The 114,822-nt window shown below is 71.6% G+C and carries 92 protein-coding genes, 2 tRNA genes, 7 pseudogenes and 1 riboswitch (1 of these 102 only partly in view); of the genes and pseudogenes, 38 read left to right on the top strand and 63 right to left on the bottom strand.

Annotated elements, in window-relative coordinates; translation table 11 throughout:
• Nucleotides 1-326: 326 nt before the first annotated feature.
• The 4 genes and pseudogenes from ABZ267_RS28330 to ABZ267_RS28345 form a co-directional block, all read right to left on the bottom strand.
• Nucleotides 327-757, bottom strand: a pseudogene (locus ABZ267_RS28330) (EF-hand domain-containing protein); the annotation flags it as partial.
• Complete coding sequence (locus ABZ267_RS28335) at nt 732-941, bottom strand: oxygenase MpaB family protein (protein ID WP_356899732.1); 210 nt, start codon at nt 939-941, stop codon at nt 732-734. The pseudogene ABZ267_RS28330 and the gene ABZ267_RS28335, both read right to left, overlap by 26 nt.
• Nucleotides 938-1,553: pseudogene (locus tag ABZ267_RS28340) on the bottom strand (undecaprenyl diphosphate synthase family protein). Before ABZ267_RS28340 ends, ABZ267_RS28335 begins: the two are co-directional and overlap by 4 nt.
• A 305-nt stretch (nt 1,554-1,858) precedes the next feature.
• A complete protein-coding gene (locus tag ABZ267_RS28345; protein WP_356363721.1) occupies nt 1,859-2,410 on the bottom strand; it encodes an isochorismatase family cysteine hydrolase in 552 nt (183 codons plus the stop codon).
• Nucleotides 2,411-3,460: 1,050 nt separating this feature from the next.
• Between ABZ267_RS28345 and ABZ267_RS28350 the strand changes: the two genes are divergently transcribed.
• The 6 genes and pseudogenes from ABZ267_RS28350 to ABZ267_RS28375 form a co-directional block, all read left to right on the top strand.
• Nucleotides 3,461-3,877, top strand: coding sequence for a CBS domain-containing protein (locus ABZ267_RS28350; RefSeq protein WP_356752382.1), 417 nt, complete (start codon nt 3,461-3,463; stop codon nt 3,875-3,877).
• Between the two features lie 110 nt (nt 3,878-3,987).
• Nucleotides 3,988-4,215 carry a DUF5133 domain-containing protein gene (locus ABZ267_RS28355; protein ID WP_356752384.1) on the top strand — a complete coding sequence of 76 codons (228 nt, stop codon included), beginning with the start codon at nt 3,988-3,990 and terminating at the stop codon, nt 4,213-4,215.
• A 306-nt stretch (nt 4,216-4,521) separates the two neighbouring features.
• On the top strand, nt 4,522-5,067 hold the full coding sequence (locus ABZ267_RS28360; protein ID WP_356752386.1) for a DUF1360 domain-containing protein: 546 nt from the start codon (nt 4,522-4,524) through the stop codon (nt 5,065-5,067).
• A gap of 229 nt (nt 5,068-5,296) precedes the next feature.
• A complete protein-coding gene (locus tag ABZ267_RS28365) occupies nt 5,297-5,788 on the top strand; it encodes a DUF2243 domain-containing protein (RefSeq protein ID WP_356752388.1) in 492 nt (163 codons plus the stop codon).
• Nucleotides 5,788-6,615: a cytochrome c oxidase assembly protein gene (locus tag ABZ267_RS28370; protein WP_356752390.1), complete on the top strand. Its 828-nt coding sequence runs from the start codon at nt 5,788-5,790 to the stop codon at nt 6,613-6,615. Before ABZ267_RS28365 ends, ABZ267_RS28370 begins: the two co-directional genes overlap by 1 nt.
• A gap of 347 nt (nt 6,616-6,962) precedes the next feature.
• Nucleotides 6,963-7,747: pseudogene (locus tag ABZ267_RS28375) on the top strand (site-specific integrase); the annotation flags it as partial.
• Between the two features lie 110 nt (nt 7,748-7,857).
• On the opposite strand, the gene ABZ267_RS28380 reads toward ABZ267_RS28375, so the two are convergent.
• Both ABZ267_RS28380 and ABZ267_RS28385 read right to left on the bottom strand, forming a co-directional pair.
• Nucleotides 7,858-7,931: transfer RNA gene (locus ABZ267_RS28380), tRNA-Pro, on the bottom strand.
• Between the two features lie 50 nt (nt 7,932-7,981).
• Nucleotides 7,982-10,636, bottom strand: a complete 2,655-nt coding sequence (locus ABZ267_RS28385) for an AAA family ATPase (protein WP_356752392.1) — start codon at nt 10,634-10,636, stop codon at nt 7,982-7,984.
• Between the two features lie 111 nt (nt 10,637-10,747).
• Between ABZ267_RS28385 and ABZ267_RS28390 the strand changes: the two genes are divergently transcribed.
• The 3 genes from ABZ267_RS28390 to ABZ267_RS28400 all read left to right on the top strand — a co-directional run bounded on the left by ABZ267_RS28390 (nt 10,748) and on the right by ABZ267_RS28400 (nt 13,906).
• Complete coding sequence (locus tag ABZ267_RS28390; RefSeq protein WP_356752394.1) at nt 10,748-11,227, top strand: DUF309 domain-containing protein; 480 nt, start codon at nt 10,748-10,750, stop codon at nt 11,225-11,227.
• A gap of 87 nt (nt 11,228-11,314) precedes the next feature.
• Entirely contained in the window at nt 11,315-11,809 is a 495-nt protein-coding gene (locus tag ABZ267_RS28395) for a hypothetical protein (RefSeq protein WP_356752396.1), read from the top strand.
• Between the two features lie 165 nt (nt 11,810-11,974).
• A complete protein-coding gene (locus ABZ267_RS28400; protein WP_356752398.1) occupies nt 11,975-13,906 on the top strand; it encodes a DUF2264 domain-containing protein in 1,932 nt (643 codons plus the stop codon).
• Nucleotides 13,907-13,962: 56 nt separating this feature from the next.
• On the opposite strand, the pseudogene ABZ267_RS28405 reads toward ABZ267_RS28400, so the two are convergent.
• From ABZ267_RS28405 to ABZ267_RS28415, 3 genes and pseudogenes are all read right to left on the bottom strand, one after another.
• Nucleotides 13,963-14,414: pseudogene (locus ABZ267_RS28405) on the bottom strand (LUD domain-containing protein); the annotation flags it as partial.
• 145 nt (nt 14,415-14,559) lie between these two features.
• Nucleotides 14,560-14,865, bottom strand: a pseudogene (locus tag ABZ267_RS28410) (FCD domain-containing protein); the annotation flags it as partial.
• Between the two features lie 148 nt (nt 14,866-15,013).
• Complete coding sequence (locus tag ABZ267_RS28415) at nt 15,014-15,319, bottom strand: DUF3040 domain-containing protein (RefSeq protein ID WP_356752400.1); 306 nt, start codon at nt 15,317-15,319, stop codon at nt 15,014-15,016.
• A 357-nt stretch (nt 15,320-15,676) separates the two neighbouring features.
• On the opposite strand from ABZ267_RS28415, the gene ABZ267_RS28420 reads away from it, so the two are divergent.
• The 3 genes from ABZ267_RS28420 to ABZ267_RS28430 all read left to right on the top strand — a co-directional run bounded on the left by ABZ267_RS28420 (nt 15,677) and on the right by ABZ267_RS28430 (nt 18,318).
• Complete coding sequence (locus ABZ267_RS28420; protein ID WP_356752402.1) at nt 15,677-16,630, top strand: HAMP domain-containing sensor histidine kinase; 954 nt, start codon at nt 15,677-15,679, stop codon at nt 16,628-16,630.
• Nucleotides 16,631-16,632: 2 nt separating this feature from the next.
• A complete protein-coding gene (locus ABZ267_RS28425; protein WP_356752404.1) occupies nt 16,633-17,319 on the top strand; it encodes a response regulator transcription factor in 687 nt (228 codons plus the stop codon).
• Between the two features lie 84 nt (nt 17,320-17,403).
• Nucleotides 17,404-18,318 carry a DUF2510 domain-containing protein gene (locus ABZ267_RS28430; protein WP_356752639.1) on the top strand — a complete coding sequence of 305 codons (915 nt, stop codon included), beginning with the start codon at nt 17,404-17,406 and terminating at the stop codon, nt 18,316-18,318.
• 78 nt (nt 18,319-18,396) lie between these two features.
• Here ABZ267_RS28430 and ABZ267_RS28435 read toward each other — a convergent pair whose 3' ends face one another.
• The 11 genes and pseudogenes from ABZ267_RS28435 to ABZ267_RS28485 all read right to left on the bottom strand — a co-directional run.
• The gene (locus tag ABZ267_RS28435; RefSeq protein ID WP_356752406.1) at nt 18,397-20,457 is read right to left on the bottom strand and encodes a phosphocholine-specific phospholipase C; all 2,061 of its coding nucleotides are present in this window, start codon (nt 20,455-20,457) and stop codon (nt 18,397-18,399) included.
• 353 nt (nt 20,458-20,810) lie between these two features.
• Entirely contained in the window at nt 20,811-20,972 is a 162-nt protein-coding gene (locus tag ABZ267_RS28440; protein ID WP_356752408.1) for a hypothetical protein, read from the bottom strand.
• Between the two features lie 527 nt (nt 20,973-21,499).
• The gene (locus tag ABZ267_RS28445) at nt 21,500-22,618 is read right to left on the bottom strand and encodes an NADH:flavin oxidoreductase (protein ID WP_356752409.1); all 1,119 of its coding nucleotides are present in this window, start codon (nt 22,616-22,618) and stop codon (nt 21,500-21,502) included.
• Nucleotides 22,619-22,835: 217 nt separating this feature from the next.
• The gene (locus ABZ267_RS28450; protein ID WP_356752411.1) at nt 22,836-23,870 is read right to left on the bottom strand and encodes a hypothetical protein; all 1,035 of its coding nucleotides are present in this window, start codon (nt 23,868-23,870) and stop codon (nt 22,836-22,838) included.
• Entirely contained in the window at nt 23,809-25,764 is a 1,956-nt protein-coding gene (locus ABZ267_RS28455) for a hypothetical protein (RefSeq protein WP_356752413.1), read from the bottom strand. Before ABZ267_RS28455 ends, ABZ267_RS28450 begins: the two co-directional genes overlap by 62 nt.
• Complete coding sequence (locus ABZ267_RS28460; RefSeq protein ID WP_356752415.1) at nt 25,761-30,044, bottom strand: DUF5682 family protein; 4,284 nt, start codon at nt 30,042-30,044, stop codon at nt 25,761-25,763. Before ABZ267_RS28460 ends, ABZ267_RS28455 begins: the two co-directional genes overlap by 4 nt.
• A gap of 3 nt (nt 30,045-30,047) precedes the next feature.
• Nucleotides 30,048-31,283: an AAA family ATPase gene (locus ABZ267_RS28465; RefSeq protein ID WP_356752417.1), complete on the bottom strand. Its 1,236-nt coding sequence runs from the start codon at nt 31,281-31,283 to the stop codon at nt 30,048-30,050.
• Nucleotides 31,280-36,670 carry a hypothetical protein gene (locus tag ABZ267_RS28470; protein WP_356752419.1) on the bottom strand — a complete coding sequence of 1,797 codons (5,391 nt, stop codon included), beginning with the start codon at nt 36,668-36,670 and terminating at the stop codon, nt 31,280-31,282. Before ABZ267_RS28470 ends, ABZ267_RS28465 begins: the two co-directional genes overlap by 4 nt.
• On the bottom strand, nt 36,667-37,527 hold the full coding sequence (locus tag ABZ267_RS28475) for a DUF4132 domain-containing protein (protein WP_356752420.1): 861 nt from the start codon (nt 37,525-37,527) through the stop codon (nt 36,667-36,669). Before ABZ267_RS28475 ends, ABZ267_RS28470 begins: the two co-directional genes overlap by 4 nt.
• Nucleotides 37,528-38,200: 673 nt before the next feature.
• Nucleotides 38,201-39,142, bottom strand: a complete 942-nt coding sequence (locus ABZ267_RS28480; protein WP_356752647.1) for a hypothetical protein — start codon at nt 39,140-39,142, stop codon at nt 38,201-38,203.
• Between the two features lie 224 nt (nt 39,143-39,366).
• Nucleotides 39,367-40,531: pseudogene (locus tag ABZ267_RS28485) on the bottom strand (ATP-binding protein); the annotation flags it as partial.
• A gap of 7 nt (nt 40,532-40,538) precedes the next feature.
• On the opposite strand from ABZ267_RS28485, the pseudogene ABZ267_RS28490 reads away from it, so the two are divergent.
• Nucleotides 40,539-40,834, top strand: a pseudogene (locus ABZ267_RS28490) (universal stress protein); the annotation flags it as partial.
• Nucleotides 40,835-40,935: 101 nt separating this feature from the next.
• Here the strand turns inward: ABZ267_RS28490 and ABZ267_RS28495 are convergent.
• Nucleotides 40,936-41,009: transfer RNA gene (locus ABZ267_RS28495), tRNA-Pro, on the bottom strand.
• 126 nt (nt 41,010-41,135) lie between these two features.
• On the opposite strand from ABZ267_RS28495, the gene ABZ267_RS28500 reads away from it, so the two are divergent.
• Nucleotides 41,136-41,846, top strand: a complete 711-nt coding sequence (locus ABZ267_RS28500; RefSeq protein ID WP_356752422.1) for a transketolase — start codon at nt 41,136-41,138, stop codon at nt 41,844-41,846.
• Between the two features lie 64 nt (nt 41,847-41,910).
• Complete coding sequence (locus ABZ267_RS28505) at nt 41,911-42,837, top strand: transketolase (protein WP_356752424.1); 927 nt, start codon at nt 41,911-41,913, stop codon at nt 42,835-42,837.
• A gap of 45 nt (nt 42,838-42,882) precedes the next feature.
• Here the strand turns inward: ABZ267_RS28505 and ABZ267_RS28510 are convergent, their stop codons facing one another.
• Nucleotides 42,883-43,188 carry a hypothetical protein gene (locus ABZ267_RS28510; protein WP_356752426.1) on the bottom strand — a complete coding sequence of 102 codons (306 nt, stop codon included), beginning with the start codon at nt 43,186-43,188 and terminating at the stop codon, nt 42,883-42,885.
• Nucleotides 43,189-43,382: 194 nt separating this feature from the next.
• Between ABZ267_RS28510 and ABZ267_RS28515 the strand changes: the two genes are divergently transcribed.
• Nucleotides 43,383-46,880: a ThuA domain-containing protein gene (locus tag ABZ267_RS28515; RefSeq protein ID WP_356752428.1), complete on the top strand. Its 3,498-nt coding sequence runs from the start codon at nt 43,383-43,385 to the stop codon at nt 46,878-46,880.
• Between the two features lie 50 nt (nt 46,881-46,930).
• Nucleotides 46,931-47,773, top strand: coding sequence for a sugar phosphate isomerase/epimerase (locus tag ABZ267_RS28520; RefSeq protein ID WP_356752641.1), 843 nt, complete (start codon nt 46,931-46,933; stop codon nt 47,771-47,773).
• Between the two features lie 105 nt (nt 47,774-47,878).
• Here ABZ267_RS28520 and ABZ267_RS28525 read toward each other — a convergent pair whose 3' ends face one another.
• Nucleotides 47,879-48,832, bottom strand: a complete 954-nt coding sequence (locus ABZ267_RS28525) for an NAD-dependent epimerase/dehydratase family protein (RefSeq protein ID WP_356752430.1) — start codon at nt 48,830-48,832, stop codon at nt 47,879-47,881.
• Between the two features lie 169 nt (nt 48,833-49,001).
• Between ABZ267_RS28525 and ABZ267_RS28530 the strand changes: the two genes are divergently transcribed.
• Nucleotides 49,002-49,769, top strand: coding sequence for a TetR/AcrR family transcriptional regulator (locus ABZ267_RS28530; protein ID WP_356752432.1), 768 nt, complete (start codon nt 49,002-49,004; stop codon nt 49,767-49,769).
• A gap of 46 nt (nt 49,770-49,815) precedes the next feature.
• On the opposite strand, the gene ABZ267_RS28535 is transcribed toward ABZ267_RS28530, so the two are convergent.
• From ABZ267_RS28535 to ABZ267_RS28545, 3 genes are read right to left on the bottom strand one after another with little or no spacing between them, the layout of a single operon-like run.
• Nucleotides 49,816-50,646: an ABC transporter ATP-binding protein gene (locus tag ABZ267_RS28535; RefSeq protein WP_356752434.1), complete on the bottom strand. Its 831-nt coding sequence runs from the start codon at nt 50,644-50,646 to the stop codon at nt 49,816-49,818.
• A complete protein-coding gene (locus ABZ267_RS28540; protein ID WP_356752436.1) occupies nt 50,643-51,662 on the bottom strand; it encodes an ABC transporter substrate-binding protein in 1,020 nt (339 codons plus the stop codon). The genes ABZ267_RS28535 and ABZ267_RS28540 overlap by 4 nt, the downstream gene beginning before the upstream one ends.
• 41 nt (nt 51,663-51,703) lie before the next feature.
• Nucleotides 51,704-52,567, bottom strand: coding sequence for an ABC transporter permease (locus tag ABZ267_RS28545; protein ID WP_356752438.1), 864 nt, complete (start codon nt 52,565-52,567; stop codon nt 51,704-51,706).
• A gap of 195 nt (nt 52,568-52,762) precedes the next feature.
• Here ABZ267_RS28545 and ABZ267_RS28550 point away from each other — a divergent pair, with 195 nt between their 5' ends.
• Entirely contained in the window at nt 52,763-53,857 is a 1,095-nt protein-coding gene (locus ABZ267_RS28550; protein ID WP_356752440.1) for a LacI family DNA-binding transcriptional regulator, read from the top strand.
• On the opposite strand, the gene ABZ267_RS28555 is transcribed toward ABZ267_RS28550, so the two are convergent.
• The 5 genes from ABZ267_RS28555 to ABZ267_RS28575 are packed head-to-tail and all read right to left on the bottom strand — an operon-like array spanning nt 53,848 to nt 57,871.
• Complete coding sequence (locus ABZ267_RS28555; RefSeq protein WP_356752442.1) at nt 53,848-54,432, bottom strand: GAF domain-containing protein; 585 nt, start codon at nt 54,430-54,432, stop codon at nt 53,848-53,850. The two genes, ABZ267_RS28550 and ABZ267_RS28555, sit on opposite strands and share 10 nt — an antisense overlap.
• Nucleotides 54,429-55,052: an ATP/GTP-binding protein gene (locus ABZ267_RS28560; RefSeq protein ID WP_356752444.1), complete on the bottom strand. Its 624-nt coding sequence runs from the start codon at nt 55,050-55,052 to the stop codon at nt 54,429-54,431. The genes ABZ267_RS28555 and ABZ267_RS28560 overlap by 4 nt, the downstream gene beginning before the upstream one ends.
• Nucleotides 55,030-55,401, bottom strand: coding sequence for a DUF742 domain-containing protein (locus ABZ267_RS28565; protein WP_018492059.1), 372 nt, complete (start codon nt 55,399-55,401; stop codon nt 55,030-55,032). The genes ABZ267_RS28560 and ABZ267_RS28565 overlap by 23 nt, the downstream gene beginning before the upstream one ends.
• Before the next feature lie 2 nt (nt 55,402-55,403).
• Nucleotides 55,404-55,838, bottom strand: coding sequence for a roadblock/LC7 domain-containing protein (locus tag ABZ267_RS28570; RefSeq protein WP_356752446.1), 435 nt, complete (start codon nt 55,836-55,838; stop codon nt 55,404-55,406).
• 5 nt (nt 55,839-55,843) lie between these two features.
• A complete protein-coding gene (locus tag ABZ267_RS28575) occupies nt 55,844-57,871 on the bottom strand; it encodes an ATP-binding protein (RefSeq protein WP_356752448.1) in 2,028 nt (675 codons plus the stop codon).
• Between the two features lie 360 nt (nt 57,872-58,231).
• On the opposite strand from ABZ267_RS28575, the gene ABZ267_RS28580 reads away from it, so the two are divergent.
• Entirely contained in the window at nt 58,232-59,677 is a 1,446-nt protein-coding gene (locus ABZ267_RS28580; protein ID WP_356752449.1) for a glyceraldehyde-3-phosphate dehydrogenase, read from the top strand.
• Between the two features lie 47 nt (nt 59,678-59,724).
• Here ABZ267_RS28580 and ABZ267_RS28585 read toward each other — a convergent pair whose 3' ends face one another.
• Complete coding sequence (locus ABZ267_RS28585; RefSeq protein ID WP_356752451.1) at nt 59,725-60,933, bottom strand: MBL fold metallo-hydrolase; 1,209 nt, start codon at nt 60,931-60,933, stop codon at nt 59,725-59,727.
• A gap of 129 nt (nt 60,934-61,062) precedes the next feature.
• The gene (locus ABZ267_RS28590; RefSeq protein ID WP_356752453.1) at nt 61,063-61,503 is read right to left on the bottom strand and encodes a PPOX class F420-dependent oxidoreductase; all 441 of its coding nucleotides are present in this window, start codon (nt 61,501-61,503) and stop codon (nt 61,063-61,065) included.
• Nucleotides 61,504-61,846: 343 nt separating this feature from the next.
• On the opposite strand from ABZ267_RS28590, the gene ABZ267_RS28595 reads away from it, so the two are divergent.
• Entirely contained in the window at nt 61,847-62,458 is a 612-nt protein-coding gene (locus ABZ267_RS28595; RefSeq protein ID WP_356752455.1) for a TetR/AcrR family transcriptional regulator, read from the top strand.
• 39 nt (nt 62,459-62,497) lie between these two features.
• On the opposite strand, the gene ABZ267_RS28600 is transcribed toward ABZ267_RS28595, so the two are convergent.
• Both ABZ267_RS28600 and ABZ267_RS28605 read right to left on the bottom strand, forming a co-directional pair.
• Nucleotides 62,498-63,499: a DUF6745 domain-containing protein gene (locus tag ABZ267_RS28600; RefSeq protein ID WP_356752457.1), complete on the bottom strand. Its 1,002-nt coding sequence runs from the start codon at nt 63,497-63,499 to the stop codon at nt 62,498-62,500.
• Nucleotides 63,500-63,587: 88 nt separating this feature from the next.
• On the bottom strand, nt 63,588-63,914 hold the full coding sequence (locus tag ABZ267_RS28605; RefSeq protein ID WP_356752458.1) for a hypothetical protein: 327 nt from the start codon (nt 63,912-63,914) through the stop codon (nt 63,588-63,590).
• Nucleotides 63,915-64,156: 242 nt separating this feature from the next.
• On the opposite strand from ABZ267_RS28605, the gene ABZ267_RS28610 reads away from it, so the two are divergent.
• Genes ABZ267_RS28610 through ABZ267_RS28635 form a run of 6 tightly spaced genes read left to right on the top strand, consistent with a single transcriptional unit; the run spans nt 64,157 to nt 70,338 of the window.
• A complete protein-coding gene (locus ABZ267_RS28610) occupies nt 64,157-65,110 on the top strand; it encodes an STM4015 family protein (RefSeq protein WP_356752460.1) in 954 nt (317 codons plus the stop codon).
• A gap of 6 nt (nt 65,111-65,116) precedes the next feature.
• Nucleotides 65,117-66,070: an STM4015 family protein gene (locus tag ABZ267_RS28615; protein ID WP_356752462.1), complete on the top strand. Its 954-nt coding sequence runs from the start codon at nt 65,117-65,119 to the stop codon at nt 66,068-66,070.
• A complete protein-coding gene (locus tag ABZ267_RS28620; RefSeq protein ID WP_356752464.1) occupies nt 66,051-67,208 on the top strand; it encodes an STM4014 family protein in 1,158 nt (385 codons plus the stop codon). The genes ABZ267_RS28615 and ABZ267_RS28620 overlap by 20 nt, the downstream gene beginning before the upstream one ends.
• A gap of 16 nt (nt 67,209-67,224) precedes the next feature.
• Entirely contained in the window at nt 67,225-68,034 is an 810-nt protein-coding gene (locus ABZ267_RS28625; protein ID WP_356752466.1) for an STM4013/SEN3800 family hydrolase, read from the top strand.
• Nucleotides 68,034-69,413 (top strand): STM4012 family radical SAM protein, encoded by a 1,380-nt coding sequence (locus ABZ267_RS28630; protein ID WP_356752468.1) that lies wholly within the window; start codon nt 68,034-68,036, stop codon nt 69,411-69,413. Before ABZ267_RS28625 ends, ABZ267_RS28630 begins: the two co-directional genes overlap by 1 nt.
• Before the next feature lie 7 nt (nt 69,414-69,420).
• Nucleotides 69,421-70,338 carry an STM4011 family radical SAM protein gene (locus ABZ267_RS28635; protein WP_356752470.1) on the top strand — a complete coding sequence of 306 codons (918 nt, stop codon included), beginning with the start codon at nt 69,421-69,423 and terminating at the stop codon, nt 70,336-70,338.
• A 3-nt stretch (nt 70,339-70,341) separates the two neighbouring features.
• Here ABZ267_RS28635 and ABZ267_RS28640 read toward each other — a convergent pair whose 3' ends face one another.
• A complete protein-coding gene (locus ABZ267_RS28640; protein WP_356752472.1) occupies nt 70,342-71,172 on the bottom strand; it encodes an SGNH/GDSL hydrolase family protein in 831 nt (276 codons plus the stop codon).
• Nucleotides 71,173-71,334: 162 nt separating this feature from the next.
• Nucleotides 71,335-72,312, bottom strand: coding sequence for a LysM peptidoglycan-binding domain-containing M23 family metallopeptidase (locus ABZ267_RS28645; RefSeq protein WP_356752474.1), 978 nt, complete (start codon nt 72,310-72,312; stop codon nt 71,335-71,337).
• Between the two features lie 3 nt (nt 72,313-72,315).
• Nucleotides 72,316-72,476: riboswitch (cyclic di-AMP (ydaO/yuaA leader) on the bottom strand.
• A 411-nt stretch (nt 72,477-72,887) separates the two neighbouring features.
• Here ABZ267_RS28645 and ABZ267_RS28650 point away from each other — a divergent pair.
• Nucleotides 72,888-73,700: a tyrosine-protein phosphatase gene (locus ABZ267_RS28650; RefSeq protein ID WP_356752476.1), complete on the top strand. Its 813-nt coding sequence runs from the start codon at nt 72,888-72,890 to the stop codon at nt 73,698-73,700.
• Between the two features lie 4 nt (nt 73,701-73,704).
• Here ABZ267_RS28650 and ABZ267_RS28655 read toward each other — a convergent pair whose 3' ends face one another.
• From ABZ267_RS28655 to ABZ267_RS28735, 17 genes are all read right to left on the bottom strand, one after another.
• A complete protein-coding gene (locus tag ABZ267_RS28655) occupies nt 73,705-73,881 on the bottom strand; it encodes a DUF6126 family protein (protein WP_356752478.1) in 177 nt (58 codons plus the stop codon).
• Nucleotides 73,882-73,967: 86 nt separating this feature from the next.
• Nucleotides 73,968-74,576, bottom strand: a complete 609-nt coding sequence (locus ABZ267_RS28660; protein WP_356752480.1) for an XRE family transcriptional regulator — start codon at nt 74,574-74,576, stop codon at nt 73,968-73,970.
• 59 nt (nt 74,577-74,635) lie between these two features.
• Nucleotides 74,636-76,033: an aspartate aminotransferase family protein gene (locus ABZ267_RS28665; protein ID WP_356752482.1), complete on the bottom strand. Its 1,398-nt coding sequence runs from the start codon at nt 76,031-76,033 to the stop codon at nt 74,636-74,638.
• Nucleotides 76,034-76,102: 69 nt separating this feature from the next.
• Nucleotides 76,103-77,122 (bottom strand): adenosyl-hopene transferase HpnH, encoded by a 1,020-nt coding sequence (gene hpnH, locus ABZ267_RS28670; protein ID WP_356752484.1) that lies wholly within the window; start codon nt 77,120-77,122, stop codon nt 76,103-76,105.
• A 5-nt stretch (nt 77,123-77,127) separates the two neighbouring features.
• Nucleotides 77,128-77,775, bottom strand: coding sequence for a 1-hydroxy-2-methyl-2-butenyl 4-diphosphate reductase (locus ABZ267_RS28675; RefSeq protein ID WP_356752486.1), 648 nt, complete (start codon nt 77,773-77,775; stop codon nt 77,128-77,130).
• A complete protein-coding gene (gene shc, locus ABZ267_RS28680) occupies nt 77,775-79,775 on the bottom strand; it encodes a squalene--hopene cyclase (RefSeq protein WP_356752488.1) in 2,001 nt (666 codons plus the stop codon). The genes ABZ267_RS28675 and shc overlap by 1 nt, the downstream gene beginning before the upstream one ends.
• Before the next feature lie 107 nt (nt 79,776-79,882).
• The gene (locus ABZ267_RS28685) at nt 79,883-80,986 is read right to left on the bottom strand and encodes a polyprenyl synthetase family protein (RefSeq protein WP_093689636.1); all 1,104 of its coding nucleotides are present in this window, start codon (nt 80,984-80,986) and stop codon (nt 79,883-79,885) included.
• Complete coding sequence (gene hpnE, locus ABZ267_RS28690) at nt 80,983-82,368, bottom strand: hydroxysqualene dehydroxylase HpnE (protein ID WP_356752490.1); 1,386 nt, start codon at nt 82,366-82,368, stop codon at nt 80,983-80,985. Before hpnE ends, ABZ267_RS28685 begins: the two co-directional genes overlap by 4 nt.
• Before the next feature lie 136 nt (nt 82,369-82,504).
• Nucleotides 82,505-83,425 (bottom strand): presqualene diphosphate synthase HpnD, encoded by a 921-nt coding sequence (hpnD, locus tag ABZ267_RS28695; RefSeq protein WP_356752643.1) that lies wholly within the window; start codon nt 83,423-83,425, stop codon nt 82,505-82,507.
• 29 nt (nt 83,426-83,454) lie between these two features.
• Entirely contained in the window at nt 83,455-84,366 is a 912-nt protein-coding gene (hpnC, locus tag ABZ267_RS28700) for a squalene synthase HpnC (RefSeq protein WP_356752491.1), read from the bottom strand.
• 420 nt (nt 84,367-84,786) lie between these two features.
• On the bottom strand, nt 84,787-85,572 hold the full coding sequence (locus ABZ267_RS28705; protein WP_356752493.1) for an ABC transporter ATP-binding protein: 786 nt from the start codon (nt 85,570-85,572) through the stop codon (nt 84,787-84,789).
• Nucleotides 85,565-86,494 carry an ABC transporter permease gene (locus ABZ267_RS28710; protein WP_356752495.1) on the bottom strand — a complete coding sequence of 310 codons (930 nt, stop codon included), beginning with the start codon at nt 86,492-86,494 and terminating at the stop codon, nt 85,565-85,567. Before ABZ267_RS28710 ends, ABZ267_RS28705 begins: the two co-directional genes overlap by 8 nt.
• Nucleotides 86,495-86,595: 101 nt before the next feature.
• Nucleotides 86,596-87,468: a glycosyltransferase gene (locus tag ABZ267_RS28715; protein WP_356752497.1), complete on the bottom strand. Its 873-nt coding sequence runs from the start codon at nt 87,466-87,468 to the stop codon at nt 86,596-86,598.
• Between the two features lie 8 nt (nt 87,469-87,476).
• Nucleotides 87,477-88,256 carry a CDP-alcohol phosphatidyltransferase family protein gene (locus ABZ267_RS28720; protein ID WP_356752499.1) on the bottom strand — a complete coding sequence of 260 codons (780 nt, stop codon included), beginning with the start codon at nt 88,254-88,256 and terminating at the stop codon, nt 87,477-87,479.
• Nucleotides 88,234-89,295, bottom strand: a complete 1,062-nt coding sequence (locus tag ABZ267_RS28725; protein ID WP_356752501.1) for an iron-containing alcohol dehydrogenase family protein — start codon at nt 89,293-89,295, stop codon at nt 88,234-88,236. The genes ABZ267_RS28720 and ABZ267_RS28725 overlap by 23 nt, the downstream gene beginning before the upstream one ends.
• On the bottom strand, nt 89,283-90,020 hold the full coding sequence (locus ABZ267_RS28730; RefSeq protein ID WP_356752502.1) for a phosphocholine cytidylyltransferase family protein: 738 nt from the start codon (nt 90,018-90,020) through the stop codon (nt 89,283-89,285). Before ABZ267_RS28730 ends, ABZ267_RS28725 begins: the two co-directional genes overlap by 13 nt.
• Entirely contained in the window at nt 90,017-91,777 is a 1,761-nt protein-coding gene (locus ABZ267_RS28735; protein WP_356752504.1) for a DUF5941 domain-containing protein, read from the bottom strand. The genes ABZ267_RS28730 and ABZ267_RS28735 overlap by 4 nt, the downstream gene beginning before the upstream one ends.
• A gap of 319 nt (nt 91,778-92,096) precedes the next feature.
• Here ABZ267_RS28735 and galE point away from each other — a divergent pair, with 319 nt between their 5' ends.
• From galE to idi, 4 genes are all read left to right on the top strand, one after another.
• Nucleotides 92,097-93,095 (top strand): UDP-glucose 4-epimerase GalE, encoded by a 999-nt coding sequence (gene galE / locus ABZ267_RS28740; protein WP_356752506.1) that lies wholly within the window; start codon nt 92,097-92,099, stop codon nt 93,093-93,095.
• Nucleotides 93,096-93,255: 160 nt separating this feature from the next.
• Nucleotides 93,256-94,197: a cation diffusion facilitator family transporter gene (locus tag ABZ267_RS28745; protein WP_356752508.1), complete on the top strand. Its 942-nt coding sequence runs from the start codon at nt 93,256-93,258 to the stop codon at nt 94,195-94,197.
• A 221-nt stretch (nt 94,198-94,418) separates the two neighbouring features.
• Nucleotides 94,419-95,750: a bifunctional class I SAM-dependent methyltransferase/N-acetyltransferase gene (locus tag ABZ267_RS28750; RefSeq protein WP_356752510.1), complete on the top strand. Its 1,332-nt coding sequence runs from the start codon at nt 94,419-94,421 to the stop codon at nt 95,748-95,750.
• Between the two features lie 146 nt (nt 95,751-95,896).
• Complete coding sequence (gene idi / locus ABZ267_RS28755; RefSeq protein ID WP_356752511.1) at nt 95,897-96,490, top strand: isopentenyl-diphosphate Delta-isomerase; 594 nt, start codon at nt 95,897-95,899, stop codon at nt 96,488-96,490.
• A 27-nt stretch (nt 96,491-96,517) separates the two neighbouring features.
• On the opposite strand, the gene ABZ267_RS28760 is transcribed toward idi, so the two are convergent.
• Nucleotides 96,518-96,973, bottom strand: coding sequence for an ATP-binding protein (locus tag ABZ267_RS28760; protein ID WP_356752513.1), 456 nt, complete (start codon nt 96,971-96,973; stop codon nt 96,518-96,520).
• 146 nt (nt 96,974-97,119) lie between these two features.
• On the bottom strand, nt 97,120-97,809 hold the full coding sequence (locus tag ABZ267_RS28765; protein ID WP_356752515.1) for a DUF308 domain-containing protein: 690 nt from the start codon (nt 97,807-97,809) through the stop codon (nt 97,120-97,122).
• 80 nt (nt 97,810-97,889) lie between these two features.
• On the opposite strand from ABZ267_RS28765, the gene ABZ267_RS28770 reads away from it, so the two are divergent.
• Nucleotides 97,890-98,654 carry an enoyl-CoA hydratase-related protein gene (locus ABZ267_RS28770; RefSeq protein WP_356752517.1) on the top strand — a complete coding sequence of 255 codons (765 nt, stop codon included), beginning with the start codon at nt 97,890-97,892 and terminating at the stop codon, nt 98,652-98,654.
• 176 nt (nt 98,655-98,830) lie between these two features.
• Here the strand turns inward: ABZ267_RS28770 and ABZ267_RS28775 are convergent, their stop codons facing one another.
• Both ABZ267_RS28775 and ABZ267_RS28780 read right to left on the bottom strand, forming a co-directional pair.
• The gene (locus ABZ267_RS28775) at nt 98,831-99,466 is read right to left on the bottom strand and encodes a DJ-1/PfpI family protein (protein ID WP_356752519.1); all 636 of its coding nucleotides are present in this window, start codon (nt 99,464-99,466) and stop codon (nt 98,831-98,833) included.
• Nucleotides 99,467-99,499: 33 nt separating this feature from the next.
• A complete protein-coding gene (locus tag ABZ267_RS28780; protein ID WP_356752521.1) occupies nt 99,500-100,471 on the bottom strand; it encodes a DJ-1/PfpI family protein in 972 nt (323 codons plus the stop codon).
• 124 nt (nt 100,472-100,595) lie between these two features.
• On the opposite strand from ABZ267_RS28780, the gene ABZ267_RS28785 reads away from it, so the two are divergent.
• A complete protein-coding gene (locus ABZ267_RS28785; protein ID WP_356752523.1) occupies nt 100,596-101,462 on the top strand; it encodes a hypothetical protein in 867 nt (288 codons plus the stop codon).
• Between the two features lie 174 nt (nt 101,463-101,636).
• Entirely contained in the window at nt 101,637-104,084 is a 2,448-nt protein-coding gene (locus ABZ267_RS28790; protein WP_356752524.1) for a Tex family protein, read from the top strand.
• Between the two features lie 63 nt (nt 104,085-104,147).
• Here the strand turns inward: ABZ267_RS28790 and ABZ267_RS28795 are convergent, their stop codons facing one another.
• Complete coding sequence (locus ABZ267_RS28795) at nt 104,148-105,785, bottom strand: ABC-F family ATP-binding cassette domain-containing protein (RefSeq protein ID WP_356752525.1); 1,638 nt, start codon at nt 105,783-105,785, stop codon at nt 104,148-104,150.
• 138 nt (nt 105,786-105,923) lie between these two features.
• On the opposite strand from ABZ267_RS28795, the gene ABZ267_RS28800 reads away from it, so the two are divergent.
• Nucleotides 105,924-106,856 carry an FAD-dependent oxidoreductase gene (locus ABZ267_RS28800; protein WP_356752645.1) on the top strand — a complete coding sequence of 311 codons (933 nt, stop codon included), beginning with the start codon at nt 105,924-105,926 and terminating at the stop codon, nt 106,854-106,856.
• A 33-nt stretch (nt 106,857-106,889) separates the two neighbouring features.
• Here the strand turns inward: ABZ267_RS28800 and ABZ267_RS28805 are convergent, their stop codons facing one another.
• Nucleotides 106,890-108,635, bottom strand: a complete 1,746-nt coding sequence (locus ABZ267_RS28805) for a BCCT family transporter (RefSeq protein WP_356752527.1) — start codon at nt 108,633-108,635, stop codon at nt 106,890-106,892.
• A 73-nt stretch (nt 108,636-108,708) separates the two neighbouring features.
• Nucleotides 108,709-110,097: a M14 family metallocarboxypeptidase gene (locus ABZ267_RS28810; RefSeq protein ID WP_356752529.1), complete on the bottom strand. Its 1,389-nt coding sequence runs from the start codon at nt 110,095-110,097 to the stop codon at nt 108,709-108,711.
• A 353-nt stretch (nt 110,098-110,450) separates the two neighbouring features.
• On the opposite strand from ABZ267_RS28810, the gene ABZ267_RS28815 reads away from it, so the two are divergent.
• Entirely contained in the window at nt 110,451-111,992 is a 1,542-nt protein-coding gene (locus ABZ267_RS28815; RefSeq protein ID WP_356752531.1) for a M1 family metallopeptidase, read from the top strand.
• Between the two features lie 45 nt (nt 111,993-112,037).
• Here ABZ267_RS28815 and ABZ267_RS28820 read toward each other — a convergent pair whose 3' ends face one another.
• Nucleotides 112,038-112,901, bottom strand: a complete 864-nt coding sequence (locus tag ABZ267_RS28820) for an oxygenase MpaB family protein (protein ID WP_356752533.1) — start codon at nt 112,899-112,901, stop codon at nt 112,038-112,040.
• Nucleotides 112,902-113,118: 217 nt separating this feature from the next.
• Here ABZ267_RS28820 and ABZ267_RS28825 point away from each other — a divergent pair, with 217 nt between their 5' ends.
• A complete protein-coding gene (locus tag ABZ267_RS28825) occupies nt 113,119-113,856 on the top strand; it encodes a MerR family transcriptional regulator (protein WP_356752535.1) in 738 nt (245 codons plus the stop codon).
• 36 nt (nt 113,857-113,892) lie between these two features.
• Here ABZ267_RS28825 and ABZ267_RS28830 read toward each other — a convergent pair whose 3' ends face one another.
• A protein-coding gene (locus tag ABZ267_RS28830; protein ID WP_356752537.1) for a 3-hydroxyacyl-CoA dehydrogenase NAD-binding domain-containing protein crosses the window boundary here: on the bottom strand, nt 113,893-114,822 show its final stretch. 1,245 nt of this gene lie beyond the right edge of the window; the window shows 930 of its 2,175 coding nt (coding positions 1,246-2,175); its start codon lies off the right edge, out of view; its stop codon occupies nt 113,893-113,895.

Raw genomic sequence — 114,822 nt, forward strand, 5'->3', positions numbered from 1 at the left:
ACCAAAACCCACCCCGGCGCCCCGGGGGGGGGGTCCCCCAAAAACCCCCCCCCACCACCCCCCCCCGGGGGGCCGGGGGGGGGCCCCCCCCCCGTCCGGGCCCCCCCCCCCGCCCGCGCTCGTCGGAGAAAGCTGCCGAACTGGACACACCGCCGGGCCAGCAGGAACAGACGCCGCACGTACCACTTCGCGCCCCGCAGTCGTTCGTCTTGTCCAGGGAGGGCACGGATCCCTTGGGCCTGCACCAGTGGCCAGCTCGGCTTGATGTTCTGCAACGTTTCCGGGCGGAGTAGAGGGGCCTGGTGGCGGCGCGTTCCACGGGTTCGTCAAGCGTTGGCGAGCAGGGAGTCATACGGAGTGTTCGCGCGTCGGCCTGATATGAAGGCGGTGAAGTCGCCCACGAAGGTGCTGCGGCCATAGGTGGCGTCGGGGACGGTGAGGTCGCGGTGGAAGGCGGTGCGGAAGGGTGATCGGTGCTCGTCCGCGTCGATGGTGCCGTGCCGGCCTTGTCGGTGGCGTCGAGAAGGACCTCGGCAACGCGGATGAGCGCGGGCCCGGCGAGGGAGGGGACGGCTGCCGCGTACTCGTCGGCGCTGACGCGGCCGTCGCCGTCGGTGTCGAGGGCTGCCTGGAGCTCGCGCCACCAGGCGGCGAAGGCGTCGTACAGTCGCGTTTCCTCGGGTTCGTCCAGGTCGAGGCGGGTGGCCAGTTCGCGTGCCATGGCGGCGAGGTCAGGCCAGTCGAGGTGACCGTCGCCAGGGATGGGTGACGAAGGCGGAGTTGTCGGCGAGGGCGACGCCGACCTGCGGATGGGCGGCCTCCAGCATGGTGGCACGGCTCATGGCCAGCGCCCAACGCGGGTCATCGAAGAAGGCACGAAACTGTGATTCCGGCCCGAACAGAGATGCCTTCTCGGCCGTTCCTGTGGTTCCAGTCGTCATGACAGGCTTCCGTTCGTCTGGGATGGCACACCGCCGAAGCGGCGATCGCGGCGCTGGTAGGTATGCAGGCAGGCGAGGAAGTCGGGGGCCCGGAAGTCGGGCCCGGCGGTCAGCGTCGCCAGATCGTCGAAGTCCCGCGCCAGTTCCCGGGGAATGCGAGGGTCCGCAGCTCCGAGGAAGCGGCAGCGGATACATCGGGCGAGCAACAGCGGCGCGTGTTTGCGCGCAACCCGACGCACGAGGCGCATCAGCTAGTCGACCTCGGAACCAGGGCGGTTGCAGTTCTCGGTAGAGGAGGCATACAGGCTGAGCCATTCCACGCCGGAAGCCCAGGCGGTCTCGATGATGTCGATGACCGTGCTCTCCGAAGCCCGATGACCCGCTATGCGGGGAAGCGAACGAAGCTGCGCCAGCGGCCGTTACCGTCCATCACCCAGGCTACGTGCCGCGGCACCGCGCGTGTCGTCCCCTCGTCTCACCGCTGCTCGTCATCGGTCCGCCGCCCGCCCGGCCGGCCCCCGCCACCGCGCGTGCGCGCTGGCCGCCGTGGTCTGTCCCACTCAGCCCCATCTCGTCCGGAGCAGCACGGTCGGCCCTGCCGCGCTCGGTCACGCCCATCCCGTTATCCTCCGTACTCGCACCCATGGGGAGCGTTTCTTCCCAGAAGTCTGACGGGACGGAAGGATCCTGACCGGGCGAAGTGAGGGAGCGTCACTCTTGGCTCACCTGCCCGATCACCTGCGGCATCGGCGTCTCCGCCGGCAGGAAAGATCCACCGTGCCGTCCCTCGATGATGCACAGCTCTACTCTCGCCAAATCGAGCTTTCACCGTGATCACCCGGTCCCGAGGTGACCCAGAAATCCTCGATGAGGCAGCCTTGGATGACTGGCCCACCACGTCCGAGGTGCGGGTCGATTCACTCGTCGGGGTCGTTGAAGGTGAGGGCGTCCAGGGAGCAGACGTGCGCGGACATGTTGCGCTCCATCATGCGCAGGGCCGCGTCGGCGAGGTCGGCGTCGATGTGAGCGACAGCTTCGGGGATGATGCTGACCTCGATATGGCGGATGTGGGCGTCCAGGGCAGAGTAGAGGACGCACTGCTCGGTGACCTGCCCGCACAGGACCACCCGCCGAGCCTCCAGTTGCCCGAGAAGATAGGCCAGGGGAGTTTCGTAGAACGCGGAGTGGCGGGCCTTGACGACGAAGAGGGACTCGTCGTCGGGGGCGATGGGCTTGACCAGGTCGGGATGGCGTCCGGTGAGCGCGGCCTGGAGGATCTCGCCGTGGTGGGAGCGCCACCGGCCGAAGTTGTCGTTGACATAGATGACCGGGGCGCCGGACGCCCGGGCGCGCCGGAGGAGCTCCTCCATACCGGGCAGTGCCTTGCGGACTGAGGACACGAGGGCGTCGGCGTCCTCGTGTTCGTAGGTGTTCAGCATGTCGATCACGATGAGCGCCGTTCGAGCCACGGGAGTCACCTTTCACATCGTCGACGCTCCACCAGGGCGGAATCGTCCTCACAAGCATTGAATTGCATACTCGCCTGCTGGCGGACGTAGATGCCGATCACGCGATGAGCTCCTCGTGCAATTGGGTGTACCGGCCGGTCATGGTGTCCGCAACAGCGTCGACACCTACCTATGGGCCTCCGGCCCGGGCGGGCTTTACGTCGTCTGGTCGGGCCGACCGGTCCCGGAGAAGGGGGCCGCTCTCGGCCGTCTCGGTTAGATCCAGCATGAGCCGTTTGTCGGCGTGGTGCTCGGCCGTCCACAGGGTGTCGGGCATGCCGAGGTCCGCGCGGGCGGCGCCGCTCAGCACCGGCCGATGCGCGGAGAGTTCCGTACTCCGAAGGCTCGAGAGCCGGGAGCCGTGAACAGCTCCACGTGGTGCCCCGGCCCGGCAGCGTCTCCGCGAGCGTCCAGGTGTGTGCTTCCAGTCTGCTGGCGAACGGCTCGCTGACGGGTACTGCGGGCGGAAGGGATCTTGGCGATCCGAAATGGAATGCTCGCCCGATATGTTTGCGGTACAGGTCGGCCAGGTGGGCGGCGGCGATCCGAGCTCGCTCGGCCGCCCGTTCCGACCGTGGCCCGTCGCTGCAACTGCGTCCGGTGCGCCCACAGCACCGCGTCGCGCAGCAACTGGGCGACCGGCGGTCACCATCGCTGAGAAGTACTGGGCGCGACGTTGGGCCGCGGGTCGACACACAGCAACCCCGCACGAGTGTTTTCCTCCGACTGCGTTTGTGCCCCGGATTATGGCACGCACACTTGCAACACACCTGTATGTACGTGTCATAACCCGGAAAGCGTCAGGCCCTCTCATTCCCCGGGTCGCTCTCTTCAGCTGCTTTCCGTCGACGCGCCCTCATCGGGGGCCGCGGTCTGTATGGGCTCTCGTCAGCTCCGGAAGAGAGTTGTCCTGCCCATATTCTTGTTACTGCTGGCGGCTGTCGGGAACACGTGTGGTGCCGATCCTGGTATGCCGAAGTACCGGCACCTCACGAGTGGAAGGAGTGTGTGATGACGAAGGCACGCGACATCATGACTGGCGGCGCGGAGTGCGTCCAGGCCCGGGAGACGGTGCTGGACGCGGCGCGCAAGATGAAAGACCTCGGGGTCGGAGCGTTGCCGATCTGCGGTGAGGACAACAAGCTCAAGGGCATGCTCACCGACCGCGACATCGTGGTGAAGGTCCTGGGCGAGGGCAAGGACCCGGCCACCTGTCCGGCCGGTAACCTGGCGCAGGGCGAAGCGGTCACGATCGGCGCGGACGACGACGCGGAGGAGATCCTGCGCACGATGACCCAGCACAAGGTCCGACGGCTGCCGGTGATCGACGGTCACGACCTGGTGGGTGTGGTCGCCCAGGCCGACGTGGCCCGCGCGCTGCCCGACCCGAAGGTCGGCGACCTGATCCAGGCCCTGTCCACCGACTGATCCAGCAGTCCCCTCGCCGATGCCCCGGACCGTGCGGTTATCTTCGCGCGTGCCGGGGCAGATGCACGGCACGGGATGCATATCCCCTGGTCAGAGTAAGGAGAAAGCCGATGCTGATGGCCCACCCCCTGGTGCTGAAGAATCTCATCGAGCAGTACGAGACGTTGCACATCTTGCACGCTGAGAACGGCTCGCCCGAAGCACGCCAGCGGTTGGAAGACGTCACGTACACTCTGTGCGTGTCCACCGGTACCCGGGACATCGACGCCGCTCTGGCCACCGCCCGCCGCCAGCTGGGGCGTGCCGACGTTGCCAGTGCCTTCGCGCTCGCCGGCTGATGCCCGGGTGCTCTTTCGCGGAGATCGTCCGTCCGCACATCGGGATCGCAACGTGGGTTCTACGGGAGGCGGGCCCTCTTCCCCGTCCCGCGAGCCGCTTGCAGACGGCTGCGTGCGCTGCCCTGGAGACCGGTGCCATTTCCGCTCGAACGGCCTCAGCTCCTGACTCCGCCGTACCTCACCGCCTTCGAGCTCCGCACCTCCGAGAATACTGTCGCGTGACTGACAAGCACCAGGCCGCCAGCATCCCGCATTCTCCAGCGGCTTCAGGCCGCCGCCCACTTGCGCCCAATGGAGGTCCTTGCCGTGGAGCATGACACGCACAAGCACGACACGCGCCTGAACAGAATGGGCAAAGCGTTCCGACGGGTGGGCAGGAATTACTCGCCGGAGGAGGAGCGCCGGCTCGCCGGTCATCTCGGGGCCCTTGTCGCGTTCGGCGCGTACACCGCTGCCTGGGGCACGGCGATCAGCATGCGGAAGGCTGAACTCCCCGGACATCACCGGCCGACCGATGTCGTAGTCACCGCGGCGGCCGTGTTCCGCCTTGGTCGGTTGCTCAGCAAGGGGTCCGTCACGAGCCCGCTGCGGGCGCCGTTCACCCGATACGAGGAAGCGACTGGCCCAGCCGAAGTGCAAGAAGGCCCACGCGGAGGCCCCATCAGGTCGACCGTGGGCGAGCTGCTCACCTGCCCGTTCTGCCTCAGCGTCTGGCTGACGACCACCTTCACCGGCGCTCACCTGCTGTGGCCCAAGGCCACACGCGTCGTGACAGGGGGACTGACCGCCCTGGCTCTGGCTGACACCATGCAGCTCGGCTACGACAGCCTGACGCAGAAGAACGCCGAGTAGGTCCTCGGCGGCGAACTTCGCCGATGCGCCGACGACTCCGCAGCCCTACCGGAGCCACCTCAAGGCTCCGGGGACGGGCTTGCGGAGCATCGCCGCTGACCTGGAAGGATCGCCTCACGGGAAACGGTCTCCGGTGGTTCACCCGAATGCCGGGTCCAGCGGCTCATGGCCACGCGATCGGGTAGGCGTACCGGGCGGCGCACGCCGTTTCTATCGGGAGGCGGCCTTCATGGATGCATCGGAAAATCGGCACCTCGGACAGCAAGGGAACCCTGAACCTCGACGGTCGATGGTGGTGTGCGGGGTCATCGGGGTGGCGGTGATGGCGGCTGTCGACGAGATCGTCTTCCATCAGATTCTGGGGTGGCATCACTTCTACGACCGTTCCACCAGCGGTGTGGGGCTCATGTCCGACGGGTTGCTGCACACCGCCGAGCTCCTGGCACTGATCGCCGGGTTCTTCCTCTACGCAGATCTCCGGCGCTCCGGCACCCTCGCTCCTGCCTACGCTTGGGCCGGCTTCTTCCTCGGTCTCGGGATCTTCCAGGTTTTCGACGGGATCGTCGATCACAAACTCCTTCGGCTGCATCAGATCCGTTACGGCGTGGACATCACCCCTTATGACTGGGCGTGGAACATCGGCGGTCTGGCCCTGGTCGTGACCGGTCTGCTGCTGGGTCTTCGCGCCAGGCGGTCAGGTCTAACAGGATCAGCGGATTGATGGCCGTGCATGCCCATCCGGTCTCCGCCGACCTTGGCCTGTTCGCCCACGGACTGGCGCTGGCCGGGATGGCGGCAGCCATCGCCTATTACTGGGCCGCAAGCCGGCTGCTGCGGCGCGGGGACGCCTGGCCCCGATGGCGCACGATTTCCTTCATCGCCGGAAGCGCCGGTGTGGCATGGATCGCGGTGAGCCCACTGCCGGGAGAACCGTTCACCGCCCACATGACGGAGCACCTGATCCTGGGCATGGTGGCTCCGCTGTTGCTCGTCCTGGCCCGACCCTTCACGCTGGCCCTACGCGTACTGCCTCCCGGCACAGCACGCCGCAGCCTCCTGACACTGATGCACTCGCGCCCCGCCGCCTGGTTGGTCTTTCCTCCGGTGGCAGCTCTGCTGGATCTCGGAGGGCTTTGGCTGCTCTACCGCACGGAACTCTTCGCGGCCGTACAGCACCATCCCCTGGGGCACGCCCTCATGCACGCGCACGTCCTGGCCGTCGGGCTGCTCTTCACCTTCTCCATCTGCCAACTGGACCCGGTACGCCACCGGCGCAACCTTCCCCTACGCGGGGCGACGCTGCTCGCCGCCGGCGCCGCGCACGCCGTACTCGCCAAGGCTCTCTACGCCACTCCGCCGCCCGGTACCGCTTTTGCCCCCGCAGACGTGCAGACCGGCGCACAGGTCATGTACTACGGCGGCGACGTGGTGGAAGCCGCACTCGCTGTTGTACTCGCCGCCTCCTGGTACCAAGCAGCAGGCCGCACCCGTCATCGACGCCCCCGCACGAACCTTCGTCGAACGGCGAGCCCGGACACCAGTCCCTGAGGCTTACGCAACGGATATATCTCGCGCACTACCGCGACCCGACCAACCGAGATTGCGGCCGGGTCTCTGCCCCGCCCAGCCCTCCCCCACGCCACGCTGCTCGCCGAACTTGTCTCTTCACGGAGGGTGGTCGCGTTCCCGGCAGAGCGCGCGCCAAGTGGTCTGACACACGGGCGACAGACCACTCGCCATAGGGCGTCCGGAGGTTGGTCGGCACCGCCGGCTCGCTGCCGACGGCAGCCAAGGAGTCGTCGTCGATCATCAGTTCCCCACGGTCCCGCATGGCATCGGCCGAGCACCAGTGACTCGACATCCGCGTTTCAGGATTCAGCCACACCTCGCCGCCCCACACCATCGCCGTCCTGGTCCGCGTCATGGAGCAGGCAGTCCGCGACGGCATCATCAAGGTGAACCCCGCCCGGGTGACCGGCTGGCAGAAGCTCTACAAGCAGGCCGAGGACGAACTCCTCGACCCGCGCGCGCTCGCCCTGCCCGACTGGGAAACACTCGTCACACTGGCCGACGCACTCGTGGCCGCCTCCCACGACGAGTACCGCGGCTGGGGAGACGTGGTCATCTTCGCCGCGTGCACCGCCGCACGGATCGGCGAGATCTCCGGCTGCCGCGTCGGAGACATCGACACCACCCAGTGGATCTGGACCGTGCGGCGTCAGACCACACCCGCCCCCGGCGGGCTGACCGACAAGGGCACCAAGGGCAAGCGAGCCCGCAAAGTTCCCATCGTCGAGGAGATCCGCCCCCTCGTCGCGCAACGCATCCTGTCCGCCAGCCCCAATCCGGACGCCCGCCTGTTCACAGGCCCGCGAGGCGGGCGCATCTCCACCGCCGTCCTGCGCGACGCCACCTACTGGGACGACGTGGTCACCAAGCTCGGCTACGAACATCTGCGCCGCCACGACCTCCGGCACACTGCGCTGACCTGGTTCGCCGACGCCGGGGTCCCGGTACACGTGCTCCGCAGGATCGCCGGCCACGGTTCACTGACCACCACCCAGCGCTACCTGCACCCGGACGTCCGAAGATCACGGCAGCCGGGGCGGCGCTCTCGGCCCACTTCAGCGCGCTGCGCGCACCACGCTCACTGCCGGGCCCCGTCGTCATGACCCGCTGACCCGGTCAGGGACGCCGGACCTCCAGCTGGTCCCCAACTGGTCCCCAAAAATGATCAAGGGCCGGTCTCGGATTTCTCCGAAACCGGCCCTGATCTGCGACTGTCTCCAGTCGGGACGACAGGATTTGAACCTGCGACCCCTTGACCCCCAGTCAAGTGCGCTACCAAGCTGCGCCACGTCCCGATGCGTCTCCGCCCGGTTTCCCGGGGCGGTCGCGCAGGACAAACATTACCTCACTCCGTGGACCGGATCGACGTCCGTGCCCGCTGGGCGCGGGCCGCCAGGCCTTCGGCTCCGCAGGCCATGGCCTGCTTCTGGGCCCGGGCCAGTTCGCGGTGGGAGCCGATCGCGATGCCGTAGTCGACGCGGGCGAGCGCGTGCTCGTAGGCGGAGGAGGACCGCTCCAGGTGGCGGACGGCGTCGGCGAGGAGCTGCTCCGCCTCGTGAGGCGGTGCGAAGAGCGAGACGCAGCGCAGGGCTTCGCCGATGGCGGTGTCCGTGCCGAACCGCTCGGCGTGCACCCGGGCGCGGGTCGCCAGGTGGGCCGCACGGGCCGGATCGTCGTCCGCCAGAGCGCGGGCGAGGTCGCCGGCCCACGGTGCCCAGATGCCGTTGAAGCGTTCGCGCGGCTCCAGGGCCGCGCCCGCCGCCTCGAGTTCGGCGATCGCTTCCTCCTTACGGCCTTCGGCCAGCAGCAGGCGACCGAGGATGCACGGGCCGTCCGGCAGCACCATGGCGCTGGGATAGGGCGGTCCGAAGTGGTAGCGGTCGGCGATCTTGCGGGCTTCCGCCGTACGGCCACGGGCCAGCAAGGTGTCGATGAGCAGGCACGCCGCGTCCCAGTGGACCGGCAGGCCGGAGCCGACACGGTCGGCGAGGCGGAGCCCTTCGCGCAGGAAGCCCTCGGCCTCCGCGAGACGGCCGCGCCGACGGTGGACCATGCCGAGCAGAGTGTGCGCGAACGCCAGGTGGGCGCCGCTCCAGCCGGAGATCTCGAAGGCCCGCACCGCTTCGCCGAAGAGGCTCTCGGCCCGGTCGAGCTGGTCGGTGAAGGTGTACGTGATGCCGACCATGGTGGGCAGTTCGAAGCCCCACTCGGAGTCGGTCCAGCCCAGGCCCCGGGCGGGGCTGCCGTCGATCAGGGCGCGTTCGCAGAGGTCGACGATGAGCTGGGCGTTCTCGCCACGCAGCATGGCGTCGAAGGCCCGCAGGGTGAGCAGCGCCCGCTCCGCGTTGTCGCGGCCCTTGAGGTGGTCGGCGTTGCGGGTGAGGCGGCGGGAGCGGGCCGGGCCATCGTCCTCGGTGGCCTGCATGCCCTCCCACATGAAGTGCGCGGCCTGGAGTCGCATCAGGCCGGGGCCCGGTGCCGTACGGGCAGCCTCGGCGGCCAGCGAGAGCGCCGCGTCCTTGAGCTGGTTGTTGTGGGCGAGCGCGGCGGCGAGCCGGAACGTGGCGTCGACCCGCAGGCCGTCGTCGAGGCCGGGCATGTCCAGGGCCGCCCGCAGGTGCTGGACGGTGGTGGGCGGGGAGCTGAGCAGGGTCGCGCAGCCGAGTTCGTACAGCAGGACGGCGCGGTCCTTCGGGCGCGGCGGCTCCTCCAGGGCGCGCTCCAGACAGCGCCTGGCCGCTTCGGGGGCGCCGACGGCGAGGTGCTGGCCGGCGGCTTCGCGGAGCTGGGCGACCAGTTCCTGGTCGTCGTCCGGGTGGACCTCCAGCAGGTGCCGGGAGGCGGCCGCGGCACCGAGGCCGGCCCGGGTGATGGCCCAGGCGGCGCGGCCGTGCATCGCGGTGCGGGTGGCCGGCGGGATCGAGCGGTACACGGCGGTCGCGATCAGCGGGTGGACGAACTCCAGCGGGTCGAAACCGCTGACGATACGGGCGTCACGCAGCCGAGCCGTGCAGTCCGCGGCCTCCGCCGAACTCATCCCGGCGAGCGTGGCGGCCAGCTCCTGGGAGATGTCGGTGCCGAGCACGGCGGCGGCCCAGGCGAACCGGTTGGCGTTGGTCCCGAGCCGCTCCAGCCGGGCGACGAGCCCGCTGCCCCGGGCGGAAGCGCCCAGCTCCCGCAGCTGACCGGCCGACTCCTCGACCGGCGCCAGCTCCTGGTCCTGCACCTTGGCGACCAGCTCGACCGCCTCGTACGGATTGCCGCCGGTGACGGCCCAGACCTCGCGGCAGAACGGATCGTCCGCGTGTTCGCCGAGCGCCGCGCGGGCCAGCTCGGCGGTGGCGTCCGGGGTCAGTGCCCGCAGGGCGACGCGGGTGACCGCGCTCGGGCCGTCGGAACCACGTTCCGCCTCGCGGTCGGCGACGTAGCTCGCGTTGCGTTCGGCCATCTCCTGCGGCCGGTACGCCTGGACGACGAGCAGCGGCAGTTCACCGAGGCGGGCGGTGAACGAGGAGAGCCAGGACAGGGATTCGCCGTCCGCCCAGTGGGCGTCGTCGACCAGCAGCAGTAACGGCCGGTGGCTGAGGCGGGAGGCGAGCCGGGCGACGACGTAGTCCAGGCCGTCCCGGACACCTTGCGGATCGGGCTGCGGGCCGCTGGGCTCGGCCAGTCCGAGCGCCGGCGCCGTGGTGTCGTACCAGTCGCCGAACAGGGCCCGCTTCTCGTCGGGCGGGAACTGGTCCAGCGCGGGCTGCAACAACTGCCGTACGACGTGGAACGGCACGGAGGTGACGGTCTCGCCGCCCCGGGCGGACCAGATCGTGCAGCGGTCGGCGGCCATCGCCCGGATCTCGGCGAGCAGGGCGGTCTTCCCGAGCCCCGCCTCCCCGCTGAAGACCAGGAGCCCGCCGACGGCCTGGGCTCCGCACAGATCGTCCACCGCCCTCGCGGCGGCGGCGAGTTCCGGTTCACGCTCGTACAACGGCCGGGACGGCTTCATGCCCACCCTTCCCCAAATGGCATGCAGTGACGACGGTCGAGCCTAGTCGTGCGCGGGTGCTCACCGACAGGGTTCGGCCGATTCCCCGCAGGTACGAGGCACAATCGAGGAGTGAACGAGACGCACAGGGACCGTGACACCGAAGGCCGGGCGCGCAACGCGCGCCCCCGGGACGGACTGGGGCGGCCACTGCCGTACGGAACATCCGGCGTCGAGCGGCAGCCCGAGGGCGTCGTCCGCACGCCGGACGAGACGCTCCGGGAGGCGCAGCGGCTGCTGGACGCGGGGATGCCGTTCCACGCCCATGAGGTGTTCGAGGACGCCTGGAAGTCGGGGCCGGAGCGCGAGCGTGAGCTGTGGCGAGGGCTGGCGCAGACGGCCGTGGGGCTGACGCACGCGGCGCGCGGCAACACGGCGGGCGGCGCGCGGCTGCTGCGCCGGGGCGCCGGCGCACTCACCTCGTACGGCGAGGTCCGTCCGTACGGCATCGAGGTCGGCGGACTGGTCGACTGGGCCCGGAAGTTGGCGGGCCGCGTGGAGGCGGGGCGCTCGGTGGACGCGGCGGCCGAGGCGCCGCGGCTGCTCGGGTAGCCGACGAGACGCTTCGCGCCCCGCGCCGGTGGCGGAACGACCGGGTCCGGGAACGGGCCTGCCGCGCATCCCTTACGATCCGGCTCCATGAGCACTTCTGACCAGGACCAGGACCGGGACCAGCGCGAGGGCCGGAACCGGGACACCGGCGCCCCGATAGCCGAGACCGCGGTGGCGGAGCCCGCCGAGGACATGAACGACGACGAGGACGGCGGCAAGGACGCCAGGAACGCAGAGCACGCCGACAACACGGCCGAAACCGAACGCCGGGTCGAGGACGGGGCCGGGTCCGAGGTTGGGTCCGGGGCCGAGCCCGTGGCAGGGAAGAGGCTGACGCCACGGCAGGCGCGGCAGCTGCGGGTCGTCCTCTCCTCCGTGGGCATGGTGGCGATGGGCGTGGTCCTCGCCCTGCGCATCGCGAGCCGGTCGTCGGTGCTGGTCGTCGGCGTGTACGGGCTCGCGCTCATCCTCTGCGGCCTGGTGATCGAGCTCAGCAGGAACGGCCGGACGCGGCTCGGCAGCTGGCTGCTCGGGGCCGGTCTGCTGGCGGCTGTCGGTGCGGACTGGCTGCTGCTGCCCTGAGCAGCAGGGCCCTGTCCGTGGATGTGGCAGTCCCGGCAACATCGTTGAACACTGATCGTTTGATCGCTTTCGATGGCTCACAGTCGATCTCTTGACCGCTTGCGATCACTCGATCAGGATCTGCCATGCCGACCGTGTCCACCACGAAGGGCCTGGCCTCTCCGTATGACGACCTTCCGCTCCCCGTCCTTCGAACTGCCTCCGGAGGACCGGGCGTCGAGCCCGTACACCGGGTACACGCGAGCGCACTGGGAGGCCGCCGCCGACGGACTGCTGCACGCCGCCTGGCAGTGGGCCACCCCCGGTGGAGCGCTGCTATACCTGCCCGGGCCACCGTCGCACTCCGGCGTGCGCTCCGACGGGCTCGAGGGGTACGCGCGGACCTTCCTGGCGGCCGCCTTCCGGGTCGCCGGGGCCGAAGGGAAGGATCCGCACGGCTGGCTGGACCGGTACGCGCGGGGGCTCGCGTCCGGGACGCGTACGCCGGGGCGGGACGACGCGGAGTCCTGGCCGGTCATCCTGGACCACCATGTGCAGGGGCAGCCCATGGTGGAGTCCGCGTCCGTCGCGCTCGGGCTGCGGCTGGCCCGGCCCTGGCTCTGGGACCGGCTGTCGGCCGAGGTGCGGGACCGGGTGGAGCTGTGGCTGCGGGGTGCGCTGCGCCACCTTCCGGCGGGCAACAACTGGTACCTCTTCCCGTACACGGTCGCCGGCTTCCTGGAGTCGGTGGGCCGGGGTGACGCGGAGACGGCCCGGGCGCGGGAGCGCGCGCTGGAGCTGCTGGAGGGCTGGTACCGCGGCGACGGCTGGTACGCCGACGGGGACGGGCGCGCCTTCGACCACTACAACGGCTGGGCGCTGCACCTGTATCCCCTGCTCGACGCCTATATGGCAGGCGAGGACAGCGCGTCGGCCTCGGCGCACCACGGGGCGCGGCTGCGCGAGCACTTGGAGAGCTTCTCGCTGATGTTCGGCGGCGACGGGGCCCCGCTGCACTTCGGGCGCTCGCTCACCTACCGCTTCGCGGCGAGCGCGGCCGTGGGCCTGGGCTCGGTCTCCGGGCACACTCCGCTCACGCCTGGAGTGTCCCGCAGGCTGATCAGCGGATCGCTGCGGTACTTCCTGGAGCGGGGCGCGAGCGGCGGTGACGGACTGCTGAGCCTCGGCTGGCACGGCCCGCACCCGGCGACACTGCAGTCCTATTCCGGTCCCGCGTCGCCCTATTGGGCGTCGAAGGCGTTCGTCGCGCTGCTGGCTCCCGCCGGACACCCTCTATGGACGTCGGTGGAGGAGGGGGCCCCGAGCGAGGGCCCCGACCGGGTGCTCTCCGTACCGGCGCCCGGTTTCCTGGTGCAGTCGACACGAGCGGACGGCGTGGTGCGGCTGCACAACCACGGCAGCGACCATGTCCGCCCGGACGAAGGCGAATCGGCGGCCGACACGGACCCGCACTACGCCCGGCTCGCCTACTCCACCGTGACCGGCCCGACCTCGGCGGCGAACCCTGCCGACAACCACCTGTCGGTGACGGTCGACGGCGTACGCAGCACCCGGCGCCGCATCCATCCGCTCGGGGCCGGCCACGGCGAGGACTGGGGCTGGGCCGGGTCCTGGCACGTACCCGTGTTCCCGTCGGGCCCTTCCACCGTCCCCGGGCTCAGGGTGGAGAGCGTGACAGTGGCGCGGGGCCGCTACGAACTGCGGGTCCACCGGGTGCTGGGAGCGCCGGACGGGTCACGGGCCGAACTGACCGGCTGGGCGACGGAGCCCGGCGGCCCGGTCCACTCCCAGCTGTACGGCCTCCACGGCTGGAAGGCTCCGGAAGCGGTACGAGCCCCGCAGGGTACGGCGTTCACGCGCTGGGCGGTGCTGCCTCGGCTGGCCGCAGCCGACGTGACGGGGAACGCGGTGCTGGTGGCCCTCGCCTCGCTCACGGCGGAGCCGGAGGCCGGGCCGCTGGAGCCGGTCGTGGACGTGGTGGACGTACAACCGCCGGGTCCTGGCGGTGAGGCGGTGGTCGAGGTCGGGTGGTCGGAGGACGGCGCGCGGACGCGGATCGTTTTCGGTCGTGGCGTGGTCGCGGTGGACCATTCATAGGTCGGACCACAAAAAGCTCATGTTGGAGACCACAGCGAGGTGGTGACGCAGTTCGGTCACCTGTCGGTACGGATCACCACCACCAGGGTGCGGGGGCCGTGCACGCCCTCCACCCGTTCCAGCTCGATGTCCGAGGTGGCCCAAGGGCCGCTGATCAGCGTGGTCGGCCGCTCGGGCACCAGCCGGGCCACCGCCTCGGGCACTCCGGCCTCGACGGAGGAGAGGCCGACGACGCAGAGGTGCAGATCGGGGACGAGGGACAGCGCCCGGCGGCCCTGGCCGGGTGAGCCGTCCAGGAAGATCGTGCCGGTCTCGGCGCAGCCGGCGGCGGACGCGGTCACCACCGCGTCCAGGGAGTCCGGTTGAGGTGCGGGATGTCCGAGGCGTCCTGGCGCACCTCACCGTCGTACGCGTCGAGCCAACGCGGATCCAGTCCGGCCGGCACTCCGATCCGGCGCGCGCCGTGGTCGCGCAGTACATCGGCGACGACCTGCGCCGCACGGTCGGCGGGGGTTCTCGGTGCACTGCTGACAGTTCGCGATGAGGTTTCTATGGTCGGACCATACTGGGGTCAGTCCGTCGAAGGAACGGGCCGCACCGGACAGACGACCGCCGCCCCGGCCCTCGGCGCTGCCTCTCCCTCTGCCTCTGCTCTACGGCCCGGTCGGCTCGTTCACGAGTGTTCCGTGCAGGCCCCGGATGTGCTGTTCCACCAGATCAGCGGCCTCGGCACCCCGCCCCTCGCTCACCAGCGTCAGAAGCAGACGGTGCGGCGCGTTGAGAGCGCGGGCGGTGGCGGGCCAGTCCTTGGCATCTTCCAGGGCGCGCAGGATCAGCGGGCGCACCGATTCCGGTACGGCGGAGGTGAGGGTTGAGGTCAGCGCGTTGCCGGAGCTGCGGGCGAGCAGTACGTGGAAGCAGGCGTCCAGGTCGTTGAACGCGCTCACCCCGATGCCCGGCGTCGCCATGCCCCGTACCAAGCGCGCGACACCCGTGCACGACACCCGTGCACGCCGACAGCACACGAAGGCCCCGACCGGTTCGGCGGTCGGGGCCTCGGTCGGCCCGTGCGGCGGGGCCGGGATGCGGCGGTGCGGGCGCCGCGTGTCAGGAGGTTCGCGGGTTTTCGGGGGTGCCCGGGATGTTCTTGCCGTGCTTGCGGCCGCGCTGCGGGTCGAAGAGGTGGGCGGCCGCTCCCGTCACCACCAGTCCCGTGGCGATCAGGAGGCCGTGGCCGATGGCGATACCCATGCCCAAGGCGGTGAGCCCGAAGGCCATCGCCAGCCAGGCGTTGCGGCGGCGGTACTCGCGGGGGCTGCGCGGGGTGCCGTCGGCCATCGCCGCCGCGAAACCGGGGTCGTCGCGATGCAGCTGCTCCTCAAGGGCGCGCAGCCGTTCGTCGTACGTGGGCATGGTCTCTCCCTCCCGGTACGGAGACCTCTCGGTCCCTCCGGCGCCGGCCCCGTGACGCGGCACAGGCAGGGCGCCCGGCCCTGATCTCATGATCGGCGGGAGCGTCCGGGAGGACCATCGGGGGCAGCACCCATATCGAGGGGTGTGCACCATGCAGATGCGCGTTGAGCCGTGCGCCCCTCTCCAGCCGGCAGAGGCGGGACATCCGGGCGACGGCGTGTTTCCCGCGCGCAGCGACGATAGTGGAGGCTGTCGACGCCCACGTCAACGCCGACCGCCGCTCGACAACAGCTCGACGCCCCTCAACGCTCGCCACCGCCCGTAATCGCTCCGACGTCCGATGGAGGCCGTGCTCCCTTGTCCCTGTTCTGGCGGATCTTTCTGCTCAACGCCGCTGTGCTCGTCGCCGCGGGCGCTCTGCTGCTGCTCGGCCCGATCACCATCTCCACGCCGGTCCTGCTGACCGAGGCGATGATCCTGACCGGCGGGATCGCCTTCATGCTGGCCGCCAACGCGGCTCTGCTCCGGCTCGGCCTCTTTCCGCTCCAGCGGGTCACCCGCGCGATGACCACGACCGACCTGCTGCGCCCGAGCCCGCGCCCCGAGGTGGCCGGGCACGGCGAGATCGCCGCTCTGATCGAGACGTTCAACACGATGCTCGACCGGCTGGAGGCCGAACGCGCGACCAGCAGCGCCCGCGCGCTCTCCGCCCAGGAGGCCGAGCGCCGCCGGGTGGCACAGGAGCTCCACGACGAGGTCGGGCAGACGCTCACCGCGGTCCTCCTCGAACTCAAGCGCGTCGCCGACCACGCCCCCGAGCCGCTCCGCGGCGAGCTCCGGCAGGTCCAGGAGATCACCCGGGGCTCCCTGGACGAGATCCGCCGGATCGCGCGCCGGCTGCGTCCCGGAGTGCTGGAGGAGCTGGGTCTGGTCAGCGCGCTGACGGCTCTGATCACCGAGACACCGACGCCCGACAAGCTGACGATCCGCCGGCAGACGGGCAAGGACCTGCCGGAACTGGACACCGAGGCCGAGCTGGTCATCTACCGGATCGCGCAGGAGGCGCTCACCAACACGGTCCGCCACGCCGGTGCGTCCCGGCTCGAACTCTCCCTGCTCCGCAGTCCCTGCGGCGTGGAGCTGCGCATCCGCGACGACGGCCGCGGCCTCGGGGACACGCCCGAGGGCGCGGGACTGCGCGGGATGCGCGAGCGTGCCCTGCTGATCGGCGCCGAACTGTTCCTCGGCCCGGGGCCGGAGGGCGGTACCGAAGTACGTCTCGATGTGCCCGTCCGGAACGGAAGCCGGTGACCATGTCTCTCTCCACTCCGCCGCCCTCCCGAGGACCGGCCGCGCCGACCCGGATCCTGCTGGCCGACGACCATGCCTTGGTACGCCGAGGGGTCCGGCTGATCCTCGACGGAGAGCCGGACCTGACGGTCGTGGCCGAGGCCGGTGACGGCGCCGAGGCCATCGAGATGGCCCGCGCCGAGCGGCCGGATCTGGCCATCCTGGACATCGCGATGCCCCGGCTGACGGGGTTGCAGGCGGCGCGCGAGCTCTCCCGCGTCCTGCCGGGCCTGCGCATCCTGATGCTGACGATGTACGACAACGAGCAGTACTTCTTCGAGGCGTTGAAGGCAGGGGCGGCCGGGTACGTCCTCAAGTCGGTCGCCGACCGGGACCTGGTGGAGGCCTGTCGGGCGGCGATGCGTGACGAGCCGTTCCTCTATCCGGGCGCGGTCACGGCGCTCATCCGGAATTTCCTCGACCGGGTCAAGGACGGCGAGGACCTGCCGGCGCGGGCGATCACCGAGCGCGAGGAGGAGATCCTCAAGCTCGTGGCCGAAGGACACTCCTCCAAGGAGATCGCCGAACTGCTCGTCATCAGCGTCAAGACCGTGGAGCGGCACCGCGCCAACCTGCTCCAGAAGCTCGGGCTGCGCGACCGCCTGGAGCTCACCCGGTACGCGATCCGCGCGGGCCTGATCGAACCGTGACGGCGGGATCCGCGCACACCGTCACCCCGCCGGTCGGTTCATACGATTCTCACTCGACCCGCATAAGGTGCTCCCGTGACCCAGATGACGCCGCCCGGCTGGCACCCAGACCCCGGGCATTCAGGTAAAGGCCCCGACCAGGAACGCTGGTGGGACGGAGCCCAGTGGACGGGCCACGTCCGCCCGTCACCGGCCGCGGTCCGTCGCCGAGGGATCCGTATCGGCGTCGGTGTGACCGTCGGCGCGGTGGTGCTCGCCGCGATCGGGGGCGGAATGTACCTGCTGCGCGAGGACGGCGGCGGCCGGCCGGGCATCGCGGTCGCCTCACCGTCCGAGACGCCGTCCGCGCCCGAGGGATCCGGGGCACCGGACGACGGGAACAAGGGCGGCGGGAACGAAGGTGACAAGGACGGCGAGGACGGCGGCTCCCAGGATCCCGGCGAGCAGCTCCCGCCGACGGAGCCGGGCTATGCCACGGACCTGGCGGCCGGGATCAGCCTGCCGGTGCCCAAGGGATGGAAGGGCAGGTCCGCTCCGGTCGGCGCCGGTCTGACGACGGGTGAGCACGCCTGCCCCGGCGGCGCCGCCGAGACGTGTGTGCGCGGAGGAGTGTCCTCAGCCCCCGCCGTGGCCCTGGAGCTCACGGCCGGGTCGCCGGAGGAGGCGGCCAAGAAGGACATCGCCGTCAACGCCGAGCAGTCGTACGGCGGTGAGTCCTACGGCAGGATCACCTCGCACGAGGAGATCAAGTCCGCGGCGGTCACCGTGGCGGGCCAGAAGGGGTACGCGGTGCGCTGGAAGGTGGTGACGGAGAAGGGCGACGACGGTTACGTGGAATCGCTCGTGTTCCCCTCCCCCGCCTCCAAGGACATGCTCGTGGTGGTCCGGTCGGGCTTCGACATCAACAAGGACGCTCCGAAGCTGTCCGTCCTGGACGAGATCGTCAAGGGCATCAAGGCGGCGTCGGGCGCGGGAGCGGGCAACGGCGGAGCCGCCTAGCACCGCCGCGTACGGGAGCCGGGCCGACCGCATAGGTCCGGCCCGGCTCCCACCGCGTTCAGCGGGTTCCGAGAAGGCTCAGCCGGTCACGGTCGCCGGGTCGCTGACTCCGGCGGCCCCCGTCTCCACGTGGCCCGCGAACCGCCGCAGGAAGCCCGGTTGCCCGTCGCGGGTCACGGACACGTCGTACCAGCGCCTGCCCGCCCGCAGGTCCACCGTGCGCGAGACGGAGGCGCCGGGCCGTACGGTGACGGTCTGTTCCGCTCCTCCGTAGGCGTTGGCGATGGCCAGTACGGCGTCGGTGGCGCCGGAGTTGGTGAGCGTGAGGTCCAGGTTGCCGCTGGTGCCGTTGTGGCGGGCGGTGGCCTCGGGCCCGGCGGTGGCGCCCGGGCTCCGGAACGTACGCAGAAAGCCGTTCGGGCCGTGCACGGTGAGGTCGTGGCTGCCGCCGGAGTAGGCGGAGTTCCAGCGGTCGGTCAGGGTCCGGCCCGCGCCCGCGGTGTACGTCCACGGAGCGTCGGTGCGGTTGGCGGAGGTGACGTAGAACTGCGCCCCGGCCGCCGTGCCCGGGCTGAAGGTGAGCGCGATCTTTCCGCTGTCCGGTTCCACGGCCGCGTCGACGTACGGCTCGTACGGGAGCGGCCGGGTGGGCCGGCTGCCCGGTTCCTGCGCGGGCATGGCGCCGACGGCGGGCGGGGTGGGCCGGTAGTCGGGGTGGCGTTGGCGGTCCGGGGGCTCGTAAGCGGAGGTGTCCGGCAGGTCGTCGGGGGCGGGTTCGGTGCGGCCGAAGTCGAACGCGGAGGTGAGGTCGCCGCAGATCGCCCGGCGCCAGGGCGAGATGTTCGGCTCGTGCACGCCGAAGCGCTGCTCCATGAACCGCAGTACGGAGGTGTGGTCGAAGACCTCGGAGCAGACGTAGCCGCCGGTGCTCCAGGGCGAGACGACGAGCATCGGGACGCGCGGGCCGAGCCCGTAGGGACCGGCGCCGTACGAGGGGCCGCCCGGGTAGATCTCCGTGGTGGTGTCGGCTGTGGAGAGGCCCTGGTTCGCTGAGGCCGGCGGGTAGGGCGGGACGATGTGGTCGAAGAAGCCGTCGTTCTCGTCGTACGTGATGAACAGGGCGGTGCGGCTCCACACCTCGGGGTCGGAGGTGAGGGCGTCGAGCAGGCCCGCGATGTACCAGGCGCCGTAGTTGGACGGGAAGTTGGAGTGCTCGGTGAAGGCCTCGGGGGCGGCGACCCAGGAGATCTGCGGCAGCTTTCCGGACTGTACGTCGGCGGCGATCGCGTCGAAGTAGCCGCCGCCGGCCGAGACGTCGGTGCCGGTGCGGGCCTTGACGTACAGCGGGTCGCCGGGCTGGGCGTTGCGGTACTTGTCGAAATACAGAAGCGAGTTGTCGCCGTAGTTGCCCCGGTAGGCGTCGTTGATCCAGCCCCAGTGGCCCGCCGCGTCCAGGCCGTCGCCGATGTCCTGGTAGATCTTCCAGGAGACCCCGGCCTCCTCCAGCCGCTCGGGGTACGTCGTCCAGCCGTATCCCCGCTCCTCGTTGCCGAGCACCGGACCGCCGCCCGAGCCGTCGTTGCCGGTGTAACCGGACCAGAGGTAGTAGCGGTTGGGGTCGGTGGCTCCGATGAAGGAGCAGTGGTAGGCGTCGCAGACGGTGAAGCGGTCGGCGAGCGCGTAGTGGAAGGGGATGTCCTCGCGGGTGAGGTAGGCCATGGTGGTGGGGGTCTTGGCCGGCACCCACCGGTCGTAACGTCCGCCGTTGTAGGCGCGTTGGCCGCCGGGCCAGTCATGGTTGAGGCCTTGGAGGAACTGCATGCCCAGGTCGTCGGCGGTCGGGTGGAACGGCAGCGTCACCTTGCCCGCCGCGTCCGCCTGGTGCCAGACGGACTTTCCGCTCGGCAGGGTCACGGGCCGCGGGTCACCGAAGCCTCGGACGCCTTTCATCGCTCCGAAGTAGTGATCGAAGGAACGATTCTCCTGCATCAGGACGACGATGTGCTCGACATCCTGGATCGTCCCGCTGGCCCGGTGGGCGGGGATGGCGGCAGCCCGGTCGATGCTGCCCGACAGGGCACCGAATCCCGCGGTCGCACCGGCTATCTGGAGAAACCGGCGCCGATTCATCTCAGTCATGCGTGGGGGCCTCCTGGAGTGGGGGAACAGAAGCGAACAGAATGCTCCAAGAGAACCGAACAGAAGGGAAGGGGTCGTGACGGACCGGTAAATGCGGGAGGTACGGCCCGCCAAGCGGGAGTTCGGCCCGCCGAGGACAGGCGAGCCCGCGTCCGGCACCGGCCGTGCGCCTCGCTTCGGGCGGCGGACAGCGTCCTGCGCACCTCGGTACGGCGGCGGCGCGCGGTGGCGGAGAGGCGGCATCGGACGGCGGCGCGTCAGGCGCGGGACTCGCACAGGGCCGTGTCCAGCACCTTCATCATCTGTGCGGACGGAACGTTGGTCACCAGGTGGGCGTTGGTCACCACGGATGCCTACCGGCCGTCCTTCGTGACCAGTGTCCGGGTGAAGTAGCCCGGTACGGCACCGTTGTGACCCCAGGCCTTGCCGCCGCAGGACAGGGCGTACGCGGTGATGCCGAGCCCGTACTCGACGCCCGGCGCTCCGGGCTCGACCGTCCTCTCCAACTCGGCCAAGGGAGGCGGGCGAGAGCACCTCACCGCCGAGCAGCACCCGGTAGAAGGCGGTGAGGTCTTTCAAGGTGGAGATGACGGCGCCGGAGGCGTAGAAGTTGCTGGGCTCGTAGACCGTGCCGTCCAGCCAGAAGAAGAAGCCGCCGATCCGGGCACCTCGGTACCCGTGCACGGCGGGTTCGGGTACGGCGCGGTTGCCGGCCGCCGGGAAGACGATCCGGGTCAGGCCGAGGGGCCCGATGACCCCGGTCGTGATCGCCCCGTACACCGGCAGCCCGGTCACCTTCTCGATGAGCAGGCTTGATCAGCCCGGGGCGCCCGCAGGCTTGAGTATGAACCGGACGAGAAGGCCGATGGATCATCCTTCTGGAAACTCGCTCCGATGAACATCGCATTCGGCCACGTACGCGACGACACTCGCCGGAACCCGAACCTGCCTCCGCCGGGGCGGACGACGCGAGGGCCGGATCCAGGAGGGCTCGGCGCGGCGACTCTCCCTGATCCGGCCCTCCGGGCCCGTAACTCGCCGCTCAGCGCAGCGTCTTCAGCATCTCGGCGCCGAACGGCGTGATGTCCCCGGTCCGTCCGCGCAGGGTCTTGGCCGCCCATTCCGGGTCGGCGATCAGTGCGCGGCCGACCGCCACCATGTCGAACTCGTCGCGCTCCATCCGGTCCAGCAGCTGGTCGATGCCGGTGACGCCCGAGTCGTTGCCCGCGAAGGCGTTGAAGAAGTCACCGTCGAGGCCGACCGAGCCGACCGTGACCGTCGGCCTGCCGCTGATCTTCTTCACCCAGCCGGCCAGGTTCAGGTCGGAGTCGTCGAACTCCGGGAGCCAGTAGCGGCGGGTGGAGGCGTGGAAGACGTCGACGCCTGCCTCGGCCATTGGCGTGAGCAGGGCGTCCAGTTCGGCGGGGGTCTGCGCCAGCTTGGCCTCGTAGGCGTTCATCTTCCACTGCGACATGCGGAAGAAGAGCGGGAAGGCGTCGGAGACCGCGGCCCGGCAGGCCGCGACGATCTCGGCCGCGAACCGCGTACGGGCGACGAGGTCGCCACCGTAGGCGTCGGTACGGCGGTTGCTGCCGGCCCAGAGGAACTGGTCGATCAAGTAGCCGTGGGCTCCGTGGAGTTCGACGCCGTCGAAGCCGAGGCGCTCGGCGGCGGCCGCCGCGTCGGCGAAGGCGGCGATGACGTCGTCGAGGTCCTTCCGCGTCATGGCGCGCCCCTTGGGCTCGCCGGTGAGGGAGACGCCCGAGGGGCCCACCGGTTCGGCGTCCGCCACCGGAGGCGCGCCCTCGGTGCGGGTGACGCCCACGTGCCACAGCTGCGGAATGATCACGCCGCCCGCTCCGTGTACGGAGTCCACGACATCGGCCCAGCCCGCGAACGCGTCCTCGCCGTGGAAGCGCGGGACACGGTCGCTGGTCCCGGCGGAGTCGTGGTCGACGTAGGTGCCCTCGGTGATGATCAGCCCCACGTCCCCGGCGGCCCGGCGGGCGTAGTAGTCGGCCACGTCCCGGCCGGGTACGCCCTCGGGCGAGAACTGCCTGGTCATGGGCGCCATGGCGATCCGGTTACGGGAGGTGAGTCCGCGGACCGAGAAGGGGCGGGCCAGGGCCGCGGCCGCACGGCCGGTGTCGAGGTCGGTCACATCATGTCCTGTTCATCTGCTTCATCGGGTCTGCTGGATGAGCCGGCTCTATCAGCTTCATCGAGGTGTGGAGTGACACCCCACCTCGCCAACATCCAGATGCACCGAGGGCATCCCGGCCGCGGACGGATGTGGTCCAGGTCTCGGCGCCGGGTGCCCGGCGTCGGTGGTGCGGGGCTACCGCCCGCCGACGGGCTGTAGGGCCTCACCGGGCCGGTCACTCCTTCTCGCATCCGGCCTGGTCGGCGACGGCATCGGTCAGAGCGGCCAGCAGTTCCGCGTCCGGGCGGAGGTCGGCGCGGCCGGGCCTCTCCCTCTGTCCGAAGAAATGCCCGAGCTGGACCAGGGTCGGCCTGTCCGCGCGGTTCAGCAGGGCGGACCGGTCCTCGTCGTCGGCGCGGTGCCGCTCGACCAGCACCGGTTCCTGGGTGACGGTGAGGTGGACGAGGCTGTCGCGGTCCTCGTCCGTGGCACCGAGGACGCAGCTCCACAGACGGAAGTCGCCCCCGGTCACGGCCTGGGTGAATCCGGCGGTGGCCGATGCCCTCAGCGGGACGAACCCCTTGATCCCGCACGCCTGGGTGTTGTTCAGCGCCTGGCGTTCGAGCACGGGCGGGGCAGTCCCCGGCGGTGTCGCGGGGGCGGGTCCGGAGCAGCCCAGGCTCCCGGTCAGCCGGTCGGCGGCGGTGGTGAGGACGGCGGCCATCCGCTTCTGCAGGGCGCCGTCCCGCCAGGTGTCCTCCTGGTCGTTCGTCGCCTGGATCTGGAGATAGGGCGCGGGCTTGGCCAGGGCGTCGGCGCAGTCGGTGGGCAGCAGGATCCCTGCGTACGTCCTGTTGGCCCAGCCGGGAGCACCGGGGATCGGGGCACGGACCGAGGACTCGGCGGCGACCTCGTCGGCGGTGCCCCAGACGCTCTCGGCGGAGTGCGGGGAGTCGAGGGTCAGCGTGAACTCGTCCTCCCCATGACAGTACGAGAGCGCGGTGTCCGCCGCTTCGGTCTCCGTGGACGTGTACCGCTCGCGCGGTTCGACGGTGAGCGCGGAGACGTCCTCGCGGTTGAGGCTGCTCCAGCAGAGGAGGTCTGCGGAGCTGCCTCTTCGCCGCCGCGCAGGGACAGGGCGAGCGCGCCGCCGCCCACGAGGAGCGCGGCGGCCGCCGTACCGGCGAGGATCTTCGTACGCGGTGTGCTCATCGGCGACTTCCGGCGAGTCGGGAGGCGGTGGCTTCCGATGAGGTGTCGGTACGGGCACCAGGTCCCGGTTCCCAGGCCGCCGCGCACAGGGACTCGGCGACGGCGGCCGTGTAGCGGGCGGCGGCGAGCCAGTGGGCGGCGAAGCCGTCGGTGTCGGCGGGCAGGAGGCGGCCGAAGAGGTCGCGTTCGCGTTGGGCCGCCGAGGCGCGGAGGGCGGTGAGCAGGCCGGCGGCCGTGGGCAGGCCCGCGCGGCGCAGGCGACCGGCCTCGCCGGTGACGTCGCCGAGCATGCCGAGAGCGGCACGGCCCGCCGGGACGGTCTGTTCGACGCGGCGCTCCAGGAGATGGAGGGCTGACTCCATGCCGTGGCCGCCGGGCCGATGCGGGGCGGCGTGCACGGGCGCGCCCGGGTCGGGGAGGTCGGCGCGGCTCAGGCGGTCGAAGCCGAGGTCGACCGTGGACTCCCCGGTGGGGTGCGAGCAGGCGAGCAGGGTGAGTCGGGGGTGCGGAGCGGGCACCAGGCGGCCGATGATCCGCAGCCGCGTTCCCGGTGCCGTGGCCAGCAGCATCAGGTTGTCACGGTGGGCCAGCGCGGGGTCGTCGTCGGCGACGGTGAGGCGGACGAGGATCCCGCCGTCGTGCCGCGCGAGCAGGCAGATGCCGACCGACTCCCTTACCGCGCCCAGGAGTTCGACATCCAGGAAGAGGAGGTCGCTGCCGCCGCCGTCCGGTTCCGCGTACCGGGAGACGGACCGCAGCGCACGGGCGGCCTGTTCGGCCGGCGGTGGCTCCCACAGGGCGGCGAGGGGCGGCTCCGTCCAGGCCGCGCCCCGGGCGGTGACGGCCTTGACGACCTTCCCGGCGCCCAGCCGGCCGTCCGGCGAGACCGTCGCTCCGGAGACCGCGAGGCCCGCTCGGCCCAGCTCACGGTGGGTGAGGGCGGTGTCCCCTAGGCGCACGGTGCGGTCGGCCACGCCCAGGGCGCGGCCGACTCCGCCCGGTGCCACGTCGCCGACCGTGCAGAGTCGGCCGTCTGGCGTGGCGACCCAGGTGCGGGCGCCACCGTGGCCCGAGTCGGCGACCACGGGTTCGGTGAACAGGCCGTACAGGCGCAGGGAGCCGTCCGGGCTGTACGGGCGGCGGGCACGGCCCCGTACAGCTGCCAGCTCCGCACCGGAGGCCGTTCCCACGCGGTGCGCCGTGCCCAGGAGTTCGGCGAGGGCGGTGACGAGGTCGGCGGTGCGGTAGGAGGGGTTCCCGGAGCGGGCCGCGCGCAGCAGGGTGACGACGGACAGTGCGGCGGACGCGCCGCGCGGCAGGTGCCGGAGCCGGGCGGTGTGCGCGGCGCGCAGCAGTGCCGCCTGGGCGACGGCGCCGGCCCCGTCCACACCTGCCTCCAGCACGGCGGCACCCGCCGACCAGAGAGCGGTGGCCACCTCGCGCTGGGCGGGGGTTGCTTCGTCGGGTGCGAGGGTGGGGGTTGGGGCGGGGGTGCTCGGCTGGGGCGGCGCGGGATCCGGACCGGTCGTTGTCGGGGTGGTGTCGCCGGGAGGTGGGTCGGCGTCGGAGGGCAGGGTGGAGCCGGGAGCCGGCGGGTCCGGTTGTTCAGCGGGGTCGGGAGCGGCGTCGGAGGCGGAATCGGAGGCCGGTTCCGGGGGCGGGTCCGCCGCCGGGGCTGCGCAGGCGGCGGCCGCGCGGTGGACGCAGGCCGGGGCGAGGAGGCAGCCGCAGGTGATGGCGTCCACCGTGGCCACCACGCCGCCCGGGGCGTGGAGGCGCAGCTCGGTGTCGTCGTCGACCGCGATCGTCACCGTGTCTCCGTCGCGGCGCGTCGGGCGGGCGGAGAGCTTGGTGACCGCCGCGTCCAGCCGCTTGCGCAGCCGGGGCGAGAGATCCTCCACCAGCGTGGCCGTGACCTCCGGCGCGACGGGTGGCAACTGGGCGGCGGTCATGCGGTCTTCTCCCCTATCCAGCGGGCGAGTTCGAGTGGGCTGAGAGCGGCCACGGGCATGCCGGCGGCCACGAGCTGCCCGGCGACACCCGTCGAGTAGCGGGGCCGGCCGGCGTCGTCGAGGCTGGCGCACCCCAGTACCTGACAGCCGATGGCGACCAGCGCCCGCACCTCGGACAGCAGTCCGCCGAGCGGAGCGCCCTCCTCGAAGTCGCTGATGACGACGACAAGGGTGCGGCTGGGCACGGTGATCAGGCTGCGCGCGTGCCGTAGCCCGGCGGCGATGTGCGTGCCGCCGCCCACGCTCACCTCCAGCAGGAGGGAGAGAGGGTCGTGCACATGGCCGGTGAGGTCGACGACCTCCGTGGAGAAGGCCAGGAAGTGGGTGCTCAGGGTCGGAACCCCGGCCAGTACGGAGGCGGTCAGCGCGGACCAGATCGTCGACGTTTCCATGGACCCGGAGACGTCGGTGACCAGGATCAGACGCCAGTCGGCCGACCGGCGGGCGCGGCTGCGGAACACCGGCTTCTCGGGGACGATCCGGACCGTGCCGTCCGCCGTGCGGCGGGCGGTGGCCAGATTGGCTCGCAGCGTACGCGGCAGGTCGAGCCGTCCGCCCGGGCGGCGGGTGGGCCGGGCCAGCATGGAGCCGGTGAGGGCCGGCCGCAGCCGGGTGGCCAGCTGCCGGGTCAGCTCGTCGACCAGGCGGCGGACCAGCGGCCGGAGCGCCGCGAGGCGCGCCTCGGGGAGACCGCCCGCGTAGCGCAGGACCGTGCGGAGCAGCTCCACGGAGGGGGTGGCGGCGGCCGGATCGAGTTCGGTGAGGACGTCCTGCCGGCCGGTCGCGGCAGCGGCGGCGAGGACTTCCTCGCGGACGCCGGGGCCGAAGAGCGCGGCGAGTTCCTCGGACCACTCGCGCACACCGGGAAACGACGCCTCGCGTCCGCCACGGCCCCGGCCGCCCATGGGCAGCCCACCACGCGAGCCCTCGCCGCGCCCAGCGCCGTACAGCTCGTCCAGGGCGGTGGCCAAGCGGGCGGCGCTGGGGGGCAGTTGGTCAGGCCGTCGGCCGAGGACGAGCCGCCACCGGTCGGCGGCGGCGAGGGTCCGCGCGGGGGTGGGTGTGGGTCCGGCGGCGTGGGCGGGGGTGGTCTTGGAGGTGGGTGTCGGGGCGATGCCAGTGGTGGCTCTGGTCTCGGGGCTGGGTGCCGGGACGGTGCCGGTGAGAGCCTCGGTCGTACGGTGATGAGGGTGCGCCGCATCGGCGGGAGGCGGGGTGGTGGAGGCGAGAGCCGCAGACGGGGGCGCGGTGGGGGCCGTCGCCTGAGGCTCAGCGGCGTCGGCGGTGGAGTGAGTCGAGGTCGCGGGTGTGGTGGCAGGGGCGGTGACGGCGGCAGTCGGCTGGGGCTCAGTGGCATGAGCCGAGACCGTGGTGGCAGAGGCCTTCAGATGGGGCGCAGTGGCGGGGCCTGAGGGCGTGGGCCGGGCTGTGTCGCCGGGCGGTGGGACGGGCAAGCCTAGGCCGGTCAGGAGGTCACGGGCCGCCAGGTCGGCGATCGTCCGGCGGGCCAGCTCGGCCGGGTCGTCGGTGTCCGCGAGGTCCACCCGCTCGCCGAGGCGCTCCTCCACGGTGTCCAGCAGCCGGTCCCGGGCGGCCGGGCTCAGGGTGTCGAAGCCGCCGCGCAAGGCGGGCAGCCGGGACAGGAACGCGGCGTCGTCCACCTCGACGACCCGGCGCAGCAACGGGTCCAGGGCGGCGACGCCGACGGTCAGGAGCGGGCCCGCCGCCGTCAGGACCCCGGTGAGGCGGGCGGTGAGGGCGGCCCGCGCATGGCTGTCCACCGCCGCGTCCACCCAGGAGGCGACGCGTACCCCGAAGGTCTCGGCCTGCTCATGGCCCGTGAGCACCCGGACCGCTCCGGCGGCCGCGGCGATCAACGGGGTGCCATCGGCGGCCAGCCGGGCGAGGGCGTCGGCAAGCCGGATGCCGCCCACCCGGTCGGCGCGCTGCGCCAGTTCGAGCAGCGCCCGGGCGTCCTCGGGCTCCTCGGAACCGGTCAGGCCGTCGACCTGGCGGACCGCCGCCGAGGTCAGGAGCTCCACCGTGTACGCGATGCGGGTGGAGAGGGGGGCCAGGGCGTCCGGGGATTCGGGTGGCGACGGGTCACGGGGCGCCGCCAGGCCGGGCAGGTGGCCTGCGGCTACGCGGTCCAGGAGGTCGAGCCCGGCGAGGAGTTCGGGGAGGGTCCCGCTCGCGGGGAGTACGGCCGCCAGCTCCGTCAGGCGCTCGTCGGCCAGGCCGGGGAGCCCGCACTCCACGGCCTCCGTGAGCCCGCGTACGACCTGCGCGGCCGTCGGGCCGCCCTCCGCACGTTCGGTCGCGTGCCGTCCGCGCAGCACACCCTCGGCCGCCTGGGCGGGCGTGACGCCGCGGGCTCCGGCCGCGGTGAGCATCGCGGCGGTGGCCGGGGTCCACCTCACCTGCCAGCGCGTGGTGAGCCCTTCCGAGCCCGCCGCGCCGGTCACCTCCTGCTCCTGCGCGTACGGAATGCCGCACACCGTCAGCCGGCGCAGCAGTAGCTCGCGTCGCCCGTCCAGAGCCGAGCGGGCCGGGTCGAGCCGGAGGTCACGCGGGCTCTTCTCGTGCGCGTCCGCCGGGCCGGGCAGGGACAGCGCCTCGGTCTCGGCCTCCACGGCGGGGCCGAGGCCGCTGCGCGGGGCGGCGGGCGCGGGGCGTCCGGTGCGGGTGCCGACGAGGACGCGTTCGAGCGCGTGGGCGACCGCGCGGCCCGTGCCGTACGTCTCGCCCCGGCCGAGCACCGTCTGCACGGCCTCCAGGAATTCGCCGCGGCCGGGAGCGGGCAGTTCGCGCAGCCGGGCCAGGTCCCCGGCGACCCGGACGACCTCCCGGCCGTCCGCCGGGCCGTAGGGGTGGCCCTGTTCGCGCAGGGCGACGCAGACGCGGACCGCGGTGCGGATCAGCGCCTCGTACAGGGCGTCCGGGTCTCCAGCGGCGTCCAGCACGGTGTGCTGCCACTCCGGGTCCCGGATACCGGCCGGATAGCCGGAGCGGGAGTCGAGCAGGGGGTAGGTGTACGGAATGAGAGAGACGGTGCAGGCTGCCGCACCCGACGCAGCCGCGCTGGGCTCACGCGCGGGGGCGTCGGGCACGTCCACGGGGACGTACGGAGTGCCGTCGGCGTTGGGCGCGTCCGCTCGGGTGCCCGGTGCGCTCGCGGCGGCATCGGGTGCTTCCGCAGGAGTGTTCGGCACGTTCGCTGCGGCGTTCGGCGCATCCGCAACGGCGTACGTTGCGCCCACAGGAGCATCGGAGGCGCCAGGCACGTCCGGGGCCGTCGCCGTCCCGGCGGTCGGTGTCAGCAGCGCCGGAGTGTGGAAGGCACCCACCACCACGGCGGGCCGCCGTCCGTTTGCCAGAGCCTTGGCGATGTGCTCGCGCATGCACGCCTCGCGCACCAGGTCCGTACCGTCCACGCCGTGCCGCGCCTCGGCCTCGTACCGCAGCGCCCAGCCCGTGAGCAGGGCCGCGCGGCGGAGCGCCTCCGGTGGGGAGCCGGGCGCCGGGGCCTCCACCAAGCGGTCCCACAGGTCGTCGCCGTCGCGGCCGGTGAGCCGGGACCGGAGTGCGGCGGACAACCCCTGTCCGACCTCGTGGACCTCTCCCGGTACGGGCGCGGGTGCGTCCGGGCCGCCCCGTGCCCAGGCCCGGTCGGCGAGCGGGAGATCGCAGGCCACGGCCGGGACCCCGTTCCGGGCCGCCCAGCGCAGAGCGACCAGTTCGGGCGAGAAGTCCGCGAACGGGTAGAAGGCGGGCCCCTGTTCGCCGACCGCACCGTCGGCAGGCACGGCGGCCAGTGCCACCGGGGCGCGGGTCTCCTCGTGGGCGAGCCAGCCCAGCCAGGGCTGGAACTCGGCGGGCAGTTCGACGAGCAGGACGTCGGGTGCTGCCGCGTCCAGCAGGGCCGGTACGGCGGCAGCGAGGGAGGGCGCGTGGTGGCGTACTCCGATCAGGAACGGCAGCCCGGGCCCGGCCGCCGCGAGCGCCGCCACCGCGTCCTCCGGGGTGGCGGGCCCGGCCGCGGGGACAGGCGGCGGGACAGCGGTCGGCGCCTCGGCGACCGGCCGCGTAGTCCCGCCGACGACCGCCTGCCTCTCAGCGGCGGGCGCCTGCCCCTTGGGGGTGGTCGCGCGCTTCTCCGCGGTGGCCGTCCGCTTCTCAGGGGTGGTGGCCCCCGTCTCGGGAGTGGTCGACTGGCTCATCCGTCAGTTCTCCAGCACCGCGCGCAGGTCCCACAGGGCACGCCAAGTGGCCGACCCCTGCTCGGCGCGCCGACGCACCGGGCCGTCCCAGTACCCCAGCAGCCGTGCCGCGTCGGCCGGGTCGTCCTTGCGGACGACGCCGAGCAGATGGCCGGGCAGGAGGGAGAGCACGTCGCGGTCGCCCGGGAAGTAGGCGGCGGCCAGGCCGAGAGAGCCCGCTACGGAGACCGCCTCCGCCGTACTCATCACCGTGGACGGCCGCTCCACCTCCCAGCCCTCCGTGGAGCGGCCCTCGCGCAGGTCCCGAAAGGCGGTGACCAGTGCCTCGAGGACCGCGTCGTCCACCTGGTAGGCGGCGCCCGCGCGTTCCACCGCGGCGCGCGACTGGCTGCGGACGAGCGCGGTCTCGGCGTCCACGTCGCCGATCGGGCCGACCGTCTCGAAGTTGAAGCGCCGCTTCAGTGCGGCGGACATCTCCGAAACGCCTCTGTCCCGCAGGTTGGCGGTGGCGATGAGGGTGAAGCCGGGAGCCGCGTGGACCTGGGCGCTCTCGCTGCCCGCGAGTTCGGGGACCGCGATCCGCCGCTCGGACAGCAGGGACACCAGGGCGTCCTGCACCTCCGGCAGACAGCGGGTGACCTCCTCGACGCGGGCGACCGCGCCCCGGGTCATGGCGGTGAGCACCGGCGAGGGCACGAGCGCCTCCTCGGTGGGGCCCTGGGCGAGCAGCAACGCGTAGTTCCAGCCGTACTTGAGCTGGTCCTCGGTGGTGCCGGCGGTGCCCTGCACGGTGAGCGCGCTGGTACCGCAGACGGCCGCCGACAACAGCTCGGAGAGCATCGACTTGGCGGTGCCGGGTTCGCCCACGAGGAGCAGTCCGCGCTCGCCGGCGAGGGTGACCACGCACCTTTCGACCAAGGCGCGTTCGCCGACGAACTTCTGCTCGATCACCAGGCGGCTCGGCACTCCTTCGTCTGGCCGGACGCCCTTCGGCAGGCCCAGCGCCTCCCCCGCGCTGCCCGTCACGAAGGTGACGACGGCACGCGGCGTGAGCCGCCAGCCGGGTGGGCGGGGGCCGGTGTCGTGGGCGGCGAGGAAGGCGAGCTCGGTGGCGTAGCGGTCCTCGGGCGGGGTGACCTGGCGGTGCTCCCGGCCGGGCGCCGCCGCCTGGTCCGGGACGCCGGTCGCGGTGGTGCGGTTCATGGCGCTGCTGCTGGTCGTGGTGGTGTCGCTCGTCATCGGCGGCGGCCCTTCCGGGGTGCGCGGGTGTCCAGTTCTTCGAAGGCGGGGGCGTCGCCGCCGCGAACCCGTGCCCAGGCGGCTGCGAACAGCGCGGGCACAGGGAGGTGGGGCACGGTGCGGACGCCGCCGGCCACCGGGTACAGGCCTTCCTTCCAGGCCTCCACCGGCAGCGCCGGCGCGTTCCGCTCCAGCCAGCCGCAGGGCAGGAACAGGGTGCGGCCGGCGCGGGAGCGCTTCGCCTCCAGGACGAGGTCGGTGGCGGCGAGCTCCGCCCTGGCCTTCTTGACGCGGGCCGGCTTCCACTCAGTCCAGCGGACGCAGTTGCGGTCGGTCGGGTCGGGCAAGGTCAGCAGCATCAGGTACAGCGCAGCGGCGTCCGCGCTGAGGCCGAGCGTCTCGGCGACCTCCTCCACCAGCTCCGGCACCGCGCGGTTCGGGTCCTGCGGTGGGTAGTGCGAGGGGCCGTCGGAGCCCGTGGACCCCTCGGAATCCGTAGACCCCCCGGAGCCCGCAAAGCCGCCGGAGACTGCAGATCCCTCGGAGCCCGGAAAGCCGTCCGAGCCCGTGAACCCCTCCGGCAGCCCCGCCGAGACCAGCGCCTCCGTCTCCTCGCCGAGCAGAGCGCGCAGGGCGAGGAGGTCGTTGGTGGCGTGCGGGGCGACCGTGCCCTCGATGAGGCCGAGGGCCGGGTCGTCCGGGCCCGTCAGGCCGGCCGGGCGGAGCAGCAGCTTCTCGTTGTTGCCGTGGCCGGGCGCGAGGAGCAGGGCTGTGCCGGCCCGGACCAGTCCGTCGGCGTCCGCCCCGCCGGATTCAGGGAGCCCGAGGGCTGCGCGGATCGGGACGCCGATCGGCTGGCCAGCCTCCGTCCAGTCCAGGCTGAGGTCCAGTACCAGGGCCGGGTCGGCAAGGCGGCTGCGCAGCGCCGCGAGCCCGGTGGGCAGGTGCGCCCGCAGAGGATGGCCGTACGGCAGGGTGTACGCGAGAGTGCGCAGCGCGGTCACGGCGGAGGCGACCGCACCGCGTGCGGCGACCCGGCGCAGGCCCGGGCGGCCGGTCCCGTCCGGGACGTCGACGCCGTGGGTGAGCCAGCTCCGGGAGCCCGCGTTGAGGATCAGGTCGACAGCGCCGGAGGTCGTGCCCGACAGGTCGAGGTCCAGCTCCTCGGGAACGCGGACCAGGGAGGCCAGGCGCTCCCGCCAGACCTCGGCGGCGGCCGGAACATCCGGGCCCGTGGTCCAGAGTTCGGCCGGGTCCACAGGCAGCAGCGCCCGCAGCAGCGCGCGCCGGTCGTCGCCGGGCAGGGCGTCCAGCCTGGCCTGGGCCGCTTCGAAGGCCCGGGTCTTGGCGCCGAGCAGCGCGAGCGCCTCGGCTCCGGGCTCCGCGACGACGGCCGACAGCAGGGCGACGGCCTGGAGCGGTCCGATCCCGGTTGCCGTGTGGAACGCCTCGGCGGCCTCCGGACGCCAGGGCGCGGGGCCCTGTTCCCGCACCGAGGCGGTGAGCCGGGTCAGCCGGTCGCGGACGATGCCCTGTCGGTGGACGTGCTCGCGGTCCAGGGTGAAGCCGGGTACGGGTCCGAAGGCGCCGGTCGGGTCGTGGTCCACGGCCAGCCAGCGGGCCGCGTCGTTCCGGGTGTTCCGGCCGCGCTCGGCGATGACCACCACCGTACGGGCGCCCTTGCGCAGCACCTGGCCCAGGCGGTGCACGGCCTCGTGGCGTCCCCGCTGCCCGGGCGTGTCGCCGTACGGCTCGATGAGCTCCACCTGCCGGACGGTGCCCGCCGGATCGGCCAGCGGGCCTGCGGCGAGGGTGTCGAGCAGCACCAGGAGACCGGCGCGGTGCTCGGCAGAAGTAGCCGGCGAGGCGGCCCGGTAGGCGAGTTCGGGCAGCTTGTCGAGGAGGGAGGGCCATGACAGCGAGCCGCCGGGCACGGTGTACTCGTCGCGCTGCCAGCCGTCGACGGACGGGAAGGGAACCTTGGACGGCACGGGCGGGCCGAACGCCGGTTCACCGCCGAGGACGTGGTTGACGGCGAGGATCTGCCGGAGGGTGGTCCACCGGCTGCCGCCTCCCCACCAGCCGCCGTAGATGCGCTCGGAGCCCCAGGCGGTGGCGTCCCGCAGGGTCGTGTCGTCGGCGTGCTCGGGCGCGTGGTCGAAGAACATGCCCTGGGTGCGCGCGGCGTTCCTGGGGGAGGCCGGCTGGGCGGGCTCGGGCGGTTCCAGGTACCCGAGGGCTGCGACGGCCCGGTCCACCGCGTTGCGGACGAAGGCCGTCACGCCGGCGAGGAGCCGTATGTCGGACACCTCGGGCAGGACCCGGGCGACGGCCTCCTGGCTCAGCTCACGCGACGAGGGGCCGGTGTACTCCTCGACGGCCCGGAACGCCTCCAGGTGCCGGGTGACCGCGGCGGCGACCTCCTTGATCAGCTCCTCCGCCCGGGAGTCGGTCATGGCCCGCAGGGCCGCGGAGCCGCGCTCGTCCCTCGGGCGCAGGGCGTGCCAGTAGGCGACGGGCGGCACATAAGGGGTGCCCGCCGCGTCGTTGCCGCCGGAGGAATCGGGAGTGACGGACCACAGGGTGCCGCCGGTGCCGTCGGTGTCCGCCGGATGGGCTTCCACGGAGCGGCGGTGCAGGGCCACGACGGGCCGCGCGCCGCCGGGCAGGACGAGGGCGCCGAGAGGGACCGGGGCGCAGTCGGCGCACAGCGGGTACGGCAGGGTCGCCGTGCGGCCGTCGGGCGTGCCGGCGACGATCCGGTGGCCGTCCGCCGGGGCGGCGGTGCCGGGCTCGGTGACCGTACGGCGGACCCAGCGGCCCAGGACCGTGCCGTCCGTGCCGAACGGGGAGGTCTCCAGGCCGGGCTGAAGGGGCAGCACCTGGCAGTGCTCGGTGAGCAGCCGGGTGCCGTCCTGGACGCCGGAGCGGAGGAAGGCGGGCAGGGAGGCGCGGCCGTGGGTGCCGGTGGCGGGGTCGTACTCCAGCCATACGCGCTGCCGGCCCTGGTGCCCGTCGCGCCAGTGACCGGTGCCGTCGCCGATGACGGCGCGCTGCGGCGGAAGGGAGGTGTCGCCGGCGTGCAGGGCCTTGCCGCCGGTGGCGCGGCCGCCGCCGGGCAGCGGCAGGCAGACCTCGCCGAAGGCGCCGGAGCCGCCCCAGCGCGGGATCTGCTCGCCGCCGACGGTGAACACCTCGGCCGGGCGGTGCGACCAGTAGCCGCGCTGCCTGCCGTCCTCCCACCAGATGACCAGCAACTCGCCGTCGACGTAACGGAAGGCGAGCGTCCGCCAGCGGTCGACGGCGACCGGCAGCCGCAGCGTGTGCCGCAGCAGGACGCCTTCGGGGCCGACGACGACGGCGCGTTCGAGCGTGTTGAGGATCAGCGCGGGCCAGGCGCCGGTGACGCCGACGCTCTCGGAGCGGTAGTGGCGGTTGCCCGCGGAGGCCGCGGCCGCTTCCGTGGCGAGTTCGGCATAGGTCTCGTCCAGGGCGGGCCAGCCCAGCTCGTCGAGGATGCCGGTACGCAGGGTGGCGGTGAGCAGAGGCACCACGTCGTGGGCCTTGAGGAGCCGCACCGCCTCCGGCGCGGCCTCGGCGACCACCGGGCGGAATCCGGAGAGCTTGTTCAGGGTGGACTGCAGTGCGGGGAATCCCCGCGCCGCCGTGTACTCCTCGGCGCGGGCGGTCAGCCACTCGCGCAGGACGCCGGAGAGCACCGGGTGCGCGGCCAGCCTGGCCATGCCGGCGTCGCTCAGCCGCTGGCCGCGTCCGCCGCCGAGCTCGCCGACGGTACGGCTCAACAGGGCGCGGAAGACGGGGCGTTGGGCGAGAGCGGCGAGGTCGCGTGCGCCGGGCACGGTGTCGGCCAGCCAGCGGCCGAGCGCGAAGCCCGGAGGCTGTGTGGCGCCCGGGTCCTCGTCGTCCGGCTCGGCCACGGGGATGCCGGAGGCCAGGCAGAGGTCGAGGATGTCCAGGTCGGCGGTGCGCTGCCAGCGGCCCTGGAACAGCTCGACCGGGCGTCCGTCGGCGCGCAGCCGGTCCGCCGCGCGGTCGACCAGGGCGAGGGTCTCCGGGCTGCGGTCCGCCGTGGCCGAGGCGCGTCTCCGGTGTGCCTCCCAGCGGCCGAGCCAGTCGGCCGGGGAGACGGACGGGACGCCATCGCCGGGGGTGCCGGAAGCGGCGGGGGCGCCGGGTGCACGGGAGGCGCCGGAAGCGCTGGGAGCCCTGGAAGTGCCTGCGGTATCGGAGGCGCCGGGAAGCGCGGTGAGCAGCTCCTCCGCGCCGGATTCGGCCAGCAGCGCGAGCCAGCCGCGCTCGCCGTCCGCGTTCCGGCCGGCGTTCTCGGTGAAGGTCTCCGGGAAGAAGCCGAGGAGCCGGGCGCGCACGGCCGGGTCGCGGTGGGCGAGGGCGACGACGGCGGGGCGGTAGGCCGTCCAGAACGAGGCGGGGGCGCGGACGACTCCCGGGGAGCCGATCAGGTCGGCCACCAGGTCGCGTTCGGCGCTCTCGCGGTCCAGCCCGGCGGCCTTGACCAGGGCTCGTACGTCCTGAGGCAGCGCGGCGTAAGGCGGCATGCCCGCGGCGCAGCGCTCGACCAGCAGACGACGGAACTGCGCCCAGGCGTCCGCCGGGGCGAGCCGGGCGACCAGGTCCCGCACATACTGCCGCAGCGCCTTGACGGTCAGCGCGCCGGCGAAGGCGAACTCCAGGAAGACGGCCCGCTGCCGGTCCTCGTCCACGACGAGGCCGTGGACCCGCTCGGCCTCACGGGCCTTGCCGAAGAAGGAGGCGGCGTAGGTGGTGTTCTCCGCCTGGAGGAAGAGGCGGGCGACCTGCTCGTAGTAGGTGGGAAGGAAGTGGGGCACGGCCCGGCCGAGCCGGGTGCCGAGGGCGTCGAATCCCTCCTTGGCGGCACCGGCGCGGGTCCTGGCCTGCCGGCCCAGCCGCTCGATGTCCTTGACCAGGGCCAAGGCGTGGTGCCCGTTGGCCGGGTCGTTGACCAGTGCCCAGGCGGGGAAGCCGAGCGTCTCACGGCGGACCTGGCCCACGACCGGCGCATCGGCGGTCCGGGCCAGCCCGAGGAACTCCAGCGCCAGGTCCTCCGCTTCGCCGAGCGTGCCGGGCACGAGGCGGACCACGGGGCGGTCGCCGAGGGCGGTGTGCGTGTAGGTACGGGCGGTCAGCGCGTCGGCGTCGTCCCGGTCGGTGGTGCCGGCCGGGAGGATGGCTCCCGCTTCCAACAGGGCCGCGGCGCGGGCCTCGGCGGCGGGGGTTTCGGCGGCACGGCCACGGGCCTGGGCGGGCAGCGCCGGCGCGCCCACCACCGCATCGGTGTCGGTGTTCACGTTGCTGTTCACGTCAGTGTTCGTCGTCGTGGTGCTCATGCCGCCCGCTCCTCGTCCGCCACGTCGCGACCGGCGTAGAGCGCCGCCGCCATGCGCATGCCTTCGGACCACGCGACGGGGCCGACCTCACCGGCCGTCAGCGCGCGCCCCGAGGGATCGGTCCAGCCCAAGGGGCCCGTCTCGGTGTCGTACGCGTCGTATCCGTCGTGTTCGCCGATCCAGATGCGGGCCTCGACGGTGACGCCGTCCTCGACGGCCGGGCAGACCGCGTATCCGCCGCGCGACCGGTAGCCGAGCTGGGTGACGCGGCCGTGCAGGAACCGCAGTTCCTTGAAGACACCGCCGGCGTAGGTGTCCACGGAGACGGTGTCCGCGGCGAGGCCCGGCGGCCGGCGCCACACCTCGCGGAACAGCTGCTCCACCTGCTGGTTCACCTCCAGCTCGACCGCGAACTCCCGCAGGTCGTCCAGGTCGTCGAGGAGGACCGGGTGCGGGACGCTCACCACGTCCGGGGTGATGCGGACGGTGTCGCCGTCCAGGTCGACGAGGCCGAGGCCGCGGTCGGGATCGACATCGCGCAGGAATCCGGCGACCCCGCCGTCCGCGCCGGTGACCACCACGTCCCGCAGGGCCGCCTGCCACGCCGGGTCGGGCCAGACCCGGGCGAGGACGGCGGTGGGGACGGGCAGCGAGCGCACCATCCACTGCTCGACGTCGGTCCGGCACCGGAGTTCGTGCCGCTCCAGCCACTCGGTGAGCTGCCGCAGCCCGACGACCGCCGGGTCTTCCTTCAGTTTCGCCGGTACGGACTTCAGCCGCCGGCCCTTCCCGTTGCGGCAGACCACCTTGCCTGCCTCCAGGGCGACTTCGTAGTCGCCCGCCGGTACCCACCCCATGCGCTGTTCTCCCCGTGTTCCGTACGACGCCGCCGGGCGGCGGCACGCTGATGAGACCCGACGACGGCAACGCACCGTGACGAGTGGAAGAGACTCTAGGCGCCCCCACTGACAATGAGGCCCGGGCCTGTCCTCTTTGCCGTGCGACAGGAGTACGGGAAGAGCGCCGGTGGGCCGCCCCAGCCCGCCCGAAGCTGCTCAACTCGCCTTTCGCGTAGCGGAATTTTTGAGTTCGAGCGGACAGCTGGCGACGGTGGTGGCCGCGCGCTGTCGACCGGGCCGTCGCGGTGGACTTCGCCGAGGCGGGCGGGATCGCGGGTGGCCTCTGCTCGCCGCGCGTACGCGCGAGGCACGACAGGAGACTGACGCGATGCGCTCGTGCCCGGCTGCTCGCCGCGCGAGGCACGGTGCTGAATCACTCGACGAGCGCGGCAGGAGGTAGCGGCGCGACCGGGGCTGCGTCCCGCCGAGAACGCAGCCCGGCTACTTCGTGAGGCGTCACGATGGACGGGAACGCGGTGTTGCGTTCGGTGCCGTGACGGGCCGACCGGCACGGCCGTCGTCGTCGCTCCGCATGTCCGGGCCGCGACCATCGGACTGTCCTCGGCACCTCCGCCACCCCCGGCATCTCAGCCGGGCTCGACGCCTCCGTCGGCCTCGGGCGGGAGCGGAGTCAGTTGGGCAGCCGTACAGTCCAGGTGCGGTTGCCCGCGGCGTGGTGGTTGACGCGAACAGCCTCCTCCGGGTTGTCCGCGTCGAAGGTGGCCGTAACGCGGTGCTCCATCTCGTCGCTCTCCCAGAACGGCTCTGCCTTGGTGAAGCGCCCGCCCAGCTTCTTGCGGACCTTCCAGCGGAACCGGACGGTGTAGTCGACCAGGAAGTAGCCGGCCGACATGCGTGTGCTGGTGGAGAAGCCGGGGTTGTCGACGAAGGTGATCCGGTTGGCCTCGTTGATGACGTTGCCGTCCTCGTCGTTGTACGGGGGGCGGAAGGGGCCGTCCACGACCCAGGCCCGGCTCGACTTCTTGGGGCGGTAGTTCACCGATGCGGGAACGATCTGGCGGCTCTCGTCGGAGACCTCCTGCCAGAAGTCGTACGCGTCCGCCGTGGGCGTCTGCATCCCGTCGGCTCGGCGCAGCGTCGCCGTCTGCGCGAATCCGATGTTGTTGTCGCCGTTCAGCGACTGCTCGTCGTCGCCCTCGTACCGGGAGTTGAAGACCAGGGTCGGATCGCCGATCTCTTCCTCGACCTTCTTCTCCTTGCCCTTCACCGACGGCGTCGCCCCGGCCTTGCCGCTGCGGGTGGTTCGGGTGGCCGCCCCTTCCTCGGTCTTGCGCAGGTTGGTCGGCGGGCTATCGCCCCGCTCGACGACCTCGTCCTGGGTGCGCTTGGTGCGCGTACTGGGAGCGGCGTGCGGCACCCGTGGCCCGGCTGCACCCTGCGTGATCATCCGCCCCAGCGCCGCGTTGCCCACCGAGCGCTGCATGGCCGTGGCCATGCCCGGGCCGACCGGTCGGAACTCCGGCGCGACGCGCCGGTCCCTGTCCGGATCCGTTGCGCGCGGGTTTGCCTTCGCCGCGGTCTCGGCCTCTTCCCGGTCCTTGCGCAATGGCACGGCGCACGCTCCCCGCATGTAGACGATCTGCCTACGGAACGGTACCGAGAGGGCCGTCGGCGCGGGAGAGACACAAGGCCACTGCCAGGGGCAGCGTGAATGCCCGCAGGGGACAACCGGGGCAACCACCCCTGCCTGCCGGAACCGAGCCTTCTGCCACGCCCTTCAGGCGAGGGGTGCGGGAGGTGCTTCGGGCGGAACGGCGGCACGCCCCGGCCGGTGGGGAGTGACAGCACCATGGCGAGTCCGCCTCCAAGGGTGTCCTCAGCCGTGAGGGTGGCCCGGATCGCCTCGGTGAAGCCGCGCGCGACAGCCGGACCGAATCCGACTCCCGCACCCCGTGGGGCGCCGCGGAGGCGCTGGAAGGGTTCGAAGATGTGTTCCTTCTCCGCGTCGGGTACGCCGGGGCCGCAGTCGACGACCCGGAGTTCGACCCGGTCGTGCAGGCTGCTGGCGGAGGCGAGGACGGGGATGTCCGCCGGGCTGTACTCGACGGCGTTCTCGACGATGTTGGCCTCGATGCGTTCCAGCAGGCCGCGGTCGACGGCGACCATCGGAAGGGTTTCCGGGATGTCCAGCTCCACGCTGCTTTCGGGGATGCCGCCCAGAGCCATGGGGACCACTTCGTCCAGGTCCGTCTCCCTGATCAGCGGTACGACGGTGCCCGTGTTGCGGCGGGACATGTCCAGGAGGTTGCCGATCAGCGCGGAGAGGCGATCGGCCCCGTCCTCGATTCCGTCGAGCAGGGCCTCGCGGTCGGTCTCCGACCAGTCGACGTCGTGCGAGCGCTGGGAGGTGACCGATGCCTTGATCCCGGCCAGAGCGTGCGGAGGTCGTGGCTGACGGCGGCGAGCAGGGCGGTGCGGAGGCGGTCGCTCTCGGCTGGTTCGCGCGCCTCCTCGGCTTGGTCGACCAGCCGCCGCTCCAGGGCCACGACTGCCTGAGCGGCGAAGCCCTGAGGGCCCGCCGGTTCTCGGCGGGCAGGGTCCGGCCACTCGGGACCAGGGCCGGATTCTCCCCGACGGGTATGTCGACGTCGGCGTCCGCGGGACGGTCGACGGGCCGGGCACGGACTGCCGCCGTGCAGGTCCCCGTTCCTTGGACGAGGCCGATGTCAGCCCGTCGCGGGCGGCGATGTAGACGGCGGGACCTCGCCGCCCGCCCCCTTCTCCGCGAGGCGTGCGGCGCGGCGGATGAGGGTGTGGCCCTCGGGACCACCGGTCAGCCCGACGACGATGCGTTCGTGCGCCTGCCAGGTGGTGCATGCCGTGCTCACCCCAGTTACTGCTGGAGGTACTCGTCGGCCCGGTCCGCGGTCCACAACAGCGCCAGCTCCCGCAGAGCGGTCAGATTCCCCGGCCGGAAGTAGTTGGACAACGCGGCGTCCATGCACGCCGGAGCGGTCCTGGTCGAAGCCGCCCGCTCGTGCGACGATCTCCTGGTGGTGGGTACAGGCCCACGAGGCGGATGGCTGTCCCGGATACGGCCGTCAGTGACCCGCTACTGCGCGACCCACGCGACCTGCCCCGTCCTCACGGTCGCCCGAACCCGCTCGAAGCCGAACTGGCCGCGGTACACCTGGCTTCTGCGACCCCGGAGGGCAGGAACGACGAGCGCTTCGAGGTTTCTGGCGTCGGCGTCTCCGAGGAGCAGGCGAGGTGGTGTCCCACAGAGTCGTGGACGGGCTCCTGAAGAGCTGTGTTCCGGCATTTCTGGCCCGCAGATCAGCGAAAAAGATCAAGGGCCGCTTTCGGATCACTCCGAAACCGGCCCTGAACCACGACTCTCACGAGTCGGGACGACAGGATTTGAACCTGCGACCCCTTGACCCCCAGTCAAGTGCGCTACCAAGCTGCGCCACGTCCCGATGCCCGCCTGACCTGGGGTTTCCCCTGGCCGAACGCGCATGAGAACAATACCGCACTTGCCCAGGTGGTCACGAACCCGTTTCCCACTTGACCTCAACCTTGGTTGAGGGTGAACGCTCGGTGGCATGACGAACACGACCGTCGCTCCTGTCCGCGGCCTCCACGACTTCCCCGACCTCAACCGCCTGATCACCCTGATGGCCGGCGCCGAGAAGCACGCTCCCGCCGCGCACTCAACGTCGGACGCGCTCTGGGTGCTCTACAACAGGGTGCTGCGCGTGACGCCCACCACCGTCGACGACCCAGGGCGGGACCGCTTCCTCCTCTCCAAGGGGCACGGGCCCATGGCGTACTACGCCGTTCTGGCGGCTCACGGCTTCTTCGACGAGGAGGTGCTGCGCGGCTTCGGAACGTACGCATCGCCGCTCGGCCACCATCCGGACCGGCTGCTCGTCCCGGGCGCGGAGATCGGCAGCGGCTCGCTGGGGCACGGCCTGCCGCTGGCCGTCGGGACCGTCCTCGGGCTGCGGGCCCAGGGGCTCACCGATCCGCGGGTCTGGGTGCTCGTCGGCGATGCCGAGCTGGACGAGGGCAGCAACCACGAGGCCATCGCCCACGCCGGTCCGGCCGGGCTGGAGCAGCTGCACACGCTGGTGATCGACAACGCCTCCGCCACCCACGGCTGGCCCGGTGGCATCGCCTCCCGGTTCGAGGCCGCCGGATGGTCGGCGGCGACGGTGGACGGCCGCGACCACGAAGCCCTGTACGCGGCGTTCACCGCACCCCACCCCGGCCGGCCCCGGGCCGTGGTCGCCCGGGTCGAGCCCAAGAGCTGACCCCACACCCGTACACCTTGCTCAGGCCGGTCCGTGACCGGCGCATCCTCCGGAGGACCCCTTCATGGACACCATGCGTGACCGCTTCATCGCCACCACCTCACAGCTCCTGGACGAGGAGGCGCGGCTGGCCGTCGTGCTCGCCGACATCAGCGCCGACGGCTTCGCCCCGGCCCGGCGGGCCCATCCGGACCGGGTGATCAACGTCGGGATCAGGGAGCAGCTGCTGATCGGAGCCGGTGCGGGGATGGCGCTGACCGGGATGCGGCCGATCGTGCACACCTTCGCCAGCTTCCTGGTGGAGCGGCCGTTCGAGCAGGTCAAGCTGGACTTCGGCCACCAGGGAGTGGGCGGGATCCTGGTCAGCGCCGGAGGCTCGTACGACTGGCCCGCCGGCGGCTTCACCCATATGGCGCCGGGTGACGTGGCGCTGCTGGACACGTTGGAGGGCTGGACCGTCCATGTGCCGGGCCACCCGGACGAGGCCGAGGCGCTGCTGCGGGAGGCGGTGGACGGCGATGACCGCGTGTACGTACGCCTCTCCCTCCAGGCGAACCGGACAGCGCGGCCGGTCGGCGGCTCCGCCGGGTTCTCCGTCGTACGCGAAGGGCGGCGCGGGACCGTCGTGGCGGTCGGCCCGATGCTCGACAACGTCCTCGCGGCGACCGAGCGGCTGGACGTGAGCGTGCTGTACGCGACGACCGTGCGGCCGTTCGACACGGCGGGGCTGCGTCGTGCCGTCGGGGCGGGCCTGGACTCCGTTGCGGGTGCGAGCCCGGGCGCCGATGTGGTGATCGTGGAGCCCTACCTGGCCGGCACCTCGACGGCCGCGGCGAACGAGGCGCTCATGGAGCTGCCCCACCGCGTCCTCGGCCTCGGTGTGGGCCGCGCCGAGCTGCGCCGGTACGGGCAGATGGACGAGCACCTGGCGGCACACGGGCTCGACGCGCGCGGCCTGCGCGAGCGGCTCACCGGGTTTCTGCGGGCCTGAGGCAGGCGGCCACCGGTTAGCCGCAGGAACGGCAGAACCAACCTCTCACCCCTCCCCCGACTCCCCCGGCTCCTCCAGCTCCGGATGCGCGGCCAGCAGTCGGCGCGGAGCGACCTGGCGCCAGGCGTCGGCGAGGATGGCGGCGAGCTCCTCGGCGTCCTCCAGCGCGGCCAGCCGGACCCGTAGCCAGGCGTAGTGATACAGCGAGAGCGCGGCCGAGCGCACATCGGCGGCGGTGAGAGGAGTGGTGGCGCTGTTGCTCCTGGGTTTCCTGGCCGTCATCCCGCATCTCCGATCGGATGAGCCCGGCGGCCGTTGCCGGGATTCGACCGTAACGCCCGGGACTGACATCCACCCCCGCACCGGCACCCACCCGCGACCGGCACCCGTCGCCCGGCCACCCCCGGCCATCCCGCTTCACACCCGAACCGGCAGGCGCCGCAGACCCATTGACCCGTCGAAGCCATGAACCTACCCTGAACGGCGTACTTCAGAAAGCGCTTTCTACACCCCACAGTCGGCATCTACCGCACAGGGAGCGCCCCATGAGACGCCGTTCGTCACGCCGGGCCGGCCGCGTCGGCCGTTCACCCGGTGGCCCATCCCCCCTCATCGCCCTCACCTCGCTCCTGGCCCTCGTCCTCGCCCTGCTGGCGGCGGTGCCACCGCAAGCGCAGGCCGCTCCGTACCGGGTGCTCGTCTACTCCGAGGTCACCAACTTCACCCATGACTCCATTCCCGCCGGGATCGAGGCGGTGAAGAAGCTCGGGGCCGAGCACGGCTTCGAGGTGGAGGCCACCGAGGACTCCGCCGTCTTCAACGACGCCGATCTCGGCCGCTTCCAGGCCGTCGTCTTCAACAACACCAACTCCACACCGGAGAAAGGCGACTTGCTGACCGCCGGCGAACGGACCGCGCTCCAGCGGTTCATCCGAGCGGGCGGCGGCTGGGTGGGCGTGCACGCCGCGTCCGCCAGTGAACGGGACTGGGACTGGTACGAGGGTCTGGTCGGCGCGATCTTCGACCAGCACCCGGAGGTGCAGACGGGCCGGGTCAAGGTGCTGGACCGCACCCACCCGTCCACGGAGCATCTGCCGGACCTCTGGGAGCGGACGGAGGAGTGGTACAACTGGCGCACCAATCCGACCTCCAAGGTGCACACGCTCGCGCAGATCAAGGTGCGGGACGGGGTCACCGGACTCGACGAGGGCGTGGACCACCCGTTCTCCTGGTGCCAGAACTACGACGGCGGGCGCTCCTGGTTCACCGCGGGCGGACATGACAAGGCGGCCTTCCAGGAGGAGGCCTTCGTCCAGCATCTGCTAGGCGGCATCCAGTGGGCGGCGGGCGCGGCGGAGGGCGACTGCACCGCGACGCGCACCGGTTCGTTCCAGCGTACGGCACTCGCGACGAGCGACCTGGCCGACCCGTTCGAGCTGGCGATCGCTCCGGACCGCCGGGTGTTCTTCGCCCAGCGGACCGGGAAGCTGAAGGTGATCGACCAGGAGACGATGAAGGTGTCGACCGCGCTGGACTTCGCGTACACGCCGGAGATGACCAGCCAGTCCGACGGACTGCTCGGCCTGACCCTTGATCCCGGGTTCGCGGAGAACAACTGGCTCTATCTGCTCTACTCCGACAAGGTCGAGAAGCGGCTGAACCTGTCGCGTTTCACCGTGGACGGCAACATCGTGGATCCGGCTTCCGAGAAGCGGCTGTTGACCGTTCCGACGCTGCGCGGCGAGGGCCGGGCCAACTCGCACATGGCCGGTTCGCTCGCCTTCGACAAGGACGGCAACCTGTACGCGGCGACCGGCGACAACACCGACCCGTTCGCCTCCGACGGCTTCACGCCGATCGACGAGGGCGAGGGCCGGCGCGCCTGGGACGCGCAGATGACCGCGGGCAGTACGAACGACCTGCGCGGCAAGATCCTGCGGATCACACCGCAGGACGACGGGACGTACACCGTTCCGGAGGGCAACCTCTTCGCGCCGGGTACGGAGAAGACCCTGCCCGAGATCTACGCGATGGGCATGCGCAACCCGTTCCGCATCACCACCGACCCCGTCAGCGGCGCCCTGATGGTCGCGGACTACGGTCCCGACGCACGGGCGGCGGTGGCGGACCGAGGACCCGAGGGGACCGTGGAGTACACCCGTATCACCGGGGCGGGGAACTTCGGATGGCCGTACTGCATCGGGAACAACACCCCTTTCAACGACTACGACTTCGCGGCGAAGAAGTCCGGACCGAAGTTCGACTGTGCGGCACCGGTCAACGACTCGCCGAACAACACCGGCCTGCGTGAACTGCCGTCCGCCCAGCCCGCGACAGTCTGGTACGCGTACTCCGCGTCGGCGGAGTTCCCGGAGGTCGGCACCGGAGGCGGCGGTCCGATGGGCGGTCCGGTCTACGACTACGACCCGGACAACACCTACCGGACGAAGTTCCCCGCGTACTTCGAAGGCAAGGCGTTCAACTACGAGTTGACCCGCCGGTGGTTCAAGACGTTCTCGTTCCAAAGCGAGGACCAGACCTTCACCGATCCGCGCTTCGACCCGGTGAAGGCGGGTGACCTCCACTCCGTCAACGGCATCTTCGAGGACATGGAGTGGAACCAGCCCTTCGACGCGGACTTCGGTCCTGACGGGGCGCTGTACGTCATCGACTTCGGACTCGGCAGCGGCACCGGACGCGGCGGCAGCAACGAAGGTGCGGGCATCTACCGGATCGATTACGTAGGTGACGGCCGGCTGCCCGACGCCAAGCTCTCCGTCGACCGGGACAGCGGTCCGGCGCCGCTGACGGTGGAGTTCTCCAGCGAGGGATCCGGGCTGCCGGGCGACCAACCGGTCACCTATGCCTGGGACTTCGACGGAGACGGCACCACCGACTCGACCGAGGCCAACCCCTCCCACACCTACACCACCAAGGGACTGCACACGGCCAAGCTCACCGTCACCGGACCCGACGAGCTGACGGCTCTGGCGGTGCAGGACATCACCGTCGGCAACACCCGGCCCGAGGTCACCATCCAACAGCCGCCGGACGGCGGGATGTTCAGCTTCGGTGACACCATCCCCTTCACGGTGGAGGTGACCGACGAGGAGGACGGACAGAGTGGTCCGATCGACTGCTCGCGGGTCGTGGTGCAGTCGCAGCTCGGCCATGACACCCATTTGCATCCGCTGGACAACTACACCGGCTGCACGGGCGAGATCGTCACGGACGCCGGTGACAGCCACGGCCCGGGACAGAACCTCTACTACGGGATCACCGCCCAGTACGAGGACAAGGGCGCACCGGAAGCTCCCGCGCTGACCGGCTCCACCTCGCTGACCCTGCACACCTCTCACCGCGAGGCCGAGCACTTCATCGCGACCGGCGGCCGCAACGGCGGTGCGGAAGTGGGGAGTCGGGCCGACGCGTCCGGCGGGAAGCGGCTCATCGAGATCGAGGACGGTGACTGGGTCACCTTCGATCCGGTGAATCTGAAGGGTGTCGAATCCGTGACGGTCGGCGCGTCGTCGGGTGGGCTCGGCGGCACGGTGGAGTTCCGATCCGGTTCGCCGACAGGCGAGTTGCTCGGTTCGGTGACCGTGCCGAGCACCGGCGGCTGGGAGAAGCTGATCTCGCCGACGACGGAGCTCAAGGACCCGGGCTCCACGACCACGCTGTACGCCGTCTTCACCAACCCGGAGTGGAGCAGCGGCAAGGCCGACCTCCTCTCTCTCGACTGGCTGCACTTCAACGGGCCGGGCGTGGAGAAGGCCGGTGGCACGGAGGTGGCGGTCACGGCCGAACCGGCTTCCGGCACAGCACCGTTGACCGTCGCGCTGAGCAGCACGGTCGAGCCGGCGGGGGGCCGGACGATCGCCTCGTACCACTGGGACTTCGGCGACAGCGTGAAGCCGACCGGACCCGAAGGCGCGACGGCGTCGCACCGCTACGACCGCAAGGGCGCCTACACCGCGCATCTGACGGTCACCGACGACAAGGGCGACACGACCACCGGTGCCGTGCGCATCGACGTGAAGTGAGGAGCGGAGAGCGCGTGAACAGCACACGAAGAGCCTTTCTCCGTACGGGAATCGGTACGGCACTCGCTACGGCCGCCGTCGTCGGCACCGGCATCGGCGCGGCACCGGCCTCGGCGGCCGGACGGCGGCGAGGCTGCCGGCGCATCCCGCCGTCCGGGATCGGGATGCACCTGTACACGATGCGTACACCGCTCGCGGCGGACTTCGCGGGGACGCTGGAGCAGCTCGCCGAGATCGGATACGCGACGGTCGGGGTCAGCGGACGGCACGGCAACTCTCCGGCCGCGATACGGCAGATGCTGGACCGGGTGCGACTGAAGGCCGTCCTGGAACACGTCGGCTACGACATCGTGACCGGCACCGGACTGCCGCAGGCGCTGGAGGACGTCCATACGCTCGGCGGCCGGTGGATCGTGGTGCCGAGCCTGCCGGGTTCGCTGCACTCACCGGCCGGATACCGGGAGGTGGCAAGGCAGTTCAACCGGGCGGGGCTCGCCGCCCGGGAGTCCGGACTGAAGCTGCTCTACCACAACCACGGTGGCGACCATGAGGTGGTGGACGGAGTCAGCCTGTACGACATCCTGCTCGACGAGACCGATCCGGAGCTGGTCGGGTTCGAGCTGGATGTGTACTGGGCGGCCAAGGGCGGCTCCTCCGCACCCGGCGAGCTGTTCGTCCGACACCCCGGCCGGTTCCCGGCGCTTCATGTGAAGGACATGGCGCCGAACGGGGACTTCGCGGACGTAGGGGCGGGCGTGCTGGACTTCCCGGAGATGTTCGACACCGCGCGGCAGGGCGGGGTGCGGCAGTGGTTGGTGGAGCATGACGCACCGGCCGACCCGTTCGCCTCGGCACGGGCCAGCTTCCGGTATCTGTCGGGGCTGCGCTACTGACGGCCGCCGAGCGGCGGTGGGTCTGCGCTTTGACCGGCCGCCGAGCCGGCGGTACGTGTCGTCCGGTCCCGGGTGTGCGGTTCCGCGCCCGGGGCCGGGGCGCGTTCAGCGCTGTGAGGCGGCGAGCAGCTCTCCGTACCAGGCGAGGGTGGCGTCGATGGACGCCTCCAGCGGGGTCGGAGTGAGCCCGAAGGCCTTCTCGATGGCCGAGGAGTCGACTATCTGGGGTTCGGTGTGCTGGTAGAACATCTCGGCGTACTCCGCCATGAAGGTTTCGTCGAAAGGCCCGAAGGGGCGGGGCTCGGGGATCACGGTCAGCTCCAGCGGGCGGCCGGTGCGCTCCTCGACGAGCGCGAGGATCTGGCGGGTGGTGCGCGCGGGAGCGGTGGGCAGGTGCCAGACCCGACCACCACCCTCCGAGCGCTCCCCGAGGGTGGCGAGTCCGGCGGCGACATCCGCGATGTACGTGTAGCTGTGCGGCAGGTCGATGTCGCCGAGGACCGGCACCGGCTGCCCGGTGAGAGCGGCCGGAAAGACGGCGCCGCCGAGCGTGGAGTTGAGGACTCCGGGGCCCACGAAGTCGGCGGAGCGCCCGAGGACGACGGGCAGTCGGCCTTCGCGGTGGGCGGCGAGGTAGCGGGCGTCCAGCTCGGCGCGCATACGGCCCTTGCGGGTGGTGGCGTTCCACGGGGAGTCCTCGGTCATGACCGCGCCGCGCGTTTCGCCGTACGGGTAGAGCGTGTCCAGGACGACGAGCCGGGCGCCTTCCTGCTCGGCCGCGTCGAGGACCGCCTCCTGGATCTTCGGCATGACCTCCACCTGGAGGTGGTAGCCGACGTTGACGCAGTGGTACACGACGACGGCTCCGGCCACGGCCGCGCGGGCCCCTTCGGTGGTGGCGACATCGGCGGCGTACCGCTCGACCCCTTGGATCGCCGGGCCGCCGCCCGACCGGTCGACGAGCCGGACCGGATGGCCGCGGCGGACCAGCTCCGTGGCGAGTGCCGTGCCGGCGGGTCCGGAGCCGAGGACGGTGTGCAGAGCGAGTGCGGTGGTCATGGTGTGCTCCTTCGAGATGGGTCCGTGTCCGTTCGGGCCGCACTGCCGGCACGCCGCCAGAACGACTCATCACTTCTGTTAGAGACCATAACTTTCGCGACAGCTCTTATCAATAGCACTTGTTAGACTCTGTAACAGGAGCGAGCTCGGCCGGTGAGAGGGGACCGTGATGGAACGGACCCGACAGGGACCACGCTCCCGGTACCGGGAGCAGACCCGCGCGGAGATCAAGGACCTGGCGCTGCGGCAGCTCGCGGAAGGCGGCGGCACCTCCCTCGCTCTGACCCGGATCGCCAAGGAGATGGGCCTCTCAGGACCGGCCCTCTACCGCTATTTCGCCGGCCGGGACGACCTGCTCAACGCTCTGATCCGGGACGCGTACGACGACGCCGCTGCCGCGATGGCTCGGGCGGCGGCCCGCTCGGCGAAGGGTTCCCGGGGCGTCCGCGCGCGGCTGCACGACCTGGCCGAGGCATACCGCGCCTGGGCCGTCGCCCAGCCTCACCGGTATCTGCTGATCCAGGGCGACCCGGTGCCCGGCTATGTGGCCCCAGCCGACACGCTGGAACGGGCCCGCGCGGTGCTGGGGCCCTTCCTGCCGCACTTCGCCACCGGAAACCCCGGCCCGGCGGTGGCCGCCACGGTGGCGGAGATGACCGCCTGGCTCGCGGCGGACGCGACGGTCGGGGCGTGGGTGGGCCGGTACGCCCCGGAGGTGGACGCCGCTCCTGACGCGGGAGCTGGAGAGGCCCCGGGCACAGCGGCCGGAGAGGCCCGGGCCGCGTCGGCGCTGGCGGGTGCGGTGCTGGCCTGGACCCAGTTGCACGGCTCGGTGAGCCTGGAGCTGGCCGGCCAGTTCGCCGGGATGGCACACCGGGGCAGCACGCTGCTGGGCGCCCACATGGATCTGCTGGCAGACGCGTTCGGGCTGGAGTGAGGGTGGGGCCGGGAGGCCGAGCCCGCCCCCGTACGACAGCGGCTCCTCAGTCCTGCCCGGACACCGCACCGAGCAGGTCGCGGATGTGGGCCGCGGCCGCGCGGAACTCCGGGCGGCCCAGCGTCTCGCTGTAGTCGCGCTCGGCCGGCAGCCCCACCTCGATGATCTCCGTGATGGTGCCGGGCCGCGGGCTCATCACCACCACACGGTCGGCCAGATAGACGGCCTCCGAGATCGAGTGCGTGACCAGGAGCACCGTGGTGCCGGTGGACCGCCAGATCCGGTTCAGCTCGGTGTTCATCTGCTCGCGGGTCAAGGCGTCGAGCGCGCCGAACGGCTCGTCCATCAGCAGGACCGGCGGCTCGTGGAGCAACGCCCGGCAGAGCGCGACCCGTTGCTGCATTCCGCCGGAGAGTTCGTGCGGGTAGGCGTCCTCGAATCCGGTCAGGCCGGTCATCCGGATCAGCTCGTCCGCCCGTCCGCGCGCCTGGGCCGCCGGCATCCGGCGGATCTCGGCCTGGAGCAGGATGTTGCGCAGCGCGGAGCGCCACTCCAGCAGGGCCGCGCGCTGGAAGACGTAACCGATGTCGTGGCGTGGTCCGTCGACCCGTTCGCCGCCGAGCAGCACCTCGCCCGAGGAGGCGTTGAGCAGTCCCGCGACCAGCTTGAGGAGCGTGGACTTGCCGCAGCCGGACGGGCCCACGATGGCGACGAACTCACCCGGCGCCACGTCCAGCGAGACCTCGTTCAACGCTGTGACATCACGCTTCTTGCTGCGGAACCGTACAGCCACATCCGCCAGTTGGACCGCAGCCGCACCAACCCCTTTGACCGGCATACGCGCTGTCGCCGTCGCTCGCTCCTTCGGCATCGTCATCCCTTCAACGCCGTCTTCGTGTCCCAGTAGTCGCCGACGGCCTTCGGTGAGGCGACCATCCCCGCCTCGGCGAACACGTCGATGGTCTGCTGCCAGTCGGCCTCGGTGTTGACGCCGGGCGCCTTGCCCTCGGTCGCCTCCGTGTGCAGCAGGGTGAGCGTCGTGGCGAACTGCTCCGACAGGACGGCTTTTGGCGGCAGTTGCTCGGACGCGCCTTCCATAGCGGCCACCGCCGGCCCCGGCTCCTTCGCCGCCTCCGCCCACGCCTCGCTGACCGCCCGCACCATGCGCCGGGCCAACTCCGGCTTCGCGGCGAGGATCTTCTGACCGGCGAGGAGCCCGTTGGAGTAGAAGTTCAGGCCGTGCTCGGAGAACCGGAGGTACGAGACCGGCTTCTTCGCCTTGTCCTGCATGGTGGGGCCCTGGTCACTGGCGTAACCGAGCAGCCCGTCGGTCTTGCCCGAGATCACGGCGGCGATCTTGCCCGCCGGGTCGGTGTTCTGGACCTTGACGTCCGACGCGCCGATGCCGTTCTTCTTCAGGAAGATCGGAAAGGTCTTGGAGAGCGCGTCCCCGGCCGTGCCGGCGATCGTGCGGCCCTTCAGATCGGCGGGCGCGGCGATGCCCTTCGCGTCGAAGGACTGCACGGAGGCGGGCGTGGTCTGGAGGAACACACCGAGGCTCTTGACCTTGACGCCCTGGTCCACTCCCGCGAGCAGCGCAGGCGTGTCCGCCCAGCCGAAGTCCGTCTGTCCGGCGGCAGTTGCCTGCACGGTCTTCTGCGAGCCCTGGCCCGCCCGGACGTCCAGGTCGATGCCGTGCTTCTCGAAGATCTTCTGCTGCTTTCCGTAGTAGAACGGAGCGTGTTCGCCGTACGGATACCAGTTGAGCGTCAGCGTGACCCGGTCCAGCTTCTTGCCGGAGTCGCTCGTGGTGGTCGACGCGTCGTTGCCGCCGCAGGCGGTCGCCACCAGGACGAGGGGTACGGCACCGATCAGGAGTCTGCGCGCGTGCATGGGCTGGCCCTTCTCGCAACGGGACGGTGACTTCCGGGACTTCAGTACGTGGTGGTGGCCGAGGTCTCCCGGCGGCTCGCGTGCCACGGCAGCAGCAGCTTCTCGGCGATCTCCACGAGGACGAAGAGGACGACGCCGATCAGCGACATCACCAGCAGCCCCGCGAAGAGCATCGGAGTGTCGAGGTTGCCGTTGGCCTGGAGGATGACATAGCCGAGGCCCTCGTCGGCGCCGACGAACTCACCGACCACAGCGCCGGTCACCGCGAGCGTGACGGCGACCTTGAGGCCCGAGAACAGGTGCGGCAGCGAGGCCGGGAAGCGGATTTTCAGGAAGGTCTGCCACGGCTTCGCTCCCATCGTGGCGGAGAGTTGGAGCATCTCCGGGTCGACGGCCTTGAGGCCGGTGACCATCGAGATCACCACCGGGAAGAAGGCGATGAGCACGGCGATGAGGATCTTGGGAGCGATGCCGAAACCGAGCCACACCACGAAGAGCGGCGCGATGGCGATCTTCGGCACGACCTGGGCGAAGAGGAGGATCGGGTAGAGCGTGCGCTCGACGGTGGAGGAGTACACCATCACCACCGCCGCGAGCACACCGACGGCGACCGCGATGACGAAGCCGAGGAGCGTCTCGTACGTCGTCACCCAGCTGTGCTGCCAGAGGTAACCCGCCTTGCCCGTAAGGACGTCGAGGGTCGCGCCGGGCGAAGGTACGAGATAGGGCTCGACCAGTTCGGCCGCCGCGATCACCCACCAGAGCGCGAAGCAGACGAGCAGCAGCGCGACCGGCCGCCAGCTCCTCTCCGCCGCCCGGGCCAGCCGCTCCCCCGCCGTGGGACCGGCCCGGTGGGCGACTCCCGCCACCTCGGCGGGCCTTTCGGCCAACGCGCTCTCACTCACGGTGAACTCCCTGCAAGCCGGGGGCAGTTGTGACGAGCTGTGCCTTGCTGCGATGCTGGTGGTGAGGGACTGAAGGCGCTTTCAGAAAGCGCTTTCTGATAAGGTGCCGCCACGCTAATGACTGTGCGCGCACACGGTCAATAGGTCGTCCCGAAGTTTCGGGGCCCAGCCACCACCGCACCCCTGGGGGTCGAGTTGAGTGAACGGGAAACACCTCTCCACCCCGATACGCGCCGCCGCGTCCCGGCTCCTCACGTCACGCTCGACGCCGTGGCCCGCGAGGCCGGCGTGTCGCCGGCCACCGCCTCCCGCGCACTGAACGGCACCACCCGGGTCCGCGACGATCTGCGCACCCGCGTCCGTGCCGCCGCCGATCGCCTCGGCTACATCCCCAACGCCCACGCCCAGGCCCTGGCCAGCACCGAGGGCAGCCGTACGGTCGGGCTGATCTGCCACGACGTCGGCGATCCGTACTTCGCGGGCATCGCCGGCGGCGTGATGCGGGCGGCGGCGCAGCAGGACCTGCTGGTGATGCTCGCCTCCACCTTCCGCGAGCCGGCCCGGGAGATCGCGTACGTCTCGATGCTGCGGGCCCAGCGGGCGCGGGCCATCCTGCTGATCGGCTCCGGCTTCCAGGACCGGGCCTGGGAGCGGGCGATGGACGCGGAGCTGGATCCGTACGTGCGCGCCGGCGGCCGGGTGGCGGTGGTCAGCCGGCACCGGTCGCTGTGGGTGGACACCGTGCGGCCGGAGAACCGGGCCGGGGCGGCGGGGCTCGCGAAGGCGCTGGTGGCGCTCGGGCACCGGGAGTTCGCCGTGCTGACCGGTCTGCCCGAACTGACCACGGTGGCCGACCGGTTGGCCGGGTTCCGCGAGGGGCTCGCCGATGCGGGCATCCGGCTGGAGCGGGTGGTGCGGGAGGCGTTCACCCGGGAGGGCGGACATCTTGCGGCACGGCGACTGCTGGCGTCCGGCGGTCCCCGGCCGACCTGTGTCTTCGCGGTGACCGACGTGATGGCGGTCGGCGCGCTGGCCGCGCTGCGCGAGGCGGGGGTGCGGGTGCCGGAGGACATGTCGCTGGCGGGGTTCGACGACATCCCTCTCGTACGGGAGTTGTCGCCGCCGCTGACCACGGTGGCGCTGCCGCTCACCGCGATGGGCGAGCAGGTGATCGCGCTGGCTCTGCGCACGCCGTCGGGTGCGGGGCGGTCGCGGGTGGTGCGGATCGACGGGGAGGTGGTGCTGCGGGGCAGCACGGGTCCGCCGCCGCACGGGAGTCGTCACGGGTGACGGTAGCCCTCCCGGTGGTCGATCTGCCGGACCAGCTCCTGGGCGAGCGACTTGATGGTGTCGAGCCCGGCCCGGCCCCACGGGCGCGGCACGGTATCCACGGCGCAGACGGTCCCGAGCGCGATGCCCGTACGGTCGATGAGCGGTGCGCCGAGGTAGGAGCGGACGCCTATGTCGTCCACCACCGGATTGCCGGCGAACCGCGGATAGTCGCAGACGTCGTCCAGGACCAGCGCCTTGCGCCGTACGACCACATGCGGGCAGTAGCCGTGGTCGCGGGCCATGTGGCGCGCGCCGCGGTTGCCTCCGGCCGCGACGGCACCGAGCTCCTTGCCACCGCGATTGCCCGCCGGAGTGTGCAGTCCGGCGAAGAACTGACGGTTCTCGTCGATGAAGTTGACCATCGAGAAGGGCGACGCGGTGACTTCGGCCACCTTGTCGGCGAAGGCGTCGAAGTCGTCGAACGAGGCGTCGGGCCGCTCGCCGAGATCCAGCCTCCGCAGCCGCTCCGCGCGGGCCGGGCCGTCCCGGTCGGCGGGGGTCAGCAGCATCCGGCCGGTGGCGAAGGATGTCACTGGTGGGCTCCGAAAGCCTGGAGCGGAGCGGGCGCGGAGGTGGCGTTGATCAGATGTTGTACGAGGGTGACCAGCGCGCCCGTACCGGAGCTGGCGATCCGCGCGTCGCACAGGACGACCGGCACTTCGGGTCCGAGGTCGAGCGCGGCCCGGATCTCGTCGGGTTCGTAGCGGTAGGCACCGTCGAACTCGTTGACCGCGACGATGAAGCCGATGCCGCGCCGCTCGAAGAAGTCCACGGCGGCGAAGCACTCGGCCAGCCGCCGGGTGTCGGCGAGCACCACGGCGCCGAGCGCTCCTTGGGAGAGCTCGTCCCACATGAACCAGAACCGCTCCTGGCCCGGCGTACCGAACAGGTACAGCACATGCTGTTCGGAGAGGGTGATGCGGCCGAAGTCCATGGCGACGGTGGTGGCCGTCTTGGACTCGACGCCGTCCAGGTTGTCGGTGCCCACGCTGGACTGGGTCAGCAGTTCCTCGGTGGACAGCGGGGCGATTTCGCTGACCGCGCCGACGAAGGTCGTCTTGCCGACGCCGAATCCGCCCGCGACCAGCACCTTGAGGGCCACGGGGAAGAACTCGGTGGTTCCGGTGCGGTCAGAGCTGTCGTCGTAAACCATCGAGCACTGCCTCCAGCAGGGATCGGTCGGTGGGTGTGTCATGGAAAGCGGGAGCGTGCGCGGTGACCGCTCCGCAGTCGACCAGGTCGGAGAGGAGGACCTTGGTGACGACCGCGGGCAGCCGAAGGTGTGCGGCGATCTCGGCGACGGACATGGGTCCCTCGCAGAGTCCGAGGGCCACGGTGTGTTCGGGGCCGAGGTGGATGTCGGGTTCGATGCCCGTGGCCATGACCAGGGAGAGCAGGTCGAATCCGGTGGACGGCCGGGTGCGGCCGTTGCTGACGGTGTACGGGCGGATCAGCCGGCCGGCCGCGTCGTCGAGCAGGGGCCCGTCCTGCGGGGCCGGCATCCTCACAGCCCCGGAGTGAACGGGGCGCCGGCCGGCTGCCGCAGCGGGGTCGTCAGATAGGGACGGACGCTCTTGACCAGCATCGCCATCTCGTAGCCGAGCACCGCGGCGTCCGCCTCGCGCCCGGCGAGGACGGCGAGACAGGTGCCGGATCCGGCGGTGGAGACGAACAGGAGCGTGGAGTCGAGCTCGACGACCACCTGCCGGACGTCGCCGTTGTCGCCGAAGCGGGCGCCGGCGCTGCGGCCCAGGGAGTACAGGCCGGCGGCCAGGGCGGCCATGTGGTCGGCGCTGTCGGGGTCCATGCCGTGGACGGATTTCACCAGTCCGTCGGCCGAGAGCAGCACCGCGCTGCGCGTGTAGGGCACGCGTTGGACCAGTCCGCTCAGCAGCCAGTCCAGGTCCGAGACCTGACCGGCCTGCATGTCGCTCGGCATCGTGTCTACTCCTTGAAAGTCGTGTCTTTACGGGGTTCCGGCACGGCGTGGCCCGGCAGGAAGGTGTCGTGCCCGGTCTGCGCGCGGCCGAGCGGCGCGGGCGCTCCGGACGGCTCGGCGCCTTCGCGTACGGGTTCGGCTCCGCGTACGGGCAAGGGGGCGAGGGTCTCCAGAGGGGCGTCGAGCGCGGAGGTGGCTCCGCCGTACCCGGTGGTGGTCCCTTCCTCCTGGGCGGTCTGGGCCTCGGCGAGGTCGATGCCGCGCCGGAAGGCGGCCATGAGGCCCGGGTCGTGCAGTGCGTGCTCGTCCTCGACGCGCGGGGCGGGCGCTTCGCGCAGTTGCGGGACGAGGTGCTCCTGGTTGGCCCGCTTGGGGAGCTGGGGCCGGGCGACGGGCTGGGTGGGGTGGTCGACGCGCTGGGGCGTGAAGGCGGTGGGCGGGAGGGGTGCGGGCGGTGCGGAGCGATCGGCGGGCTCCGGTGTGACGGCGGGCGGTACGGGCCGGTCGGCGGCGGCGGCCGTTGCCGGGGGTGCGGGGCGGTCGATGCGTTCGGCGCGCAGTGGGAGGGGCGGGGCCTCGCCTCGGTGGCCGGGCGGGCGGCTCTCCGGTGCGGCGTGGGCGTGCGAACCGGGCGCCTGGGCGTCGCGTGGGTGGCCGGCGGGCGCCTGGACGGCCTGCGGCGGGGCTGCCCGCACCTGCGGCGGCGCGGACGGGACGGACGGTCCGTCGTCGGCGGGCGGGCGGTGGACGGCTCCGGGCGGCGGTACGGGGGCGGCGCCGGGCGTGGCCGCGGTGTCCGGGTCGGTGCCTAGGAGGGTCTGCGGCAGGACGAGGACCGCCTGCGTGCCGCCGTAGATGTTGCTCTGCAGGCGGACCGCGATGCCGTGGCGGCGGGCCAGCGCGGAGACGACGAACAGGCCGATCCGGCCGTCCTGGAGGAGGTGGGCGACGTTGACCTGGTCGGGGTCGGAGAGCAGGGCGTTCATGCGCTTCTGCTCGTGGTCCGGCATCCCGAGGCCGCGGTCCTCCACCTCCAGCGCGAGTCCGGCGGTGACGCGCTGGACGCGCAGCAGGACCTGGGTGTGCGGTGCGGAGAACACCGTGGCGTTCTCGACGAGTTCGGCCAGCAGGTGGATCACGTCGGCGACGGCGTGGCCGCGCAGGGTGCCGTCCATCGGCGGGACCAGCTTGACCCGCGGGTACTGCTCGACCTCCGCGATGGCCGAGCGCAGCACCTCGGTCATGGTGACCGGGTTGCTCCACTGGCGCCGGGACACGGCTCCGCCGAGGACGGCGAGGTTCTCCGCGTGGCGGCGGATCCGGGTGGCCAGGTGGTCGACGTGGAAGAGGCCCTTGAGCAGGTCGGGGTCCTCGACCTCGTGCTCCAGCTCGTCGAGGATCTGGATCTCGCGGTGGACCAGGGACTGCAGCCGCCGGGCGAGGTTGACGAAGACCTCGACCTTCTGTTCGTTGCCGGTCGAGCTGAAGAGCTGCGAGGCCTGGACGACAGCGGTGACCGCGGCTTCCTGCGCCCGTCCCATCTCCAGCGCGAGCAGGTCGAAGGCGTCGCCGTCCGGAGCGGGAGGCTGCGGTGGGCGCCGGGGACCGACGGGCTCTCCGGAGCGGAGCTGCTCCACCACCCGCTGAAGCTCGGCCTGGCCCTGGGCGCTGGTGCGGCGGAGCGTCAGCGCCCGGTCGAGCACGGCACCCGCCACGCGGTGGGCGCCGAGGTAGGCGGCCGCGACGGCGGCGACGGCCAGGGCGGCCGATCCGCCGAGCGCGGCCCACAGGCTCGGGGACGGGTCGACGGCGCCGTCGCGGATGGTGAAGATGACGGCGGCCGCGCCGCTGAGCAGGGCGGCGATGGTGGGGAGCAGCGCGGTGCGCAGCAACTGGGGCCGGATGCGGCCCTCGGGGGTGGGCTGGGCGGCGCGCGGCCTGCTCGTGGCCGAGTGGGCGCGTGCGCCGGGGCGGCCGTGCCGTCCGCCCTCGCGGCGGTCCGGTCGCGCGGCGGGTGCGCGAAGTTGAGACATCAGCGTCCTCGGTACGGGGGCACCAGGAATCGGCGTTCCTGTCGCCCCTGTCGGCGTTCCTGCGGTGGCACCTGCGGTGGTCGGTCCAGCTCGGGTCAGTGGTCGGGCCGGACCGGAGTCCAGGAGCCCGCTGTTGATCACCGAGCACACACGGTAGTCGCCACCGACCTGTGCGCGACGGGCAGTTGTGGAACTTGCCCGCCATCCGTCCCGCTCTGGTATGACCTCTCGCACAGGCGCCCGATTACGCCGCATTGACACCGGCCTGGCCCGCCCCGGATCTCCGGACGGGACCACCTTGAGGATGAACACACCGGGGCGGCTACCATATGAGCGCCGCCTAGCTCGAAAGATAAACACGTGACTGTCAATGACGACTCGTTCACCAACTGGATGCACCGCGAGGAGATCGCGGAGTCGATGATCCCGATCATCGGGAAGCTGCACCGTGAGCAGGACGTGAACGTCCTGCTGCACAGCCGCTCCCTGGTGAACAAGTCGGTGGTCAGCATCCTCAAGACCCACCGCTTCGCCCGGCAGATCGCCGGCGAGGAGCTGTCCGTCACCGAGACGATGCCGTTCCTCCAGGCTCTGACGACGCTCGACCTCGGCCCGTCCCAGATCGACATAGGCATGCTGGCCGCGACGTTCCGCGCCGACGACCGCGGCCTGTCGGTCGAGGAGTTCACCGCCGAGGCGGTCGCCGGGGCGACCGGCGCCAACAAGATCGACCGCCGCGAGTCGCGCGATGTCGTCCTCTACGGCTTCGGCCGCATCGGCCGCCTCATCGCCCGTCTCCTCATCGAGAAGGCCGGCTCCGGCAACGGACTGCGGCTGCGCGCCATCGTCGTACGCAAGGGCTCCGGCCAGGACATCGTCAAGCGCGCCTCACTGCTGCGGCGCGACTCGATCCACGGCCAGTTCTCCGGCACGATCACCGTCGACGAGGCGAACAGCAAGATCGTCGCCAACGGCAACGAGATCAAGGTGATCTACTCGGACGACCCGACGACGGTGGTCTACACCGAGTACGGGATCAAGGACGCCATCCTGATCGACAACACCGGCAGGTGGCGCGACCGCGAGGGGCTCTCCAAGCACCTGCGCCCCGGCATCGCCAAGGTGGTCCTCACCGCGCCGGGCAAGGGCGACGTCCCCAACATCGTCCACGGCGTCAACCACGACACGATCAAGGACGACGAGCAGATCCTGTCCTGCGCGTCCTGCACCACCAACGCGATCGTCCCGCCGCTCAAGGCGATGGCGGACGAGTACGGCGTCCTGCGCGGCCACGTGGAGACCGTCCACTCGTACACCAACGACCAGAACCTGCTGGACAACTACCACAGCTCCGACCGGCGCGGCCGTTCCGCGGCGCTCAACATGGTCATCACCGAGACCGGCGCCGCGTCCGCCGTGGCCAAGGCGCTGCCGGACCTGGACGCGCCGATCACCGGCAGCTCCATCCGCGTCCCGGTGCCGGACGTCTCCATCGCGATCCTGAGCCTGCGGCTGGGCCGCGAGGCCACCCGCGAAGAGGTCCTCGACTACCTCCGTAACGTGTCGCTCGCCTCGCCGCTCAAGCGCCAGATCGACTTCATCAGCGCCCCCGACGCGGTCTCCAGCGACTTCATCGGCTCGCGCCACGCCTCGATCGTCGACGCGGGCGCCACCAAGGTCGACGGCGACAACGCGATCCTCTACCTCTGGTACGACAACGAGTTCGGCTACTCGTGCCAGGTCATCCGGGTCGTCCAGCACGTCTCCGGCGTGGAGTACCCGACGTACCCGGCTCCGGCGGCCTGATCTCCGATCCGGGTGAGGGCCCGGCCGCCCGGGCCCTCACCCGGCGGTCACCGCTCTCCGGCCACGTCCAGGTCCCGCCGTACGACCGGCGCGCCGCCCGGGACCGTGTCCGGTGTCGCCGTACGCCACTGCGCGGCCGCCATCGGTGCCGAGACGGCTCGCCACCACGGCTCCACCGGGAGCGTTCCGGCAGGCTCGAAGGGTTCGCCCGGCCGGGGGAAGGCCACCGGCTGTTCGGCCTCCTCGGCCGCGTCCTGCGTCCACTCGGCGGGCTCGGCCCAGGCGTGCGGGGCGAGGTTGAAGGTGCCCCAGTGGATCGGCAGCAGCACGCCGTGCGGGCGGCCGCCCTGGAGGTCCAGGTGGGCGCGCATCCCCTCGGCGGGGGTCATGTGGATGTCCGGCCAGTACTCCGAGTAGGCGCCGATCTGGATCATCGTGGCGTCGAAGGGTCCGTGCTCGGCGCCGATGTCCCGGAAGCCGGGGAAATAGCCGGTGTCGCCGCTGTGGTAGATCCGGTGCTCGGGGCCGGAGACGGCCCAGGAGGCCCACAGGGTGTGCTGGTTGTTGCGCAGGCCGCGGCCGCAGAAGTGGCGCGCGGGCGTGGCGGTGAGGCTGATCCCGTTGACCTCGGCGGTCTCGTTCCAGTCGAGCTCGCGCAGCCGGTCGGGGGCCACGCCCCAGCGCTCCAGGTGGGCGCCGACGCCGAGCGGCACGGCGAAGACGGTGTCCGTGCCCGCCAGCGCGCGGATCGTCGGCAGGTCGAGGTGGTCGTAGTGGTCGTGGGAGATCACCACCACGTCGACGGATCCGAGCGTGGTCAGCGGCACCGGAACCGGGTGCAGGCGCTTGGGTCCGGCGAAGGGGAACGGGGAACACCGCTCACCCCAGACCGGGTCGAACAGCACCCGGCGGCCGTCGATCTCGGCGAGCACGCTGGAATGGCCCATCCAGGTCAGCCGCAGCCCGGTGACGGGCGGTGCGGCCAGATCGGCGAGGGTGGTGGCGTGGACCGGAACGGTCCCTGCCGGCGCCCTGCGGATCCGCTGCTCCTTCTGGAAGTAGATCTTGGCGAATTCCAGCGTCGATCCGGACGGCCTGGTCCGGGCACCCAGCGGGTTCTGGAACACGCCGTCGGCGAAGTTCGGCGAGCTGAGGATGCGCTGCATCCGCGCTCCCGCGGGATCGGCCCCGAAGGACTCGGAGCGCATCGAACGCATTTTCGTACGGAAGGGGACAAAGTAGTCGGCGCCGGTCACAACATCTCCTGGGGGAGTCGGTGTCGTCTCATTATCGTCGGACTGTCCGACAGGGCGAGAAGAGGACGGTGAACGGGGCAGCCGCTCGGGCCGGCGGCACCCGGCACACGGCGTCCGGTCGGTGGCGGTTCAGCCACGTGGCTGGCCGTAGACGTGCTCGATGTGCAGCGTGAGCACCACGCGGCGGTCCTCGACCATGGCCCGCCGGTAGTCGTCCCAGTCGGGGTGCTCGCCTCTCACATCGCGGTACAGCGTGATGAGGGCCTCCACCGTGGCGTCGTCCCGCTCGGCGGCGGGCGGGGTCAGCTCGGCGGTGCCGTCCGCGACGGTCCAGGCCCAGCGGTCGTCGCTGGTGACGTGGTAGCTCGCCCGGGGGTCGCGTCGCAGGTTGCGGGTCTTCGCCCGGCCTTCGGTGATCGATACCCGGATCACCTGCTCGTCCGGGTAGTACGCGTGGTTGACGTTCGACAGCTGGGGCCGCCCGTCCCGCTTGAGAGTGACAAGGACTCCCCCGTCGCGCTCGCCGATGAGGCGGAGCAGCGCTTCCTGTGCCGGTTCGAATGACGTCATGAACGGTCCAACGTGCTTCCCCTTCCGAGGATTCCGGCCCGGCGGCCCACCGGGCCGGTGTCACCTGCGGGAGTTGCCGGCGCATCGGCCCGGTGGCGGCCTGGTCTTCGGTGACCGGTGCATTGATCAGGCGGTGTCCGGCGGATCAGGGCCGGACAGGGCGCGGCGTCCGGTGCGGTGCATCGCAGGGCGCCGGGGCGTCCTCATCGCGGAGCGATTCGGGCGTTTCGGCAACGCCGCGAGAGATGGGGCCTCCCGTGCTCGAGCGCAGCCGAGAGCTCGGGGAAGTGCCAGGCGTCGTGACCCCGGTCATGATCCGCCGGACACCCCCTAGGGTGGTCGGGTGGCAAGAGTCCGGTTGAACGTGGCGGAACGGCGTGAGGAGCTGTTGAGGGCGACGGTCGAGCAGATCGAGATCCGCGGGGCCTCCTCCGTGCGGATCGGCGATGTGGCGTCGGCGCTCGGTGTGAGCAACGCGCTGGTGCTCTACCACTTCTCCTCCAAGGAGAAGCTGGTCGCCGCCGCCTTCGCGTACGCGGCCGAGGCCGACCTCGCCCAGCTGCGCAAGCTGCTCGCCCGGCGCACCTCCGCCGTCCGGCGGCTGCGGGCCGCCGTGCGGTGGTACGCGCCGACCGGACAGGCCAAGGGGTGGCGGCTGTGGATCGAGGGATGGGCGGCCTCCTTGCGCGAGCCCGCACTGCGCGAGGTGGCCGGCGACCTCGACCGGCGGTGGAAGGCGGAGCTGGCCGAGGTCATCGCGGAGGGCGCCGCCGCCGGTGAGTTCCGGTGCGCGGACCCGGAGTCGGCGGCCTGGCGGCTGACCGCCCTGCTGGACGGTCTGGCCGTGCAGATGACGTCGTACGCGGGTCCGCTCTCCCGGGCCACGATGCTGCGCTGGACCGACGAGGCACTCGCCCGTGAGCTGGGCATCGACCAAGCCGCGCCGGCCGGCTGACGCGTCGGGGCGGCCACACCGCGCTGACCGGCCGACGCCTCAGGTCTGGCGCACCGGGGCGTAGGCGGCGCCGTCCAGCCCGAACGTCCAGGCGACCCCGTCCTTGGCGGTCCGCGTCGCGGGCGGTACGCGGAGCCAGTACGTGCGGTGGGTGCCGTCCGGCTCCGGAGTGGAGTTGACCACCTCGACCATCACCACGTCCTCGTCGCCTTCGAGGGCTATGCGCCAGAGGATGCCCGTCTCGTCGCGGTGGACGGGCTCGGCGCCCGACTCCGTGAGATAGCGGTCGTAGCCGTAGTACTCCAGCATCACGCGGCGCAGCTCCGCGTTCTCCTCCTCCCGGATGCGCTGCGGGCTCAGCGAGGCCAGCTCCGCAAGGAAGGCGGCGGGCACCGGCATACCGCGCCAGGCGTGGAGCGCGAACCCGTCCCGGTAGGCGAGGGCCGGCCCCTCCCCGTGGTCGAGCCGGCCCGCCTCGTCGCGGTGCAGGACCTCGGGTCGCTCGCTGATCACCACGGCCCTCTCGTACGGCCACCACCAGCCGGCGTTCCTGGCCACCTCGGCGAGGCCGGTGAGCCGGTCGCCGCGGCCGTCGAAAGCGGCGAGCCAGGCGGCGTCGTGCTGGCCGAGCACCGCGTCGAGCAGCACCAGCCGCACCGCTCCCTCGTCCTGCGGCCGCGCCGCGAGATCGGCGACGACGCCGGACCGTATGCGCTCGGCGAGCGCGGCCGTGGTCTCCCAGAGCTGGGCCCCGGTGGCGGACCAGAGCGCGGACCAGCCGGCCGGGCCCAGCTCGTCGTACATCCGGCGGCGCTCCTCGGCCCACGGCCGGGTGCGGACCTCTTCGCGCACCGAGGGTCCGGCGCCGGTCAGCTTCTCGACCACCTCCACGGCGGCCCGCGGCGACTCGGCCCAGACGATCCGCTCGGGCTCGGCGAGCCCGGCGGTGCGGTAGGCGCGCCGCACGCCCTCCTCGGCGGCCGCCCGGTCCGCCGCGCCGGTCGCCGCCGCCACGTCCCGCCAGGAATTCACGTGCTGCATCGGTTGTCCCGTCCCCAGTTCATGTCTGCTTCGTGTCTGCTTGTCGTGCTCGGTGTGGCGCCGGTGTCCGTACGTTCCGTACGGACGGTCAGTCGGCGACGATGCGGATCGCGCCGGGCGCGTACTCCCGCTGGCGCACCACCCGGAACCAGCCCTGCGGCAACGCGATCGTGGCGTGCTCCTCATGCACCACCCGGCCGCCTTCCGGGAGATGGAGCAGCATCGGGCCGAACGGCCCCGCCTCGCGGATCAGCCGGCCCGGCCCCTGCACGGCGTGCGCGTGCCCGGTCACCTCTCCCAGCGCGAGCACCAGCCGCCCCCGCCCGTCGCGCAGTTCGCCCCGAGCCTTCAGGAAGGGAGCGGGCACCGCCGACTCCTCCAGCGCCACGATCAGTACATCGCCCTGCCGGTACACAGACGTCTCCCCTCGGTCGCGGCACCCGCTGTGCCGGCCATGGGAAAAACGCTACGGGCAGGGTCTGACAACGGGCCCTCGCGGCGGCCTCGGAGACGTCCGGCGAACGGCTCCGAGCGGTCTCGCAGCAGGTTCGGACGGAGCCCGCCACGGCTTCGGGGCGGTCCCGGTCGCGGCGTTGTCAGTGCGGCTTGATAAACCTTGCGGACATCAGCAGTCCCCAGGACCAGGAGCTCAGTGCGATGTACGGTGCGCAGCATCTGCAAGCGTTCGGCGGCCTTCCGGCCGTCGACTTCCAGCACCAGGACGACCCTGCCGACCGGCCCGCCGCCGACGATGTGGCCTGGCGCATCTCGGTCGATCCGTACGACGACGATGACCGGAGCTGGGAAGAGGAGTTCGCCGACTTCCTGGGCTCGGTCGACCCGGCCGGGGTCAAGAGCCTGATCGTCGGTCAGTGGGGCGAGGCGTACGAGGAGAACTCCTCGGTCCCGATCGATCTGATCATCGCCGCCGCCGACCGGCTGACCTCGCTGGAGGCGGTGTTCGTCGGCGATCTGGAGGCCGAGCAGGCGGAGATCACCTGGATCGAGCAGTCGGACGTCACGGCTCTCCCGGCCGCCTTCCCGGCACTCACCGAGCTCGGCGTGCGCGGTGGCACCGGCCTGGTCTTCCCGCCGACGAAGCACGAGCGGCTGCGGTCGCTGACGATCCAGGCGGGCGGCCTGCCCGTCCAGGTGGTCCGCGGCGTGCTGGACAGCGAACTGCCCGCGCTGGAGCGGCTGGACCTCTGGCTCGGCGTGTCGGCCTACGAAGGCGACACCGAGGTGGCCGACCTGGCGCCGCTGCTGTCGGGCACCCGGTTCCCTCGCCTTCACCACCTGGGCCTGCGCAACAGCGAGGTGCAGAACGAGATCGCGGCGGCCCTCGCGTCGGCGCCGGTCGTCGCCCGGCTCCGGACGCTCGACCTGTCGAACGGGACGCTGGGCGACGAGGGCGCGGCCGCGCTCCTGGAGGGACAGCCGCTGACCCATCTCGATGTGCTCGACCTCCACCACCACTTCCTCTCCGAGGCGATGGAGCAGCGGGTCCGCTCGGCCCTGGAGCCGCACGGGGTGCGCGTCGATCTGTCCGAGCGGAACGAGCCATGGGACGGCCGTGGCGTCGAGGGCCGCTACACCGCCGTGTCGGAGTGAGGCGCCATGACGTACATCGGTATCCAGCATCCTGACCACTTCCACGGCCTGCCGGTCCACACTGCGGCGGTGTACGTGCCTCTGCCCGCAGCCGACACGGTGGCCTGGCGGCTGGAGTGCGCCTACGACGAGCGGACGGACTTCGCCGACCTGTGGCAGCAGTTCCTGGACACGGTGGACACATCGCGGGTCCGCGCGCTCCTCATCGGCCCGTGGTGGCGTGAGGAGTACAGCCCCTTCGAGCCGGTCCGGGACCTCATAGTCGCCGACGCGGCCCGCTTCCCGGCTCTGCGCGGGCTCTTCCTCGCCGATGTGGTGGGCGAGGAGTGCGAGGTGTCGTGGCTGCGCATGTGCGACATCACGCCGGTGCTCGAAGCGCTGCCGCTGCTGGAGGAGTTCACCGTACGCGGCTGCGGCCAGCAGGGGCTGGGACTGCGGCCGGTCCGGCACGCGGCGCTCAAGTCGCTGCGCTTCGAGTCCGGCGGGCTGCCCGGCGATCTGGTGCGGGCGGTCGCCGCGAGCGAACTGCCCGCGCTGGAGCGGCTGGACCTCTGGTTCGGCAGCTCGTGGTACGGAGCCGACGCCACGGTCGACGACGTCCGGCCGATCCTGTCGGGCGGCACCTTCCCGCGGCTGCGCCATCTGGGCCTCCAGAACAGCGAACTCCAGGACGAGATCGCGGCGGCCGTGTCCTCCGCGCCCGTCGTCGCCCAGCTGGAGACCCTCGCGCTCTCCATGGGCACCCTCAGCGACACGGGTGGCGAAGCGCTGCTGAACGGGCAGCCCTTGAACCACCTCGCCACGCTCGACCTGCGCCACCACTTCCTCACCGGCCCGGTGCTCGACCGGATCAGGATCGCGTGTGCGCCGGCCGTGGTCGAGGCCGACGAGGCGGAGGACGACTACTGGGACGAGGACGAGGACGAGGATCCGGAGCGCTATGTCGCCGTCAGCGAGTAGCGCAGAGGGTGCGGCGGTCCCGCGCTTCGCGGTCGTGGGCAATCCGGAGAACCGCCGGGTCGCCTTCTTCCAGGAGGCCGTGCGCGCCGCCGGGCTGCCTCCGGCCCGGGTGGTGCCGTGGCTCCAGGTGCTGGGCGGCCGGGCGGAGTTCGAGCCGGGTGAGACCGTACGGATCGACTCGCCGGGCGAGGACGCGGAGGTGGAGCGGCTGCTGCGCGGGGTCGACGATCCGACCCGGGTGGAAGGCTCCGCCCGGTGGTACGCCGCGTTCCTGACGGCGGTGGACGAGGTGGCGCGGACCGCCTCGGTGGCCGGTGTGGAGACCCTCGCCTCGCCCGGTGACCTCGCCGCGCTCTTCGACAAGCGGCTCTGCCACGCCCGCCTGGAGGCGGCGGGCGTCCTCGTGCCGGCCTCGCCCACGTCGGGCCCGCGCGCGGCGGAGGTGCGCGGCTGGTCCGACGTACGGGCGCTCATGCGCGAGCACCGGATGCCCCGGGCCTTCGTGAAGCTCGCGCACGGCTCCTCCGCTTCCGGAGTGCTGGCGGTGGAGACCGCCGGTCCGGGCCGGGTCCGGGCCAGCACCTCGGTGGAACGGGACGGTGAGGGGCGGCTGTTCAACTCGCTGCGCGTCCGCCGGTACACCACGGAGCAGGAGGTCGGCGCGCTCGTGGACGCGCTCGCTCCGGACGGGCTGCACATCGAGCGCTGGCTGCCGAAGGCGTCCCAGCGCGGCCGGGTCGCGGATCTGCGGATCGTGGTGGTCGGCGGCCGGGCGACCCACGCCGTCGTCCGCACCAGCCTCTCCCCCATGACCAACCTCCACCTCGGCGGCGCACGCGGCGATCTCGACGAGGTCCGGACCGCCGTGTCGGCGGTCGGCGGCTGCTGGCGCGAGGCGCTGGCCATGTGTGAGCGGGCCGCCGCCTGCTTCCCGGAGACGCTGTGCGTGGGCGTCGACCTGCTGCCCGCGGCCGGCTGGCGGCGCTTCGCCGTCGGTGAGGTCAACGCCTTCGGTGATCTGCTGCCCGGGCTGACCGGTCTGCCGGGCAGCGGTGCCGAAGGACTGGACACCTATGCGGCGCAGGTCGCCGCCGTACTGGACCGAACGAGGAACCACCGTGCCGCCACCGCTCTCTGACGCTCAGCGACCCGACATGGCCGAGGTCGTGGGCAACCATGACCTCCTCCTGGTCACTCTGGACACGCTGCGCCACGATGTCGCCGTCGAGCTGGCCGCCGCAGGGCGCATCCCGAACCTGGCCGCGCAGCTGCCCGGCGGCGTATGGGAGAAGCGGCACGCGCCGGGCAGCTTCACCTACGCCTCGCACCAGGCGATGTTCGCCGGCTTCCTGCCGACACCCGCCACGCCCGGCCCGCATCCACGGCTGTTCGCGGCGCGGTTCGCGGGCAGTGAGACGACGGCGGACGGCACCTTCGTCTTCGACACGCCGGACCTGGTGACGGGCCTGGCCGCCGAGGGCTACCGCACGGTGTGCGTCGGCGGCGTCGGCTTCTTCAACCGGCAGGAGCCGCTGGGATCGGTGCTGCCCGGCATGTTCCAGGAGAGCCACTGGGAGCCGGAGTTCGGCGTCGCCTCACCGACCTCGTTCGAGGCGCAGGTGACACGGGCCGAGAAGGTCGTGGCCGAGCTCCCGCACGACCAGCGGCTCTTCCTCTTCGTCAACGTGTCCGCATTGCACCAGCCGAACTGGTTCCACACACCGGGCGCGACCCGTGAGGCGGGCGACTCCCGGGCCACGCACGCGGCCGCGCTGGAGTACGTCGACCGGCACATCGGCCGGCTCTTCACCGCCGCGAGCAGCCGCCGCCGGTGCTTCGCCATCGTCTGCTCCGACCACGGCACGACGTACGGCGACGACGGCTACACCGGCCACCGGCTCGGCCACGAGGCCGTCTGGACCGTGCCGTACGCACACTTCTTCCTCGAACCGGGGGCCTCCTGATGACCACCAGCACCGTCACAGCGACCGGCATGCCCGCCGTCAGGCCGTACGAGAGTTACGTCTACGCCTATCCGCACAAGACGGCCTACCGTCCGCTGCCGGAGCGGCCCGCGCTGCGTGAGCTGTGGGCCGCCGAGCCGAAGAACGCTCTCTCGCTCTACCTCCACATACCGTTCTGCGAGGTCCGCTGCGGCTTCTGCAACCTCTTCACCCGGATCGGCGCGCCCGAGGAGCTGACCACCCGCTATCTCGACGCGCTGGACCGGCAGGCCGTGGCCGTACGGGACGCGCTCGGCGGTGACGATCCGGTGCGGTTCGCGGCGGCGGCCTTCGGCGGCGGAACACCGACCTTCCTGACGGCCGGCGAGCTGGAGCGGCTCTGCGACATCGCGGAGCAGCGGATGGGAGCCGACCTGCGCGCGGTGCCGCTGTCGGTGGAGACGTCTCCTTCCACCGCGACAGCCGACCGGCTCGCGGTGCTGGCCGACCGAGGTACGACCCGGGTCAGCATCGGCGTCCAGAGCTTCGTGGACGAGGAGGCGCGGGCCGCCGTCCGGCCGCAGCGCCGGTCCGAGGTGGAGGCGGCGCTCGGCCGCATAAGGGACACCCGGATACCGGTGCTCAACATCGACCTGATCTACGGCATCGACGGCCAGACGGAGCGCACCTGGCTCACCTCGCTGGACGCCGCGCTGGCCTGGCGGCCGGAGGAGCTGTACCTCTACCCGCTGTACGTCCGCCCGCTGACCGGCCTGCACCGGCTCGGTGCCGCCGCCGGACCGGAGGCGGAGGCCTTGGAGCAGGCCGCCTGGGACGAGCAGCGGCTGCGGCTGTACGCGGTGGGCCGGGACCATCTGCTGGCGCACGGCTACGAGCAGGTGTCGATGCGGATGTTCCGCCGCGCCGACGCGCCCCAGGAAGGTCCCGAGGACTACGCGTGCCAGACCGACGGCATGATCGGACTCGGCTGCGGGGCGCGTTCCTACACGGCGGCCCTGCACTACTCCTTCGACTACGCGGTCGACATGCGCGAGATCCGGTCCATCATCGACTCCTTCACCGCCACCGAGGACTTCTCCCGGGCCGAGGTCGGCAGATACGTCGACGTGGCCGAAGCCCGCAGGCGCCACCTCCTCCAGTCGCTGCTCCAGGCGGCGGGCCTGCCGGTGGCCGACTACCAAGCCCGCTTCGGCACCGACCCCCGCGAAGATTTCCGCGCCGAGCTGGAGCGGTTCGCGGCCCGGGGCTGGCTGGACCCGCACGCGCCGGAGGGTCTGCTGCGGCTCTCGCCGCTGGGCCTGGCGCACTCGGACGCGCTGGGTCCGGCGCTGTTCTCGCCCTGGGTGCGGGCGGCGATGGCCGCGTACGAGCGGAAGTGAGCGGGCCGTGGACCTGACGATCCTCTACCGGGGCCCGCTGGCCTCGTGCGACTACGACTGCCCGTACTGCCCGTTCGCCAAGCGGCGTGACAGCAAGGCCCAGTTGACGTCCGACCGGGAGGCGCTGGAGCGGTTCACGGCGTGGGCCTCCGCGCAGACCGGCGACCGGCTCTCCGTGCTGTTCACGCCGTGGGGCGAGGGTCTGGTGCGCTCCTGGTACCGGCGTGCGCTGACCGAGCTGTCGCACCTTCCGCACATCGGCCGGGTCGCCATCCAGACGAACCTCAGCGGCCGCACCACCTGGCTGGCGGACGCCGATCCGGAGCGGATCGCGCTCTGGTGCACGTACCACCCGGGACAGACACCGTACGAGCGGTTCCTCGGGAAGTGCCGTGAGCTGTCCGCGCGCGGCATCCGCTTCAGCGTCGGCGTGGTCGGGTTCGACGAGCACCTCGACGAGGCGCGGCGGCTGCGGGCGGCGCTGCCGGCGGAGGTGTACCTCTGGGTGAACGCGGCCGAGGGGCGGACGTACACCGATGAGGAGGCGGAGCGGTGGACGGAGCTGGACCCGCTCTTTCCGTACAGCCGCCATCCGCACCGCTCGGCCGGGCTGCCGTGCCGGACGGGCGAGTCGGTGATCTCGGTGGACGGCGAGGGGACGGTGCGGCGCTGCCACTTCGTCGAGGCGGAGCTGGGCAACCTCTACGACGGCGGCTACCGCCGGGCGCTCGGTCCGCGGGCCTGTCCGCTCGCCGTGTGCGACTGCCACATCGGTTACGTGCACCTGGAGACGCTGCCGCTGTACGACGTGTTCGCCGGCGGCGTGCTGGAGCGGATACCGGCGGGGCTCGGCGCGGGCCCGGCGCCGGACGGACCCGTGGTCCCGGGCCCGTCCCGGCGTACGCTCCCGCTGCTCAGCCCCTGACGGCTACAGCGGCAGCAGGTCCGGCCGCTTCGCCGCGACGTGATCGCCGGACGACTCGCCGCGCAGCCGTCGGCCGATCCACGGCACCAGGTACTCCCGCGCCCACTGAACGTTGTCGCGCCGCGCGTCGAAGGGCGTGCGCTGGGCCTGCGGCGGCCACGGCTGGTCCGGGTCGGCGGGCACCTCGTGGCCGAGGACCTGGGCGGCGCGGAGCGCGACGCGGGTGTGGCCCTCGGGCGAGAGGTGGAGCCGGTCGGCGTCCCAGGCGCGCCGGTCCTGGACCGAGCGGAGCGACCACAGGTCGAGCACCGGGCACTGGTAGCGGTCGGCGATGGCCCTCAGGTGGACGTTGTACGTGGCGATCTTGCCGCGCATGTGGCGCAGCACCGGAACGCCCCGGGTGTCGAAACCGGTGGTGACCATGACGGTGCCGACGGCCTCGGTCAGGTCGGCGACGGCCCGCTCGAAGCGCTCGGCCAGATCGTCGGGGTCGGCGCCGGGCCGGATGATGTCGTTGCCGCCGGCACAGAAGCTGACCAGGTCGGGGGCCAGTTGCTTGGCCCGGGGGATCTGCTCCGCGACGATCTGGTCGAGGAGGCGTCCGCGTACGGCGAGATTGGCGTAACGGAAATTGCCGTGCCGGGTCCGGTCACCCGGGTTCGTCGCCGCGCCGGGGGCCGGGAGCCGGTCGGCGAGGAGAACCGCGAACCGGTCCGCCCAGCCGACGAAGGTGCCGTCGGGGCCTGGGTCGCCGACGCCCTCGGTGAAACTGTCCCCGATCGCCGCGTACGACCCGATGATGTTCTGCTGCTGGGTTCTCGAATCGTCTGCCACAAGCCCATATCCTGCACCGTTCAATGTGACCTACGCGACCGTAATACGGGGTTGACGGGTGGTGACATAGACCACCCGGTCAGATTTGGGTAAAGCCGGAATAAGTGGAGGGGCGGTGCGCCGCCGCGCACCGCCCCTCGTTCACTTCTTCTCGCCCTCGGATCAGAGGGAGACGCCGTGCTGCCGCAGGTAGGCGACCGGGTCGACGTCGGATCCGTAGCTCGGGCCGGTGCGGACCTCGAAGTGGAGGTGCGGGCCGGTGGAGTTTCCGGTGGAGCCGGAGAGGCCGATCTGCTGGCCGCCGGTGACGGTCTGGCCGGCGGAGACGCTCAGCGAGGACTGGTGGGCGTACTGGGAGTACATGCCGTCCTCGTGCTGGATGACGACCTCGTTGCCGTACGAACCGCTCCAGCCGGCCGAGACCACGGTGCCCGGGCCGATGGCCTTGACGGGGGTGCCGGAGGCGGCCTGGAAGTCCGAGCCGGTGTGGTAGCCGCTGGACCAGCTGGAGCCGGAAGCGCGGTACTGGGTGGTGACGTTGGCGTTGTCGAGCGGCGCGGTCCAGCCGGAGCCGGTGGACTGCGAGGAGCCGCTCTGCGTGGAGGCGCCGGACTCGGCGGCGGCGTCGGACTCGTCGGCCGAGACGGTGTCGGCCTTCGGGGCCGGCTCGGCCTTCTTCGGCTCGGCCTTCTTCGGCGCGGCGGCCTTGGGCGCCGGAGCGGACTTCTTCGCCTCCGAAGGCGCGGCGGTGCCGGAGGCCTTGGCGCCGAGGGTCAGCTTCATGCCCGGGAAGATCAGGCTCGGGTTCTCACCGACGGTGGAGCGGTTGTCCTGGTACAGCTTCTGCCAGCCGCCCTTGACCTGGTGCTCGGCCGCGATCTTGGCGAGGTGGTCGCCGGAGACTACGGCGTACGTCTTCGAGGTGGCCTTCGCCGTGGCGGGCGCGGCCTGCTTCGCGGACTGGGCGGCGGCGGCCGAGGCGGCTGCGGGCTTGACGGCGGGGGCCGCCTTCTCCGCGGCGTGGGCGCCGGTGGCGCCGAACAGCGGGAGCGCGAGTACGGCGCCACCGGTGCCCGCGGCGAGGACGCCGCGGTGGATCGGACCGGACTTGGGACGGCGGTGCTTACCCTTTGCGGGCATGGGGAAGTTCCTCTCCGGCGCCTGCGAGGTGAGCTGTCGGGTTCGGGCTGGAGATGCCCGGTCGCCGGCTGGCGACTTCACCCCGAGCCGGTCCGGATCGCTCCGGGCCGGCGGCTTACCTGGTTCCCCCGCTCCTGCCACACGTGAGTGGGTGGGTGCGAATTCCGGGCGGCGGCAGGATTAGGCGGTCCGTCCGGATTGACGGTGACCGTAAACGAGTCGGGACGGCAGGAACAAGCCGTCGGTTCCGCCCCGGAATCATCGATTCAATTTCGCTCCGGATTTCCCGTCACACTCCGTGGATTACGGATCTTGGCTTTCCTTACGGATCCCGGGAAAACACCTCGGCGCCGCCGCCACCGTCCGTCACGGATATGATCCCGCTCACCTACCGATTCCCATCTCCCCCATTAGCGGGGCATGTTCTGCGAAATGCACCAATACGGACATGCCGTCCACGCGGCTCCTGACACCCCGTCAGCCTGCCGATGGTTGCCCCGTGAACCGATGTCGTATCGTCACAGGAGCGCCCTCGCCGGAGAGCCGCGCCGACGCCAGAGATTCCAGGAGCCACCGTGACGCAGCAGGTGCCGCAGGTCCCGCCGACCGAGACCGCACTGACCGGAGTCCGCAACTTCCGCGATGTGGGTGGGCTTCCCACCACGGACGGGCGGCGCACCGCCTTCGGCCGGCTCTACCGCAGCGGCCACCTGGCGCACGCCACCGCCGAGGACGCGCTCTTCCTCGGCGGGCTCGGACTGCACACCGTCTTCGACTTCCGCAACTCCGCCGACCACCAGCTCGACGGGTACGACATCGAGCTGACCGGTGTCCGCAATGTCAGCATTCCGCTCTCCGACCCGGCCGACGGCGCCGAGTTCTGGCGGCTGGTGCGCGACGGGAACATCGAGCAGCTGCGCTCGATCCTGGCCAACGGCAAGGGCACCGAGCGCATGATCACCATGTACCGCTCGACCATCGTCGACCGCACCGCCGAGCACAGCCGTGTCCTGCACGCGCTGGCGGAGGACAGCGTGCCGGCTCTGATGCACTGTGCGGCGGGCAAGGACCGCGCCGGCCTGTCGATCGCGGTCTCGCTGCTCGCGGTGGGCGTGGAGCGCGAGGCGATCGAGGCGGACTACCTCAAGTCCAACGATCCGCACCGCCGGTACAAGGTGAAGCGCACGGACATGTCCGAGACCGGCATGTCCCCCGAGGTGATGGAGCTGCTGAATCCGCTCTTCGGTGCGCAGGCCTCCTACCTCGAAGCGGCGTTCGCGGCGATCGACGAGACGTGGGGCTCGACGGACCGCTATCTGACGGAGGGCCTGAAGGTCTCCTCCGAGACCCGGCAGCGACTCCGCGAGCGCCTGCTCGACCAGGACTGAGCGGCTACTCGGCGCCCGCCACCACGAAAAGCAGGTAGAGGAAGGCCGCGATCACGTGGCCGACCACCAGGTAGGCGAAGAGCCGGATCACCAGGCCGCGCGGCATCCGGCGCTCCTGTGAGTCCGTCGTGGCCTTCGGGCGCCTCGGGGTCAGCGGGTCGTAGTGCTCGGAATCGGACATGACGGTCCTCTCTGCCGGCCTCGTGGCCGGTGGGTACGAAGGCTCCGGTGGTACGGAGAGTCGCGGCGGTGAGCAGGGCGCCGGAGTCAGCGCGCGTGGAGCGCGTTGCCGAGGCAGAGCTCGGCCGCGGGGCTCTGCAGCAGCGAGTGGACGAAGAGCAGCTCCGCCCCGCCCCGGTCCAGGGCCGCGATCCGGTGCGGAGTGAGCGAGTCGAAGTGGGCACTGTCGCCCGGGTCCAGATCGTGCACGGTCTCCCCCAGCGCGACCCGCATCCGCCCGCCGAGGACGTACAGCCACTCCTCACCGGGATGCACCCGCACCAGATCGCCTTGGGCGCCGTACGGGACACGGACCCGCAACGCCTGCATGGCGCGGCCGGAGCCGCCGGCCCGGCGGTACATCCAGCCGTCGGCCTCGGCACCCTCGAAGGCGCCGCCACGGATGACCGCCTCACGTTCGGGCGGCTTCTCGCCGAGCAGCTCGGAGACCGTCGTACCGTAGATGCGGGCGAGGCCGAGCAGCATGGGCAGCGAGGGCTGCCGGCGGCCGGTCTCCAGCCGGGAGAGGTGGGCCGGTGAGAGTCCGGCCCGCTGGGCGGCGGTCTCCAGGGTGAGGCCGCGGCCTCGGCGCAGGTCGCGCAGGCGGGGAGCGACGCCGGGGAGCTCGTCGGCCGCGCCTTCGTCCGGAGGGTTCATGGATCCATTGGGCCAGGAACTTTCCTCCGGGGCAAATATCTTGCCTCGGAGGCAAAAGCTCAGCGGTTGGCCACCGCCTGCTTGACCAGCGTCCGGCCGAAGTCCCACATCAGGCCGCCGCCGCTGTGCGCATCGTCCATGACCTCGGTGAACGCCGCCACGAAGCGGTCCACCTCCGCCTCGCCGATGATCAGCGGCGGGATCAGCTTGATCACCTCCAGGTGGTCGCCGGAGACCTGGGTGAGGATGCGGTGCTTCTGGAGCAGCGGCACCACGACCATCTGGGCGAAGAGTCCCTTGCGGGCCGCCTGGAGCATGGCCCAGCGGCTGCGGAGCTTCAGCGAGGACGGACGGCCGAACTCGATGCCGATCATCAACCCGCGTCCGCGCACCTCGTGCAGCAGCTCGTAGCGGTCCACCAGCGCCGCAAGCCGCTCGCGCAGAGAGTCGCCGGTGCGCCGGGCGTTGGCGACGATCTCCTCGTCCTCCATCACCGTGAGCACCGCGAGCCCGGCCGCCATCGCCTGGGCGTTGGAGCCGAAGCTGGCGGAGTGGACCAGGACCCGGTCCATCGAGGAGTAGACCTTGCGGAAGATCCACTCCTTGCCGAGCGTCGCGCCGACCGGCACGTAGCCGCCGGAGAGCGCCTTGGCCACGCAGACGAGGTCGGGCTCGACACCGTCCTCGTGCTGGTACGCGTAGAAGTCGCCGGTCCTGCCGAGGCCGGTCTGCACCTCGTCGGCGATCAGGAGCGCCTTGTGCCGGTGCAGCAGCTCCTGCGCCTCGCGGAGGAAGCCGTGCGGCGCGGCGTGCACACCCTTGCCCTGGATCGGCTCGACGACCAGGGCCGCGACATCGCCGCGCTTCAGCTCCCGGCGCAGCGCGTCCAGGTCTCCGAGCGCGATCGGCGTGTCGGGCAGCAGCGGGGCGAAGCCGTCCTTGAAGCCGCTCTCGCCGTTGACCGAGAGGGAGCCGGTGGTCAACCCGTGGAAGGCGTGGGTGCAGTAGAGGACGCGCGGTTTGCCGGTGGCGTACCGGGCGAACTTCAGGGCCGTCTCGACCGCTTCCGTACCGCTGTTGCCGAAGAAGACCCGGTCCAGGTGCGGGCTGTGGCCGAGCAGCTTCTCGGCGAGGAGTCCGGGCAGCGGCTGGCAGTCGAAGCGCGTGAGGTCGGCGAGCTGGGCGTCGAGCACGTCGTGCAGGGCCTGGCGGACGACCGGGTGGTGCCGGCCGATGCCCATCACGCCGAACCCGGCGAGCATGTCCAGGTAGTCGTCGCCGTCCGCGTCCCAGAAGTACGCGCCTTCGGCCCGCTCGTAGACCTTGTCGAAGCCGATGGTGTGCAGCATGCGCGGCAGCTGGTGGTTGAGGTGGCGCGCGTGCAGCTCGTACCGCTCGTGCCCGCGCTCCGCGAGGAGCCGTTTCAGGTCGAAGCCCTGTGGCCCGCCGTCCGTCATCGCCCGTTCGTCTCCTTCGCTGCGTTTCCCGAGGGGGCCGGCGTCACCGGCCCCCTCGCTGTCACGACGTCACCGGTTCCCGCCGACGCTCTCCCGTGCCGCGCGCAGCGACTCCTTGAGCGATCCCATCGTCGCGAGGACGGCGGTGGGTTCGTAGCCGCAGTGCGCCATGCAGTTGGCGCAGCGCGGGTCCTTGCCCCGGCCGTACTTCTCCCAGTCGGTCTCCTCGATGAGCTGACGGTATGTCGGTACGTAGCCGTCGCTCATCAGGTAGCACGGGCGCTGCCAGCCGAAGAGCGAGTAGTTGGGGATCGCCCACGCGGTGCACGGGAAGTCGGCTTTGCCTTCCAGGAAGTCCAGGAAGAGCGGCGAGTGGTTGAGCCGCCAGCGGGCCCGGTTGCCGCCGGCGAAGGCCTTCTTGAAGAGTTCGCGGGTCTGCTCGACGCCGAGGAAGTGCTCCTGGTCGGGCGCCTTCTCGTACGCGTAGGCGGGCGAGATCATCATCTCGTCGACCTTCAGGTCGTCGTTGAGGTAGTTGAGGACCTCGATGATGGTCTGCGGGGTGTCGGTGTTGAAGAAGGTGGAGTTGGTGGTGACGCGGAAGCCGCGCGCCTTGGCCTCCTTCATCGCGGCGACGGCCTCGTCGAAGACGCCTTCCTTGGCGACCGACTCGTCGTGCCGCTCCCGCAGTCCGTCGACGTGCACGGCGAAGGCGAAGTAGGGCGAGGGCGTGAACTTGTCGAGCTTCTTGCGCATGAGCATCGCGTTGGTGCAGAGAAAGACGTACTTCTTCTTCGCGACGAGCTGGCGCACGATCTCGTCGATCTGCGGATGCATCAGCGGCTCGCCACCGGCGATCGAGACCATCGGAGCACCGGATTCGAGCACCGCGCCCACCGCCTGGGCGACCGGCATGCGCTGCTTCAGGACACCGGCCGGGTGCTGGATCTTCCCGCACCCCTCGCAGGCGAGGTTGCAGGCGAACAACGGCTCCAGCTCGACGATCAGCGGGAACTTCTCACGCTTGCGGAGCTTCTGTTCGAAGAGATACGTCGCGACCTTGATGGACTGACGGAGCGGCATGGCCATCTGGCTCACCTCCTGGGGAGCGTTGAGGATCGGTGCCATTCGTAGAAAGCCGGAAGGACGGCACGGAGAACACGGAAGGCCGATATTCCACCGCGAACCGTGCCGATACGGACGAGCTCATGCTCTGGAGCGTCCACGACCACCCGGACGGCCGCAACCGGACGCGGCCCGTGGCACAGGGCGGTACGCAGTGTCGCGGCGGACTCCATGTCCACCGCGATGGCCCCGGTGGCCCGCAGTGCAACCCGCTCGGGGCCGCGTACGACGTGGTCGGAGCCGGTGAGCGGGCCGGTGTGGACGGCCGAGCCGGGGGCGGCGCGGGCCAGGGCTGCGACCAGCAGGCCGGTGCCGGTGCAGGGCGTGGCGCCGTCCGGGTCACGGGTCTCCTCGGCGACGACCAGGTCGCCGGGGTGCATGCCGGGCGCGAGGCCGGCGCAGAAGCCGGAGGCGATGACGGCGGCGTCCGGTACGCCACCCGGGGCGAGGGCCGCCGCGACGGCCGCCTCCGCCGCCCGGGGGCCCATGCCGGTCCGCAGGACCCTTACCGGGCCGCCGGGCCGCTTGCCGCTGTGCAGCGCCAGCTGCTCGATGCCCAGCGCACAGGCGACCAGCAGCGGCGCCTGGGAGGCCGTGGGCCCCGGTGCGCCGGCCATCAGGCGCCCTTGGCCACGCCCGTACGGTCGGCGAACGGGTCGCCGTACACGTACCGCCCGAGGGCCGTCAGAGGAAAGACCTGGCGGTAGAGGTGATAGTTGATCGAGAAGTCCCACGGGAAGCCGGTGCCGGTGAAATACGGCTCGTCCCAGGAGCCGTCCGCCTGCTGCGCCCCGGTCAGCCAGGTGACCCCGCGCGCCACGGCCAGGCTGTCGCGGCGGCCCGCGGCGAGCAGGGCCAGGAGTGCCCAGGCGGTCTGCGAGGCGGTGGACTCACCGTGGCCGATCCACTTCTCCTCCTGGTACGAGCGCAGATCCTCGCCCCAGCCGCCGTCGTCGTTCTGCACGGACTCCAGCCAGGTCACCGCCCGGCGGATCGAAGGGTGCGCGGCGGGCAGTCCGGCGGCGACCAGCGCGGGCACCACCGACCCGGTCCCGTACACGTAGTTGACGCCCCAGCGCCCGAACCAGGCGCCGCACGCCTCCTGTTCGGCGAGCAGCCACTCGATACCGCGTCGCGTACGAGGATGGCTGCCGAGCCCTTCGACGGCGAGCATCTCCACCACATGGCCGGTGACATCGGCCGATGGCGGGTCGATGACCTCGCCGAAGTCGCAGAACGGCAGGCGGTTGGGGAACGGGCTGGTGTTGTCGGCGTCGAACGCGCCCCAGGCGCCGTTGCGGGACTGCATCCCGAGGTTCCAGCGCACTCCGCGCTCGATGGCGGCTTCCAGCCGGGCCGGGTCGGGATGGCGCACCCGGCGCAGGGCCAGGACGACTTCGGCGGTGTCGTCGATGTCCGGGTAGTTGTCGTTGTGGAACTCGAACGCCCAGCCTCCGGGCGCCAGTTCGGGTTTGCGTACGGACCAGTCACCGGGCCGGGTGATCTCCTCGGCGAGCATCCAGTCGGCGGCTTTCACCAGCGCCGGGTGGTCGGGTCTGAGGCCGCCGTCGACCAGCGCGATGGTCGCCAGGCAGGTGTCCCAGACAGGCGACTGGCAGGCCTCGACCATCCGGGCGCCGTCCTCGCGGTGGACGGCGAACCGGTCCAGCGAGGCCAGTCCGGCCTTCATCACCGGGTGGTCCAGGTCGTAGCCGAGCAGGTGCAGCGCGATGATCGAGTAGACGGCCGGCGGCTGGATACCGCCCCAGCAACCGTCGTTCTCCTGGCGCTCGACGATCCACCGGGCCGCCACGTTCATCGCGATCCGGCGCAGCGGGCGCGGCGCGACCTTGTGGTAGAGGTGCAGGCCCTTGTCCAACCGCTGGAAGAGGCCGTCCCAACTGGCCGCCGGAGCAAGCTTCCTGGGCGGATTGGGCTCGGCGGGATCGGTGTGCAGCTCGTCCAGGGTGAAGGGCGCGGGCCGCACCGGGCGCTTGGCGGAGACGATGGTCAGAGGGACGATGGTCTGGCGGGCCCAGCAGCCGAAGTCGTAGATGTTGAGCGGGACCCACTTGGGGAAGAACATCAGCTCGGGCGGGAGTTCGGGGAGGTCGTCCCACTTCCACCAGCCGAACAGGGCCAGCCAGATCCGGGTGAAGACGCGGGCGGCCGCGATGCCGCCCTGCTCCCTGATCCAGGCGGCGGCGCGCGCCATGTGCGGCTCTTCGGGGCGGTCACCGGCCAGTCGCAGGGCCACGTAGGCCTCGATGGTGGCGGAGAGGTCGCTCGGCCCCTCGTAGAAGGTGTTCCAGGTGCCGTCGCCGAGCTGTTCGCCGCGGATGAAGAGGGCGGCGGCCCGGGTGGTCTCCGGGTCCTGGATCCCGAGGAACTGGCGCAGGAGCAGGTCCTCGGCGTCCATGGTGACGTTGGTGGCCAGGTCGCCCTTCCACCAGCCCTGTTCGTCCTGTCGGCCGAGGAGGTGGGCCACGGAGCGTTCCGCGGCCTGTCGAGCGGCGGCGAGCATGTCGTCCGCGGCGGTGATCGTGTCGGCCGGATGTGCTGCCGGGGGCGCGGAGAGCTTCGCGGCCCCGGTCGATCCGTCGGTCGTCGCTGTCATGAGCTTCCCCTTACGTGCAGTGGTTTCTCTGCTGTGCTGGGGTCTCCGTCGGCCGGCGCCCGGGTCAGGGCGCCGGCCGGCGACTGCGAGTCATATACGGGTGCTGATCACCGTTTCCGCACCACCACGAAGTCGGCGAGCGCGGTGAGCTGCGCCCGTACCTGGTGCGGCATGTCGACACCGTGCAGCGCCTCGATGGCGACCGCGTGCTGCCGGCGGGCTTCCTGCGCGGTCCACTCGCGGCCGCCCGCCTCCTCGATGAGCGCCGCGCGGGCGGCGAACTCCTCTTCGGAGAAGCTGTCGAAGTCACTGCTCTTGGCGTCGGCGGCGAGCAGCTCGCCGAGCCGCTCGGAGGCCGGTCCGCCGGCGGCGAGCGCGGCGACGACCGGGAGGGACTTCTTGCGCTGGCGCAGGTCGCTCCAGGTCTGCTTGCCGGTGGCCTCCGGGTCGCCCCAGATGCCGAGCAGGTCGTCGACGGCCTGGAAGGCGAGGCCGAGGTGGTAGCCGTACGCCTCCAAGGTGTCGGCGGTGCGGTCGTCCGCGCCGCCGAGCACCGCGCCGATGGAGACCGCGCAGGCCAGCAGGGCGCCGGTCTTGTTGCCCTCCATCTCCAGGCACTCCTCGACGGTGACCCGCTCGCGGTGCTCGTAGGAGATGTCCTGGGCCTGGCCGTCGATGAGCTTGCGGGTGGCCGAGGTCAGCCGGCGGGCCGCGCGGCCCGCCTCGACCGTGCCGAGCTCCAGCAGGACGTCGTAGGCCAGCGCGAAGAGCGCGTCGCCGACCAGGATCGCCTGCGCGGGGCCGTGCACCTTCCACACGGTGTCGCGGTGGCGGCGCTGCTCGTCGCCGTCCATCAGGTCGTCGTGCAGCAGCGAGAAGTTGTGCACGAGCTCGACAGCCACGGCGCCGGGGACGCCCGCCTCGGCGGGAGCGCCCGCCGCTTCGGCCGAGAGCAGGGCGAGCGCGGGGCGCACGGCCTTGCCGCCGTCGCCGTCCGAGGGCCGTCCCTCGGCGTCGATCCAGCCGAAGTGGTAGGCCGCGACGGTGTCCATGGGCGGCGCCAGCCGGTCCACGGCGGCCCGCAGCACCGGCGCTGACAGGGCTCGTCCGCGCTCCAGAAGCGCGGTGACGTCCGTGGTCTGGTCCACGGTGTCGGAAGCCGGATTCGCCGGGGTCACTGACTCTCCTCTTGTTCCGGTGGTACTGCTCATGCCGCCTCCTGCAGCGGATGTCCATGGGGGCGGCCGAGGTCGTGAAGGGCCGCGTCGGCGGCCTGGAAGCCGCTGCGCACGGCACCCTCCATCGTCGCGGGCCAGCCGGTGGCGGTCCAGGCGCCCGACAGGTGCAGTCCGGGCGCTCGCGTACGGGGGCCGGGGCGCAGCGCGCCGACGCCCGGGGCGGGCGCGAAGGTGGCGGTGCGCTCGCGGGTGACGAAGAAGTCCCGGATGCCGGCGCCGCGTGCGGCGGGCAGGAGCCGCTCCAGCTCGGGCAGGTAGCGCTCGCGCAGCTCGGCGACGGGGAGGTCGATCTCGTCCTGGGCGGCGGACTGGGAGACCGCCAGGTACTGGCCGGGGCCCTTGAGCCCGGAGGAGTGCGTACGGTCGAAGACCCACTGGACCGGCGAGCCGATCGCGGCGAAGAACGGGCGGCGCAGCACCGCCCGGTCGTAGATCACGTGCACGTTGAGGATGGGCGCGTTGTCGATGTCGAGCAGCAGGTCCGGCTCGTCCAGTGCGCCGGCGGGCAGCAGGTCGTGCGTCTCGTGCTGCGGTACGGCGAGGACGACGGTGTCGGCGGTGATCCGCTCGCCGGCGGTCTCGACGTTCCAGCGGCCGTCCTCGCCGCGGGTCAGGGAGCCCACCTTGGCGCGCAGCTCGGTGCGGACGCCCGCGGTGTCCAGGGCCTTGCGGGCCAGGGTGTCGTGCAGCTCGCCGAGCGGCACGGTGGCCCAGCCGATGTCGGCGGCGCCGGGCTCGGAGAGGAGGCCGGTCCTGAAGACCTTGGCGGCGAGCGCCATGGAGGCGTGCGGCGCGGTGGCGTTGAGGGTGGCGACGCCGACGAGGTCCCAGAGGGCCTCGATGGCGCGCTCGGACTGGCCGTGCCGCTTGAGCCAGGTGGCGAAGTCGATGCGGTCGAGTTCCGGGTCGGCGGGGTCGAGGCGGCCGAGCGCGAGGGCGGCGCGGCCCACGTTCGCCTTCTCGGCGAGGGAGAGGTGCGGATAGGCCGCGAGGCCGCCGGCGAGGTGCAGCGGTACGGGCAGGCCGGTGCGGCGGATCCGGCCGAGGCGCGGTCCGGCGGCGCGGCCGACGTCCAGGACGGGGACGTCCAGGCGGTCCTGGAGCGGAGCGAGGTGGGCGGCGTCGACGCGGTCGAGGAACCAGCGGTAGCCGGTGCAGCAGCGCAGGTAGACGTGCTGGCCGTTGTCGACGGTGAGGTCGCCGCGCTGGAAGGAGAAGGCGAGGCCGCCGAGGCGGGGCCGCCCTTCGAGCAGCGTGACGTCGAGCCCGGCATCCGCGAGGCGCATGGCCGCGGTGATGCCGGCGAGGCCGCCGCCGACGACGACCGCGACGGGGCGTGGGGTCTCGTCGCTCATGCCTGCCCCTCTCGCCGGGCTGTCTTCGATCGCCGGACCGTCGCCGATCCCCGGGTCGTCCCGGAAGGAATCGTCGCAGTCGTGGACGCGTGCGGCCACCGGAGGGTTGACCGGGCGCCAGGCGTGCCGGAGTGCATCAGGCCCGCCCCCTGGAGGTCAGCCGCGAGACATGGCGGGCGTCGAGACCGGAGAGGCCGCGCACCGCGACGTACGCCTTCTCATGGCCGGGCAGCGAGACGCGGCCGCGCAGCACGGCCTCGGGGTCGCGCTCGATCCGGTCCAGGAGGCGGCGGTAGATCCCGGCCATGGCGGCGACGCAGGCGCCGCTGCGGCGGTCCAGCATCGGCAGCAGGCGGTATCCCTCGGCGAACAGGGCTCGCGCCCGGCGCACCTCGAAGTGGATGAGGCCCGCGAAGTCGGAGCCGGGCGGCGGGGTGGAGCGGTGGAAGCCGGCGGAGCAGCCGAACTTGGCCAGGTCGTCGGCGGGGAGGTAGGTGCGCCCGTTGCCGGCGTCCTCGCGGACATCGCGCAGGATGTTGGTGAGCTGGAGCGCGAGGCCGAGCGTGTCGGCGTACTCGGAGGCCCGCTCGGCGCCGGGTGCGCCCGGTTCCGTACCGAAGACGCCGAGGCTGAGGCGGCCGATGGCACCGGCGACGCAGCGGCAGTAGGTCTTCAGGTCGTCCCAGGTCTCGTACGTGGCGCCGCGGACGTCCATCAGGACGCCGTCGATCAGCTCGTCGAGCCCTTCCAGCGGGAGCGGGAAGCGGCGGGTGGCGTCGGAGAGGGCGACGGCCACCGGGTCGGTGTCGTCCTCCTCGACCTTGCCGTGCCGGATCCGGTCGAGCAGCTCACGGGTGCTCTCCAGCCGGGTCCGCTTGGTCGCCGGGTCGAGCTCGCCGTCGCCGATGTCGTCGACGCGGCGGGAGAAGGCGTACAGCGCCGACATGGCCTGCCGCTTCTCGTACGGCAGCAGCCTGATGCCGTAGGCGAAGTTCCGGGCCTGCTGTCCGGTGACGGCCTCGCAGTAGCTGTATGCGGCCTGTACCGGTGGCGGCATGTCCGTCGTCTGTCCCTCCACGGTCAAGCTCACCCCTCTCTACGCGCTCTTCGCAGGACGACTGCGACTTCGCGCAGCATGCTGGGCTTGGTGGGCTTGGGTGGTCCGGGCAGGACGTCGAAACCGGCGGCCGAGACCGCCGTGAGGGCGGCGCGGCCGCCGCCGACGAATCCGGCGAGCAGGAGCTTCAGTCTGCCGTCGACGCTCGCCACCAGCGGAATGCCTTCCTCCAGCAGCTCGCTCGCGCACTGTGCTTCGTACGCGATCAGCGCGCGGACCGAGGCTCCGGCGGACGGTACGGCCAGGTCGGCCTCGCTGACCCGGAAGCGGTCCATGGACTCGGCGGGCAGATAGATCCGGTCGCGCGCGAGGTCCTCGGCGACGTCCTGGAGGTGCTCGACGATCTGGAGTGCGGTGCAGACCGCGTCGGAGCGGCGTACGCGCTCCGGGCTGGTGGTGCCGGTGAGGGCGAGGACCAGGCGGCCGACCGGGTTGGCTGAGAGCTCGCAGTAGGCGGCGAGCTCCGCGTAGGTGGCGTAGCGGCGGACCTTCTGGTCCTGCCGGTTGGCCTCGATCAGGCCGAGGAAGGGCTCGGGGGTGAGCGCGCGGCGCCGCACGGTGGGACGCAGCGCGCGCAGCAGCGGGTGGTGCGGCTCCTGGCCGGTGGTGGCGAAGACCCGGTGCAGGTCGGTCTCCAGCGCGTCGAGCATGGCGAGCCGGTCGTCGCTCTGCTCGGGCTCCAGGCCCAGGTGGCGGGCGTCGGCGCCGCCGGGGGCGAGGTCGCCGTCGCCGATGTCGTCGACGAGCCGGGCGTAGCCGTAGACCGCCATCAGGTCGTCGCGCCAGGCGCGGGGCAGGAAGAAGGGGGCCACGGGGAAGTTCTCGTCCGCGGCCTTGCCGAGCGTGGCGTCGCCGGTGCGCGCCTCGGGCGTGGAGGTCACTGCGGACCACCCGGCGCGGGGACGGCGGAACCACGTCGGAGCTGGAGATTTTCCGTCATTGCCGTCACATCTCCCGTTCTACACTGCTGACCCAAAACATCCCTTTTCGGACACGCCGCTCGTTCTTCCGAGTGCACTGCGGCACAGCGGGCGGAGCGCCGGGGGCGGATCGCCCCACTTGCCATGAATCAGCACCGCTACAGCTTACGTTGTACAGCTCACAGGGGTGCGCGGGGGTGGAGCGCCCGGGGCGCGGACACCGCACTACTCGTCAACCTTGCTCGCGTGCCGGTGGATTGACGTCATCCGCCGGGAGGAGATCACCCCTCAAGGCGTACTGCGGTTGACCTCCGCCGACCCCGTACACCGCTGTGGCCTCCACCGGAAGCGGTCCGGTGGAGGCCACAGATGGCTGGGAAACTACTTGCCCGTCTCGCGTTCGTACGCCTTGAGGACTTCCTCGGTGGGGCCGTCCATCAGGAGTTCGCCCTTCTCCAGCCAGAGCGCCCGGTCGCAGGTGTCCCGGATCGACTTGTTGTTGTGGCTGACCAGGAAGACGGTGCCCGCCTCCTTGCGGAGCTCGCGGATCCGCTCCTCGGAACGGCGGCGGAACTTCTGGTCACCGGTGGCCAGCGCCTCGTCGATCATGAGGACGTCGTGGTTCTTGGCGGCGGCGATGGAGAAGCGCAGACGCGCCGACATGCCGGAGGAGTACGTCCGCATCGGCAGGGTGATGAAGTCACCCTTGTCGTTGATGCCGGAGAAGTCCACGATCTCCTGGTAGCGGGAGCGGATCTCGGCCTGGGTCATGCCCATGGCCAGGCCGCCCAGCACCACGTTCCGCTCGCCGGTGAGGTCGCTCATCAGCGCCGCGTTCACACCGAGCAGCGAGGGCTGGCCGTCGGTGTAGACCCGGCCGGACTCGGTCGGCAGCAGGCCGGCGATGGCCCGCAGCAGCGTCGACTTCCCGGAGCCGTTGGTGCCGATGAGGCCGATGGCCTCGCCGCGGTAGGCGGTGAAGGAGACGCCGCGTACGGCGTGCACCTTCCTGACCCCGCGCGGCTCGCCCTTGCCGCGGCGCATCATCCGGCTCAGCGCCGCGGTGGCGCTGCCCCGGCCGCCGCCGGTGCCGTTGACCCGGTAGACGATGTGGACATCGTCGGCGATGACCGTGGGAATCCGGCCCTGCTTGTTGTCCTCAGCCACGGCCGTACCGTTCCTCTGCCTTCCAGAAATACACGAATCCCACGACGGCCAGCAGCACGGCCCAGGCCAGGCCGGCGGCCCAGACGTGGTCCGGCAGGTTCTCGGAGCCGTAACCGTCGATCAGCGCGAAGCGGACCAGGTCCATGTAGATCGCCGCCGGGTTGTACTGGAGCACGTCGGCGATCCACGCCGGCTTGTCCTTGAGCATCACCGGGATGGAGAACATGACGCCCGAGGCGTACATCCAGGTCCGGGTGACGAACGGCATCAGCTGCGCGAGGTCGGGCGTCTTGGAGCCGAGCCGCGCCATGACGAGCGCGAGTCCGGTGTTGAAGAAGAACTGGAGAATCAGGGCGGGGATCACCAGGAGCCAGGACGGCGAGGGATAGCTGCCGAAGATGACGGCGACCGCGACCAGCACGATCATCGAGAACAGCAGCTGCTGGAGCTGCTGGAGCGAGAACGAGATCGGCAGCGAGGCCCGCGGGAAGTGCAGGGCCCGGACCAGTCCGAGGTTGCCGGAGATCGACCGGACGCCCGCCATCACGGAGCTCTGCGTGAAGGTGAAGACGAAGACGCCGGTGACCAGGAACGGCACGAAGACGTCGTGGGGAATTCCCTCCCTGGTCCCCAGGATGAGTCCGAAGATCAGGTAATAGACAGCGGCGTTCAGGAGAGGGGTGACCACCTGCCACAGCTGGCCCAGTTTGGCCTGGCTGTACTGCGCGGTCAGCTTCGCCCGGGAGAAGGCCAGGATGAAGTGGCGCCGGCCCCAGAGCTGTCGCAGATAGGCGAGCAGTCCAGGCCGGGCGCCGCTCACGGTCAGGCCGTACTTGGCAGCCAGCTGGGCCGCGCCGAGGCCCTCGTCGGCGGACGGCGGGGCCCCGAGGGCCACCCCGGCGTCGTGGGTCGTGTCACTCACAAGTTGAAACTCTCGTCTTCACGCGCAGCCAGTCGCGGGCGCGGCTCAGGCGGACAGGTCCCGGAAAGAAAATACGCCTCATGCTCTCAGAGGAAAGCTTCTCAGATGACCGGAGGTCGCCCCAGCCGCGTCAGCCGCCACACCGTACGCCACTTCATCGGGCGGCGCGGCCCGCAGGACGTCGTCCAGCCCTCGCGGAAACCGCCGAACCACGCCTTCAGCGCGGGCGGCGACGGGCGCCTGACCAGCGTCAGCAGCAGCCAGACCCCGAGGTAGAGAGGGATCAGCGGGGCGGGAAGGTTCCGGCGGGCCAGCCAGACCCGGTTGCGGGCCACCATGCGGTGGTGGACGGCGTGCCGGGAGGGGGCCGTGGTGGGGTGGTTGAGGACCAGGTCCGCGCGGTAGTCGATCATCCAGCCCGCGTCCAGCGCCCGCCAGGCGAGGTCGGTCTCCTCGTGGGCGTAGAAGAACTGCTCCGGCAGCGGTCCCGCCTCGGCGAGGACCCTGGTGCGTACGGCGTTGGCGCCGCCGAGGAAGGTCGTCACGCGCGAGGAGCGCATCGGGTCGGCCGCCCGGAGCCGGGGCACATGGCGGCGCTGGGTGGCGCCGGTGTCCGGGTCGGTGATCCGGAAGGTGATGATGCCGAGCCTCGGGTCCGCCACGAATGCCTGACGGCAGAGCTCGGCGGTGTCCCGGTTCGGGAGCAGCCCGTCGTCGTCGAGGAAGAGCAGGGCGTCCACGTCCGCGCCGGACGGGCCGAACGCCTCGATGCCGACGTTGCGGCCACCGGGGATGCCGAGGTTCTCCGGCAGCTCCACCGTCCGTACGCCGGCCGGCACGGGCCCGACCGGTGCGCCGTTGCCGACCACCACGACCTCGATCGGTTCGCCGTCCTGCGCGAGGACCGAATCGAGGAGGGCGCGGAGGTCGTCGGGCCGGTCGCCCATGGTGATGATCACCGCGCCCAGTCTCATGGCAGAGGTCACTTCAGCCTGCTGGACGCCAGGACGGAGACGAGGTGGAGCAGGGTCTGCAGGAGTGCGATGCCGGCCAGTACGGCGGTGGCGAGGCGGGTGTAGAAGAGGTCGCCGCCGATGGTGTCCAGGATCGCGACGAGCAGGATGAGCAGCGAGGCCTCGATCCCGAGGATCAGCCGGTGGAACTTGAGCGCTCCGGCGGCCCGGCGGGCCAGCGCCATGCCGGAGGAGCGCGGCTCGGAGGCCGCCTCCTTGACCGGCGGCAGCCCGCCCTGGTGGCGCGCGACGCCGACCAGGTCCGTCTCGGCCTTGATCATGATCGCGCCGAGCGCGGCGAACGTCCCGAGGAACGCCCAGAGCCAGTCGATCCGGCCCTCGCCCCAGATGTCGGCGGCGCGCAGGCCGAGGCCGACGAGGACGGCCGCGTCGCACAGGTAGGCGGCGACCCGGTCCAGGTAGACCCCGCTCAGCGAGTACTGCTTCTTCCAGCGGGCCAGCTCGCCGTCCACGCAGTCGAAGAGCAGGTAGAGCTGGACCATGAGCACACCGAGCAGGGCGCCCGGTATGCCGGGCACCAGCACGGCCGGCGCGGCCAGGACTCCGGCCAGCGTCATCACGTACGTGACCTGGTTCGGCGTGACCCTGGTGTTCACCAGGTAGCGGTCCACGCGCAGGGAGACCTCACGCATGTACAGGCGGCCGGCCCAGTGCTCGCCACTGCGCCGGTCCTTCACCCCCGGAGGGTGCACGACCGGACGGAGTTCAGCTACTGATGGTCGAGACATAGTCGGCGTACGCGTCCCTGATCTGGTCGGTGGACAGGTTGAGGTGCTCCAGGATGGTGAAGCGTCCCGGTCGGGTCTGCGGCGCGTAGTCGACGGCCCGGACGAACTCGTCGACGGTGAACCCGATCTCCTCGGGCAGCACCGGCAGACCGTGGCGGCGCAGGGTCGATGCCATCTGGAGGGACTCCTGACGGGCACCGCGCAGATGCATGGCGAAGCAGGCGCCGATGCCGACCTGCTCGCCGTGGCTGGCCGCCCGCTGCGGATACAGCAGGTCGAAGGCGTGGTTGATCTCGTGGCAGGCGCCGGAGGCCGGACGCGAGTCGCCCGCGACCGACATCGAGATGCCGGTCAGCACGAGTCCCTCGGCCAGCACCTTGAGGAAGGCGTCGTCGCCGACACCGCCGGGATGGCGCAGCACGGCCTCGCCTGCCTGGCGGGCCATGGCGGCCGCGAGTCCGTCGATCTCCTCGCCGTTGACCTCGTGGGCCAGCTCCCAGTCGGCGACGCAGGAGATGTTCGAGACCGCGTCACCGATGCCGGAGCGGACGTACCGGGCGGGCGCCTCACGGATCACGTCGAGGTCGATGACCACGGCGATCGGCGTGGGCACGCCGTAGGAGCCGCGCCCGTTGTCGTTGTCGAGCGTGGCGACCGGCGAGCAGAGGCCGTCGTGCGAGAGGTTCGTCGCGACGGCGACCAGCGGCAGGCCGACCCGCGCCGCGGCGTACTTCGCCACGTCGATGATCTTGCCGCCGCCGAGGCCGACCACCGCGTCGTACCGGGTGCCCTTGATGTCGTCGGCGAGCTTCACCGCGGAGTCGATCGTGCCGTCGGAGACGGCGTACCAGTCGGCACCCGGCAGGACCGGGGCGAGCCGCTCCTTGAGCGCGCGCCCGGAGCCGTCGCTGATCGCGATGGCGAGCTTGCCCGAGGAGGAGATCCGCTGATCGGCCAGGAGACCCGCCAGATCGTCCATGGCGCCGCGCCGGATGTCGACGACGACCGGGGACGGAATGAGCCGGGTCAGTACTGGCACGCGATCTCCCGGCCCTTCTCGAGGTCGTCGTGGTTGTCGATCTCGACCCAGGTCACGGTGCCGATCGGAGCCACGTCGACGGTGAAGCCGCGGTTGACGAGCTCCTGGTAGCCGTCCTCGTAGTAGAGGTCGGGGTCGCGCTCGAAGGTGGCCTTCAGCGCGTCGGCGAGCTCCTCGGCGGCCTCGGCCTCGATGAGGGTGACGCCGATGTACTCACCGGTCGCGGTGGCCGGGTCCATCAGCTTCGTGATGCGCCGGACGCCCCTGGCCTCCTCGGTGATGACCTTCATCTCCTCGTCGGCGAGGCTCTTCTCGGTGTCCAGCGCGAGGATGATCCTCCGGCCCTCGCCACGGGTGTCCAGGAGGGTCCTCTCGACGGAGACCGGGTGCACGGTGTCGCCGTTGGCGAGGATCACGCCGCGCTTGATGACGTCACGGGCGCACCACAGGGAGTAGGCGTTGTTCCACTCCTCGGCCTTGTCGTTGTCGATGAGGGTGAGGGTGAGACCGTACGTCGCCTCCAGCTCGGCCTTGCGCGCGTAGACGGCCTCCTTGCGGTAGCCGACGACGATCGCGACCTCGGTGAGTCCGACCTCCGCGAAGTTGGCGAGCGTGAGGTCGAGGACCGTCTTGTCACCGTCGACAGGGACGAGCGCCTTGGGGAGCGTGTCCGTGTAGGGACGCAGACGTCGTCCTGCACCGGCTGCCAGTACGAGGCCGATCATGCGAGTTCTCCTTCGTCGTGTACGGCGGGCGCCGAGGAGGACACCCAGAAGCGGATGGACTCCACGAGCACCACCAGAGCCACGACCACCGCGAGAACGGTGAGAGCCGTGGTGAAACCTGAGCCTTGGGTGAGTACGGCGGCGAGAACGGCCACCAGCGCGGTACGGCCCTCGTGGCCACCGATCGTCCGCACCAGCCACTGAGGCGGTGCGCCGGTGCCTCCGCGAATGCGGTAGACCGTGTCGTAGTGATGGTAGGCGACGGCCGAGACGAGCCCGAAGGCCGCCGGAACGGCGTGCGGGACGTCGCTGCGTGCGGCCAGCACGAGGATCGTGACGTACTCCGCCGCCCGGAAGAACGGCGGTGCCAGCCAGTCGAGCGCGCCCTTGAGGGGGCGGGCGACGGCGAGGCCGGAGAGCAGGACGTACACGGCCGCGGCGGCGATGGTGAGTGGGCTGCCGTACGGGAGGAAGAGCGCGGCGCCGACCATCACGAGGGTGCCGAGGAGGGCGAGGGCGGGGGCCGTGAACGCGCCCCGCAGGCCGGGAGCGACCGCGGCGACTGCCTGGGCCAGCGGGCCGGAGTCGGCGAGGTCCGCCAGGGCCTGGGCAGCGCGGTCGGTGCGGCCGGCCTTGCGGGTCAGCGAGCGCAGGAGGCGGCCGGCGGTGGTGTAGCAGGCGGCGAGGGCGCAGCCGACGAGCAGGGCGTAGAAGACGATGCGCGGGGTGGTGAACGCGGTGAGCACCGCGATCATGGCCCAGCGCTCGCCGATCGGCAGCACGATCATCCGGCGCGCCCAGACCGTCCAGCCGACGCTGTCGAGCTTGTCGGAGAGGGCGGCGGTGGGGCTGGTGTTGGCGACCGCGTCGTGGTTGGCCTCGTTGAAGGAGAAGTCCACGACATGGCGGCAGGCCTGGAGGACCATCGCACCGAGCGCGAGGGCCCATACATCGTCACTGCCACCGCCGCGGGCGGCGCCGATGGCCAGGCCGGCGTAGTACGCGTACTCCTTGGCCCGGTCGAACGTGGCGTCCAGCCAGGCACCCATCGTGGAGTACTGCAGCGAGTAGCGGGCGAGCTGCCCGTCGGTGCAGTCCAGGACGAAGGAGACCAGGAGCAGGATGCCCGCGGCGATGTAGCCGCCCCGGGTGCCGGTCGCCGCGCTGCCCGCCGCGATGAGCGCGGTGATCAGGGAGGCGGTGGTGACCTGGTTCGGGGTGAAGCCCCGGCGGGCGCACCAGCGGGCGATGTAGCGGGAGTAGGGGCTGATGCAGAAGGTGGTGAAGAAGCCGTCGTGGGCCTTGACCGCGCTGCGCAGCCGTACGGCTTCGTCGTCGACCGAGGCACGTGCGGTCTCGGCCGCGGCCTGCTGTTCGGGGTCGGTGGGGACGGCGGCGACCAGCGAGCCGAGGGCGGGGCGCTGTACGGCGACGCCTTCGGACTCCAGCGCGACGGCGATGCGGCCGGCGACGGTGCGGTCCTCGGGTGCCGGGTCGGTGTCCGGGTCGACGACAGGCGCGCCGGCGCCGACCGCGGCCGTGGTGCGGTCCAGCGCGCGCAGCAGGGCCCGCCGGGCCTGGGGCTGGGCGGTGAGCGCACCGGGGACGGTGGCGGCGGGGAAGCGCGGGTCGGTCAGGCCGAGCCGTAGCGCGTGGAGGTGGCCCACGAAACGCGGGTCGACGAGGGCGACCCGGCGGTCGGCCGGGACGGCGGCGAGGAGTGCTGCGGCGTCACCGGCGTCGGCGGCGCTGAGCACGTCGAAGCCCAGGGACCTCAGATCGTCCGCGAGCGACGACCCGGGTACCGGCGTACCGGTGAGGATGGCGGTCGACAGACGAACTCACTCCTTGGCACTGACGGTGGACGACACTCGGCAGCACGGCCACGAGGCGGGCCGGGCGGCATGTCGGCTGAGGCTATCGGATGAACGGAAGGCCGAGTTCACCACCCGTTTCCGCGCTGTTCGGGTGGCCTCCCACCGGGCCGGTTCCATCGGCGATCATCATCCTTGATCGGTGCCCCGGCCCACAAACCGCCGGTCGGACCGGATGGCTCTGACGCTTAGGCTGACGGTCATGACATGGCTGATCACAGGTGGAGCGGGTTACATCGGGGCACACGTGGCGCGGGCCATGGTCGCGGCGGGCGAGCGGGTCGTGGTGGTCGACGACCGCTCGACGGGCGTCGTGGACCGGCTGCCGGAGGCCGTCACGCTGGTGGAGGGCTCCGCTTCGGACCGGGCGCTGCTGGACCGGGTGCTGGCCGAGCACGCGGTGAGCGGTGTGGTGCATCTCGCGGCGAAGAAGCAGGTCGGCGAGTCCGTGGAGAAGCCGCTGCTGTACTACCGGGAGAACATCGCCGGGCTGACGGTGCTGCTGGAGGCCGTGGTCGCGGCCGGCGTGCGGCGCTTCCTCTTCTCGTCGTCGGCGGCCGTCTACGGCGTACCGGACGTGGATCTCGTCACGGAGGAGACGCCGTGCCTGCCGATCAACCCGTACGGCGAGACCAAGCTCGCCGGCGAGTGGCTGGTGCGGGCGACGGGCAAGGCGCACGGGATCTCGACCGCCTGTCTGCGGTACTTCAACGTGGCGGGCGCGGCCGGGCCCGAGCTGGCGGACACCGGGGTCTTCAACATCGTCCCGATGGTCTTCGACCGGCTGACCAGGGGCGAGGCGCCACGGATCTTCGGCGACGACTACCCCACGCCCGACGGCACGTGTGTCCGTGACTACATCCACGTCGCCGACCTGGCTGACGCCCACCTCGCCGTGGCGCGGAAGCTCGGCGTGCGCGAGGGCGGCGATCTGACGCTGAACGTGGGCCGGGGCGAGGGCGTGTCGGTACGGGAGCTGATCGACGTGATCACCGAGGTGACCGGATACGCGGTGCAGCCGGTGGTGGAGCCGCGCCGTCCCGGTGACGCGGCGAAGGCGGTGGCCTCGGATGCGCGGATGGTCCGGGAGCTGGGCTGGACGGCCCGCCGGGATGCCCGCTCGATGGTCGAGTCGGCCTGGGAAGGGTGGTGCCTGCACCATCCGCAGGCACGTATCGACACCCATGGCGGACGCCCGTAAATGATCACGTCACCGCTCTGACCTGCGGAACGTTTTCGCAGGTCAGAGCATATGACAACGGTGTTCAGTACCGTGTTGCCCGATACCCCCCACCCGTAGTTCACTGGCCTCGTCGGGCGGTTTCGCCGGGCGCTGTCGCACCGAGCTGGAGGCGTTTCGCATGGGGGCTGGCCACGATCACGGGCACACGCACGGCGGGCCGCCTCCGACCGGCACGGCGGCCGCCGCGTACCGGGGCAGGCTCCGCGTCGCCCTCGGGATCACGCTGAGCGTGATGGTCATGGAGATCGTCGGCGGGGTGCTCTCCGACTCGCTGGCCCTGATCGCGGACGCCGCCCACATGGCCACCGACGCGCTGGGGCTCGGGATGGCGCTGCTCGCCATCCACTTCGCCAACCGTCCGGCCGGCCCGAACCGCACCTTCGGCTTCGCCCGCGCCGAGATCCTCGCGGCGCTCGCCAACTGTCTGCTGCTGCTGGGCGTCGGCGGCTTCCTGATCTTCGAGGCCGTCGACCGGTTCATCACTCCGGCCGAGACCAAGGGCGGCCTCGCCATCGCGTTCGCCGCCGTCGGCCTGGTCGCCAACATCGTCTCCCTCTCTCTGCTGATGCGCGGACAGAAGGAGAGCCTCAATGTGCGCGGCGCCTATCTGGAGGTGCTGGCGGACACGCTGGGCTCTGTCGCCGTGATCGTCTCGGCGGCCGTCATCATGGCGACCGGCTGGCAGGCCGCCGACCCGATCGCCTCGCTGGTGATCGGCCTGATGATCGTCCCCCGTACGGTGAAGCTGCTCCGGGAGACGCTGAACGTGCTGCTGGAGGCGGCGCCCAAGGGCGTGGACATGGCGGAGGTACGGGCCCACATCACGGCGCTGCCCGGTGTCCTGGACGTCCATGATCTGCACGCCTGGACGATCACCTCCGGGATGCCGGTGCTCTCCGCGCATGTGGTGGTGCGCCAGGAGATGCTGGACTCGATAGGGCACGAGAAGGTGCTGCACGAGCTGCAGGGCTGCCTCGGCGACCACTTCGACGTGGAGCACTGCACCTTCCAGCTGGAGCCGAGCGGTCACGCGGAGCACGAGGCGCATCTGTGCCACTGAGCCGGTCGCGGCGGCGGTGCTACGCTGGCTCGCTGAGACGTTCGAGTCTCACCGTGGACGACTCCCGGACACACCGGGACCTTGCGAGAGGAGCTGAGGTTGATGACCGTCGCGACGACGCCTTCCCGGCGCGGCAATCGCTCTTCCCTCATCTCCCGGGTTTCCGGCTAGATCCACTTCTCTCGGATCGGTCGGAGCCCTCGCACGCAAGGGTTCCCACGATGACCGACCACACCGACGACGCCTCGCGCACCGAGGCGTTCTTCACCCTGCACCACCGTCTCCCCCGCCAGAGCCCCGGCTCCGACGCCACCACGCGCCGGCTGCTCGCTCTGGCCGGTCCGCTTCCCGACCGTCCGCGCGTCCTCGACCTGGGCTGCGGTCCGGGCCGCGCCTCGCTGCTGCTCGCCGCCGAGGCGGGCGCCGAGGTGACCGCGGTCGACCTGCACCAGCCGTTCCTGGACGAGCTGCGCGAGGCGGCCGAAGCTCATGGTCTGGCCGGCCGTATCCGTACGGTCCGGGCCGACATGGGTGACCTCACCGGCCCCGACTTCCCGGCCGGCTCCTTCGACCTGATCTGGGCGGAGGGGGTGTCTTGCCGATCAGGCCGGACCCCGCGAGCCCGGAATGATCGGCAAGACACCCCCCAGGGGCCGGTGTACTGCATCGGCTTCGCCACCGCCGTACGCGACTGGCAGCGGCTGCTCGCCCCGGGCGGCGCGCTGATGATCTCCGAGTGCGTCTGGACCACCGACGCGCCCTCGGCCGGAGCGCGCGACTTCTGGGACCGCAACGGCTCCCTGCGCACCCGGCCCGAGACCACCGCGGCGGCCGTCGCCGCGGGCTGCACGGTCTCGGCTCTCCTGCTCCACCCCGACAGCGACTGGGACACGTACTACGTCCCGCTCGCCGAGCGGGTGGAGCGCGCCGATCCGACGGTTCCCGGTATGGAGTGGGCGCTCGCGGCCACCCGTGAGGAGCTGGCGGTGCGGCGTGCGTACGGCGCGGAGTACGGCTACGCCGCGTACGTGCTGCGCCCGGCGGACCCGCGCTGGACCACCCGGCCGGAGACGGCGGCGGACCGGGAGGCCGTGCACGCGGTCAACTCGGCCGCCTTCCCGACCCGGGACGAGGCCGACCTCGTGGACGCGCTGCGCGCCGACGCCGAGGCCTGGCTGCCGGAGCTGTCGTACGTCGCCGAGGCGCCGGACGGGTCCGTGGCGTCGTACGCGTTGCTGACCCGGTGCCGGGTCGGGGACGCTCCGGCGCTCGCGCTGGCCCCGGTCGCCACCTCGCCCGCCCACCAGCGGCAGGGTGCCGGGCAGGCTGTGGTGCGGGCGGCGCTCGATGCGGCGCGGGTGCGCGGAGAGGTGCTGGTGGTGGTGCTCGGTGATCCCGAGTACTACGCGCGCTTCGGTTGCGTACCCGCTTCCCGGTACGGGATCCGGCCCGGGTTCGAGGTGCCGGACGAGGCGATGATGGCGCTGGTCCTGGATGATTCCGTTCCGGTTCCGCTGGGCATGATCCGCTATCCGGCGGCCTTCGGGGTCTGACGGCCCGTCCGGCCCGCCGCGCTCACCGGGCACGGCGGGCCGGACATGCCCGGACCCGAAGTACGGACAAGCGGCTTTTGTACGGCAGACTTGACCGGACGCGAGGGGCCCGGCGCACGAGGCCGGGACCACAGACAAGGATGGGTATGCCGACCACACCAGCCACCGCGACGCACAGCTCGTCGAACGGCACCGCAGAAGCGATCATGCTCGAACTGGTCGACGAGAACGGCACCACCATCGGCACCGCGGAGAAGCTGGCGGCCCACCAGGCGCCGGGACAGCTGCACCGCGCGTTCTCCGTCTTCCTCTTCGACGAGCAGGGCCGGCTGCTGCTCCAGCGCAGGGCGCTCGGCAAGTACCACTCCCCCGGCGTCTGGTCGAACACCTGCTGCGGCCACCCCTACCCGGGCGAGGCGCCCTTCGCGGCGGCCGCGCGGCGTACGTACGAGGAGCTGGGCATCGCGCCCTCGCTGCTCGCGGAGGCGGGCACGGTCCGCTACAACCATCCGGACCCGGCCTCGGGCCTGGTGGAGCAGGAGTTCAACCACCTCTTCGTCGGGATGGCTCAGGAGCAGCTGAAGCCGGACCCGGAGGAGGTCGGCGAGACGGCGTTCGTGACGGCGGCGGAGCTGGCGGAACGGCATGCCGAGGCGCCGTTCTCGGCGTGGTTCATGACGGTGCTGGACGCTGCGCGTCCGGCGATCCGTGAGCTGACGGGTCCGTCCGCGGGCTGGTGAGCCTCGCGCGGTTCGCGTACGGGGCGGTCAGAGCTGCGTCTTCAACGGCAGCGCCGCCCAGATGATCTTGCCGCCGCCGGCGGTGTGCTCCACGTCGCAGGTCCCGCCCGCCTCCGCGGTGACCTCCTTGACCAGCAGCAGCCCTCGGCCGCCGGTCTGCGCGTAGTCCGTCTCCAGCGCGGTGGGCCGGTAGGGGTGGCTGTCCTCTACCGAGACTCTGACCCAGTCGGCTCCGATGGCCACCTCGACCGCCAGCTCGGGCGAGAGCAGCGCCGCGTGCTTGACGGCGTTGGTGACCAGTTCCGAGACGATCAGCAGCAGACCCTGGAGGATGTCCTCCTCGATCGGCACGCCCTGGCGGTCGAGAAGGTCGCGCACGGCGTGCCGGGACTGCGGCACGGACACATCGACGGCCGGGGCGGTGAAACGCCACACCCCCTCGTACGACACGGGATCGGCAGGGGCACTCCCGAGGCTCTCCATCGTCCGGCACCAGCTCTCACTCGCACTGCACTGACCGTCGAGTAAAGAGTGTTGGGAATGGCTTGGTCCGTACCGTGCCACTGATCGGAAATAGCTGTGTATCGGCGCTATTTGACCGAAGGTGCGCGATGGAGCCAGGCCGCAGCCTACTTCTGCCCGTCTCCCGGGGCCTTGGGCGTACTGTCCGTAGCCGGGCCGGGTGCATCGAGCCGATCTTCCAGTTGCTCCGAGACCATGCTGACGATGCGTCGGCCGCCGACCCCGACGGCGATGAGACCGAGGCCGTCGAAGAGCAGGGCCAGCGAGAAGAAGACGCCGAGAACGTACAGGCTGCTGTGCGGCCAGTCGAACAGCACCAGCAGGCCCAGCAGCAGCCCGAAGGCGCCTTGCAGCAGCGTCCACCCCATCTGCGGACCACGGACGACGACACTGCCGACCAGCCGGAACACTCCGCCGGTCAGGAAGAGCAGCGCGGCGAACATGGTCAGCGCCTCGGCGGTGCCTTCCGGGTGGCGGATGACCACGACACCGGCGGCGAGGTTCAGCGCGGCGACCACGACACCGAGCCAGAAGTAGTTGGTGCCGCGCGACTCGATGGCGTGCGCCAGGCCGACGAGACCGCCGATCAGCAGCAGCCAGCCGAAGAGCAGCATCGAGGTGAGGGTGGCGAGGCCGGTGTAGATCAGGCCGATGATCCCGGCGATCACCAGCAGCGTGCCGAGCAGGGCGAGCCAGCTGAAACCGCGGGTGAGCTTGCGGCCCTCGGCGGTGGGTCCGTGCTTTCCGCCCTTGGTGCCGGTTCTGTGCTTCCTGCCTTCGGCGGTGGGTCCGTTCATCGACAGCTCCTTACGGTGCGTGTCCGCTTCGCGACCCCTTCTTGATCATAGGTTCGAACCCTGCGGATAGCATCCGGCGCATGGACCGTACGGAACCCCAGCTCCTCTGCTCCGTCGACGGCGGGATCGCCACCGTCGTGATCAGCCATCCCGCCAAGCGCAACGCCATGACCGCCGCGATGTGGCGCGGCCTGCCGGAGCTGCTGGAGCGGCTCGCCGCCGACCCGGCGGTCCGGGTGCTGGTGCTGACGGGCGCCGGGGACACCTTCTGCGCCGGGGCCGACATCTCGACGCTGCGGGAGAGCGCCGGGGACGCGCAGGCGCTGGCGGTGGCGGCCGAGGAGGCGCTCGCCGCCTTTCCGCGGCCGACGCTCGCCGCGGTGCGCGGCTACTGCGTGGGCGGCGGCAGTCAGCTCGCGGCCGCCTGCGACCTGCGGTTCGCGCAGGAGGGCGCGCTGTTCGGCGTCACGCCCGCCAAGCTCGGCATCGTCTATCCGTCCTCCTCCACCCGGCGGCTGGTCGGCCTGGTCGGCCCGGCGACGGCGAAGCACCTGCTCTTCTCCGGCGAGCTGATCGGCACGGCCAGGGCCCTGCGCACCGGCCTGGTGGACGAGGTGCTGCCGGCCGGCGGACTGGACGAGCGGGTGGCGGCGTACGCGGAGGTGCTGGCCTCCCGCTCCCAGCTGACGCAAGCGGCGGCGAAGGAGTTCGCGGCGGGACGGCAGGACCGGGACGCGTACTGGACCGGCCAGGCGCAGGGCAGCGGCGACACCGCGGAGGGGGTCGCCGCCTTCCTGGAGCGGCGGGAGCCGAAGTTCACGTACACGACGGGCTCCATGGGGTGACGCGCGTCCTCTGGGGTCACGCGGCGGCCTCTGGGGTCACACGTAAGCCTATGAGGTCAGGCGGCAACCCCTGCGGTCACGCGTAAGCCTGTGAGGTCAGGCGGCGACCTGGGGAGTGGTGCGTCGGCTTATGGGGTGACGCGTCGGCCACAAGGGATCACGCGGTCGATCGGGTCCTACCGACTGACGTGTCGGCTCTTGGCCCGCCACTCCTCCACCAGCGCCGCCGGGGCCTTCTCCGGCGACCCGCAGTCGTACGGCGGCTGCGGGTCGTACTCGGTGAGCAGCTGCACCGAGCGCGCCGTGTCGTCGCCGGCGATCCGGCCGAGCAGGGTGAGGCCCATGTCGATGCCGGAGGAGACCCCGGCGGCGGTGACGTACTTCCCGTCGAACACCACCCGCTCCCCCGTCGGCTCGGCGCCGAACTCCTTCAGCGCCTCCAGCGCCAGCCAGTGCGAGGTGGCCCGCCGGCCCCGCAGCAGCCCGGCCGCCGCCAGGAGCAGCGAGCCGGTGCAGACGGAGGTCGTCCAGGTGGTGGTGGCGTCCACCGCGCGCAGCCAGCCGAGCAGTGCCTCGTTCTCCATCTGGCCGCTCTGTCCGGGACCGCCCGGCACGATCACCAGATCGGGTGACGGGACCTCGGCAAAGGTCTGGTGGGCGACGAGGTGGAGGCTGCCGGTGTCGTTGGCGACGGGACCGGTCCGTTCGGCGACGAAGACGACCTCGGCGCCCGGAGCGCGGCTGAGGATCTCGTACGGTCCGACCGCGTCCAGGGCGGTGAAGCGGTCGAAGAGTGCGATGGCGATCTGCACGGTGCTGCCTTTCGGTGGACGGGTCAGGTCGGGTCAGGTGGTGGACATCGGTGTACGGAAGCGGCGACGGTACTCCGCCGGCGCCGTGGCGAGGGCCTTCACGAAGGCGCGGCGCATGGCTTCCGGCGTCCCGTAGCCGCTGGCGCGGGCGATCCGTTCGACGGGGTCGGAGGTGTCCTCCAGGAGCCTGCGGGCGTGCTCCAGGCGTACGCGGTCCACGTACCGTCCCGGTGTCGTCCCGGTCTCCTCCCGGAACGCGCGGGCGAAGTGCCGTGGCGAGAGCCGGGCGCGGGCCGCGAGGGCGTCCACGGCGAGATCCGCGTCCGGGTGCTGGGTGATCCAGTGCTGGACCTCGCGCAGTGGTTCGCGCTGTGCCGTCTGCGCGCTGAGCTGGGCGCTGAACTGGGCCTGATTTCCGGGACGGCGGAGGAAGACGACGAGGTGGCGGGCGATGGTCAGCGCGAGGTCCCGGCCGTGGTCCTCCTCGACCAGCGCGAGCGCCAGGTCGATGCCGGCGGTGACGCCCGCCGAGGTGGCCAGGTGTCCGTCCCGCACGAAGATCGGGTCGGGGTCGACCTGGACGGCCGGATGGTCGCGGGCCAGCTGTGCGCAGTAGTTCCAGTGGGTCGTCACGCGGTGGCCGTCCAGGAGGCCCGCCTCGGCCAGCAGCAGGGCCCCGGTGCACACGGAGACCAGCCGCTCCGCCTGCCCGGCGTGGGCCCGCAGCCAGGCGGTCAGCTCCGGGTGGGAGTCGCGGGTGCCGGGTCCGCCGGGGACCAGCAGGGTGTGCGGTGCGGGTGCCTCGGCGAGGCTGCTGTCGGGGACCAGGGTCAGTCCGCTGCTCGTGCGGACCGGGCCGCCGTCGAGCGAGGCGGTGCGCAGGTCGTAGGAGACGCCCGGCGCCCGCGAGGCCCCGGCGAAGACCTCCATCGGGCCGGTCACATCAAGGCTCTGGACGCCGTCGAAGAGGACGGCGAGCACGGTTCGCTGGGTCACGCCTGTCATCCTGGGCGGCAGGCGGCGATGGCCGCAATGACGAAGAACCCACCTTTTCTGCCATGACGCGGGCTGCCGTGTTCCACGGTGCCCCGGGCTTCACGACGTACCGACCAGTCGGTAACGTGCAGGTATGAGTACTCTTCCGGCCCGCGCGGAACGCCGCTGTCACAACGCCGTCAACCCGCTGCACTCGTGCCTCTTCTTCTCTCCCGACCTCGGCGCCGAGCTGGGCAAGCTCGGCATCGAGGACCCGAGCGCCGCCTACTTCGCGACCCGGGCCGCCGCGCTCGGCGCGGTGGGCGCGGGCGCGGTGACCGCGACCTTCTACAACTTCAACCCCGTCCTGGTCGCCGCGCACGTGCCCGCCGTCTGGTCCGTGGCCTCGCCCGAGCAGGTGCTCGCGGCCCGGCTGCGCGCGGCGGACGCGACGCTGCGGCGGCTGCTCGGCGAGGAGATCATCGCCTCCGACGAGATGGCGGAGGCGGCCCGGCTCGCGCTGCGCGCCACCGAGGCGTGCACGCCGCACGCCCGGCCGCTCTACGCGGCCCACGCGGAGCTGCCGGTGCCCGACGAGCCGCACCTGGCCTTCTGGCACGCCGCGACCCTGCTGCGCGAGCACCGCGGCGACGCGCACCTCGCCGCGCTGCTCGCCGCCGGTCTGGACCCGGTGGAGTCGCTCGTCAGCCACACCGCTACCGGCAAGGGCATGGCCATCCGCTGGATCCTCTCCTCGCGCGGCTGGCGCCGCACCGACTGGGAGGCGGCGTCCGAGCGGCTGCGGGAGCGCGGGCTGCTCGTCGCGGGCGAGGAGCTGGCGCTGACCGAGGCGGGTACGGCGCTGCGCGCGGAGGTGGAGGAGGCGACGGACCGGATGGACACGGCCCCGTACGAACACCTCGGCGCGGAAGGCGTGGAGCGGCTCACCGAGCTGGGGCGCGGCTTCCTGTTCATGGCCGCCGCGAACGGCGCGTTCCCGGCCGAGGCGACCGGGCGCTGACCCGGGCGGCCGGTCCGGAGCTCCCGTGCGCGGTACGGGAGCTCCCGGGCGTGTTCCCCGAGGTCATGCGACACGGCCCCCGGCCACCCGGCACAATGCAGCTCTGAGGGCCCGATCCGAACGAGAGGGCCCTGTCACTGCACAGCCAGTACGAGAAGGCGAGTCGGGAAAACCGTGACGACGTCCATCGAAGGCAGGATCGCCGAGGAGCTCGGCGTACGTGAGCGACAGGTCAGGGCGGCCGTCGAGCTGCTCGACGGCGGTTCCACCGTGCCGTTCATCGCGCGCTACCGCAAGGAGGCGACCGAATCGCTCGACGACGCGCAGCTGCGCACGCTGGAGGAGCGGCTGCGCTATCTGCGGGAGCTGGAGGAGCGGCGTACGTCGATCCTCGAATCCGTACGCGAACAGGGCAAGCTGGACGCCGCGCTGGAGGCCGCGATCCGGGGCGCCGAGACGAAGGCGCGCCTGGAGGACATCTACCTGCCGTTCAAGCCGAAGCGGCGGACGAAGGCGCAGATCGCCCGGGAGGCGGGGCTCGAACCGCTGGCGGACGGCCTGCTCGGCGATCCGTCGGCCGATCCGCTCGCCGCCGCTGCCGCGTTCGTGGACGGCGAGAAGGGTGTGGCGGACGCGGCGGCGGCGCTGGAAGGCGCGCGGGCGATCCTCACCGAGCGGTTCTCCGAGGACGCCGACCTGACCGGTGAGGTGCGCGAGCGCATGTGGAGCCGTGGCCGGCTGGCGGCGAAGGTGCGTGAGGGCCAGGAGGAGGCGGGCGCCAAGTTCGCCGACTACTTCGACTTCGCTGAGCCGTTCACCGCGCTGCCTTCGCACCGGGTGCTCGCGATGCTGCGCGGCGAGAAGGAGAACGTGCTCGACCTGGTCCTGGAGCCGGAGGAGCCGGAAGCCGCCGAGCGGCCGGGCCCCTCGACGTACGAGAACATGATCGCCCGCCGCTTCGAGATCGCCGACCGGGGCCGGCCGGGAGACAAGTGGCTGGCGGACACGGTGCGTTGGGCGTGGCGGACGCGGATCCAGGTGCACCTCGGCATCGACCTGCGACTGCGGCTGCGCACGGCGGCGGAGGACGAGGCGGTACGGGTCTTCGCCTCGAACCTGCGCGATCTGCTGCTCGCGGCACCGGCCGGGACGCGCGCCACGCTGGGCCTGGACCCCGGATTCCGTACGGGCGTGAAGGTGGCGGTCGTCGACGCGACCGGCAAGGTGGTGGCCACCGATGTGATCCACCCGCACGTGCCCGCCAACAAGTGGGACCAGGCGCTGGCCAAGCTCGCGCACCTCGCGAAGGAGCACGCGGTCGACCTGGTCGCGATCGGCAACGGCACGGCGTCCCGCGAGACGGACAAGCTCGCCGGTGAACTGATCGACAAGCACCCGGAGTTGAAGCTCACCAAGGTGATGGTCTCGGAGGCGGGCGCCTCGGTGTACTCCGCCTCCGCCTTCGCCTCGCAGGAACTGCCGGACATGGACGTGTCGTTGCGCGGCGCGGTCTCGATCGCGCGGCGGCTGCAGGACCCGCTGGCCGAGCTGGTGAAGATCGACCCGAAGTCGATCGGCGTCGGCCAGTACCAGCACGACCTCTCCGAGGTGAAGCTCTCACGTTCGCTGGACGCGGTCGTCGAGGACTGTGTGAACGGTGTCGGTGTGGACGTCAACACCGCCTCCGCACCGCTGCTCTCACGGGTCTCCGGGATCAGCTCCGGCCTCGCCGAGAACATCGTGGCGCACCGCGACACCAACGGCCCCTTCCGCTCCCGCAAGGGGCTCAAGGATGTGGCACGGCTCGGCCCGAAGGCGTACGAGCAGTGCGCGGGCTTCCTGCGGATCCGCGGCGGCGACGACCCGCTGGACGGCTCCAGCGTGCACCCGGAGGCCTACCCGGTGGTGCGGCGGATGAGCAGAACGGCGGGCGGAGAGGTCGCCTCGCTGATCGGCAACGCGGAGGCGCTGCGGTCGCTGCGCGCGGCGGACTTCGTGGACGACATGTTCGGTCTGCCGACCGTGACGGACATCCTGAAGGAGCTGGAGAAGCCGGGACGCGACCCGCGGCCCGCGTTCCGTACGGCGACCTTCAAGGAGGGCGTCGAGAAGCTCGGCGACCTGGAGCCCGGCATGGTGCTGGAGGGCGTCGTGACGAACGTCGCGGCGTTCGGCGCCTTCGTGGACATCGGCGTCCACCAGGACGGACTGGTGCACGTGTCGGCGCTGTCGAAGACGTTCGTGAAGGACCCGCGCGAGGTCGTGAAGCCCGGGGACATCGTGAAGGTCAAGGTCATGGACGTCGATGTGCCGCGCAAGCGGATCTCGCTGACGCTGCGGCTGGACGACGAGCCGGGCGCCGGTGGCGGGCAGGGACGTGGTGAGCGCGGCTCGCGTCCGCCGAAGCAGCGGCAGGGCCAGGGTCAGGGATCCGGTGGCGGGCAGGGCGGTGGCCAGGGCCGTCAGAACGGCGGCCGGGACCGGCGCGGCGGCTCCGGTGGCGGTGGGTCACGGCAGGGCCAGAGTGCTCCGGCTTCGGCTCCGGCGAACAGCGCGATGGCGGACGCGCTGCGGCGGGCCGGGCTGACGTCCGACCCGAAGCAGGGTGGCCGGAAGCGCTGAAACCCGAAAGAGGATGGGGGCGGGCCGCCGCGTGTGGCCCGTCCCCACCTCTCGTAACGCCGCTCAGACTTCCTTGACCTGGCCGTCCGCCACTTCGATGCGGCGCGTCGTGCGGACCGCTTCGAGCATCCGCCGGTCGTGGGTGACCAGCAGCAGCGTGCCCGTGTAGCTCTCCAAGGCCGCCTCCAACTGCTCGATGGCGGGCAGGTCCAGATGGTTCGTCGGCTCGTCGAGCACCAGGAGGTTGACTCCTCGGCCCTGGAGCAGAGCGAGGGCGGCGCGGGTGCGCTCGCCCGGGGAGAGGCTGGTGGCCGGGCGCATCACATGGTCGGCGCGGAGGCCGAACTTGGCCAGCAACGTGCGGACTTCGGCCGGTTCCGTGTCGGGCACCGCCGCGCAGAACGCCTCCAGCAGCGACTGCGAGCCGAGGAAGAGCTTGCGGGCCTGGTCCACCTCGCCGACCACGACGCCCGAACCGAGCGTGGCATGGCCGGAGTCGAGCGGCAGCCGCTCCAACAGGGCCGCGAGGAGCGTGGACTTGCCCGCGCCGTTGGCGCCGGTGATGGCGACCCGGTCGGCCCAGTCGATCTGGAGCGAGGCGGGCCCGAACGAGAAGTCGCCGCGTACCACTCGGGCTTCGCGCAGGGTCGCGACGACCGATCCGGAGCGCGGAGCGGTGGCGATCTCCATCCGCAGCTCCCACTCCTTGCGCGGCTCATCGACGACATCGAGGCGCTCGATCATGCGCTGGGTCTGCCGGGCCTTCGCCGCCTGCTTCTCGCTCGCCTCGCTGCGCGCGTTGCGGCCGAGCTTGTCGCCGTCGGTGGCCTTGCGGCGCGCGTTCTTGACACCCTTGTCCATCCAGGAGCGCTGCATATGGCCGCGCGCTTCGAGGGCCGCCTTCTTGTCGGCGTACTCCTCGAAGCCCTCGCGGGCGTGCCGGCGCGCGGTCTCGCGCTCCTCCAGGTAGGCGGCGTACCCACCGCCGTACAGGTTGATCTGCTGCTGCGCGAGGTCGAGCTCCAGCACCTTGGTGACCGTGCGCATCAGGAACTCGCGGTCGTGGCTGATGACGACGGTCCCGGCCCGCAGCCCCGAGACGAAGCGCTCCAGCCGCTCCAGGCCGTCGAGGTCCAGGTCGTTGGTGGGCTCGTCCAGCAGGAAGATGTCGTAGCGGGAGAGGAGGAGCGAGGCGAGTCCGGCACGGGCGGCCTGGCCGCCGGAGAGCGCGGTCATCGGCAGCTCCAGGCTCACACTCAGACCCAGCTCGGCGGCGACCTGCGCGGCCCGTTCCTCCAGGTCCGCGCCGCCGAGGGCCAGCCAGCGCTCCAGGGTCTCGGAGTACGCGTCGTCCGCACCCGGAGCGCCGGAGACCAGGCCCTCCGTCGCCTCGTCCATGGCGCACTGGGCGTCGGCGACGCCGGTGCGGCGGGCCAGGAACTCGGCCACGGTCTCGCCGTCGCGCCGCTCGGGCTCCTGCGGGAGGTGGCCGACGGTGGCGGTGGGCGGGGAGAGGCGCAGCTCGCCCTCCTCCGGGCGGTCGAGTCCGGCGAGCAGACGGAGCAGGGACGATTTTCCGGCGCCGTTGACTCCGACGAGACCGATCACGTCTCCGGGCGCGACGACGAGGTCGAGTCCGGCGAAGAGTGTGCGGTCGCCGTGTCCGGCGGCGAGGTCCTTGGCGACGAGGGTGGCAGTCATCAGAAAGCCGATCCTAGCCGCCGGTGCCCGATGCCTCCGCTGCCCTCTGCCCTTGACGTGCTGTCCTCCGTTAGCGTCCGGGCAGCGACAGAGCGTACGGATGGGACAGGAGCGACCATGACGACGGATGACGTGGATGTGGCGGATACGGCGGACGTGATCGTGGTGGGCGGTGGGGTCATCGGCCTCACCACCGCCGTGACGCTGGCCGAGCGCGGGCTGCGGGTGCGGGTCTGGTCGCGCGATCCGGCCGGATCGACGACCTCGGCGGTGGCCGGCGCGCTGTGGTGGCCGTACCGGATCGAGCCGGCCGAGCGGGTCGGCGCCTGGTCGCTGGAGACGCTGGCCGTGTACGAGGAGCTGGCGGCCGGGCCCGGTGGCACCGGCGTACGGCTGGTGGCCGGGGTGCACGGTGGTGAGCGGTTCGCGGCGCTGGGGCCGTGGGCGGCGGAGCTCAAGGGTGCGGTGGAGGTGGCGGAGGGGCTGCGGGTGGTGCTGCCGCTGCTGGACATGCCGGTCCACCTGGCCTGGCTGGAGCGGCGGCTGGAGGCGGCGGGCGGTGCGGTGGAGCGGCGTGCGGTGACGGGGTTCGCGGAGGCGGCGGCGTGGGCCCCGGTGGTGGTGAACTGCACCGGGCTCGGGGCGCGGGAGCTGGTGCCGGACGCGGGGGTGCGGGCGGTGCGGGGGCAGCTGGTCGTGGTGGAGAACCCGGGGGTCGCCGAGTGGTTCGCCGAGGCGGATCCGGCGTCCGCCGCGACGACGTACTTCTTCCCGCAGCCGGCCGGTCTGGTGCTGGGCGGCACGGCGGAGGCGGACGACGAGCGCCGGGAGCCGGACGCGGCGGTGGCGCGGGAGATCGTGGCGCGGTGTGCGCGCGTCCGGCCGGAGATCGCGGGCGCCCGGGTGCTGGGACACCGGGTGGGGCTGCGGCCGGTGCGGGAGGGCGGAGTGCGGATCGCGGCGGAGCCCCTGCCGGGCGGCGGACGGCTGGTGCACAACTACGGTCACGGTGGTGCGGGCGTGACCGTGGCCTGGGGTTGCGCACGGGCGGCGGCCGCCCTGGTGGGCTGAGCCGCCGCCGTACGCGCGAGGTGGTCCCGGGGATCAGTCCTGGGGACGCTTCTCGATCGGCGTCTCCTTGTGGCGTTCGTCCGTGGTGACCGTGGTGCCGGGGCCGATCCGGATCTCGAAGTCGCCGTCGTACTTGGCGTGGCCCTCGATCACCGCGGACTCGACCGCCTCCACACCGAACTCCTGGCGGACGATCTGCGGGTCCCGGCGCAGGTCGCGCATGAGGGCCACACACATGCCGATCATCACGACGACGAAGGGAGCGGCCACCAGGATCGTGAGGTTCTGAAGTCCTTCCAGCGCGTTCTCCTTGCCGTCGCCGATGAGCAGCATGACCGCGGCCACAGCCCCGGTCACGACACCCCAGAAGATGACGACCCACTTGCTGGGCTCCAGGACGCCCTTCTGCGAGAGCGTGCCCATGACGATCGAGGCGGCGTCGGCGCCGGAGACGAAGAAGATACCGACGAGGATCATCACCAGGATGCTGGTCACGGTGGCGATCGGGAACTCCTGGAGGACGCCGAAGAGCTGCGCCTCGGGGGTCTCGGCGCCGGTGAGCTTCTTCGCCTCGTCCAGCTTCATCGCCGTGCCGCCGAAGACGGCGAACCAGATCAGGCTGACCGTGCTGGGCACCAGGATGACGCCGCCGACGAACTGGCGGATCGTGCGGCCGCGGCTGATCCGGGCGATGAACATGCCGACGAAGGGCGTCCAGGAGATCCACCAGGCCCAGTAGAAGACGGTCCAGCCGCCGAGCCATTCGGCCACCTCACCGCCGCCGGTCGCCTCGGTGCGGCCGACGAGCTGGCCGAGGTCGCTGAGGTAGGCGCCCAGCGAGGTCGGCACCAGGTCGAGGATGAAGATCGTGGGACCCGCGATGAAGACGAACACGACCAGGAGCAGGGCCAGCACCATGTTGATGTTGGAGAGCCACTGGATGCCCTTCTCCACACCGGAGACGGCGGAGGCGACGAAGCCGACCGTCAGCACGGCGATGATGGCGACGAGGAGACCGGTGCCGGCCTTCTGCAGCCAGTCCAGCTCCTGGATGCCGCTGCCGATCTGGAGCGCGCCGAGGCCGAGCGAGGCCGCAGAGCCGAAGAGCGTCGCGAAGATGGCCAGGATGTCGATGAAGCGACCGAAGCCTCCGTACGCGTGGCGCTTGCCGATCAACGGCTCGAAGACCGCGCTGATCGTCTGCCGCCTGCGCATCCGGTACGCGCTGTAGGCGATGGCGAGGCCGACCACCGCGTAGATCGCCCACGGGTGCAGCGTCCAGTGGAAGAGGGTGGTGGCCATCGCCGTCTGCATGGCGTCGGCCGAGTCGGCGGGGTCGGTGCCGGGCGGCGGCGTGCGGTAGTGGGCCAGGGGCTCGCTCACACCCCAGAACATCAGCCCGATGCCCATACCGGCGCTGAACATCATCGCGATCCAGGAGATGGTCCGGAACTCCGGCTCCTCGCCCTCCTGGCCCAGGCAGATCTTGCCGTACCGGCTGATCGCCAGCCAGAGCGCGAAGATCACGAAGCCCGACGCGGCGAGCATGAAGGCCCAGCCGCCGTTGTGGATGAGCCCTTCGAGCAGCGTGCCGGACGCGGTCTCCAGCGAGGAGGTGGCGGTCGCGCCCCAGATGACGAAGGCGAGCGTGAGGACCGCCGTGACGCCGAACACCACCCGGTCGGTGGTCGGGGCCCGGGTGCTGACCGGTTCGGGTGGAAGGTCCGCCGTGACCGACAGTTCCTCCCGGCCCTCCGCTGACTGGTCGTCCTGGGACACTGATGGCACCTTTCACCGAGTCCGAAAAACACTCTTCGTAGGCAGTACCACACCTGCCTACGATCTCGAAGGATCAACAAGTGGTGTTGGCTTGACCATGTGTGATCGAATATGTCGCCCGCTGGTCGAGAAGCAGCGGAATCAGGTTCCTGACCGACTGACGCAGCGACACAAACGCGCCATCTCCGTCGTGGTGGGAGCGGACGCCGTGCAGGGCCAGTTCGTCCTTCACCCCGGCGTACTGGGCCGCCGTCAGCCGGTAGCCGCACGGCGGGTCGGTGAGGATCTCGGCGGGCTCGGCCGGGTCGTTGTCGGCGCCGCCGAGGTATACGGGGCCAAGGTCGGCGAAGCCGGCCACGCGCGAGGGCCCGGTGGCCGCGCGGATGCGGAGGCGCTGCTCCTCGGTGAAGTCGAAGAGACCGCCGAGCGCGGTCCGCTGGGAGTGGACCCTGCGCCGCTGGTTGAGGGCCTGGTCGTTCCTCTCCTCCTCGCTGAGCGCGTCGATGCGTGACTCGATGAGGAGGCCGACCGCGTGCTTGAGGCCGGAGGTGTTGCGCAGGATGCGTTCCTGGCCGTCACCGGCGGTCTGCTTGACGGGGTCGCCGGTGACCGGGTCGGTCCAGATGCCGTAGTGGCCGCTGCTGTAGCCGGCGCCGGTCGCGGCGGGCCGCACGTACTGCTCGGAGAGCGTCCGCGAGGCGTCGTGGACCCGGCCGGTGACATTCAGGTTGCGGGGCCAGAGGACGAAGAGGTCCTTGTCGTAGTACGGCGGTGTGGCGCCGTACTCGTGCAAGTCGTAGATCACATCCGGCCGTTCGTCGCGCACGACGGCCGCGATCGCCCGGCCCTCCCCGGTGGCCAAGGCGATGTGGTCCCGGTTGATGTCGACGCCGTCGGCGTTGCCCCGGGTGTCGGCGGCGCGCCCGTCCGGGTTGGCGGTGGGCAGGACCAGGACCGTCGTACGGGAGAGGAAGGCGCGGGTGGCGCGGTCCTCGGCGTAGGCGAGGTCGCGCAAGGTGGTCAGACAGGCCTCGCGGCCGGCGGGCTCGTCACCGTGCTGACTGCAGATCAGCAGGACCGTGGTGGCGGCCGGGCGCTGCTTCCCGATACGGACGAGTTGGAGAGGACGGCCCTCCTCGGTGGTCCCGATCCGGTCGACGGCGACCCGGTCGCTCCCCCGGTCCACCGCTCCGAGGAACGCCTGCTCCTCGCCGAGCCCGGTCCAGCGGGCCCCGTCGCTCGTCTCGAACCCGGTGCGCGGCGGACGCGGAGCCGCCTCGGCCGGTGCGATGGCGAACGGAACGGCCAGCGCGGCCAGCACCCCGGCCACCACCGCACTCCGCCGCCGTGCCGCCGGGCCACGGCGCCGCGCTCCGGACGGCGGGCGTCCGGGCCCTGCGACGGGGCCGAGCCACGGGTGCGGGCTGAGCATGTGGAGTGCGCGGGTGATGCGAGGGGTCATCAGCGGCTGCCTCCCGGAGTACGAGCGTGGTGCGGGCGGAATGGGTGCCGGGTCGGGGGTGCCGGGGCCGAGGTCCGTGCAGGCCGGTGCGCGCGGCGGCCACCGCGGGATTAGCCCCGGTCAGTCGGCGTTGCGGACGTTACCTCGGTCAACTCCCGTGCAACAGGGGGCGATCACTGTCGGCCGTGACGAGGGCATGGCGATCGTGTGACAGGGATGCCCGGATTCGACCGTCCTCCCCGGTGGCCTGCATAGCCTCGTTCCTGACCGGTCGGCACCATCGCCCGACCGGTTCCACGACCGTTCGGCGGCGACCTCCGCCCGGTCGACCGTCCCGACGACTTGGAGTATGCGTGCACCGCAGATTCATCGTCCCCAGCGCTCTGGCGGCCACCCTTCTGCTGGCGATCCCGGCATCGGCCTCCACCGGCACCGTGGGCGCCCCGGGTATCGGCGACCCCTACTACCCGGCCGGCGGAAACGGTGGCTACGACGTCTCGCACTACGACCTCCGGCTGAAGTACCAGCCGGCGACCGACCTGCTGGAGGGCACGGCGACGATCCTCGCCACCACCACGCAGGAGCTGAGCCGCTTCAACCTCGACTTCGGACTCGCCGTCTCCGAGGTGCGGGTCAACGGCGAGAAGGCCGCGTTCACCAGGAGCGGCGACCACGAGCTGGAGGTCACTCCGGCCGACCGCCTGGCCAAGGACAAGAACGTCTCCGTGGTCGTCCGGTACGCCGGGAAGCCCTCCGAACTGAAGATCGGCGGCTGGACCGCCTGGGCCCGGACGCCGGACGGCGGCGTCGCCGCGCAGGAGCCGGATTCGGCGGTCTGGTGGTACCCGAGCAACGACCATCCGCTCGACAAGGCCACGTACGACATCTCGGTCTCCGTACCGGACGGCACGCAGGCGATCAGCAACGGAGTGCTCGTCTCGCAGAGCTCCAGGCTCGGCTGGACGCGCTTCAACTGGCGCTCGGACAAGCCGCAGGCCACGTACCTCTCGACGCTCGCGGTCGGGAAGTTCGACATCACGACGGACAAGACGGCCGACGGACTGCCGGTGCTCAACGCGTACAGCAGGGACCTCGGTGCCAACGCGGGTGCCGCGCGCGCCAGCATCGAGCGGACGACCGAGGTCGCCGAGTGGCTGACCGAGGTCTTCGGCCCGTATCCGTTCAACGCGCTCGGCGGCTATGTGCCCAATGTGACGAGCGGCTTCGCCCTGGAGACCCAGACGCGGCCGTTCTACAGCCCGCGGCAGTTCGCGAACGGTGCCAACGTCTCGGTCGTCGTCCACGAGATCGCGCACCAGTGGTACGGCAACAGCGTCTCGGTCGGCGGCTGGAAGGACATCTGGATCAACGAGGGCTTCGCCCGCTACAGCCAGTGGCTCTGGTCGGAGAAGGAGGGCGAGGGCACCGCGCAGGAGCTGGCGGAGTACGTCTACGCCCAGCGCCCGGCGGACGACCCGTTCTGGAAGGTGAGGCCGGGCGACCCGGGTCCGGACAAGCAGTTCGACATCGCCGTCTACGACCGGGGCGCGCTGGCGCTCCAGGCGCTGCGCAACGAGGTGGGCGACGAGACGTTCTTCGCGCTGCTGAAGGGGTGGCCGACGGAGAAGGCGCACTCCAACGCGACGGTGGGTGACTTTCTGCGGTACGCGGAGCGGGTCTCGGGCAAGCCGCTGGCGACGCTGTTCGACACCTGGCTGTACCAGCCGAAGCGGCCGGCGCTCCCGGCGGCGGCCTCGGCGGGGATCGCGAAGAACGCGCTGTCGTCCCGGGCGGCGGTCAAGCCGGAGCGGCCGGCGTCCTGGAAGAAGATCGCGGCGACGAACAGGGTCCATGACCACGGGGACCGGGGACACGGGGGTCACGACCACCGCTGATGCGCGCCGCACGCGCTGAATCAGGGGCCGTCGGAACGGCGAAGTTCAGCCGTTCCGACGGTGCGCGGCCCGGGCCGCGCGTGCCATCGGCAGATACCGCAGCCGCTCCGGGAGTACGGGGACAACGACCCGCAGCACCGCGCAGAGCCGCCGCAGCCGCTTCTCCTCCGCCGCCGTCCACGGCAGACCGATCGCCGTACGCGCGTCCGGCGGCATGAGCCCCATGGTGACGAACCGCCGACCGCGAGCCAGCGGCGGCAGCAGCACCGGCCACAGGGCCCGCAGCAGCATCCGCACCGCCCACGGGCCGCGGTCCGGCGGCGGCACGGGCTGGTCGACGTCGACCAGTTCGCGCACCACGGTCGTCGCCTCGATCTCGTCGGCGAGCATCTTCTCCCAGTACGGCCAGAACTCCTCGATCGTCTGCGGCATGTCCCGGTCGCGGATGCCGAGGATGCGGCCGACCTGGAGCCACTCCGCGTACAACGCGCGTTCCTGCGCGAGGGTCATGGGCCGGATCAGATAGCGCGCGGCGTGCCGGTAGACGGGGAAGCCGGTGGCGTGCACCCAGGCGTAGTTGGCGGGCGTCAGCGCGTGGTAGGCGCGGCCCCGGGTGTCGGTGCCCTGGATGGTGCGGTGGAGCCGCCGCAGCCGGCGGCCCTCCTCGGCGGCCTCCGCACCGCCGTACACCCAGAGCTGGAGCGAACGCAGAGAGCGTTCGCCACGTCCCCAAGGATCGGTGCGGAAGACGGAGTGCTCGTCGACGCCCGCGCCGACGGCCGGATGGGCGACCTGGAGCGTGAGGGCGGCAGGCAGCATCAGCAGGGCCCGGATATCGCCGGAGAGGCTCCAGAGGACGCCGCCGGGCGGTGGCGGCGGTGGCTCCTCGACGTCCTTCGCACTGCTCATCCGCTGCTCCCGCGCTCCCGGCGGGCCTGCGGTGTGCTGCCCGTCCCTTCCCTCCATGATCCCTCGCGGGCGGGAGGAGCGTGTGGGCGGGGCTTGGGGAGCGGACCGGGTACGGAACCGGGCCGGGGTGGACGGCGCCGCCCTCGTGCCGGAGACTTTCACAGTACTGGTGAGACAGCGGCACTGTCCGATACGAGGTCGACGGCGGGGAGCAGAGATGGCGACGGGGACCGGGACCGACGAGCCCACGCTCACGGTGGACGAGCTGGCGGCGCGTGCCGGGGTCACCGTGCGTACCGTGCGGTTCTACAGCACCCGGGGTCTGCTGCCGCCACCGGTCATCGGGCCGCGCCGGGTCGGGCGCTACGGGGCCGATCACCTCTCGCGGCTCGCGCTGATCGAGGAGCTCCAGCACCAGGGCATGACGCTCGCCGCCATCGAGCGCTATCTGGAGCAGCTGCCGCCCGACCTGAGCGCCCACGATCTGGCGATCCACCGGGCCCTGGTGGCGTCCTGGGCGCCGGACACGGCGGAGGACCTGACGCGGGCGGAGCTGGAGAAGCGGGCTGGGCGGGTGCTCGGTGAGCCGGATGTGGAGCGGCTGGCGGCGATGGGCGTTCTGGTGCGGCCGGAGGAAGGCGGCGGGGCGTACCGGGTGGATCTCGGGCTGCTGCGGCTCGGCGTCGAGCTGCTGGACGTGCCGATCGCGCACGAGACGATCCTCGCGGCCCGGACCGTCCTGCTGGAGCACACGCGGTCGGCCGCTCAGGAGATGGCCCGGCTCTTCCGGGACGAGGTGTGGAATCCCTACCGGGAGCGTGAGGGCGATCCGGAGCATGTGGCGGCGATGAAGTCGCTCTCCGCGCACATGCAACCGATCGTCGTACAAGCCTTGGTGACGGCTTTTCAGCGGTCGCTGAAGGAGGAGCTGCGGGCCGCGTTCACCACCGAGTGACGGTGAACGCGGCCCAAGCAGCAGCCCGTTGACGACTCAGTCGTGGAAGGTCTCGCCCTTCTCCGCCTTCTCCACGAGCAGCGCGGGCGGCAGGAACCGGTCGCCGTAGCGGTCGGCCAACTCCCGGGCGCGGGCCACGAATCCGGGCAGGCCGCCTTCGTAGCCGTTGATGTACTGGAGCACGCCGCCGGTCCACGGCGGGAAGCCGATGCCCATGATGGAGCCGATGTTGGCGTCGGCGACGGAGATGAGGACGTTCTCCTCCAGGCAGCGGACGCTGTCCAGCGCCTCGGAGAAGAGCATCCGCTCCTTCATGTCCTCGAAGGGCACGTCCGCCTCGGACTTGGTGGTGAAGTGCTCGCGCAGGCCCGGCCAGAGACCGGTGCGCTTGCCGTCCTCGTCGTAGTCGTAGAAGCCCGCACCGCCGCTGCGGCCCGGTCGGCCGAACTCGTCGACCATGCGGTCGATGACCTCGTCCGACGGGTGGCCGGGCCAGGTGCCGCCGGCCTCCTCCACCGCGCGCTTGGTCTCGTTGCGGATCTTGCGCGGCAGGGTCAGGGTCAGCTCGTCCATGAGGGAGAGCACCTTGGCCGGGTAGCCGGACTGGGCGGCGGCCTGCTCGATCGAGGCGGGCTCGACGCCCTCGCCGACCATCGCCACGCCCTCGTTGATGAACTGGCCGATGACGCGCGAGGTGAAGAAGCCGCGCGAGTCGTTGACGACGATCGGCGTCTTCTTGATGCGCCGTACGAGGTCGAAGGCGCGGGCCAGCGCCTCGTCGCCGGTCCGCTCACCCTTGATGATCTCGACCAGCGGCATCTTGTCGACCGGTGAGAAGAAGTGCAGGCCGATGAAGTCGGCCGGGCGGGACACTCCCTCGGCCAGATCCGTGATGGGCAGAGTCGAGGTGTTGGAGCAGAGCAGCGCGTCGGGCTCGATGACGTCCTGGATCTCCTGGAACACCTT

It is taken from the genome of Streptomyces sp. NPDC006174, from assembly GCF_040614075.1.
In the GTDB taxonomy this organism is placed as follows: Bacteria; Actinomycetota; Actinomycetes; order Streptomycetales; family Streptomycetaceae; genus Streptomyces.

Excerpts from the sequence above, each read along its gene's own strand:
- ABZ267_RS28335 (WP_356899732.1), bottom strand. The coding sequence starts at position 941 with ATGACGACTGGAACCACAGGAACGGCCGAGAAGGCATCTCTGTTCGGG.
- ABZ267_RS28350 (WP_356752382.1), top strand. The coding sequence starts at position 3,461 with ATGACGAAGGCACGCGACATCATGACTGGCGGCGCGGAGTGCGTCCAG.
- ABZ267_RS28355 (WP_356752384.1), top strand. The coding sequence starts at position 3,988 with ATGCTGATGGCCCACCCCCTGGTGCTGAAGAATCTCATCGAGCAGTAC.
- ABZ267_RS28365 (WP_356752388.1), top strand. The coding sequence starts at position 5,297 with ATGGATGCATCGGAAAATCGGCACCTCGGACAGCAAGGGAACCCTGAA.
- ABZ267_RS28370 (WP_356752390.1), top strand. The coding sequence starts at position 5,788 with ATGGCCGTGCATGCCCATCCGGTCTCCGCCGACCTTGGCCTGTTCGCC.
- ABZ267_RS28385 (WP_356752392.1), bottom strand. The coding sequence starts at position 10,636 with ATGAAGCCGTCCCGGCCGTTGTACGAGCGTGAACCGGAACTCGCCGCC.
- ABZ267_RS28395 (WP_356752396.1), top strand. The coding sequence starts at position 11,315 with ATGAGCACTTCTGACCAGGACCAGGACCGGGACCAGCGCGAGGGCCGG.
- ABZ267_RS28400 (WP_356752398.1), top strand. The coding sequence starts at position 11,975 with ATGACGACCTTCCGCTCCCCGTCCTTCGAACTGCCTCCGGAGGACCGG.
- ABZ267_RS28415 (WP_356752400.1), bottom strand. The coding sequence starts at position 15,319 with ATGCCCACGTACGACGAACGGCTGCGCGCCCTTGAGGAGCAGCTGCAT.
- ABZ267_RS28425 (WP_356752404.1), top strand. The coding sequence starts at position 16,633 with ATGTCTCTCTCCACTCCGCCGCCCTCCCGAGGACCGGCCGCGCCGACC.
- ABZ267_RS28430 (WP_356752639.1), top strand. The coding sequence starts at position 17,404 with ATGACGCCGCCCGGCTGGCACCCAGACCCCGGGCATTCAGGTAAAGGC.
- ABZ267_RS28435 (WP_356752406.1), bottom strand. The coding sequence starts at position 20,457 with ATGACTGAGATGAATCGGCGCCGGTTTCTCCAGATAGCCGGTGCGACC.
- ABZ267_RS28455 (WP_356752413.1), bottom strand. The coding sequence starts at position 25,764 with ATGACCGCCGCCCAGTTGCCACCCGTCGCGCCGGAGGTCACGGCCACG.
- ABZ267_RS28460 (WP_356752415.1), bottom strand. The coding sequence starts at position 30,044 with ATGAGCCAGTCGACCACTCCCGAGACGGGGGCCACCACCCCTGAGAAG.
- ABZ267_RS28465 (WP_356752417.1), bottom strand. The coding sequence starts at position 31,283 with ATGACGAGCGACACCACCACGACCAGCAGCAGCGCCATGAACCGCACC.
- ABZ267_RS28470 (WP_356752419.1), bottom strand. The coding sequence starts at position 36,670 with ATGAGCACCACGACGACGAACACTGACGTGAACAGCAACGTGAACACC.
- ABZ267_RS28475 (WP_356752420.1), bottom strand. The coding sequence starts at position 37,527 with ATGGGGTGGGTACCGGCGGGCGACTACGAAGTCGCCCTGGAGGCAGGC.
- ABZ267_RS28500 (WP_356752422.1), top strand. The coding sequence starts at position 41,136 with ATGACGAACACGACCGTCGCTCCTGTCCGCGGCCTCCACGACTTCCCC.
- ABZ267_RS28505 (WP_356752424.1), top strand. The coding sequence starts at position 41,911 with ATGGACACCATGCGTGACCGCTTCATCGCCACCACCTCACAGCTCCTG.
- ABZ267_RS28510 (WP_356752426.1), bottom strand. The coding sequence starts at position 43,188 with ATGTCAGTCCCGGGCGTTACGGTCGAATCCCGGCAACGGCCGCCGGGC.
- ABZ267_RS28515 (WP_356752428.1), top strand. The coding sequence starts at position 43,383 with ATGAGACGCCGTTCGTCACGCCGGGCCGGCCGCGTCGGCCGTTCACCC.
- ABZ267_RS28525 (WP_356752430.1), bottom strand. The coding sequence starts at position 48,832 with ATGACCACCGCACTCGCTCTGCACACCGTCCTCGGCTCCGGACCCGCC.
- ABZ267_RS28530 (WP_356752432.1), top strand. The coding sequence starts at position 49,002 with ATGGAACGGACCCGACAGGGACCACGCTCCCGGTACCGGGAGCAGACC.
- ABZ267_RS28535 (WP_356752434.1), bottom strand. The coding sequence starts at position 50,646 with ATGACGATGCCGAAGGAGCGAGCGACGGCGACAGCGCGTATGCCGGTC.
- ABZ267_RS28540 (WP_356752436.1), bottom strand. The coding sequence starts at position 51,662 with ATGCACGCGCGCAGACTCCTGATCGGTGCCGTACCCCTCGTCCTGGTG.
- ABZ267_RS28560 (WP_356752444.1), bottom strand. The coding sequence starts at position 55,052 with ATGGTTTACGACGACAGCTCTGACCGCACCGGAACCACCGAGTTCTTC.
- ABZ267_RS28565 (WP_018492059.1), bottom strand. The coding sequence starts at position 55,401 with ATGCCGGCCCCGCAGGACGGGCCCCTGCTCGACGACGCGGCCGGCCGG.
- ABZ267_RS28570 (WP_356752446.1), bottom strand. The coding sequence starts at position 55,838 with ATGCCGAGCGACATGCAGGCCGGTCAGGTCTCGGACCTGGACTGGCTG.
- ABZ267_RS28575 (WP_356752448.1), bottom strand. The coding sequence starts at position 57,871 with ATGTCTCAACTTCGCGCACCCGCCGCGCGACCGGACCGCCGCGAGGGC.
- ABZ267_RS28590 (WP_356752453.1), bottom strand. The coding sequence starts at position 61,503 with ATGACGTCATTCGAACCGGCACAGGAAGCGCTGCTCCGCCTCATCGGC.
- ABZ267_RS28600 (WP_356752457.1), bottom strand. The coding sequence starts at position 63,499 with ATGCAGCACGTGAATTCCTGGCGGGACGTGGCGGCGGCGACCGGCGCG.
- ABZ267_RS28610 (WP_356752460.1), top strand. The coding sequence starts at position 64,157 with ATGTACGGTGCGCAGCATCTGCAAGCGTTCGGCGGCCTTCCGGCCGTC.
- ABZ267_RS28615 (WP_356752462.1), top strand. The coding sequence starts at position 65,117 with ATGACGTACATCGGTATCCAGCATCCTGACCACTTCCACGGCCTGCCG.
- ABZ267_RS28620 (WP_356752464.1), top strand. The coding sequence starts at position 66,051 with ATGTCGCCGTCAGCGAGTAGCGCAGAGGGTGCGGCGGTCCCGCGCTTC.
- ABZ267_RS28625 (WP_356752466.1), top strand. The coding sequence starts at position 67,225 with ATGGCCGAGGTCGTGGGCAACCATGACCTCCTCCTGGTCACTCTGGAC.
- ABZ267_RS28630 (WP_356752468.1), top strand. The coding sequence starts at position 68,034 with ATGACCACCAGCACCGTCACAGCGACCGGCATGCCCGCCGTCAGGCCG.
- ABZ267_RS28645 (WP_356752474.1), bottom strand. The coding sequence starts at position 72,312 with ATGCCCGCAAAGGGTAAGCACCGCCGTCCCAAGTCCGGTCCGATCCAC.
- ABZ267_RS28655 (WP_356752478.1), bottom strand. The coding sequence starts at position 73,881 with ATGTCCGATTCCGAGCACTACGACCCGCTGACCCCGAGGCGCCCGAAG.
- ABZ267_RS28660 (WP_356752480.1), bottom strand. The coding sequence starts at position 74,576 with ATGAACCCTCCGGACGAAGGCGCGGCCGACGAGCTCCCCGGCGTCGCT.
- ABZ267_RS28665 (WP_356752482.1), bottom strand. The coding sequence starts at position 76,033 with ATGACGGACGGCGGGCCACAGGGCTTCGACCTGAAACGGCTCCTCGCG.
- hpnH (WP_356752484.1), bottom strand. The coding sequence starts at position 77,122 with ATGGCCATGCCGCTCCGTCAGTCCATCAAGGTCGCGACGTATCTCTTC.
- ABZ267_RS28675 (WP_356752486.1), bottom strand. The coding sequence starts at position 77,775 with ATGGCCGGCGCACCGGGGCCCACGGCCTCCCAGGCGCCGCTGCTGGTC.
- shc (WP_356752488.1), bottom strand. The coding sequence starts at position 79,775 with ATGACAGCGACGACCGACGGATCGACCGGGGCCGCGAAGCTCTCCGCG.
- ABZ267_RS28685 (WP_093689636.1), bottom strand. The coding sequence starts at position 80,986 with ATGAGCAGTACCACCGGAACAAGAGGAGAGTCAGTGACCCCGGCGAAT.
- hpnE (WP_356752490.1), bottom strand. The coding sequence starts at position 82,368 with ATGAGCGACGAGACCCCACGCCCCGTCGCGGTCGTCGTCGGCGGCGGC.
- hpnD (WP_356752643.1), bottom strand. The coding sequence starts at position 83,425 with ATGCCGCCACCGGTACAGGCCGCATACAGCTACTGCGAGGCCGTCACC.
- ABZ267_RS28715 (WP_356752497.1), bottom strand. The coding sequence starts at position 87,468 with ATGAGACTGGGCGCGGTGATCATCACCATGGGCGACCGGCCCGACGAC.
- ABZ267_RS28720 (WP_356752499.1), bottom strand. The coding sequence starts at position 88,256 with ATGTCTCGACCATCAGTAGCTGAACTCCGTCCGGTCGTGCACCCTCCG.
- ABZ267_RS28730 (WP_356752502.1), bottom strand. The coding sequence starts at position 90,020 with ATGATCGGCCTCGTACTGGCAGCCGGTGCAGGACGACGTCTGCGTCCC.
- galE (WP_356752506.1), top strand. The coding sequence starts at position 92,097 with ATGACATGGCTGATCACAGGTGGAGCGGGTTACATCGGGGCACACGTG.
- ABZ267_RS28745 (WP_356752508.1), top strand. The coding sequence starts at position 93,256 with ATGGGGGCTGGCCACGATCACGGGCACACGCACGGCGGGCCGCCTCCG.
- ABZ267_RS28750 (WP_356752510.1), top strand. The coding sequence starts at position 94,419 with ATGACCGACCACACCGACGACGCCTCGCGCACCGAGGCGTTCTTCACC.
- idi (WP_356752511.1), top strand. The coding sequence starts at position 95,897 with ATGCCGACCACACCAGCCACCGCGACGCACAGCTCGTCGAACGGCACC.
- ABZ267_RS28760 (WP_356752513.1), bottom strand. The coding sequence starts at position 96,973 with ATGGAGAGCCTCGGGAGTGCCCCTGCCGATCCCGTGTCGTACGAGGGG.
- ABZ267_RS28765 (WP_356752515.1), bottom strand. The coding sequence starts at position 97,809 with ATGAACGGACCCACCGCCGAAGGCAGGAAGCACAGAACCGGCACCAAG.
- ABZ267_RS28770 (WP_356752517.1), top strand. The coding sequence starts at position 97,890 with ATGGACCGTACGGAACCCCAGCTCCTCTGCTCCGTCGACGGCGGGATC.
- ABZ267_RS28780 (WP_356752521.1), bottom strand. The coding sequence starts at position 100,471 with ATGACAGGCGTGACCCAGCGAACCGTGCTCGCCGTCCTCTTCGACGGC.
- ABZ267_RS28785 (WP_356752523.1), top strand. The coding sequence starts at position 100,596 with ATGAGTACTCTTCCGGCCCGCGCGGAACGCCGCTGTCACAACGCCGTC.
- ABZ267_RS28795 (WP_356752525.1), bottom strand. The coding sequence starts at position 105,785 with ATGACTGCCACCCTCGTCGCCAAGGACCTCGCCGCCGGACACGGCGAC.
- ABZ267_RS28810 (WP_356752529.1), bottom strand. The coding sequence starts at position 110,097 with ATGACCCCTCGCATCACCCGCGCACTCCACATGCTCAGCCCGCACCCG.
- ABZ267_RS28820 (WP_356752533.1), bottom strand. The coding sequence starts at position 112,901 with ATGAGCAGTGCGAAGGACGTCGAGGAGCCACCGCCGCCACCGCCCGGC.
- ABZ267_RS28825 (WP_356752535.1), top strand. The coding sequence starts at position 113,119 with ATGGCGACGGGGACCGGGACCGACGAGCCCACGCTCACGGTGGACGAG.